The 110866-nt window shown below is 69.3% G+C and carries 112 protein-coding genes, 2 tRNA genes, 4 pseudogenes and 2 riboswitches (1 of these 120 cut by a window edge); of the genes and pseudogenes, 58 read left to right on the top strand and 60 right to left on the bottom strand.

What is annotated here, in order from left to right; genetic code table 11:
- Positions 1 to 16, top strand: the final stretch of a protein-coding gene (locus tag AC067Z_RS25680) for an HAD family hydrolase (RefSeq protein WP_478791949.1). 797 nt of this gene lie to the left of the window's left edge; the window shows 16 of its 813 coding nt (coding positions 798–813); the start codon falls outside the window, past its left edge; it ends in the stop codon at positions 14 to 16.
- A 399-nt stretch (positions 17 to 415) separates the two neighbouring features.
- Here AC067Z_RS25680 and AC067Z_RS25675 read toward each other — a convergent pair whose 3' ends face one another.
- Entirely contained in the window at positions 416 to 1066 is a 651-nt protein-coding gene (locus tag AC067Z_RS25675) for a DedA family protein (RefSeq protein WP_478791948.1), read from the bottom strand.
- 110 nt (positions 1067 to 1176) lie between these two features.
- Between AC067Z_RS25675 and AC067Z_RS25670 the strand changes: the two genes are divergently transcribed.
- Both AC067Z_RS25670 and AC067Z_RS25665 read left to right on the top strand, forming a co-directional pair.
- Positions 1177 to 2316: a sensor histidine kinase gene (locus AC067Z_RS25670; RefSeq protein ID WP_478791947.1), complete on the top strand. Its 1140-nt coding sequence runs from the start codon at positions 1177 to 1179 to the stop codon at positions 2314 to 2316.
- Entirely contained in the window at positions 2307 to 2951 is a 645-nt protein-coding gene (locus tag AC067Z_RS25665; RefSeq protein WP_478791946.1) for a response regulator transcription factor, read from the top strand. The genes AC067Z_RS25670 and AC067Z_RS25665 overlap by 10 nt, the downstream gene beginning before the upstream one ends.
- A gap of 68 nt (positions 2952 to 3019) precedes the next feature.
- On the opposite strand, the gene AC067Z_RS25660 is transcribed toward AC067Z_RS25665, so the two are convergent.
- The 4 genes from AC067Z_RS25660 to AC067Z_RS25645 all read right to left on the bottom strand — a co-directional run bounded on the left by AC067Z_RS25660 (position 3020) and on the right by AC067Z_RS25645 (position 6213).
- Positions 3020 to 3241, bottom strand: a complete 222-nt coding sequence (locus tag AC067Z_RS25660; RefSeq protein WP_478791945.1) for an FmdB family zinc ribbon protein — start codon at positions 3239 to 3241, stop codon at positions 3020 to 3022.
- 9 nt (positions 3242 to 3250) lie between these two features.
- The gene (locus AC067Z_RS25655) at positions 3251 to 3826 is read right to left on the bottom strand and encodes a DUF4383 domain-containing protein (protein ID WP_478791944.1); all 576 of its coding nucleotides are present in this window, start codon (positions 3824 to 3826) and stop codon (positions 3251 to 3253) included.
- 145 nt (positions 3827 to 3971) lie between these two features.
- Entirely contained in the window at positions 3972 to 5339 is a 1368-nt protein-coding gene (locus AC067Z_RS25650; RefSeq protein WP_478791943.1) for a hypothetical protein, read from the bottom strand.
- Between the two features lie 76 nt (positions 5340 to 5415).
- The gene (locus AC067Z_RS25645; protein WP_478791942.1) at positions 5416 to 6213 is read right to left on the bottom strand and encodes a DUF4097 family beta strand repeat-containing protein; all 798 of its coding nucleotides are present in this window, start codon (positions 6211 to 6213) and stop codon (positions 5416 to 5418) included.
- Positions 6214 to 6413: 200 nt separating this feature from the next.
- Here AC067Z_RS25645 and AC067Z_RS25640 point away from each other — a divergent pair.
- Positions 6414 to 6488, top strand: a tRNA-Val gene (locus AC067Z_RS25640).
- A gap of 133 nt (positions 6489 to 6621) precedes the next feature.
- Here AC067Z_RS25640 and AC067Z_RS25635 read toward each other — a convergent pair.
- The 3 genes and pseudogenes from AC067Z_RS25635 to AC067Z_RS25625 form a co-directional block, all read right to left on the bottom strand.
- Positions 6622 to 6987 carry a DUF4209 domain-containing protein gene (locus tag AC067Z_RS25635; protein ID WP_478791941.1) on the bottom strand — a complete coding sequence of 122 codons (366 nt, stop codon included), beginning with the start codon at positions 6985 to 6987 and terminating at the stop codon, positions 6622 to 6624.
- A complete protein-coding gene (locus AC067Z_RS25630; RefSeq protein WP_478791940.1) occupies positions 6891 to 7811 on the bottom strand; it encodes a hypothetical protein in 921 nt (306 codons plus the stop codon). The genes AC067Z_RS25635 and AC067Z_RS25630 overlap by 97 nt, the downstream gene beginning before the upstream one ends.
- A 341-nt stretch (positions 7812 to 8152) precedes the next feature.
- A pseudogene (locus tag AC067Z_RS25625) lies at positions 8153 to 8797 on the bottom strand (site-specific integrase); the annotation flags it as partial.
- A 1223-nt stretch (positions 8798 to 10020) separates the two neighbouring features.
- Here AC067Z_RS25625 and AC067Z_RS25620 point away from each other — a divergent pair.
- The 3 genes from AC067Z_RS25620 to AC067Z_RS25610 are packed head-to-tail and all read left to right on the top strand — an operon-like array spanning position 10021 to position 13689.
- The gene (locus AC067Z_RS25620) at positions 10021 to 12357 is read left to right on the top strand and encodes an ATP-binding protein (protein WP_478791939.1); all 2337 of its coding nucleotides are present in this window, start codon (positions 10021 to 10023) and stop codon (positions 12355 to 12357) included.
- The gene (locus AC067Z_RS25615; protein ID WP_478791938.1) at positions 12350 to 12703 is read left to right on the top strand and encodes a cupin domain-containing protein; all 354 of its coding nucleotides are present in this window, start codon (positions 12350 to 12352) and stop codon (positions 12701 to 12703) included. The genes AC067Z_RS25620 and AC067Z_RS25615 overlap by 8 nt, the downstream gene beginning before the upstream one ends.
- Positions 12700 to 13689 (top strand): arginine beta-hydroxylase, Fe(II)/alpha-ketoglutarate-dependent, encoded by a 990-nt coding sequence (locus AC067Z_RS25610; RefSeq protein ID WP_478791937.1) that lies wholly within the window; start codon positions 12700 to 12702, stop codon positions 13687 to 13689. The genes AC067Z_RS25615 and AC067Z_RS25610 overlap by 4 nt, the downstream gene beginning before the upstream one ends.
- A 743-nt stretch (positions 13690 to 14432) precedes the next feature.
- Here AC067Z_RS25610 and AC067Z_RS25605 read toward each other — a convergent pair.
- The 5 genes and pseudogenes from AC067Z_RS25605 to AC067Z_RS25585 all read right to left on the bottom strand — a co-directional run.
- A pseudogene (locus AC067Z_RS25605) lies at positions 14433 to 15109 on the bottom strand (tyrosine-type recombinase/integrase); the annotation flags it as partial.
- Positions 15110 to 15180: 71 nt separating this feature from the next.
- Positions 15181 to 15846 (bottom strand): dihydrofolate reductase family protein, encoded by a 666-nt coding sequence (locus AC067Z_RS25600; protein ID WP_478791936.1) that lies wholly within the window; start codon positions 15844 to 15846, stop codon positions 15181 to 15183.
- Positions 15846 to 16352, bottom strand: coding sequence for an SRPBCC family protein (locus AC067Z_RS25595; protein ID WP_478791935.1), 507 nt, complete (start codon positions 16350 to 16352; stop codon positions 15846 to 15848). The genes AC067Z_RS25600 and AC067Z_RS25595 overlap by 1 nt, the downstream gene beginning before the upstream one ends.
- Before the next feature lie 3 nt (positions 16353 to 16355).
- Positions 16356 to 16622, bottom strand: coding sequence for an ArsR/SmtB family transcription factor (locus AC067Z_RS25590; protein ID WP_478792018.1), 267 nt, complete (start codon positions 16620 to 16622; stop codon positions 16356 to 16358).
- A gap of 739 nt (positions 16623 to 17361) precedes the next feature.
- Positions 17362 to 17994: a TetR/AcrR family transcriptional regulator gene (locus tag AC067Z_RS25585; protein WP_478791934.1), complete on the bottom strand. Its 633-nt coding sequence runs from the start codon at positions 17992 to 17994 to the stop codon at positions 17362 to 17364.
- A gap of 248 nt (positions 17995 to 18242) precedes the next feature.
- Between AC067Z_RS25585 and AC067Z_RS25580 the strand changes: the two genes are divergently transcribed.
- Together AC067Z_RS25580 and AC067Z_RS25575 are read left to right on the top strand one after the other, a co-directional pair.
- Positions 18243 to 18455 (top strand): hypothetical protein, encoded by a 213-nt coding sequence (locus AC067Z_RS25580; RefSeq protein WP_478791933.1) that lies wholly within the window; start codon positions 18243 to 18245, stop codon positions 18453 to 18455.
- Positions 18456 to 18990: 535 nt separating this feature from the next.
- The gene (locus AC067Z_RS25575; protein WP_478791932.1) at positions 18991 to 19377 is read left to right on the top strand and encodes a hypothetical protein; all 387 of its coding nucleotides are present in this window, start codon (positions 18991 to 18993) and stop codon (positions 19375 to 19377) included.
- A 216-nt stretch (positions 19378 to 19593) separates the two neighbouring features.
- Here AC067Z_RS25575 and AC067Z_RS25570 read toward each other — a convergent pair whose 3' ends face one another.
- Positions 19594 to 19809 (bottom strand): hypothetical protein, encoded by a 216-nt coding sequence (locus AC067Z_RS25570; RefSeq protein WP_478791931.1) that lies wholly within the window; start codon positions 19807 to 19809, stop codon positions 19594 to 19596.
- A gap of 1030 nt (positions 19810 to 20839) precedes the next feature.
- On the opposite strand from AC067Z_RS25570, the gene AC067Z_RS25565 reads away from it, so the two are divergent.
- Positions 20840 to 21787, top strand: a complete 948-nt coding sequence (locus tag AC067Z_RS25565; protein WP_478791930.1) for a beta-propeller fold lactonase family protein — start codon at positions 20840 to 20842, stop codon at positions 21785 to 21787.
- A gap of 181 nt (positions 21788 to 21968) precedes the next feature.
- Here the strand turns inward: AC067Z_RS25565 and AC067Z_RS25560 are convergent, their stop codons facing one another.
- Positions 21969 to 22385: a GerMN domain-containing protein gene (locus AC067Z_RS25560; protein WP_478791929.1), complete on the bottom strand. Its 417-nt coding sequence runs from the start codon at positions 22383 to 22385 to the stop codon at positions 21969 to 21971.
- A 31-nt stretch (positions 22386 to 22416) separates the two neighbouring features.
- Here AC067Z_RS25560 and AC067Z_RS25555 point away from each other — a divergent pair, with 31 nt between their 5' ends.
- Positions 22417 to 22875 (top strand): hypothetical protein, encoded by a 459-nt coding sequence (locus tag AC067Z_RS25555; RefSeq protein ID WP_478791928.1) that lies wholly within the window; start codon positions 22417 to 22419, stop codon positions 22873 to 22875.
- Positions 22876 to 22944: 69 nt separating this feature from the next.
- Positions 22945 to 23324: pseudogene (locus tag AC067Z_RS25550) on the top strand (ABC transporter permease); the annotation flags it as partial.
- A gap of 127 nt (positions 23325 to 23451) precedes the next feature.
- Here the strand turns inward: AC067Z_RS25550 and AC067Z_RS25545 are convergent.
- Positions 23452 to 23871, bottom strand: coding sequence for a VOC family protein (locus AC067Z_RS25545; RefSeq protein ID WP_478791927.1), 420 nt, complete (start codon positions 23869 to 23871; stop codon positions 23452 to 23454).
- Between the two features lie 363 nt (positions 23872 to 24234).
- A complete protein-coding gene (locus AC067Z_RS25540) occupies positions 24235 to 25002 on the bottom strand; it encodes a hypothetical protein (RefSeq protein WP_478791926.1) in 768 nt (255 codons plus the stop codon).
- A gap of 194 nt (positions 25003 to 25196) precedes the next feature.
- Here AC067Z_RS25540 and AC067Z_RS25535 point away from each other — a divergent pair, with 194 nt between their 5' ends.
- The 12 genes from AC067Z_RS25535 to AC067Z_RS25480 all read left to right on the top strand — a co-directional run bounded on the left by AC067Z_RS25535 (position 25197) and on the right by AC067Z_RS25480 (position 32338).
- On the top strand, positions 25197 to 25631 hold the full coding sequence (locus tag AC067Z_RS25535) for an Asp23/Gls24 family envelope stress response protein (protein WP_478791925.1): 435 nt from the start codon (positions 25197 to 25199) through the stop codon (positions 25629 to 25631).
- 36 nt (positions 25632 to 25667) lie between these two features.
- Positions 25668 to 25895: a hypothetical protein gene (locus AC067Z_RS25530; RefSeq protein WP_478791924.1), complete on the top strand. Its 228-nt coding sequence runs from the start codon at positions 25668 to 25670 to the stop codon at positions 25893 to 25895.
- Positions 25896 to 26331: 436 nt separating this feature from the next.
- Entirely contained in the window at positions 26332 to 27015 is a 684-nt protein-coding gene (locus tag AC067Z_RS25525) for a DUF6286 domain-containing protein (RefSeq protein WP_478791923.1), read from the top strand.
- An 11-nt stretch (positions 27016 to 27026) separates the two neighbouring features.
- Positions 27027 to 27623 (top strand): alkaline shock response membrane anchor protein AmaP, encoded by a 597-nt coding sequence (gene amaP / locus AC067Z_RS25520; protein ID WP_478791922.1) that lies wholly within the window; start codon positions 27027 to 27029, stop codon positions 27621 to 27623.
- A 122-nt stretch (positions 27624 to 27745) separates the two neighbouring features.
- The gene (locus AC067Z_RS25515) at positions 27746 to 28117 is read left to right on the top strand and encodes a low affinity iron permease family protein (RefSeq protein ID WP_478791921.1); all 372 of its coding nucleotides are present in this window, start codon (positions 27746 to 27748) and stop codon (positions 28115 to 28117) included.
- A gap of 189 nt (positions 28118 to 28306) precedes the next feature.
- Positions 28307 to 28462, top strand: coding sequence for a DUF6131 family protein (locus tag AC067Z_RS25510; protein WP_478791920.1), 156 nt, complete (start codon positions 28307 to 28309; stop codon positions 28460 to 28462).
- Positions 28463 to 28538: 76 nt separating this feature from the next.
- Positions 28539 to 28709 (top strand): hypothetical protein, encoded by a 171-nt coding sequence (locus AC067Z_RS25505; RefSeq protein ID WP_478791919.1) that lies wholly within the window; start codon positions 28539 to 28541, stop codon positions 28707 to 28709.
- 456 nt (positions 28710 to 29165) lie between these two features.
- On the top strand, positions 29166 to 29495 hold the full coding sequence (locus tag AC067Z_RS25500) for a hypothetical protein (protein ID WP_478791918.1): 330 nt from the start codon (positions 29166 to 29168) through the stop codon (positions 29493 to 29495).
- A gap of 284 nt (positions 29496 to 29779) precedes the next feature.
- The gene (locus tag AC067Z_RS25495) at positions 29780 to 30307 is read left to right on the top strand and encodes an SMI1/KNR4 family protein (RefSeq protein ID WP_478791917.1); all 528 of its coding nucleotides are present in this window, start codon (positions 29780 to 29782) and stop codon (positions 30305 to 30307) included.
- 112 nt (positions 30308 to 30419) lie between these two features.
- Positions 30420 to 30644 (top strand): hypothetical protein, encoded by a 225-nt coding sequence (locus AC067Z_RS25490; RefSeq protein ID WP_478791916.1) that lies wholly within the window; start codon positions 30420 to 30422, stop codon positions 30642 to 30644.
- 208 nt (positions 30645 to 30852) lie between these two features.
- Positions 30853 to 31098, top strand: coding sequence for a hypothetical protein (locus tag AC067Z_RS25485; protein ID WP_478791915.1), 246 nt, complete (start codon positions 30853 to 30855; stop codon positions 31096 to 31098).
- A 406-nt stretch (positions 31099 to 31504) separates the two neighbouring features.
- Entirely contained in the window at positions 31505 to 32338 is an 834-nt protein-coding gene (locus tag AC067Z_RS25480; RefSeq protein ID WP_478791914.1) for a ribonuclease BN, read from the top strand.
- A 203-nt stretch (positions 32339 to 32541) separates the two neighbouring features.
- On the opposite strand, the gene AC067Z_RS25475 is transcribed toward AC067Z_RS25480, so the two are convergent.
- Positions 32542 to 33594: a fatty acid desaturase family protein gene (locus tag AC067Z_RS25475; protein WP_478791913.1), complete on the bottom strand. Its 1053-nt coding sequence runs from the start codon at positions 33592 to 33594 to the stop codon at positions 32542 to 32544.
- A 428-nt stretch (positions 33595 to 34022) separates the two neighbouring features.
- Here AC067Z_RS25475 and AC067Z_RS25470 point away from each other — a divergent pair, with 428 nt between their 5' ends.
- The gene (locus tag AC067Z_RS25470) at positions 34023 to 34514 is read left to right on the top strand and encodes a hypothetical protein (RefSeq protein WP_478791912.1); all 492 of its coding nucleotides are present in this window, start codon (positions 34023 to 34025) and stop codon (positions 34512 to 34514) included.
- A 194-nt stretch (positions 34515 to 34708) separates the two neighbouring features.
- Here AC067Z_RS25470 and AC067Z_RS25465 read toward each other — a convergent pair whose 3' ends face one another.
- Positions 34709 to 35236: a hypothetical protein gene (locus tag AC067Z_RS25465; protein WP_478791911.1), complete on the bottom strand. Its 528-nt coding sequence runs from the start codon at positions 35234 to 35236 to the stop codon at positions 34709 to 34711.
- Between the two features lie 78 nt (positions 35237 to 35314).
- On the opposite strand from AC067Z_RS25465, the gene AC067Z_RS25460 reads away from it, so the two are divergent.
- Both AC067Z_RS25460 and AC067Z_RS25455 read left to right on the top strand, forming a co-directional pair.
- Complete coding sequence (locus AC067Z_RS25460; protein ID WP_478791910.1) at positions 35315 to 35590, top strand: hypothetical protein; 276 nt, start codon at positions 35315 to 35317, stop codon at positions 35588 to 35590.
- Between the two features lie 301 nt (positions 35591 to 35891).
- Positions 35892 to 36302: a RidA family protein gene (locus AC067Z_RS25455; protein ID WP_224739111.1), complete on the top strand. Its 411-nt coding sequence runs from the start codon at positions 35892 to 35894 to the stop codon at positions 36300 to 36302.
- Between the two features lie 212 nt (positions 36303 to 36514).
- Here the strand turns inward: AC067Z_RS25455 and AC067Z_RS25450 are convergent.
- Together AC067Z_RS25450 and AC067Z_RS25445 are read right to left on the bottom strand one after the other, a co-directional pair.
- A tRNA-Ser gene (locus AC067Z_RS25450) sits at positions 36515 to 36604 on the bottom strand.
- A gap of 59 nt (positions 36605 to 36663) precedes the next feature.
- Positions 36664 to 37068, bottom strand: coding sequence for a hypothetical protein (locus tag AC067Z_RS25445; RefSeq protein ID WP_478791909.1), 405 nt, complete (start codon positions 37066 to 37068; stop codon positions 36664 to 36666).
- Between the two features lie 363 nt (positions 37069 to 37431).
- On the opposite strand from AC067Z_RS25445, the gene lepB reads away from it, so the two are divergent.
- Positions 37432 to 38097 (top strand): signal peptidase I, encoded by a 666-nt coding sequence (lepB, locus tag AC067Z_RS25440; protein ID WP_478791908.1) that lies wholly within the window; start codon positions 37432 to 37434, stop codon positions 38095 to 38097.
- Between the two features lie 234 nt (positions 38098 to 38331).
- Here the strand turns inward: lepB and AC067Z_RS25435 are convergent, their stop codons facing one another.
- From AC067Z_RS25435 to AC067Z_RS25405, 7 genes are all read right to left on the bottom strand, one after another.
- A complete protein-coding gene (locus AC067Z_RS25435; protein ID WP_478791907.1) occupies positions 38332 to 38613 on the bottom strand; it encodes a hypothetical protein in 282 nt (93 codons plus the stop codon).
- A 43-nt stretch (positions 38614 to 38656) separates the two neighbouring features.
- Positions 38657 to 38935, bottom strand: coding sequence for a hypothetical protein (locus AC067Z_RS25430; RefSeq protein WP_478792017.1), 279 nt, complete (start codon positions 38933 to 38935; stop codon positions 38657 to 38659).
- A 70-nt stretch (positions 38936 to 39005) separates the two neighbouring features.
- On the bottom strand, positions 39006 to 39257 hold the full coding sequence (locus tag AC067Z_RS25425; RefSeq protein ID WP_478791906.1) for a hypothetical protein: 252 nt from the start codon (positions 39255 to 39257) through the stop codon (positions 39006 to 39008).
- 4 nt (positions 39258 to 39261) lie between these two features.
- Positions 39262 to 39831 (bottom strand): DUF5994 family protein, encoded by a 570-nt coding sequence (locus AC067Z_RS25420; RefSeq protein ID WP_478791905.1) that lies wholly within the window; start codon positions 39829 to 39831, stop codon positions 39262 to 39264.
- On the bottom strand, positions 39828 to 40448 hold the full coding sequence (locus AC067Z_RS25415; protein ID WP_478791904.1) for a DUF899 family protein: 621 nt from the start codon (positions 40446 to 40448) through the stop codon (positions 39828 to 39830). Before AC067Z_RS25415 ends, AC067Z_RS25420 begins: the two co-directional genes overlap by 4 nt.
- 60 nt (positions 40449 to 40508) lie before the next feature.
- Positions 40509 to 41081, bottom strand: coding sequence for a GNAT family N-acetyltransferase (locus AC067Z_RS25410; RefSeq protein ID WP_478791903.1), 573 nt, complete (start codon positions 41079 to 41081; stop codon positions 40509 to 40511).
- Positions 41082 to 41860: 779 nt separating this feature from the next.
- A complete protein-coding gene (locus AC067Z_RS25405; RefSeq protein ID WP_478791902.1) occupies positions 41861 to 42217 on the bottom strand; it encodes a hypothetical protein in 357 nt (118 codons plus the stop codon).
- Between the two features lie 393 nt (positions 42218 to 42610).
- Between AC067Z_RS25405 and AC067Z_RS25400 the strand changes: the two genes are divergently transcribed.
- Both AC067Z_RS25400 and AC067Z_RS25395 read left to right on the top strand, forming a co-directional pair.
- A complete protein-coding gene (locus AC067Z_RS25400; protein ID WP_478791901.1) occupies positions 42611 to 42937 on the top strand; it encodes a GYD domain-containing protein in 327 nt (108 codons plus the stop codon).
- Positions 42938 to 43115: 178 nt separating this feature from the next.
- Positions 43116 to 43838 (top strand): annotated as a pseudogene (locus AC067Z_RS25395) (phosphatase PAP2 family protein); the annotation flags it as partial.
- On the opposite strand, the gene AC067Z_RS25390 reads toward AC067Z_RS25395, so the two are convergent.
- Entirely contained in the window at positions 43797 to 44480 is a 684-nt protein-coding gene (locus AC067Z_RS25390; RefSeq protein WP_478791900.1) for a response regulator, read from the bottom strand. The pseudogene AC067Z_RS25395 and the gene AC067Z_RS25390 sit on opposite strands and share 42 nt — an antisense overlap.
- A 7-nt stretch (positions 44481 to 44487) precedes the next feature.
- On the bottom strand, positions 44488 to 45873 hold the full coding sequence (locus AC067Z_RS25385) for a sensor histidine kinase (RefSeq protein ID WP_478792016.1): 1386 nt from the start codon (positions 45871 to 45873) through the stop codon (positions 44488 to 44490).
- Between the two features lie 297 nt (positions 45874 to 46170).
- On the opposite strand from AC067Z_RS25385, the gene AC067Z_RS25380 reads away from it, so the two are divergent.
- Positions 46171 to 46536 carry a PH domain-containing protein gene (locus AC067Z_RS25380; RefSeq protein ID WP_478791899.1) on the top strand — a complete coding sequence of 122 codons (366 nt, stop codon included), beginning with the start codon at positions 46171 to 46173 and terminating at the stop codon, positions 46534 to 46536.
- A 136-nt stretch (positions 46537 to 46672) separates the two neighbouring features.
- Positions 46673 to 47416, top strand: coding sequence for a hypothetical protein (locus tag AC067Z_RS25375; protein ID WP_478791898.1), 744 nt, complete (start codon positions 46673 to 46675; stop codon positions 47414 to 47416).
- 9 nt (positions 47417 to 47425) lie between these two features.
- Here the strand turns inward: AC067Z_RS25375 and AC067Z_RS25370 are convergent, their stop codons facing one another.
- Both AC067Z_RS25370 and cobN read right to left on the bottom strand, forming a co-directional pair.
- The gene (locus tag AC067Z_RS25370) at positions 47426 to 47680 is read right to left on the bottom strand and encodes a hypothetical protein (RefSeq protein ID WP_478791897.1); all 255 of its coding nucleotides are present in this window, start codon (positions 47678 to 47680) and stop codon (positions 47426 to 47428) included.
- Positions 47681 to 47733: 53 nt separating this feature from the next.
- A complete protein-coding gene (gene cobN / locus AC067Z_RS25365) occupies positions 47734 to 51363 on the bottom strand; it encodes a cobaltochelatase subunit CobN (protein ID WP_478791896.1) in 3630 nt (1209 codons plus the stop codon).
- A 54-nt stretch (positions 51364 to 51417) separates the two neighbouring features.
- A riboswitch (cobalamin riboswitch) is annotated at positions 51418 to 51506 on the bottom strand.
- A gap of 101 nt (positions 51507 to 51607) precedes the next feature.
- Here cobN and cobG point away from each other — a divergent pair.
- Genes cobG through AC067Z_RS25350 form a run of 3 tightly spaced genes read left to right on the top strand, consistent with a single transcriptional unit; the run spans position 51608 to position 55076 of the window.
- Complete coding sequence (gene cobG / locus AC067Z_RS25360) at positions 51608 to 52945, top strand: precorrin-3B synthase (protein ID WP_478792015.1); 1338 nt, start codon at positions 51608 to 51610, stop codon at positions 52943 to 52945.
- The gene (locus AC067Z_RS25355; RefSeq protein WP_478791895.1) at positions 52942 to 53583 is read left to right on the top strand and encodes a precorrin-8X methylmutase; all 642 of its coding nucleotides are present in this window, start codon (positions 52942 to 52944) and stop codon (positions 53581 to 53583) included. Before cobG ends, AC067Z_RS25355 begins: the two co-directional genes overlap by 4 nt.
- Positions 53580 to 55076 carry a precorrin-2 C(20)-methyltransferase gene (locus AC067Z_RS25350; protein ID WP_478791894.1) on the top strand — a complete coding sequence of 499 codons (1497 nt, stop codon included), beginning with the start codon at positions 53580 to 53582 and terminating at the stop codon, positions 55074 to 55076. Before AC067Z_RS25355 ends, AC067Z_RS25350 begins: the two co-directional genes overlap by 4 nt.
- A gap of 158 nt (positions 55077 to 55234) precedes the next feature.
- Here AC067Z_RS25350 and AC067Z_RS25345 read toward each other — a convergent pair whose 3' ends face one another.
- Positions 55235 to 55969, bottom strand: a complete 735-nt coding sequence (locus tag AC067Z_RS25345) for a cobalt-precorrin-6A reductase (RefSeq protein WP_478791893.1) — start codon at positions 55967 to 55969, stop codon at positions 55235 to 55237.
- Between the two features lie 12 nt (positions 55970 to 55981).
- Between AC067Z_RS25345 and AC067Z_RS25340 the strand changes: the two genes are divergently transcribed.
- The gene (locus AC067Z_RS25340; RefSeq protein WP_478791892.1) at positions 55982 to 57106 is read left to right on the top strand and encodes a cobalt-precorrin-5B (C(1))-methyltransferase; all 1125 of its coding nucleotides are present in this window, start codon (positions 55982 to 55984) and stop codon (positions 57104 to 57106) included.
- Positions 57107 to 57171: 65 nt separating this feature from the next.
- On the opposite strand, the gene cobM is transcribed toward AC067Z_RS25340, so the two are convergent.
- Together cobM and cbiE are read right to left on the bottom strand one after the other, a co-directional pair.
- Positions 57172 to 57921: a precorrin-4 C(11)-methyltransferase gene (gene cobM / locus AC067Z_RS25335; RefSeq protein ID WP_478791891.1), complete on the bottom strand. Its 750-nt coding sequence runs from the start codon at positions 57919 to 57921 to the stop codon at positions 57172 to 57174.
- Positions 57918 to 59156 carry a precorrin-6y C5,15-methyltransferase (decarboxylating) subunit CbiE gene (gene cbiE / locus AC067Z_RS25330; RefSeq protein WP_478791890.1) on the bottom strand — a complete coding sequence of 413 codons (1239 nt, stop codon included), beginning with the start codon at positions 59154 to 59156 and terminating at the stop codon, positions 57918 to 57920. Before cbiE ends, cobM begins: the two co-directional genes overlap by 4 nt.
- Before the next feature lie 145 nt (positions 59157 to 59301).
- Here cbiE and AC067Z_RS25325 point away from each other — a divergent pair, with 145 nt between their 5' ends.
- Positions 59302 to 59544, top strand: a complete 243-nt coding sequence (locus tag AC067Z_RS25325) for a DUF2277 domain-containing protein (protein WP_478791889.1) — start codon at positions 59302 to 59304, stop codon at positions 59542 to 59544.
- Here AC067Z_RS25325 and AC067Z_RS25320 read toward each other — a convergent pair.
- From AC067Z_RS25320 to AC067Z_RS25305, 4 genes are all read right to left on the bottom strand, one after another.
- Complete coding sequence (locus AC067Z_RS25320) at positions 59516 to 60154, bottom strand: DedA family protein (protein ID WP_478791888.1); 639 nt, start codon at positions 60152 to 60154, stop codon at positions 59516 to 59518. The genes AC067Z_RS25325 and AC067Z_RS25320 overlap by 29 nt on opposite strands.
- A gap of 279 nt (positions 60155 to 60433) precedes the next feature.
- A complete protein-coding gene (locus AC067Z_RS25315) occupies positions 60434 to 60892 on the bottom strand; it encodes a DoxX family protein (protein WP_478791887.1) in 459 nt (152 codons plus the stop codon).
- A 260-nt stretch (positions 60893 to 61152) separates the two neighbouring features.
- The gene (locus tag AC067Z_RS25310) at positions 61153 to 62859 is read right to left on the bottom strand and encodes an alkaline phosphatase D family protein (RefSeq protein WP_478791886.1); all 1707 of its coding nucleotides are present in this window, start codon (positions 62857 to 62859) and stop codon (positions 61153 to 61155) included.
- An 83-nt stretch (positions 62860 to 62942) separates the two neighbouring features.
- The gene (locus AC067Z_RS25305; protein WP_478791885.1) at positions 62943 to 63596 is read right to left on the bottom strand and encodes an HNH endonuclease family protein; all 654 of its coding nucleotides are present in this window, start codon (positions 63594 to 63596) and stop codon (positions 62943 to 62945) included.
- A 199-nt stretch (positions 63597 to 63795) separates the two neighbouring features.
- Between AC067Z_RS25305 and AC067Z_RS25300 the strand changes: the two genes are divergently transcribed.
- Both AC067Z_RS25300 and AC067Z_RS25295 read left to right on the top strand, forming a co-directional pair.
- Positions 63796 to 64557, top strand: a complete 762-nt coding sequence (locus AC067Z_RS25300) for an ABC transporter permease (protein WP_478791884.1) — start codon at positions 63796 to 63798, stop codon at positions 64555 to 64557.
- A 245-nt stretch (positions 64558 to 64802) separates the two neighbouring features.
- Positions 64803 to 65387, top strand: a complete 585-nt coding sequence (locus AC067Z_RS25295; protein WP_478791883.1) for a TMEM165/GDT1 family protein — start codon at positions 64803 to 64805, stop codon at positions 65385 to 65387.
- A 352-nt stretch (positions 65388 to 65739) separates the two neighbouring features.
- Here the strand turns inward: AC067Z_RS25295 and AC067Z_RS25290 are convergent, their stop codons facing one another.
- Positions 65740 to 66402 (bottom strand): HAD-IA family hydrolase, encoded by a 663-nt coding sequence (locus AC067Z_RS25290; RefSeq protein WP_478791882.1) that lies wholly within the window; start codon positions 66400 to 66402, stop codon positions 65740 to 65742.
- 125 nt (positions 66403 to 66527) lie between these two features.
- Positions 66528 to 67574 (bottom strand): peptidoglycan-binding domain-containing protein, encoded by a 1047-nt coding sequence (locus AC067Z_RS25285; protein WP_478791881.1) that lies wholly within the window; start codon positions 67572 to 67574, stop codon positions 66528 to 66530.
- 153 nt (positions 67575 to 67727) lie between these two features.
- Here AC067Z_RS25285 and AC067Z_RS25280 point away from each other — a divergent pair, with 153 nt between their 5' ends.
- Positions 67728 to 69809 (top strand): MDR family MFS transporter, encoded by a 2082-nt coding sequence (locus AC067Z_RS25280; protein WP_478791880.1) that lies wholly within the window; start codon positions 67728 to 67730, stop codon positions 69807 to 69809.
- 42 nt (positions 69810 to 69851) lie between these two features.
- Here the strand turns inward: AC067Z_RS25280 and AC067Z_RS25275 are convergent, their stop codons facing one another.
- Positions 69852 to 70331: a GNAT family N-acetyltransferase gene (locus tag AC067Z_RS25275; protein ID WP_478791879.1), complete on the bottom strand. Its 480-nt coding sequence runs from the start codon at positions 70329 to 70331 to the stop codon at positions 69852 to 69854.
- A 761-nt stretch (positions 70332 to 71092) separates the two neighbouring features.
- On the opposite strand from AC067Z_RS25275, the gene AC067Z_RS25270 reads away from it, so the two are divergent.
- Entirely contained in the window at positions 71093 to 75208 is a 4116-nt protein-coding gene (locus AC067Z_RS25270; protein WP_478791878.1) for an SGNH/GDSL hydrolase family protein, read from the top strand.
- A 133-nt stretch (positions 75209 to 75341) separates the two neighbouring features.
- The gene (locus AC067Z_RS25265; protein ID WP_478791877.1) at positions 75342 to 75875 is read left to right on the top strand and encodes a hypothetical protein; all 534 of its coding nucleotides are present in this window, start codon (positions 75342 to 75344) and stop codon (positions 75873 to 75875) included.
- A gap of 52 nt (positions 75876 to 75927) precedes the next feature.
- Here the strand turns inward: AC067Z_RS25265 and AC067Z_RS25260 are convergent, their stop codons facing one another.
- Complete coding sequence (locus AC067Z_RS25260) at positions 75928 to 76611, bottom strand: O-methyltransferase (RefSeq protein WP_478791876.1); 684 nt, start codon at positions 76609 to 76611, stop codon at positions 75928 to 75930.
- Positions 76612 to 76625: 14 nt separating this feature from the next.
- Positions 76626 to 77762, bottom strand: coding sequence for a DUF2330 domain-containing protein (locus AC067Z_RS25255; RefSeq protein WP_478791875.1), 1137 nt, complete (start codon positions 77760 to 77762; stop codon positions 76626 to 76628).
- A gap of 223 nt (positions 77763 to 77985) precedes the next feature.
- Here AC067Z_RS25255 and AC067Z_RS25250 point away from each other — a divergent pair, with 223 nt between their 5' ends.
- On the top strand, positions 77986 to 79998 hold the full coding sequence (locus tag AC067Z_RS25250) for a bifunctional glycosyltransferase 87/phosphatase PAP2 family protein (protein ID WP_478791874.1): 2013 nt from the start codon (positions 77986 to 77988) through the stop codon (positions 79996 to 79998).
- Positions 79999 to 80052: 54 nt separating this feature from the next.
- Here the strand turns inward: AC067Z_RS25250 and AC067Z_RS25245 are convergent, their stop codons facing one another.
- A complete protein-coding gene (locus AC067Z_RS25245; RefSeq protein WP_478791873.1) occupies positions 80053 to 80484 on the bottom strand; it encodes an ATP-binding protein in 432 nt (143 codons plus the stop codon).
- A gap of 100 nt (positions 80485 to 80584) precedes the next feature.
- Here AC067Z_RS25245 and AC067Z_RS25240 point away from each other — a divergent pair, with 100 nt between their 5' ends.
- Together AC067Z_RS25240 and AC067Z_RS25235 are read left to right on the top strand one after the other, a co-directional pair.
- Complete coding sequence (locus AC067Z_RS25240) at positions 80585 to 81436, top strand: helix-turn-helix domain-containing protein (RefSeq protein ID WP_478792014.1); 852 nt, start codon at positions 80585 to 80587, stop codon at positions 81434 to 81436.
- A complete protein-coding gene (locus tag AC067Z_RS25235) occupies positions 81393 to 81653 on the top strand; it encodes a DUF397 domain-containing protein (protein WP_478791872.1) in 261 nt (86 codons plus the stop codon). Before AC067Z_RS25240 ends, AC067Z_RS25235 begins: the two co-directional genes overlap by 44 nt.
- Before the next feature lie 118 nt (positions 81654 to 81771).
- Here the strand turns inward: AC067Z_RS25235 and AC067Z_RS25230 are convergent, their stop codons facing one another.
- Positions 81772 to 82293 carry a hypothetical protein gene (locus AC067Z_RS25230; protein WP_478791871.1) on the bottom strand — a complete coding sequence of 174 codons (522 nt, stop codon included), beginning with the start codon at positions 82291 to 82293 and terminating at the stop codon, positions 81772 to 81774.
- Positions 82294 to 82537: 244 nt separating this feature from the next.
- The gene (locus AC067Z_RS25225; protein WP_478791870.1) at positions 82538 to 83782 is read right to left on the bottom strand and encodes a cytochrome P450; all 1245 of its coding nucleotides are present in this window, start codon (positions 83780 to 83782) and stop codon (positions 82538 to 82540) included.
- Between the two features lie 257 nt (positions 83783 to 84039).
- Between AC067Z_RS25225 and AC067Z_RS25220 the strand changes: the two genes are divergently transcribed.
- Entirely contained in the window at positions 84040 to 85209 is a 1170-nt protein-coding gene (locus AC067Z_RS25220; protein WP_478791869.1) for a steroid 3-ketoacyl-CoA thiolase, read from the top strand.
- 130 nt (positions 85210 to 85339) lie between these two features.
- Here AC067Z_RS25220 and AC067Z_RS25215 read toward each other — a convergent pair whose 3' ends face one another.
- The 7 genes from AC067Z_RS25215 to AC067Z_RS25185 all read right to left on the bottom strand — a co-directional run bounded on the left by AC067Z_RS25215 (position 85340) and on the right by AC067Z_RS25185 (position 93094).
- Positions 85340 to 85747: an aggregation-promoting factor C-terminal-like domain-containing protein gene (locus tag AC067Z_RS25215; RefSeq protein WP_478791868.1), complete on the bottom strand. Its 408-nt coding sequence runs from the start codon at positions 85745 to 85747 to the stop codon at positions 85340 to 85342.
- 318 nt (positions 85748 to 86065) lie between these two features.
- Positions 86066 to 86896 (bottom strand): ECF transporter S component, encoded by an 831-nt coding sequence (locus AC067Z_RS25210; RefSeq protein WP_478791867.1) that lies wholly within the window; start codon positions 86894 to 86896, stop codon positions 86066 to 86068.
- 41 nt (positions 86897 to 86937) lie between these two features.
- A complete protein-coding gene (locus tag AC067Z_RS25205; protein ID WP_478791866.1) occupies positions 86938 to 88722 on the bottom strand; it encodes an ABC transporter ATP-binding protein in 1785 nt (594 codons plus the stop codon).
- The gene (locus tag AC067Z_RS25200) at positions 88719 to 89900 is read right to left on the bottom strand and encodes an energy-coupling factor transporter transmembrane component T family protein (RefSeq protein WP_478791865.1); all 1182 of its coding nucleotides are present in this window, start codon (positions 89898 to 89900) and stop codon (positions 88719 to 88721) included. Before AC067Z_RS25200 ends, AC067Z_RS25205 begins: the two co-directional genes overlap by 4 nt.
- On the bottom strand, positions 89897 to 90565 hold the full coding sequence (locus AC067Z_RS25195; RefSeq protein WP_478791864.1) for an SCO2322 family protein: 669 nt from the start codon (positions 90563 to 90565) through the stop codon (positions 89897 to 89899). The genes AC067Z_RS25200 and AC067Z_RS25195 overlap by 4 nt, the downstream gene beginning before the upstream one ends.
- A complete protein-coding gene (locus AC067Z_RS25190; protein ID WP_478791863.1) occupies positions 90565 to 91788 on the bottom strand; it encodes a prenyltransferase/squalene oxidase repeat-containing protein in 1224 nt (407 codons plus the stop codon). The genes AC067Z_RS25195 and AC067Z_RS25190 overlap by 1 nt, the downstream gene beginning before the upstream one ends.
- A 110-nt stretch (positions 91789 to 91898) precedes the next feature.
- Positions 91899 to 92025: riboswitch (cobalamin riboswitch) on the bottom strand.
- Positions 92026 to 92056: 31 nt separating this feature from the next.
- Complete coding sequence (locus AC067Z_RS25185) at positions 92057 to 93094, bottom strand: MBL fold metallo-hydrolase (RefSeq protein ID WP_478791862.1); 1038 nt, start codon at positions 93092 to 93094, stop codon at positions 92057 to 92059.
- A 353-nt stretch (positions 93095 to 93447) separates the two neighbouring features.
- Here AC067Z_RS25185 and AC067Z_RS25180 point away from each other — a divergent pair, with 353 nt between their 5' ends.
- The 7 genes from AC067Z_RS25180 (at position 93448) to AC067Z_RS25150 (ending at position 99438) form a co-directional block, all read left to right on the top strand.
- Positions 93448 to 93882 carry an HIT family protein gene (locus AC067Z_RS25180; RefSeq protein ID WP_478791861.1) on the top strand — a complete coding sequence of 145 codons (435 nt, stop codon included), beginning with the start codon at positions 93448 to 93450 and terminating at the stop codon, positions 93880 to 93882.
- Between the two features lie 16 nt (positions 93883 to 93898).
- Entirely contained in the window at positions 93899 to 95029 is a 1131-nt protein-coding gene (locus AC067Z_RS25175) for a hypothetical protein (protein WP_478791860.1), read from the top strand.
- Positions 95029 to 96333 (top strand): histidine phosphatase family protein, encoded by a 1305-nt coding sequence (locus AC067Z_RS25170; protein ID WP_478791859.1) that lies wholly within the window; start codon positions 95029 to 95031, stop codon positions 96331 to 96333. The genes AC067Z_RS25175 and AC067Z_RS25170 overlap by 1 nt, the downstream gene beginning before the upstream one ends.
- Entirely contained in the window at positions 96314 to 96973 is a 660-nt protein-coding gene (locus AC067Z_RS25165; RefSeq protein ID WP_478791858.1) for a hypothetical protein, read from the top strand. Before AC067Z_RS25170 ends, AC067Z_RS25165 begins: the two co-directional genes overlap by 20 nt.
- Positions 96974 to 97114: 141 nt before the next feature.
- Complete coding sequence (locus tag AC067Z_RS25160; RefSeq protein WP_478791857.1) at positions 97115 to 98578, top strand: aldehyde dehydrogenase; 1464 nt, start codon at positions 97115 to 97117, stop codon at positions 98576 to 98578.
- The gene (locus AC067Z_RS25155; RefSeq protein ID WP_478791856.1) at positions 98578 to 98811 is read left to right on the top strand and encodes a ferredoxin; all 234 of its coding nucleotides are present in this window, start codon (positions 98578 to 98580) and stop codon (positions 98809 to 98811) included. Before AC067Z_RS25160 ends, AC067Z_RS25155 begins: the two co-directional genes overlap by 1 nt.
- Before the next feature lie 102 nt (positions 98812 to 98913).
- A complete protein-coding gene (locus AC067Z_RS25150) occupies positions 98914 to 99438 on the top strand; it encodes a hypothetical protein (protein ID WP_478791855.1) in 525 nt (174 codons plus the stop codon).
- 20 nt (positions 99439 to 99458) lie between these two features.
- Here the strand turns inward: AC067Z_RS25150 and AC067Z_RS25145 are convergent, their stop codons facing one another.
- Complete coding sequence (locus AC067Z_RS25145; RefSeq protein WP_478791854.1) at positions 99459 to 100124, bottom strand: TetR family transcriptional regulator; 666 nt, start codon at positions 100122 to 100124, stop codon at positions 99459 to 99461.
- Between the two features lie 209 nt (positions 100125 to 100333).
- Here AC067Z_RS25145 and AC067Z_RS25140 point away from each other — a divergent pair, with 209 nt between their 5' ends.
- Genes AC067Z_RS25140 through AC067Z_RS25130 form a run of 3 tightly spaced genes read left to right on the top strand, consistent with a single transcriptional unit; the run spans position 100334 to position 103505 of the window.
- A complete protein-coding gene (locus AC067Z_RS25140; RefSeq protein WP_478791853.1) occupies positions 100334 to 101647 on the top strand; it encodes a glycosyltransferase family 4 protein in 1314 nt (437 codons plus the stop codon).
- A 44-nt stretch (positions 101648 to 101691) separates the two neighbouring features.
- Positions 101692 to 102426, top strand: coding sequence for a class I SAM-dependent methyltransferase (locus AC067Z_RS25135; protein WP_478791852.1), 735 nt, complete (start codon positions 101692 to 101694; stop codon positions 102424 to 102426).
- On the top strand, positions 102423 to 103505 hold the full coding sequence (locus AC067Z_RS25130; protein WP_478791851.1) for a prenyltransferase/squalene oxidase repeat-containing protein: 1083 nt from the start codon (positions 102423 to 102425) through the stop codon (positions 103503 to 103505). The genes AC067Z_RS25135 and AC067Z_RS25130 overlap by 4 nt, the downstream gene beginning before the upstream one ends.
- Before the next feature lie 46 nt (positions 103506 to 103551).
- Here AC067Z_RS25130 and AC067Z_RS25125 read toward each other — a convergent pair whose 3' ends face one another.
- Positions 103552 to 103842, bottom strand: a complete 291-nt coding sequence (locus AC067Z_RS25125; protein WP_478791850.1) for a hypothetical protein — start codon at positions 103840 to 103842, stop codon at positions 103552 to 103554.
- Positions 103843 to 103997: 155 nt separating this feature from the next.
- Between AC067Z_RS25125 and AC067Z_RS25120 the strand changes: the two genes are divergently transcribed.
- Positions 103998 to 104525, top strand: coding sequence for a hypothetical protein (locus AC067Z_RS25120; RefSeq protein ID WP_478791849.1), 528 nt, complete (start codon positions 103998 to 104000; stop codon positions 104523 to 104525).
- A gap of 2 nt (positions 104526 to 104527) precedes the next feature.
- On the opposite strand, the gene AC067Z_RS25115 is transcribed toward AC067Z_RS25120, so the two are convergent.
- The 4 genes from AC067Z_RS25115 to AC067Z_RS25100 form a co-directional block, all read right to left on the bottom strand.
- Complete coding sequence (locus AC067Z_RS25115; RefSeq protein ID WP_478791848.1) at positions 104528 to 105538, bottom strand: LLM class F420-dependent oxidoreductase; 1011 nt, start codon at positions 105536 to 105538, stop codon at positions 104528 to 104530.
- A gap of 97 nt (positions 105539 to 105635) precedes the next feature.
- A complete protein-coding gene (locus AC067Z_RS25110; protein ID WP_478791847.1) occupies positions 105636 to 106490 on the bottom strand; it encodes a hypothetical protein in 855 nt (284 codons plus the stop codon).
- 142 nt (positions 106491 to 106632) lie between these two features.
- Entirely contained in the window at positions 106633 to 107595 is a 963-nt protein-coding gene (locus tag AC067Z_RS25105; RefSeq protein WP_478792013.1) for an N-acetylmuramoyl-L-alanine amidase, read from the bottom strand.
- 147 nt (positions 107596 to 107742) lie between these two features.
- Positions 107743 to 108396, bottom strand: coding sequence for a class I SAM-dependent methyltransferase (locus tag AC067Z_RS25100; RefSeq protein ID WP_478791846.1), 654 nt, complete (start codon positions 108394 to 108396; stop codon positions 107743 to 107745).
- Between the two features lie 205 nt (positions 108397 to 108601).
- Here AC067Z_RS25100 and AC067Z_RS25095 point away from each other — a divergent pair, with 205 nt between their 5' ends.
- A complete protein-coding gene (locus AC067Z_RS25095; RefSeq protein ID WP_478791845.1) occupies positions 108602 to 110761 on the top strand; it encodes an acyl-CoA dehydrogenase in 2160 nt (719 codons plus the stop codon).
- Positions 110762 to 110866: the final 105 nt, after the last annotated feature.

Here is a 110866-nt window from a genome sequence, read left to right as displayed (position 1 = left end):
GCGCGCGGCCCACTAGGCCCTGTCCGGGCGGTCTTCCCGGGCCCGCGACGCGGGCTACGGCTCCTCACCCCCCCGGCCGGGTGGGGGTCCCCTGGCGGAGCCCGGGGGAGTGTCGCCATGCTGTGTTGTCGGGAGTCGCCGAAGTACGTTCAGTACGGGGACGCTCTCCCCATCCTGGCGGCCAGGGTGGGGGTCCCCGGCGGAGTCAGTGCCCCACCGCCCTGCGATACGTCCCCTCGGCCCTGGTGGCCGGGAGGCCCATGCATCTGGCGCCCGGGGGCTGATCCTCGAAGATCGCCCGGACAGGACCTGGGCCTGTCCGGGCGGGTATGCCCGGCGGATCAGGGCCGGACGTGTCCCGGCCCGCGCGGGCCGGCGGGTGCGGGCGCACCCGCCGCGCCCCCCGCCGGCTCCGTCAGCCCCGCCGCGCCCCCGCCCCCGGCTTCAGCACTCGCACCGTCAGGAACACCAGCACCGCCACACCCGCGCACGCCAGCACCGCCTTCGAGTACGCCGACACGTACCCCGTCACTTCCTCCCACCTCTCGCCCAGCGCGTACCCCGCCAGCACGAACACCGTGTTCCAGATCGCGCTGCCCAGCGTCGTCAGCGCCACGAACAACGGCAGCCGCATCCGCTCCACCCCGGCCGGCACCGAGATCAGCGAACGGAACACCGGGATCATCCGGCCGAAGAACACCGCCTTCGGCCCGTGCCGCACGAACCACGCCTCCGTGCGCTCGATGTCCGTGACCTTCAGCAGCGGCAGCTTCGCCGCGATCGCCACCGTACGGTCGCGGCCCAGCAGCGCCCCGATCCCGTAGAGAGCCATCGCGCCGATCACCGACCCCGCCGTCGTCCACAGCAGGGCCGCCAACAGGCCCATCCGTCCCGTGCCGGCCGCGAAGCCCGCCAGCGGCAGGATCACCTCACTGGGGATGGGCGGGAAGAGGTTCTCCAGGGCGATGGCGATGCCCGCGCCCGGGGCGCCCAGGGTGTCCATCAGGCCGGTGACCCACCCCGGCGCGCCGCTGCTGTCGATGCCGCTGCTCGTAGCGCTGCTCATGGCGTGAACGCTAGGCAGCCGAAGCTGAAGGCACCCTGAAGGCCGCCGCACACATCCTTGCGGTTTTCCGCAGTGTGCCGGGCACGGTCCGTTGAGTAGCGTGGCCGATCATGAGGAAGCTCGCGGGCAGAGGCATACGGTACGCGGCGGGACTCACGCTCGGAGCCGTGACCGCCGTCGCCCACCTGCTCGGCATGCTGCTCGCGGGCGTCGTCCTGCTGCCGGTCGTCGCCTGGCCGCGCGGCCGACGCGCCGCACAGCGGACGCTGGGCACGTACGCGGCGCGCCTCGCGGACCTGGAGCGCGGCAGGCTCGACCGGTTCCTGGACACCCGCATCTCCCCTTCCTACGGAAACGAACGCGCCGCACGCTATGTCCTGGCCCGCTGGCCGCTGGGTCTCCTCGGCGGGCTCGTGGTGTTCTGCGTGCTGGTCGGCCTGCTCTACGTCGGCTACGCCCTCCTCGGCTGGCTGCTCGTCGACCTCACCTACCCCTGGGCCGTGGCCGGAACCGGCCTGGCCGGCCTCTTCCTCGTTTTCCTGGCGGTGCAGGGCATGGTGGGAACCGCACTGCTCGAAGGCGCACTCGCTCGCCGACTCCTCGGCCCCAGTCATCAGGACGAGTTGGAGCGGCGCATCACCCAACTGGCCACCAGCCGCGCCGAGATGATGGACGCCGTGAACGGCGAACGCCGCCGTATCGAACGAGACCTCCATGACGGCGTCCAGCAGCGCCTCGTCGCCCTCGGGATGCTCCTCGGCCGCGCCCGCCGCAGCCGCGACCCCCACACAGCGGACCAACTCCTGCGCCAGGCCCACGAGGAGAGCCGCCGCGCCCTCACCGAACTGCGCGAGGTCGCCTGGCGCGTCTATCCGACCGTGCTCGACGAGGCCGGTCTGCGCACCGCGCTGGAGACCGTCGCCGAACGCACTCCGCTGCCGGTGCGCCTCGCCTGCGACCTCGGCGACGAGCCCGCGCAACCCGTGGCGACCGTCGCGTACTTCGTCGTCTCCGAGGCCGTCACCAACGTGGTGAAGCACTCGGGAGCCACCCGCATCGACGTGCGTCTGGAGCACGACGGTGCCCGCCTGCGGCTCCGCGTCGAGGACGACGGCACCGGCGGCGCCGACCCGGCGGGCGGCGGGCTGACGGGCCTGGCGAGCCGGGTGACCGCTCTCGACGGCCGGTTCGGGGTGCACAGCCCGGCCGGCGGACCCACTGTGATCACTGCGGAGCTGCCGTGCGCGTAATCCTGGCCGAGGACTCGACCCTGCTGAGGGAGGGGCTGGTGCGGCTGCTCGCCGAGGAGGGCCACGAGGTGACGGCGGCCGTCGGCGACGCCGAACAGCTCCTCGCGGCGGTGGCGGCCGACCCGCCGGACGTGGTCGTCGCGGACGTACGCATGCCGCCCACGCACACCGACGAGGGCCTGCGCGCCGCGCTGGAGATCCGCCGCAGCCGCCCGGAGGTCGGGGTCCTGGTGCTGTCCCAGTACGTGGAGAAGCGGTATGCCACCGAGCTCCTCACATCCGACCGCGGCGGCGTCGGCTACCTCCTCAAGGACCGGGTGGTGCAGATCGACGAGTTCCTGGACGCCCTGGAACGGGTGGCGCGCGGGCAGGCGGCGTTCGATCCCGACGTCGTACGGCAGATCCTGGTCCGCAGCACCCGCACCGATCCCCTGTCCCGGCTGACGGCACGGGAGAAGGACGTGCTCGGCGAGATGGCGCAGGGACACACCAACGCGGCCATCGCCTCCCGGCTGCACGTGTCGCAGAGCGCGGTCGAGAAACACATCAACGCGATCTTCGACAAGCTCGAACTGACGGGGACGACCGGCTATTCGCGCCGGGTGCTTGCGGTGCTGCGGTACCTGGGCTCGTAGCGTCCGGTGGGTCGCGGGCCGGATCGCACGCGAGGCGGCCCAGCCGGCGGGCGCACAGGGGGGCGCCGTCAGGCGCAGCAGCCGCCCCCGCAGCAGCCACCGCCACCGCCGCCGCCCGGCGCGGGTGCGGGGCCTGCAGACCGCGCGCTGCCGACGGCAACGGCGGACAGCAGCTTCACCGTGTCGTCATGCCCGTCCGGGCAGCTCGCCGGCGCGGACGACTCGGCCATCGGACGGCTCACTTCGAACGTGTCGCCGCAGGTCCGGCAGCGGAATTCATAACGAGGCATGCGCTCAGGCTACCGGGGCTGCCCCGGCTGCGGTGCCGCCAGTTCACGCCGGCGCCGGGCGCGCTGCTCGCGCTCGGCCTCCTCGGGGTGGCGGGCCTTCCAGTACGGGTTGTCGTGCGGCAGCGTCGCACTGACCCGCCCGTACATCCCGAAGAACATCAGCATCACGCCCACCACAAAGCTGAACATCACGTTCTGGATGCGGAAGGCGAGTGGATTGAAGCTGCGGTCGAGCAGGGCGAGGTTCACGAAGCCGCTGAGGATGAACAGCACGCCCAGCACCATGTTCAGGGTGGACGCGATGTTGCCGCCGATCACCATGCCGACGAAGAGCAGCAGCCCGACGCAGATGGACAGGACGCTCAGCGCGCCGTTGGTGTTGAGGCCGCCGACGGTGTCGCCGCGGGTGTCGAAGAAGCCGATCCGGTCGATGAGGCCCAGGATGCCGAACGCGACCAGCACGAGCCCCATCAGCCCTGCGCCGATGCGGTAGAACAGGCTCAGCTTGTGGTCGACGGGCAGATGCTCGTCGAGCCTGATGCGGCGCTTCCCGGCTCCGGTGTGGTGCAGTACGTGTCCGGCCATGGTTGGCCCCCTTCGTACCCGAGCGTTCGTACCCTGCCTGCGTGTCCGGCTCCCTCCCAGGATCCGCCCGGCCGCGCGACACGACAACGGGACGCCGGTCCGGCACCCCGCGGCCCCGGTGTGCCCCGGGGCGTCCGGGGTCGGCTCAGTGGCCGGCGCCGCGCTCCTCGCGGATCTGCTCGACCACGTGGGCGACCGTCCGACGGACGGCCTCCGTCTCCTGCAGGAAGTGCCAGTAGTCCGGGTGGCGCCCCTCCAGACCGCCGACTGCCCGGTCCAGCCGTGCGACGGAGTCGTCCAGCGGACGCGCGTGGCGCGGATCCGGGGTGTTGCGCCCGGCCATGGCCAGGCGCTGGGCGTCGCGGATCGTGAACCGGGTCCGGTCGATCTCCTGTTGGGGGTCCTTCGCGACGGCGTTGAGCCGCTGGAGCCGGTCACCGGCCGCCGAAACGGCCTCGTCCGTGGCGTTCAGCAGGGCGCGCACGGTGCTCAGCAGAGCCGTCGCATCCGGCCAGCGCTGCTCCCCGCGTGCCTTCCCGGCCTCCTTCAGCTTCTCCTCGGCCTGGCGGACGCCGGTCGCCGCCTGCTCGGGCACGGGCTGCAGGTCCTGCCAGCAGTCGACCGTGAACCGCCGACGCAGCTCGCTGAGCACGGGCTCGACGTTCGCGGCACGGGTCGTCAGGGCCTGCGCGCGGGTGCGCAGCGACACGAGGCGCTTGTCGATCTCGGCGGCGCGCTCGGGCAGCCGCTCGGCCTCGGCCCGCACGGCCTCGGCGTCGCGCAGCACTCCGTCGGCCCGCTGGAGGGTCTCGGCGACGCCGTGCCGGCCGGCGCCCTCGTTGAGCCTGGTCAGCTCGGGGCCGAGAGCGGCGAGCCGGGCGGCGAGATCGTCTGCTCGCAGTCCGGAGCTGCGCACCGAATCGAGAGCATTGCTCGCGGAAAGGAGCGCCTGTCGCGCACGCTCGACGGCCGGGGCGAGCCGGGCGAGCTGCGTCTCCGCCTTGTCGAGCAGCGGCCCGAGCCCCTGCTCGAACCGGTCCAGCTCGCTCTTGACCCGCACCAGCTCGTCCTTGGCGCGGACCAGCTCGGTCCGTGCATGCGCGGCGACCGACGCCTCAAGATCGTCCCGATCCAGGTCATGGGCGTCGACGGCGGTGATGTACGCGTGGCTCACCTCGTCGATACGACGCCCCAGCGCGGCGAAGTCGTCGATCGCACGGCGCGCCCCCGGCGAACTGTCCACGGCGGTGATCGTCTCGATCGAGATCCGCAGATCACGCTGGGCGGTGTCCAGTTCGTAGAACGCGGCGGCGGCGTCGTCCTTCGCAGCCTGGGCCGCGGCGCGCTGGCTCTCCCCGCGCCCACCGCCGAACCAGCGCCTCGTCCCGCCGCCGGCGAAGGAGCCGGCGAGCGCGACGGCGAGCAGCGGCACGGGAAGGAGCACCAGCCCCAGCACGTCCCGGACGGCGTTCGCTCGTGCCTTGTGGTGCGGCCGCGCGTGTCTCGCCGTCACATCCCTCTCCCGTGCTGTGTCCGCCCTGCCCGTTCCCGGTCAATACTCCCACCAGAAGGACGAACACACGGGGCTGTTAGTTCGCGCTGCGCACCACGACTTTGCCGTTGTCGCTGCGCGCCTTGACGATATGCCTGCTGTCGTCGTCGGTGGGCACGGCGATGTCGACGTCTCCGTTGTCACTCTTGGCGGCGACGGCGTACGGCGCGCCCGCGGCGGGCAACTCGATGTCGATCTGCCCGTTGTCGCTGACGGTCTCGACCCGGTCGGGCGCGGCGCTGAGCCCGAGCCGCACGGACCCGTTGTCGGAGGTGGCGACGACCGAAGGGGAGCTGACCCGCTCGGTCACGATCCGCCCGTTGTCGCTCTCGAGCTCCAGCGGCCCGCTGGAGTCGCGAACGGTCACCTCGCCGTTGTCCGCCGTGATCTTCAGGGCGGTGGTGAACCCGCCGGCGGTGACGCTCCCGTTCCCGTCCTTGACGGTGACGGCGACGCCCCGCGGCACCTTGACCGTGTGCCGGGACTCGCAGTTACTGGCGACGGCGTCGCACTCCACCTCGAGACTGAGGGTGCCGTCCTCCAGCTTCCACGAGGGGTCGGGGCCGCTCCCGAACATGACCCACCCGTCGACCTGCCGCGTGACCTGCACATCCTTGATGTCGGCGGGCACGATGTCGAGGTCGGAGTTCCCGCTGTCGACGGTCAGTGTGTCCCCGCTGAAGGCGAACGCCTTCCGCTCAACAGGAGCCTCCCCGGCATCGGCACTCCCGCACCCGGTGACCCCGGCCCCGACGAGGACGACACCGAGGACGGCGAGTGCGATGCGGGCGCGGGGGTGGCTGTACTGACGCTGACGGCGGTGGCTCTCGGTCATGGTGATCGTTCCCCCAGGTGTGGCTCAGGCTGATGCGCTCACGCTACGAGCCCACGGCCCGGCCATCGATGCGGCGACCCACCGGGTCGGGGGTGGGGATATCCCCCGGGGTGGCACCGCGGGGGATACCCCCCGGGCGGCATCGCCGGAACGGTTTGGAGGTGGGTGGTGGGTGCCATGTAGGCTGTGCGTTCATCCACGGGTGCGTAGCTCAGGGGTAGAGCGCTGCTCTTACAAAGCAGATGTCGGCGGTTCGAAACCGTCCGCGCCCACCAGCCAACACGCCCCCGCAGTGAGTCCGCTGCGGGGGCGTTGACGGTAGAAGGTGACGGCAGTCGTCACCCGCAGTCGCTCCTGACGAGCCCTGCGGCGGAGCGCCGGCGGCCGAGGTTATGCCTTCGTCGGTTCTTATTCCTCGGACTCGGCTGGTCCCAGCGTCCAGAGGTAGACCACGCACTGGAACAAGATCGCGGCTCCAGGAGAGCCGACTTCATCGATGAATCCGTGCGCCAGTTCATTCCGAAGGTTCCACCCGCCAGTCGGGTTCCCGCAGATGGTCAAAATGTTGCGGTACCAAGATTCATCGAGATTCTTTTCCCGAAGGGTTTTGAGTAGGGCCCCCAACCCAGGGTACTGACCCGGCTTCTCGTCTCTCTGCAAGCGATAGACGCCCGCGTCTAGGGAGAGGATAGGTTCCGAGCGAGAGTTTCGATCTTGGGGGCAATTGTGAATGTAGCCCCCTCGGTATCTCCCGACCAATACCGAATAAAGCATCGGGCGATAGATCTTGCAAGCTCTGAGGTGGTTAGAGGTCCTTGGTTGAAAAACTCTGTTAGCTCATCCTCTGTCGGGATTCCATGGGCATCGGCAACCTTGTGCAACGCAGTAGCCAAGAGGGGTGCCATGTGTTGCAGAGCGAAGGACTCCTGTCGGGCCAAGCACATCTCTATGACGTCTTCGTCGCTCTTGGGCGAAAATCTTGGCAGTCCATCTGCGCCGAGTAGTTCATGTGTAGCCAAATGAACGAGTGGCGCGTTCCTTGCGAACTCCTCGACGCGCTTCCTTGTATTTTCAATAGTGCCTACGGCTGGGCAGTAGGCGAAAGCAAACGCCATCAACGCTTCACGCCAGTCAGCGCACTCCGCGACAGGCTTGAAGTAGTTCTCGAACTGCTCCCTACTGATTGCGCTGGACGCGGTGAATGAGGCAAGCCCAAGGTCCTCGTGGCGTGTCTTCTGAAGCGCTGACGCCGCACGTTCGATCAGATCGGGCTTGGCGGACCCGTGGGCGCGCTCAAGTGCCTTCTCGATGTGGCCCACCTTTACGATGCCCGCCGCTACTTCGGCTGCGTCCAGCCACAGTTGAACACGGGCGGCGTGAGCCGATTCGCGTTCGTCGTCCCTAGATATCTGTACGATAAGGGCGAGGAGATCGTCGCGAATAATTGGGGATTCATAAGCCTCTGCGGCGGCATCGAGGGCTGCGCGAATCTTCTCAGGGGAAATAGATTGCTCGCTTACTAGGGGGCGCAGGAGGCGTAGGGCAACACCCGGCGCATCAGGATCCTGGGAAATTACGCGCTCTGCGGTTGCGAGCATCTCGTTGGCCGCTTCGGTGGCTGTGTCCTTGTCTCCGAATCACCTGCACTCGCCATTTTCCGTCATTCGCCACGACCTGCACCTGATAGGAAAGTGCCCAGGCGGCGGCTCGGCGCATTATGGTTTCGGGTTCGCCGCCGTCCAGAGTTCCCTCGTGCTCACTTATGGGAATCCGCTCATTAAATGCTCTCTTTGCTTTGAATGAGCTGCTGGCTGTTGCAACCTCATCGATCCAGCCAGCTATCAGAGACAGGTACCCGTCGTCACTGTGCATGCACACAGTGTGCAGGGCGTGACCTGATCACATCCACCTGTTTACAGCTGCGGAGAAACGATGAGCGTCAGCGTAGGGGACACCTCTTCGCGGGGTGCGCCGCGAAGAGTGCCCCGGATCTCGCCCCCTTATCAAGAAGCCGGTCCATGTGCCCCATAGCCTCGCGGCGATTGGCGTCGGACACATGCGCGTAGATGTTCATCGTGACGGCGATCTGTGAGTGCCCAAGAATCTCCATCACGACTCGGGCTGGCACACCTGCAGCGAACAGCAAAGTGGCGCATCCGTGCCGGGCGTCGTGCAGCCGGATGCGGGGGAGCCTTGTGTCATCTGAGATGCGCTCGAACGATCGGCTTAGGTTCCTCGGCTCCACTGGACGTCCGGTGCGAGTCGTGAACACGTAGTCACTGTCGTGCCAGCTCTGCCCGGTGGCGAGGCGTTGCGCGGCCTGGCGCAGCCGCTGCCATCGCAGCGGAGCCACGCACATCAGCGGGATGGGGATGACTCGAGTCCGGCGGTTCTTCGTCGTGTCCTCGTACAGCTCCCTCTGCACCCGCTGGAGCTGATTCCGCACAGTAAGCGTGCGGCGCGCCAAGTCGATGTCTGACCAGCGCAGCCCGAGGATCTCTCCGCGGCGCAGCCCAAGAGCCACTGCCAGAACGAACGCCGTGTACAGCGGATCCTTCCTCGTGGCCTCCAGGAAGGTCGTCGTCGCGCACCATGTCAGATGCCCCGCCCGCATGCCCCGAGTGCGAGTTGAAGGCCGGCAGCTTCGTCCTCTGTGCCCGGGAGGACGATGGCGCGCGAGCCTGTCGCATCCTGTGGTGCTGCTCCGGCCGGCACGTCTGGTGGAAGTGGGCGGACCGTCCGGACGACCCTCTGGAGCCTCGCCCCCACCCACAACTGTTCCGGTCCTGACATCTAAGGCTGACATCAACGATGGGTCCGCATCCCCGAGTGAGCCGGCACGGCAGTCGGAGCTCCGGGTGCACGTGGGGCAGAGGGCCAGCGGCCGAACTTGTAAGGCGGGGTCGCCGGTTCGAACCCGACAGGGGGCTCCAGCCATCGAGCCTGGGGATCTTCGGCGTTCAGGCCCGATGCCCGGAGCGGATGATCGCGGGCGGGCCGCCAAGCGCGGTAAGAATTTCTCTACTTCATCAAGGCCCGCGCGGCGCGGGCGCGCGCCGCCGGGCGGGCCACGACAGGACGTCATCTGCGGTCACAAGACGACGCCTCCGGCGGGGGGCCGGCCAGCACTGGAGGCCGAGGGCGCCGTCGCCGGGCGCAAGTTCGTGGGTGATGAGCGGTGGGAAGCCTTCCGTCCCGCACACCATCGACCCAGGCAGAGCCTGCGCGATGCCGAACTAGTATTGCGCTTCTTCACTCTCGCCGAGGACATTACGCACCAGTCCACCTCAGACACTCACGAAATTCTCGCGAAGGAAGAACAACTCTTCAACCGAACTGGCAAGATGTCGAGCGTCATTCGTAGATTCGCTCGAAAAATGCCTCACCTCTTTCGGCAACGAATCCTTCAAGATCGGAGACTCGCATTGCATTGACTCGGCAGACCGGTCGACGGCAGTTGAGCCGCGGTCATAGCGGCGCGGGCCCACGACCCAGGGCGGTTGAGATCCATCCAGACCCAACGATCGCAGGCGCCTCAAGTTCCACGAACAGCATCACGAGACGCTAACGATCAACGTAGCCACCCGCGGTGGCGAGACCTTGACGCATCAACCCAAAGCTGCTTCCCTCTTGGCTATAGAAATCCTTCACATCGGATCAGTGAATCGCAGCTTCACGTCAGCACGTCGAGGCAGCAAGGCAGGGCCCGCGCCATAGACCGTCGCAGCGGGCCACGGCAACATAATTGTCGTACGAAAATCTCCCCCATTGATAATGGTGATCACGCAGCCGTAAGGCGCCGTTTCGGTGAGGTCGATCCTGAAGATGATGTGGGCGGCATTCCTCAGGCAGCTCGTCAGGCATTGGCTCGTTCCCGGCCTGAGCGCGGTGGCGGTACTCGTCGCGGCATTGCTGTGGATGCCGAGCCTCGTAGAGTGGATCAACCTGCCTTGGAATCTCCCCGGTGCCACTAGCGTGGCATCATGGCTCGATGACTGGGGCCCGATCGGCGCAACAATCACCACGTTCGCCCTCGTGTCGGCAGTTCGGGAACAGTGGGCCGCAGGTGCTACTGCCGGGCTGGCCGCCCGAATACGTCAGCTCCCGCTGCCAGTCACGGACTTCGTCGGGCGGTGGAACGAGATCCGTCAAGTGTCCCGTTGGCTCAGGAATGCGCAGCAAGGACCGCGCATTGTGATTATCAGTGGACATGGCGGCGTCGGCAAGACCACCCTGGCGAACCATCTGGGGCAGACGGTCGACAAGCGGTTCGCTGGCGGTGTCGTCTGGCTTGATCTCCGCGAATATCAGATCGACGCCAGCGCATTGGGCGATCTGCTGCGCGATCTTGGTGTGGACGCCCTCAACATCCCCGTGACACACGACGCGCAGGCGCGCTTGCTCCGCCACATCACGTCCAGCAGCAACATCCTTTTCGTCTTCGACAACGTCACCCGGGAGTCTCAGGTCCGGTCGATGCTGCCGATTGGCAAGGGCAACGCGGTGATCATAACGAGCCGCTCGCAGCTGAGCGCAATACCTTCCGCATACCGAATTAATCTGGAGATCTTCGACGCAGAAACCGCGGTCTTCTTTCTGCAACAATCGTCAATGAAAACCATCGAGGCTTCCACCGCTGCGGAAATCGCCAGATGCTGCGGATATCTCCCCCTGGCACTGCGGATCGCAAGCGCGAAACTTGCCACGGCGTCCCATTATACTCCCGCGCTTCTCGCCACTCAACTGGCCAACGAGCACCGGCGCCTCGCCGAGTTACAGACCGGCGATCTCAACATTCAGGCGAGCGTGAACATCAGTTTCGACATACTGTCGGAAACACAGAAACGAGCATTCCTGCTCAGCTCCCTGATCGAGACGCAGACCATTCCAGTGTGGTCTCTGCAAGTGATGGTGGGATTGTCCGAGCGCGACTGTCAGTCCGTCATCGATGATCTGGAGGACGCCGGGCTTGTGACCCGCCTGCGCCGCAGCGCAGGCGATCAGGATGATTTCACCTTCCACGACCTCGTCCGAGCCTACGCAAGGGAGAAATTCTCGGAAACCATGCCCGCGCGTGCCGGCGATGCAGCGATCGAGGCATATTTGCGCCGGTACTGTGACTTGGCGGCACTGGCGGCCATCACGCCGGGCTTCGGGTTACCCGGGGAACTCAACTACACGGCAACATGGCGACTCGCCGGTAAACCGGTGACGGTGGACAGCGCCGTCAGCCTGTCGAGAAACGGCCTGGCATGGTTCGAGGCTGAGATTTCCCGACTCGTCGACGCCATCGGCCAGGCCGTCAACCGCGGCATGCCCGAATTCGCCGTCCGGCTGGCCGGGGCGATTCCCGACTTCCTCGAACTGCATCAAATGCACATCCTCTGGGAGGCTAGTCATCAGCTGGCGATTGAGGCGTCCGATCACGTGGACGATCCATTCTGGAAGGCGCTCATCACCCGAAATCTCGGCCTGCTGCGCTGGTACCAGGGTCAGCTGACCGAAGCCGAGCAACTGCTGTCGGCGAGCCGGGACACCTTTGTAGAGCTGGGCTATCTGCACAGCGCCGCGCTTGCTTTCCGGGATTTGGGGCTCGTGCGCATCCACCTCGGCGACATCGCTACTGCACTGACCGACTGGGCACACGCTCTCCGGCTGATGCGCGAGATCGGTGACAGACACGGCGAGGCCGCAATTCTCAGGGAGTTCGGCTTGGAGCACCTGCGGCAGGAGCGCCCCCTTGCGGCGCAGCGGGTCTTCAGGTGCTGCCTCGCCACGTTCGAGCCGATGGAATGTAAGTGGTGCATCGCCATCACCGTTGACGGCCTGGCTAAAGCAAGTATCGGTCTAGGGGACCTCGAAGCCGGCCTCAAGCACTTCGCGCGAGCTCTGGAGATCTATTCACAGCTGAACGTCAAGGGCTCCCAGGCAGATGTCCTTGACTCGATGGCAATGGCCTACTCCGCCGCCGGGGACGTCGCGTCTTCAGCCGGTGCCTTCGAACAGAGCGTGGCGATACGTCAAGAGCTTGGTGACCCACAGGCGCGGACGCGGACAGTTCGTTCCTATCTCGAAATGCTGCAGTCACACGGGCGGCGGGCCGAAGCCCGCCGGGTCGAGTCACGGATGGTGAGTTATGGGTGAACTGGAACCAGTCGTCAAGCGGCTCGTTGACGAATGCCGCACCACTGCGTTCGAGCAGGAGCACGTCTTGCCTTGGCCGATCGGGGAGATTCCTCCGTTCGGGGCGATGACGTGCTGCATTGCTCCGAGCTCGCGATGCGCGCCAGACAAACACAACCAAAGTGAGCTGATCTTCATCTATCGCGGGTACGGCGAGTCAGATATCGAAGGTGTGCGGTCGTCGATCTCGCAAGGCGACATCATATATATCCCCCGGCAGATGGAACACACCTTCATCAACCTGAGCGAAACTGAGGACCTGGCTTTCTTTTCGGTCTGGTGGCCACGCGTGGAGCCCGTGGCATGACACGCTCCCTTGAGATCCCCCAGCTGACTCTAAGCGACCCAGAGGTCGCGTCGGTGAATTCCCTTATTCAGGAGATGGCCGAGCGGTACTCGTCGGCAGATCATCCTGATTTTCTCCGGGCCGCCAGGGTCTGGTCCGGTGAGTTGCCGCGCGGGCCGAGGCTGTTTCTCGAAGGGTTCAGGCTCGGTGACCGGTTTCCGGCGTGCATTATTGCGGGCTACCCGATCGCCGATGCCGCGTTGGGACCGTCCCCGCTGGACGGTACCAAGTCACGCAGAAGGACCGATGCCGAGAAGGCTGTCGAGTTCTTCTCGGTGCTCCTGAGTTCGCTGCTCGGCGACGCCTTCGCCTGGCGGCTGCAGCATAACGGGGCCCTCATCCATGATCTAGCCCCACGGCGGGAGCACCAGAACATACGTTACGGCACGGGCAGCAAGGCGAATCTCAACTGGCATACCGAGGATTCGTTTCATCCGTGCCGGGCGGACTACCTGGCCCTTTTCTGTTTGCGTAACCCCAATAGAGCGGCCACCATCCTGGGTCACCTGGCTGCCGACCTGCTGGCACCATCGCACCAGCAAGTGCTGAGTGAGCCCATATTCACGTTCGTGCCGGATCCATCCTACTTGGAGGACGGCCCTGAATCCGGACCACCATCCGATCTTGGAGGGGTGCTGTACGGTGATCCGATAGACCCGTACTTCCGCTTCGACCAGGCCTATATGCACCCGCCTGCGGACAATCCACTTGCCTCGGCAGCGGTCGAGTCCGCCAAACTCAACGTCGATGCAGGCCTGGCCGAGGTGGTCCTCGACGCAGGCGAGTTCCTGGTGCTTGACAACCGCCGCGCAGTGCATGGCCGGTCCTCGTTCGAGGCCAGGTACGACGGTACCGACCGCTGGCTGAAGCGAATTCATATTACCAGCGACCTGAAGCGTTCACGGCATCTGCGCCTTTCCGCCGATAATCGGGTGATTCAATGGTGACTCGATGCAGCCAGGGTGTATACGCTCAACGGCTCTGTCCCGTAATCGGTGGGGCCGGTATCCGGCCCAGGAGCGCTTCCAGGGCCTCGAGGAACTGCAGTGTCCCGTATGCGAACAGGACGTCAGGAGCGACCACAAGTCGATCCTGCCGCTCTCCGTCCGGCACCGGGCGTTCACCCTCTTCATCGGCACGATCGTTTTGCTGGTATTGATGCAGGTCATCTCCCTCACGAACGACACCGTGGAGGCCCTTGGGCAGCGCGCTCGGGGTCGCTCCGCTCGTGGGGCCGGCCATGTACGGGGCCGGCAAGGCGTGGGATCGCTACAACGGGCAGGTCACTCCAGAGTCGGCACCAGCCAGGGTGCGCGACACACCTCCGACACACTCTGTGTCGCCGGACACCGGCTGTTCGTCTCCGCCGCAGGTCAGCGAGGGCACGAGGTCACAATCAGACAATCCCTCCGGAGCCGTGGCGCGTCCAGCCGGCGCAGAGCACTGGCTGCACGTGCGTGAACGGCAACCGATGACGGCAACGCCAGCGCACATCAGCGGATCCGCACTGACCGCGGCGGCGTGCCCTCCTTAGCCAGGTGGGTAACTGCCCTGCCGTCGTGCTTGGTTGGTCGAACTTACAAAACAGATGTCGGCGGTTCGAAACCGTCCGCGCCCACCAGTGCAAAGGCCCCCAGCCGATCATGGCTGGGGGCCTTTGACATCCACTTTTGACATCAACGGGGGGCGGTCATTGACGGCCGGGCCGCCTCTTGAGCAGCCGGTCCATGTGGGTGACAGCTTCGCGCTGCGTGTCCTGGTCGACGTGCGTGTAGATGTTCGTAGTGACGGCGATCTGGCTGTGTCCGAAGATCTCCATCACGACGCGGGGAGCGATCCCGGCGGCGGTGAGCAGGGTGGCGCAGCCGCGCCGGGCAAGTCTCGGCGATGCGGGTGAAGGAGCGGTACAGGTTCCGCGGCTCGATGGGCCGACCGGTGAGTGTCGTGAAGACGTAGCCCGTCGACGCCATGGGGGACAGGTCCCGTGCGTTGATCGAAGGCGGCTCGACCAGCGTTGCCACGTTCCTCATGACCAACTCTTCGCGGCAAGCCGCAGTCAGTGCCGTGCGCAACACGCGATGAGACTCCTTGGCAGTGGCCCCAGTTGCCTTCTTCTCCAACTGGACGAGGAAGCGCCGGACGTCGGAGACGCTAAGCGACTCCAGCCGCTTCGAGCCGAGCATGGGCACCAGGTAGAGGCGGACGTGTACCTCGTACTTTGCATAAGTCGTTTCCGGCCGGCTTGATGATGTTGTCCAGCCAGTACGGCAGCCACTGGGAGAGCCTGGCCGACTTCGTGGGGACAGGCACGCCCTGGTCGACCTTGTCGAGTAGTTCACGGCGCTTGGCGTCGCACTCGGCCCTGGTTGGCCGTGGTGGTCTGCTGATTCAAGCGTGTGCGCCGTGGCTCGGGTCGCCAGGGTGGAGTGGTGGCGCGGCTACCGTGGGTGCACGGCGTAGGTCAGGTGCGTCACCCGCGACGACGGCTCCGAACGGACCGGCTCCAGCGCGACCCTGGACGCGTCCACGCCGTCGAACAGGCGGGTGTCGGCGCCGAAAAGCACCGGTGACAGCGTGATCGAGAACTCCTCGACCAGGCCGGCGTTCAGGTGCTCCAGGATCGTCGCGCCGCCGCCGGCGATGCGGACGTCGCGGTCGCCGGCGGCCTCGCGGGCATGGTCGAGGGCGTGCTCGATGCCGTCGTTGACGAAGTGGAACGTGGTACCGCCGGGCCGCTCCCACGGGTCACGCTTGGTGTGCGTCACGACGAAGACCGGGGTGTGGAAGGGCGCCTCCTCCGGCCATGCATGTTCGCCGAGGTCGAACATGCGCTTGCCCATGAGGCTCGCGCCGGTGCGCTCGAAGGTCTCCCGTGCGACGTCGTTATCGCGGCCCTCCTCGCCGCCCTCGCCCAGCTTCAGGTTCTCCCGCAAGAACCGCAGCGGGAACAGCCACTGCTGCAGCTCCGTCCACTGCGCCATCCAGCGCTGAACGTCCGGGTCGTCCTGCTTGTCGGGCGCGAAGAAGTCGTCAACGGGCACGGACTCGGGCGCGATGAAGCCGTCCAGCGACATCGTCACGCTGAAGAACACCTTCCCGGCCATCAGCCCTCCGCCCCCTTCCGCGCAAGGTCGGTGACGTAAGCCGCCAGGCTGCTCAGGGTCTGTTGGCCGCCCTCGATCGCGTGGTACTTCTCGACCGCCTCGTCGCGCAGTTCCTTGGTGGGGAACACCGTGCGCATCACGATCCGGGTCGCCGCGCCGTCCGGCGCGAAGGTCAGGACCGACTCGAAGGCGTTCGGGTCATCGCGGGACTCACCGTGCAGCAGCGCGATCCGCTCCGGCGGGGCGATCCGCAGCCAGCGGATCCACTCGGAGTAGTCGGTCCCGTCCGGCCCGTGCAGCACGAAGTCCCACTCCCCGCCCTCGCGGAACTCGAAGGACCGCGTGGTGGTGGTGAACCCCTCCGGACCCCACCACTGCAACAGGTGCCGGACCTCGGTGAACGCCTCGAACACCAGCTCCCGCGGGGCGTCGATGACCCGGGAGATCACGATCTCCCGGTCGGCCGTCGTCGGCTCCGCCCGCGTTTCGTGCCTTGCCCCTGCCATCGCTCATTCCTCCAGCCGTGTCTGCTTGAGGTCCTGCACGTAGGTGTCCAGCCGGTCGAAACTCTCGTTCCAGAACCGCTCGAATCCGCCGACCCACTCGTGGATCGGCCGCAGCCCGCGGGCGTCCAGGCCGTAGAGGCGCTGCTTGCCCGCCCCGCGGACCCGCACCAGCCCCACCTCCCGGAGCACCCGCAGGTGCTTGGACGCCCGCGGCTGGCTCATCCCCAGCTCCTGGGCCAGGTCGGTCACCGGCCGCTCACCCGCCCGCAGCAGCGCCAGGATTGGCGTGCAGTACAGCGGCGGAGTACAGCAACCACGCCGACCGCAGCAGACCTTCAGGGCACCTGAGGAGTCGGCAGGGCAGCCTGGCAGACCTCAGCGACCGCCCTGCCGATAGTTCGCATCCGAGAGGGTCAACTCGTGCCACAGGCGCGCCGGATGGAGCGGGGACTCGCGGGGAACCGCGGCTACCGACGGGGCTGACGTGACGCAGGCGCCGAAGCCGGCGTTACCCGGGTCAGCGCCCAACTCGCCCCACCTCGCTCCCAATCGGTGCTCAGCAGTCGTGCCCGACCCGTGCCCGACAGGCCGGTAAGCCACGGTCAACAACGGGTGCCAGGCAGACCCCCCTGTGGTTCGGCCTGGCACTCTTTGCCAAGTCGCCGCCGGGGGTGGTGAGTAGAAACCTTCTCTACGGGTTCAAGGCGCCGCGCAAGTGCGGCGCGTGCCGCAGCCCCCGGCCGCGGGCGAGCCACTGTCTTCGCCCGGCTGCCCCCGGCCGGGCGGCGGCGCGCCGAGCGCGGACACCAACCGTCAGAGAAAAGGCCGGCACGGGGCTGGGGCGGTCGGCTCCACGGCTTTAGGCAGCCACCCATGGGGCGAGCCTCGAAGATCGGGGCCCACATCGGGCTATTGCGGGCAGGTCCACAGACTGCCCGAGTCGCGGCAAGCTTGCGGGCCCCGATCTCTCGCCCCATGGCAGCTCCTGCCCAAAGCCGCTACGCCGACCTCATTTACGTGTCAGCGGGCGACCAGCTGCATGCTCGATGAGGATTGCGGCCATCCGCTCGGCACGGTCAGCTGCCCGGTCCACGGATTGCATGGAATGGGCGACGCAGACTCCTTCGTGAAGGATCAGCAGCTGACCGGCCAGCGCTTCAGGGTCCTCGGCATGGGCTTCCGTCGCAAGATCTTTCAGATAGGCGAACAGCCAGGCCTTCTGCTCGCGGGCGACTTCCTGTCCAGGGTGATCGCCGGGTAGCTCCACATAGGCGTTGATGAAGGCGCAGCCTCGAGGGTTTCGCTCGCGCGTCCAGTTGCGCAAGGCGTCGAACGTGGCCAGAAGCTTCTGCCCAGGAGGGCCTTCGTGGCCATCGATGTGCTTCACCAAGGTGGAACGCCATCGGTCGTCACGAGCACGTAGATAGGCGACGATGAGCCCTTCTTTCGACCCGAAACAGTCGTAAAGAGTCTTCTTGGTGACGCCTGCTTCGTCTGCAATCGCCTCTACACCGACCGCGCGGATCCCCTGCTCGTAGAGGAGGCGGGAGGCGGCTTCAAGGATCTTCACGCCGGCCGGTGTCAGGCCCTGTGTGTCGCGCCGCTTGCCGCCCCGTCCGGCGGTCTCGCTGCCAATGCTCATGCCTTGACGGTACACCCAACGGTATGGTTACGTTGGTTGCTATACCGGTGTGTATACCTTGCGAGGCCGAGAGTGCGGATGGAGCCCACAGTGCCTTGCGACGTGAACGGTCCGCTCTGCAATGCCCGACGGCCGCTCTGCTGCGCGTCCTCCGACCTCGCGGCTGCCGGCCGTGGCGGATCCCCTCCGGAATGCAACCCCGTCCGACCTCACTCGGCGGGCCTCGAATCACTCTCAGGAGAACCGGCATGAGGAACTGGCTTACCCGAACCTTCCGCGCCGCCGAGGACCTTCGCGAGCGGCGGGCGTGCCCCGCCATGAGAGCCGAGCACCAAATGGCAGCTGCGGAAATGTACATCTACCGCCTGCGCCATCGGGGCGCATCGATCGACGACGTCGCCGCCGAGATCAACGTCAGCTCCCACACCCTCGGGGCGTGGGTGAACGCCTACTGGAAGTAGGACTTGTGATGAGCACCGATACGCGGGCCACGGCCAGGCGCACAACGCACGCGGACAGGCCGACAACGACCCGACACGGGGTCGACTCTTCTCCGTGGAACCCGACAGGATCCCCCCTGCGGCATCTGCTTCGTGTCGTGATCCAAATGATCAAGGACGTGGGCTACGGCATCAACGCCGGGCATGCCGTCAAGCATGGGCTGAAGCCCTCGCCGCAACCCCCGGTCCGCAATGGCCCGGTGGCGCGCAGCGCTCCCGCACACCGCCCACACCTGGTCGAGCGGCACGAAGAGCGGAAACGTCGAGTGCCCCGCAGCTCTCGGACCAGTCCGCGGCGATGACATCACCACTCGACATCAACGGCGGCGGACAGCTCCCCCATTGGGGAACGGCCAAAAGCCGCCGCCCGCGGACGTACGCTGACCCCCTGTTCGGCAAGGGACAGGATCAACGCATGTCCGGCAGACCGTCGATAGGCGAAGCGGCAGACATTCTTCGGGCACAGCTACGCGTAGGCGGCCGGCTGCCGAGCGCTATGACGACTGAGGACGCGTGGTCTGCCTTCGTCCGTTTCGGCCGACTGCGGTTCCACACGGCGGAATCGTCCGACGTCGACGGTCTGCTGTTCCAGTACGGCGTGCACGACTTCGACGGCCCGGCGGTGTTCTTGCTCGACCTCACGCGCCAGTTCGACGTTCTCGACGAGCAGGGCGACCACAACCACTTCGTACAGGTCCACTGCGAGCTGGTCTACGAGCCGGTACCGACCTTGGCCGCACTGGGAAACTTCAACTCGTGGCTCTTCCACGACTCCGGGGACGACCTGGGGCGGTGGGGCCAAGCCCTTACTGCGCGAGAAGACTGGGCTGTCATCCGGGAGCGCACCCCGGTGGAGGTCAAGGTCTACCAAGCGGCTGTCTAGGCGGTGTGCCCTTGCTGTCCGACCGGGCAGGTGGCCACAGGGAGCACCGGGCGGTCGCGGTGCGGCCGAAGCAGAACCGGCCGCCGGCCAACACTGCTGATCGGGGGCCGTTTTCACCTGGCGGTGGGTGTGGGATTTGAATCTCGTCCGGACCAGCCGCTCAACGATCCCCACCAGGACCCACAGCCAACCGGGACAACCGAATGAGATGACCTCTCACAGCACGATGAAGATCACCGCGTTGCCGAAGTTTCTGTCGTAGCGGTCGTTGAAGAAGTCGCAGTCGTAGCGACGGTCGTCCCGGTCCCTCCCGTCGGAGCACCGGTAATCAACCCTGGAGTCGCTCGAGGCGAACGCCCCGGTTGCGGGCATCACTGCGAGCGCGAGCCCTGCGGCTCCTGCGGAAGCTGCGGCAACGATCCTGCGGCGCATCCTCATGCACCTCCGACTATTTATTGCTTATCGGGTCAAAGGACACATTTCAGCCTCCTCCCCTCTCGGTGCCCTGTCAAAGCCGCCGGGATCCCCGGGCGAGCGTCCCATCCCGGCGATCCCGGGTCCCGTCAGTCCGCCAGGCGGAACGCCGGCTCTATCTGCCACTTCGAGGGGTCCGGTTCCAGCCGGTGTGCCCAGTGCTCGACCCCCTCGACGTCGAGTGCTCTGCCGCGCTGAGCGAGCAGAGTTGCCCGACGGCGGCGCTGTTCAGCGCGTGGAGATCTACGGCCGTCAAGCGAGGGAATCACAGGGCGAGCGGATCGTCGTTTCCGACGGGGACCGCGGATCAGCAGCAAACCGGAACCCGGCTCCACGAGGGAGCCGGAGTCAGGGATCGACTCGTCTGCCCTACCGGCGACCGTGGCGGAGTCGAGCGGAGGAACCGACATCTACAGCTGACATCAAGGCTGCCCGACCCGACCGGCACTGATCGTCTCGGCGCTGAATCGGCGGCCTGGACGGCAAGTTCGTCATCACCTCCCTGAACTCTCAATCACTCTGAATCTGCATCAATAAGCTGCGACATTGCACTGTCGCACAGGGAGATATCGGCAATCTCGGGAGGTCGTCAACTGGGCTTGAAGCTACGAGAGTTGTCACTTCAGGAATCTGGTAGGCCGCCAGTGACGGCCAGTTGAATGGAAGCAGCGGCGGCACGGTCTGGAGCATTTATGGTGTGTTTGCAGGTCAGGGGGTTGACGATTCCGGTCCCGGAGTCTTTTCTGTGCGCCACTCGAATGGCTGAATGGCTGATCTGATCGGTGGAAATGGGGAAACAGATCTCACGGTGGGTGGGGTCGAAAGTCCGTGGGTGAGGTCTTCTCCCGAGCCGATGGCCTTTTCCGATTTCGCACGAAGGGAAGTACTGCGTATGGAGCGCAGATGGCTGGTCGAGTTGCCTTGCAGGCCACGAGTACGGGAGTCGAGCCGGGGGATGCCCCGGCTGCTATCGCAAGCGCGGATGTGGATGCTCGCGTTGGTGATGGCGGTGGTCGGCGGGGTGTTGCCGGTCGCGGCGGCCACTCCCGCGGCCGCCGAGACCGTGGTCGACACGATCCCGGTCGGCGACAACCCGCTCGGGGTGGCGGTGAGCCGGTTCGGGAGCCGCGTGTACGTGGCCAACGCGGGCTCGGACACTGTGTCGGTGATCAACAGATCCACCAACACCGTGATCGCGACGATCCCGGTGGGCGACTCCCCGCTAGGGGTGGCGGTGAGCCGGCTCGGGACTCGTCTCTACGTGACCAACCAACTTTCGGACTCGGTGTCGGTGATCAGCACGGTCACCAACGCGGTGATCGCGACGATCCCGGTCGGCGACACCCCGAGAGGTGTGGAGGTGAGCCGGGACGGGACTCGTCTCTACGTGGGCAACGCGGACTCGGACTCGGTGTCGGTGATCAGCACCTCCACCAACGCGGTGATCGCGACGATCCCGGTCGGCGACACCCCGGGTGGGGTGGCGGTGAGCCTGGGCGGAACTCGTCTCTACGTGACCAACGCGAGCTCGGACACGGTGTCGGTGATCAGCACCTCCACCAACGCGGTGATCACGACCATCCCGGTCGGCGACAACCCGCTTGGACTGGCGGTGAGCCGGGACGGGACTCGCCTCTACGTGGGCAACCTGCTTGCGGATACGGTGTCGGTGATCAACACCTCCACCAACGCGGTGGTCACGACCATCCCGGCCGGTGATGGCCCGGGTGGGGTGGCGGTGAGCCCGACCGAGAATCGCCTCTACGTGGTCCACGCGGGCTCGGACTCGGTGTGGGTGATCAACACGGTCACCAACGCGGTGATCGCGACGGTCCCGGTCGGCGATGGCCCGGGCGGGATGGCGGTGAGCCCGGACGGGCGGAGAGTCTATGTGGCCAGCCAGAACGATGACACGGTGACGGTGATCGCGACCTAGGTTGCGCGTTTTCACTCGCGGCTGTGTCCGGGTCACCGTCCGCGCCGCCCACCAGCCCAAACGCCCCCGCAGCGAAGCGCTGCGGGGGCGTTGACGGTACGTCTTGACGGCAGTCCCTCAGGCTCAGTGACAGCAGCGGGCTGAGGGATGAGGCTCCGCCGACCTCGTCACAGGTGCCTTGTCACCTGTCGAGGAAGTAGCGGCACCGGTACGGCCCGAGGGTCGCGCCTTCGGACTTGAGACTGACCTGGACGTCGTCGGGTCGGACTGCCGCATGGAGCACAGACTGGGCGTGGGCCGGGCTGCACACCAGCTGTCCGCTGAGAAGTTGGTTGTCGGGTGTGAGGTGCACTCCCGGCATGGTGAGCGTGACCTGGTTGCCGCTGCCAATTGCGTCGTACGTGCCGGGCGGCTCGACCAGGTTGACCAGCCCGCTGCTCTGTTCGGAAGCGTTCGGTCGGGCGATCAGCAGCTTGATGACGGATTTGAGGTCTCTCGGCTTGTTGAGACGCGGGACTGCACGCAGTCCGCTGTCGCTTGCGAAATAGATCCGCAGTCCCGTTCTCAGCCCGGAGGCGGGTTCGCCTGCGTCGATCACTCCTGTTGGCCGGACCCCAGCCCGCCACGACGTGAGCGAGCAGTACGACGGTGCCTTTTACGACGCACAGATGGCGTACGTCCAGTGCATGCGCGGCAAGGGAGGAGTCAAGGAGTTCCCCGATCCCAAGCTGAGCGGCCATCTCGACTGGACGGCCATCGACGAGCTGCACCGGAAGACGGGACACCATCCGGTGAAGGGAGGGAGTAAGGGGCGTGACGTCTGCGGCGCGGAGAGGACTGCGGCGATGATGCTCGAGCCGAAGCGCGACGTTCAGAAGGACTACGAATCGATGCTGGCGCACGCCAAGTGCATGCGGGACAACGGCGTCTCGAAGTTCACCAATCCCACCATGTCCGGTGGCAACGTGATGCCCGGCGGGGATCCCAATCCGGTATCGCCCCAGATCGACCCCCGCTCACCGGCGTACAAGCAGGCCCGCCAGGCGTGCGAGGGCAAGCTGCTCGACGGCCTGGACGGCATGCAGTGACGCGGCGCACTTCGCTCGTCGCCGTGGGAGTGCTCGTCGCCGCCACCGTCGTGACCGGGGCAGTGGTCCTCGGCAACGGCACTCGGACTCGGCGCTGTCGCCCTGCTGGTCGGCAGCGTCGGTGTGGCCAACACCCCGGTCATCTCGGTGCTCGAACGCCGCCAAGAGATCGGATTGCGCCGAGCCTTGGGAGCCACCAAACAGACGATCCGACTGCAGTTCCTCACCGAATCCCTGCTGTTGTCGGCTCTCGGCGGCGTGGTGGGCGCGTTGCTCGGCGCGACAGCGACCTTCACCTTCGCAAGATTGCAGGGCTGGAACCGCGGTCGTACCACTGTGGTCCCTCGCGGGGCCTGGCCGCAACGCTCGCCATGGGAGTCGTCGCCGGCCTCTACCCTGCGATCCGGGCGGCACGCCTGCACCCCACGGTCGTGCTCAACGCCTCTTGATCCTCACGACCCGCGCCTGCTCCGACCACCGAGAAGGGTTCGCCATCTGGGCCCCCGCGAGGCGGCACCGCGCACCGCGAGGGCGGTCAGCCCGCGACCTGCCGCGGTGCTACGGGTGAGGGAGCGGTCAGCGTCGAGCCTGGTCAGGGCTGGTCGGCGTGGTGGGCCGGCGGGCGGGTTGGAACAGTTCGATCAGGTTGCCTGCCGGGTCGGCCAGCAGGATCTGACGTCCTCCGGGACCGGCGACGACCTCACTGAGGAAGGAGAGACCGGCGGTGCGCAGCCGAGCAATCTCGGCATCGAGGTCGTCGTAGGTGAGGTGGATGCGATTGCCGCCCGCGACGGCAGCCTCCTTCGGGGTGGCCCGGGCGCCCGAGCTTGCCGGGCCCGACAGCAGCAGCCGCAGCCGGCCACGGACCACGTCGGCGAAGGCAGGGGCGGCGCTGGAGTGCAGCGTGAACCCGAGGTGGGTGGTGTAGAAGTCGGTGGCGGCCTGCACGTCATCGACGAGGTAGCGGACGCTGACGTATTCGTCGTGAGTGGTCATGGCTCGAACCTCGCAACGGTCTCGGGGGTGTTCAGGACCGGAATCAGGTGCCGGGTACGGGTGTCCATGTCTGCCGCCGCGTGCTGAAAGGCCGCGTAGCCGCCCTGGCCGGCGTCACTGGCCGCGCCCGGGTCAGCCATGCTCCAGTGGACCCGCCGCGGGACAAGGGTGCCGTGAGAGGGGAACCTGGACCGTGAGTTCCACCGCGCGATGTCCGGTCGTCTCAGTGAGTGCGTCAGCCATCTCCGCCGGTTTGTTCGGTCCTTGGGCACCGCGCACGGCATAGCGCGTCCTCGGTGTCCCACGGCCGGCGGTTTCACTTTCCAGCGTTGAGCTGCCGTTTGACGCATGCAGGGCATACAGCTAGGCCGCGGTTTCTGTGACGAGGACGGCAGCGGTTACCGGGCCCTGGGTGTCACTGGTGGCTGCGTCGGTTACCGCTGCCCGGACGGCGCGGGCGACTTCCAGGGGATGGTGTCCGGGCTCGACCGCGAGCCGGACCTCGATGTGTCGGCCGGGTGGATCGTCCTGTTGCTCCACCTTGACCGGGCGGCCTCCCAGCGGGGCGGTGAGGCGGCCGACGCCTGGAACGGCCGACGCGACGTCGGCGAGCTCCCCGGCGAGCCCCCGCTGGGGTTCTGTTCCGGTCGCTGGGGCCGAGCTTCGCGCGGGTGCCGCTTCCGGCGGGGGCGTCGTGGCCTCTTCTGCGGTCCGCGACCTGACAGCTGCCTCTGTGCCCTCATGGAGATCCGTGACGCGCAGATCAACTGCCACGGTGGTCAGGCCGAGCCGCTCGGCGGCCACGTCGAGCAGTGTGCTCCTCAATTGTTCGGCGGTCCAGTGCAGTGGCTGCGCCACGGATGCGGTGAAGGCGGCCTCGATCCTGAGCGGGCCAGGCGGTAGCGCACTGGCCGGCGGGCGGACGGCCGGTTCGGACACGGGTTCGTGCGGTGCCGGTCCGATGCGCATGGTCTCCAGCCAGACTCCGGGAATCTCAGCGGCCGTGCGCCAGAGGGCCCGGACGGCCGCTTGCTCGGTGATCCATGTCCCGTCGTCGGGCCCTCCGAGCGGGAGCAGTCGACCCAGGTCGAGCTGGCTGCGTACTGCCTGCCTCAACGCCTCGGTTTTCACCTGTCCACCCTCTTCCAGGGTCGTTTCTCTTCCTTCCCCCTGCGCCCGGAGCGTCTTCAAGAACTCCAGGCAGCGACGCTCATGGCACTCGTCCGACCGCCCCGGTTCATTGCTCTCGCTGCGGATAAAACGCATTAATGCGAATATAATCTGACCAAAGACTGCCAGGCGCTCCTTAAGGGAGGAATGACCTGATGACTGAGAACTCCGGCGTAAAGCACGGCGGTGCGCCCGGCTCTCGTGGCCGGACGGCTATCGCCGATGTGGTGGTGGAGAAGATCGCCGGGATGGCGGCACGGGACGTGCCCGGCGTTCATGCCCTTGGCAGTGGATTCTCGCGCTCGATGGGATCGATGCGGGAGCGGATGCCCGGCGCCGGTAGTGGCAAGTCCGTCACACGCGGGGTCAGTGTCGAGGTTGGAGAGAAGCAGACGGCCATCGATCTGGAGATCGTTGTCGACTACGGCGTCTCGATCACGGACGTGGCCGGTGAAGTACGGGAGAACGTGATCTCCGCGGTGGAGCGGATGGCGGGGCGGGAAGTCGTGGAAGTCAACATCATGGTCAGTGATGTGAAGCTGCCCGACGAGGAGGAGGACGAAGGGGAGGAGCGGCAGCGGATCCAGTAGCCGGACGGAGCCGGCTACTGAGCGAAGGAGCGCGTGATGAGCAGAGCCGTGGTGGGTTTGATCGCCGGAATGGCGCTGGGTTTCGCCGCGTACTTCGGTGGCTTCTGGGCCTTCCTGCTGGTGCTGGCCCTGGGCGCCGTCGGGCTTGTGGCCGGCCGGTTGACGGAAGGTGATCTCGAACCGGGTTACTTCGTCCGCCGCCGGGGCGACCAGCAGCGGATCCGCGATGACCAGCGCCGGGCTCGGAGAGACTGGCGGCAGTGACCAGGGAAGCCGATCGGGGCACGGCCGTCCCCCGCGGGGAGCGGGGTGCGACCACAGTCGATGACCGGGTCGTTGCGAAGATCGCTGCCCAGGTGGCGCGCGAGGCGCTGAGTCGGTTCACCGAGTCGACCGGTCACGTACCTCCCGACCGCCGGACGCCACGCGTGACGACGTCCGTGCGGCGGGCGCCGGAGCGGAATGACAAAGGGCGGGAAGGCGATCCTGCCGAGAGCCGACCGATGCTCGGCGAAGTCCGGGCGCGCATCGCCGTGGAGCTGGGCTATCCGTCAGACATCGGGGCTCAGTGCGCTGCGGTGGGCCGAGAGGTCACCGAACGGCTCAGGGCATGGGCCGGCATGGACGTGTCCGACCTCGCGGTGTCGGTCGAGAGGCTGCACTCGGTTCACTCGCGGCGTACAGACCAGGAGAGGGTGACATGAGCGCGAACACCAGGCGGCACCCGACCGGTGACAGCGAACTTCCCTCCGACCCTGGAAAGGCAGCTTCGTCCCCGGGGGACCCCCCGGACACCGGCTCGACAGCGGCAGTCCGTGAATCGGGCAAGTCGCCGCATCGCTTCTGGTCTGCGCGGCGGATCCCCGCGACCATTGTGGCCCTGCTGTCCGTCGCAGCCACCGGACTGCTCCTGTACGACGTGGTCTCGGTGCGGGCAGGTCAGCCCGGGATGAGCTGGCGACGGCAGCTCGCCGACCAGCTGGCCACAAGACCCTTGGACGACATCTGGGTGATCGTCGGAGCCGCAGTGGCAATGGCCCTCGGCCTGTGGCTCCTTCTGCTGGCGTTCACACCGGGACTGCGCAGGCTGCTGCCCATGCGGCAGCCCAGTGACACCCCCGGAACAGGGGAGGTCCGGGCCGGACTCGACCGCCGCGCAGCTGCCCTGCTCCTGCGTGACCGGGCCGTACGGGTGTCCGGTGTCGAGTCGGCTCGGGTCGATGTCGGACGCCGGAAGGTCAAAGCCCATGCGAAGTCACATTTCCGCGATCTCGACGAGGTCCGCGCGGACCTCGACGCCACGCTGGGCGATGCCATGACGACCCTGGGTCTCTCCCGGCAACCCACACTGTCCGTGCGCGTCCGGCGCTCGAAGAAGGGCTGAGGTTGTTCCCGATGCTCAAGACAGTGAACCGGGTCCTGCTGGGACTGCTCGGCCTTGGACTGTTCGCCCTGGGCGGCGGCGTGCTCCTGGGCAGCCTGGATCTGCAGCGCCGCTGGGGGTTCGACGTACCGGGCTGGTGGCCCTTTCGTGGTCCGGACGATGTCCTGCTGGGCATCGAGGGACGCACCCGGTGGCGAGAAGAGGGCTGGTGGTGGCCGGCCGTCATCGCGGCACTCTCCGTGCTGCTGGTGCTGCTGCTGTGGTGGCTTCTCGCGCAACTGCGCAAAGACCGGCTGGGCCAGGTCCTCATCGAAAGCGAAGACGGCACGACGGCCCAACTCAACGGCCACGCGCTGGAGGACGTGATCGAAGAAGAGTCACAGGCCCTGGAAGGAGTTTCGCGGGCTCACGTGCGGCTGACGGGCCGGCGTACTGCTCCGGTCGCACGAGTGCGGCTGTGGCTGGAGCCTCACGCGGAACCAGAGCAGACCCTGGGCCGACTCAGCCGGGAAACGCTCGCACGCGCACGAGACTCGGCAGGCCTGGACCGTCTCCCGTCGAACGTCCGCCTCCGGGAAGTCCGTCACGGCACCCATCGCGTCGACTAGGCCCGGACAGTGCCTGGGAACCTTCGCCGCAGACGGAATCTGGCCGAATCCGCTTGGAGGGTCCGCATCCCGGCCGGGCGTGGCAGCCCCTGGCATGCCACCGTCCGCTGTAGAGAATGGGCATGATTCTCAAGCATCCGTCCGACCGCGGAGGTTCGCGGAGCAAGCCGTTCGAGAGGCTGGCAGAAAATGCCTCACGGTTCACCAGTTCAGCAACGTTCTTCGGGATCTGCCTGATCCTGGTCGCCGTGGCTGTCACGTTGCACGTGATCGGTCTGCCGATCACGTGGCTTCTGTTCGTGGGCGAGGCAATGTCGGCGCTGACCCTGCTCCTGGTGGCGCTGCTGAAGAACTCCGAGCTGCGGGCCGAACGCGCCGTCCAGCGCAAGCTGGACGCCATCGCAGCCGCCCTGCTGGAAGGGCAGGAGGGCGGTGGCACCGGAGAAGCACATCGGAAGTTGCGGTCCGTCCTCGGCCTGGAAGCGGACTCCTGATGTGCCGGTTCCCGCGTGCCGGCCCCTTTTCGTCATCTGTCCGGGCTGAGCACTGGGCGTAGCAGCTGTAACCGGCAAGGAAGAGGCACGGTCGAGAATCCGGGTCTGGGCTCGGGGACCGCCTGGCAGGCCACCGCCATGGGTCGCGCCTACTCTGAGATTGAGGTCCCCGCGAGGCCGGAGGTCATCATGATCATTCTTGGGGTCATTCTGCTCGTCATCGGGTTTGTGGCCAGCATCGCCATCTTGTGGACCATCGGGATCATCCTGGTCGTCATCGGAGTCATCCTGTGGATCCTCGGGGCGGTCGGCCACGCGGTCGGCGGACGTCGGCACTACTGGTAGACGGCTCGGCTCCCGCCCTGATACAGCCCCGTAGTCGGGTCCCTACCGCCGCCATGACACAGGGAGGCGTAGCGCGATGGTCCTCTTCCTGGTTCTGCTCAGCAGCGCCATTGCGCTGGTGATCATTGGCGCTGTCGTGGACGGAATGCTGTACCTGCTCTCCATCGGGGTACTACTTCTCGTCGTCGCCGTGCTGTACCTGCTCGTGCGCTCGATATCGCGCTCGCACCGACGCCCGGCACACTGACCCGTGACGGTGGATGTCGACCACCAATCCACGTGCAGCTGCCGCCGGGGCAACGCGGTTCGGCCCTGCCCGTTCACCTGTACAGCAGCGACGTACCGCAACCACAGCAACCGCCCCTGTCCGGTAGCGCCGGCGCAACTGTCGGCACGTTCGGAGAGTCGTACCCGCCGTGACCGAAGCACGTACACAGCACAGCGTGAGACTGTCGCCCGCCGTCTCCACGGCAGCAGGTATCGGGAGTCTGGCTCTCGCCGCCGTGGTGAGCTGGAGAGTCTCCTGCTGGTCGTACAGGGGCGGGTGGTCCCCGGCTGGGGGGTAGGTGCAGCTTGCTTTGTCATGTCGCTCGTTCTGCGATGGACCCTCGCCTGAGTGGGCCGCCCGGGGGGTGCTTCGAGGCTCCCGCGGAAGCGAGCCACGTGAGCACGGCTGGGGAGCAGTCTGCTGATCGTTACGGCGGTGCTCGGCACTGCATGGGGAGCGGTGGACGACCTGATCTCGGAGGCGGAGTACCACGTGCTGCGCCCTGCGGGGCCTGGGGGCTGCACGGCCGTGGTGGGGGAGACGTCCTTTCTCGTGATCGGTAATGGTGAGGCGTACGCGGTGGGGCGCACCGGCCTGGCCCTGCGTGGTTCGGGATCCTGGACGGTCGACGATGGTTACCGGCCCGTCGACGCAGGCACGTACGAATTGGGCTGGGGACGGGACGGCGGTCTTCTGCGGATCAGCGGTACGAGCACCGATCCGGTCATCCGTGGGGGATCGGCCGACATCGACTGCGGGTGGTGAGGCCGGTCACGCTCATCGGCATGCCCGGCGCGAGGCCCTGGATGCCGCACAAGGCCGCTCATTGCCAGGCGTGGGCCGCACTAGGTGCGTGTCCATCTGCGTGACAACCTCGACGCACAGCAGCGAACAACCGTGGGCTCGGCGGACCATGAGCGCAGGTGACGGACGCATCAGCCCGAGGACGCCCTCACCCCAAGGTGCTTCGGGAGGACGAAGAGGTCGTGCCGGTCCAGCGGCCGGGGCCGGACGGTGAACTGCCGAGCCCGGCTCCTACGATGCCGGTCATGGCACGCATTGAGGATCTTCAGCCTCCCTTCTGGGACGCCAGCAGCGACCACGGAGTGCAGCCGCCCTTGACCGACGGGGCGGTCGGGGAGGCCGAGCGGCTGTTGAACGTCACACTCCCCGACTCACTGTTGGACCTGCTCCGCAATCAGAACGGTGGCCAGGTCAGCGACAGCTGGGATGCCTTCCCCACAAGCCGGCCGACCTCATGGAGCGCCGACCACGTCCCCTTCGACAGCGTGATGGGCATCGGTCACCGGGAGCAGGCGCTGTCCATGCTCGACAGCCCGTACCTGGTCGAAGAATGGGGCCTGCCCACGGCAGTGGTGCTGGTCTCGGGTGACGGGCACTACTGGATCGGGCTCGACTACCGGACCTGCGGCCGACACGGGGAACCGTCCGTTGCCTGGTTCGATGCGGACGACAACTCGGAACTGGCCCTCGCGCCGGACTTCCACTCCTTCATCAAGGGACTCACCTCCGCCCGCGAGTTCGAGAGCGAGCGGAGCGAAGGCTCACCCGACTGACCTCACCGGCGAAGCGGCCACCGGCCGTGGCCATTTCCCGCCACGAGCCCCATCACCCGGCCCACCCCGGGCCGCGAAGTGGGCCACGGCCTACTGGATCGCCCGCCAGATCGTGAACGGATCGCTCGATCCCGCTGCCGGCACTCATCTGATCTGGGCCGATGTCGCCTATGACCTCGACTATCCCGAAGACCTGCAGCCACTCGTCTCGTGCGCAAGCAATCTGGACGACTGGGACGAGAGCTGGAGTGTCTCCATCGAGACGCTGAAGGAAGAAGCGATCAAGGCAGCTGAACAATCCCTGAGCAAGCAGCCGCCAGGAGAGCGCAAGGACTGACTGTCGGCGGTCCATTCGCCGTTGACCAGCTCGTCTACTCGCCGGCAGTCGTCACATTCCGTGTGTGCTCCACAGAAGTTGAGCCAGAACCGTATCTCGTGAACATCCGGAGTGATCACCTCGGCCGCCGGCATCACCCCATGGAGCGGTGGCGAACTGCAGCGCCGTCATGTGCCTGTGAACGCGGGGCATGGAGGACACTGGTCGTATGGCCCTACCCAAAACGCATCATTGCTCGGCATGCTCGGACGGTGCCGCGACGGGCACAGTCGTTCACGAAGACCTCGTCGTCGGAGCGCCGCTGTCCATGGAGGATCTCACCGACGCGCAACGACTCGACCGGTTCGCCCGCAAGTATGCCCACGACGGCTGCCAGGTCAGGGAAGTCCGGCGGGTCCCACACGACAGTTTGAGCGGCTACGCCTGGTCCGTCCGCTTCACCGAGAATTCGTGACAAGCGGATCACCGGGCAGCTCCGGGACACGGCTGTTGGCGTCGCAGGGGTGCGTGACCGACCTGATAAGGATGAGGCCACAGCCGCAGCAGGTGAGACGCGCTGGGACCCGTGGTCGGGTGCCTATCCAAGTTGCTTCGGGACGAAGTGGGTTTGTCAGCAGACAGCTGAGATGGAAGCGCTACCCAAGGGCGCTCTGCAGGAGATGTGAGCCGGCCGACGTTGAGTCTGGCTTGCGCTCGCCAGTTCGTGGACGGCACCCCCGTATCCGCTCGTTGGCGTAGCTGCTCGCCGCGTCAGGTCCTCAGAGCAATTCAGCGGGCTCCTACCTGGGCACTGAGCGCGATGTGGCCAACTGCGCCGTGCCTTCGCACGATGCTCGTACCGACCGTGGTAGTCGACAGGCATGCCGATGAAGCCGTCACCTGCCGCGAACCATTCAACTCTGCTCGGGCGGCTACGCCGAGCGGTCAGCCGTTCGCCGGTCGGGCGCGGATGGCGGCGGAGCCGCGATCTCGAACTCGGGCAGCGTGCGCTGGGTTTCGCGGCGCTCGGATTCCTCACCCTGGTGCCGCTGCTGCTCATTGTCTCGTCGGCAGATCCGGAGCACGGGCGGGGGTTCGCCGAGTGGCTGGGGGACGGGCTCGGGGTGTCCACGGCCTCCAAGGAAGAAATCGAGGAGCTGTTCGCCCGGCCCGGCCAGGCCCTGCGAACCACGACTGCCTTCGGCATTGCCACCCTCGCCGTCTTCGGCCTGACATTCGGATCGGCGGTACAGACCGGTTACGAAAAGGTCTGGGACCTGCCCGCTGCCCGCTGGCACGCCAGGTGGCGGCATGTGGTGTGGCTCGGCGTACTCACCGGGTACCTCTTCGTCTCCGCCACGACCGGGTTGTGGGAAGGATCCGTTGCCGGCGCTTGGGCGGCATTGCTGAGCGCCGTTCTCTTCCTCTGGTGGTCGCAGCGGATGCTGCTCGGTGGGCGGATCGGCTGGCTTGCCTTGTTGCCCGGCGCGATGGCGACCGTGATCGGGCTGCTCGGCCTCAGGGTCTTCTCCCAGGTCGTGTTCTCGCCGCTGATTGCTTCCAACGCTGTCACCTACGGTCCCTTCGGAACCGTCCTGGTCCTCCAGTCCTGGCTGGTCGGCGTGGGCGTCGTCGTATTCGGCGGTGCACTGGCCGGTCGTCTGCTGCACGAAGAGCTCCCACGTGTGGCACGCGCACTGAAGCGGCGAAGGTGAGATGCGCACCTCCGGGGAGCTGCCGTGCTCGGCCAGGAAGAGCATGAAGTCCCAAGCCCTGTCCGCGACTTCGATCTTGCCCAGACGGACAGGTGGTCATGTCGGCCACGGAGCCGCACGACTCGTTCCGGGCCCGGGGCCTCGCGCAGGAGGCATCGCATCCGCGAGGAGAGGGTCCGCGTGAAGAGGGCAGGACAGCCGGGCTAGGCGGAGGCGGCGTGCCGGATCGGTGCACTGGCCTGGTGGAGGCTGGCGAGGGCCTGTCGGTAGGAGGTGATCAGGCTGGTCTCCAGATAGCTCACTCCCAGGTCCTGGCAGTGGCGGCGGACGATTGCCTGTGCCCTGCGCAGATGCGGGCTGGGCATGCTCGGAAACAGATGGTGTTCGATCTGGTAGTTCAGTCCGCCGAGTGCGACGTCGGTGAACCATCCACCGCGGACATTGCGTGAGGTGAGCACTTGGCGCCGCAGGAAGTCGGGGCGGTCGTCGCCCGTCAGGATCGGCATGCCCTTGTGGTTGGGGGCGAAGATCGAGCCCAGGTAGATGCCGAACAGGCACTGGTGAACCACAAGGAACGCAATCGCCATGCCGGGAGGCAGCACCAGGAACAGGGCACCCAGGTAGAGGGCGAAGTGCGCGAACAGCAGACTTCCTTCCGTCACGCGGTTCTTGAGCGAGTGGTCGGCCAGCGACTTCACACCTGACAGGTGCAGGTTGAAGCCTTCGAGAGTGAGGAGAGGGAAGAACAGGAACGCCTGAAAGCGCCCGAGCAAACGGGGCAGCCCGCGTGCGGCGTGGGCCTGATTCTGCGACCAGACCAGGATGTCGGGGATGAGGTCGGGGTCCAGTTCCTCATGATTGGGGTTGGCGTGGTGTCGCGTGTGCTTGTCCTGCCACCACCCGTAGCCCATCCCGATACCGGCGTTTCCGGCGATACGACCGGTTCGTTCGCTGGCCTTGCGGAGCCGGAACACCTGTCGGTGCGCCACGTCGTGCGCGAGGAGCGCAACCTGGCCGAAGACGACGGCGAGGAACGCCGCCACCGTGAGCGTCCACCAGCTGTCGCCGACGAGGACGAACGCGATCCACCCGCAGACGTAGAGGGCGGTGACCGCAGCGATCCGGGCCGCATAGTAGCCCGGGCGCCGGTCCATCAGGCCGGCGTCGGCAATCTTCTTCGACAGTCGGGCGAAGTCACTCCCCACCCCTTGTCGGGTTTCTGGCGGGGGAGGGGGAACAACGGTCTGCGAATCCATGGAACGAGCTCCCTCAATGGTGCCGGATGCGGTCGGCAACCGACGGCCGCAGTGGTCGGGAACGACCTTGATCCATCGCCCCGTACGAAGCGGCCGTCGCGCCGGGAGAAAAGGCACCTGTCGAAGGGCACCGTCCACGCAGCAAAGCAGACCGACTGTTAAGGAGGGTCTCGGCGCGCACACCGCGCGCCTATCCGGTCACCGCAGGCTCCCCGGGCATGACCAGCCCTGAAAGGGCCCACGGGTCACAGTGACCGACTCACTCCTTTCAACGAGTGTCAGCCGCCGCAGGTTCCCGGGACACGAGCCGGCACCCCAGCCATGAGCTCCTCATGCCGGACGACGGCTGCCCCGACCGTGTCGTACAGGTACGGTCCGGCCAAGGAGCCGACGGGGGCGGACCCAATGGGCGGAGAAGGAGGAGCACGATGTCGAGTGAGGTGCACGAGGCTCTCTGCTGGCGCGGTCCTGCCTCGGTGAACGTGTTCGTTGTCGGCGCCGGCAACACACCGCTGCCGAAGGAGACTTTCCATCTCGCCGGGCTTGCTCCCGACGCCGTGCTGCCGTTTCCACTGATGGAGCAGCCCGAGGCCATTGAACGGCTCGGCCTGATCTCGTACGACCTCGACTTCGATGACACCTTGCTCGACCTGCGCGCGTACACGAGGGCAGCTCTCCGGCGGGTCTGCGAGGGCACCCGCGCTGTCGCCTGGGCGGCGTTCGAGGGGACGTTCAGCTACGACGAACTCCTCACCGACCAGGTGGCCGGCCAGGTCTACGGCTACTGCGTGAGCGGCACCGAGCCGGTGGCCGTGTGGGACTTCGCCACCTTGCGCAGCGAAGAGTGGAGCGGACGAATCGCCGAGGTGCGGGGAGCCTTGGACGCATTGCTGCACGACTCGGAGAGACGGGACAGGTAGACAAGAAACGGCTGGGCACTGTCCGACGGTCACCGAGCCGGACGCCCGCCCCGTCGCCATCATCGCGGGCCGGGATGGCGTCGTGCGTATGTGGGACCTGGCGCAGTTGATGCTTCACAGGTCGGCGTCGGGTGATGCGTGACATCTGCCTTGGACGAACCCCAGCCAGGCGATCAGCAGCATCGTCTGGTGAGCTACCACCCTTCCTCAGGGGGCCCGACAACTTGGGCGTCGACCTGCGCGGCCAGCCAAGCGGCACGCTCGTCATGACCGGGTCGCGCATGGATGAAGACGGTGTGCTCGGCCGCCCACTCCTCGCAGCGGATGGTGTGGCTGTTGCTCGCGACCTGCAACTCGGCGTACTTGTACTCCGAGTTCAGCCCAAGCTCAGGCACGGCGGGCCACAAAAGGTCATGCCACAGGACATAGCACCTTTTGATTTCCGCCCAGGTCCCCAGGGCAACCCGTGCCTGCGCCAAGGCATTGACTCCCAGGCTCACAGTCGCGGGGAAGCCGATATTGCCCGTCCCGTACCACTCAACGCTGGTTTCAGGAAGAGCCTCGGTCAGACGCCGTAGCTCGTCATCATCGTGCGCCCAGGCCTCCAGGTAGCAGCCATCCGGCCTGTACCGGTCAGCGACCGACAGCAGCCTCTCCGCGAGGCTCAATGCCTCGGCCAGGTCCGTGGTCCGCAACACCGGCCACGCACTTGTGATCCCCATGGCGGAATCCTGCCAGAGTGATCGTTCTGCCTGCCCGGCATTTGCAGCCACCCCGAGGCGAGCAGCGTCACGCATCGGGTGAGGCAGGCGAGGAGCCGGCCCGCTTCGCCGACCACGCAGGAAACCGCCCGGCCCGTCTGGGAGGCAACCGGCGACACGGACGCACTCCAGCAGTTCCTCAAGGACAACGGGTGTCACGGAGTGGAAGCAGTGTTCGTGACCATGGGCCTGCTGCACTGCGATCTTGCCGAAGCCCAACGAGCCTTCTTCAACGCCCCGTGCCGCGACGCCGAACGCCGCTTCCACAACCGCGCTATGGATCCGCTCGAAGAGGCCGCCGCCCACGACGCCTGACAGCCCGAGCGACCCTTGACTCGCCCATCAAGACTCCACCGACCTTGGGTCGTGCCCACCCTCAGCGCCGATGGAGGGGAAGGCGTTGGAGGAGGGGAGGGGAGAGTGTGATGGCTTCGTTGATGTCTAGGAACAGCGTTTGTCGACTGATTCCGGAGTCAGTTGGTGATCAGGCAGTTGGTGAATGTCGAGCAGAAATGACGGCCTTCTCGCGGGGCGGTGAGAAAAGGGAAGGCGGCAGCCAACTGGCCTTTGGCAGGATGTCCGCGCTGAACACCCGAGGGGGAAGGACCTCACAGCCGTGGCTCGTGCCATCACTTTGATCCGTTCCACCGCCCTGTCCGACGTCGCCGAGTACGCCTACGCGGCCACGGCGCCCGCCGAGTCACGCCTGATCTTCCTCGCAGGGGCGTGTCCGTTGAACGATGACGGCTCCACAGCCGCGATCGGGGACTACGCGGGCCAAGCAGCGAAAGCCATCGAGAACATGCAGGCCGCTCTTACTGCCTCAGGCGCGTCACTCCAGGACGTTATTAGCACACGGGTTCTCGTCGCATCGGCCCGGCGGGAGGACCTGGTGGCCGCCTGGCAGGTAGTCCGGGACTCGTTCGCTGACCATGACGTCCCCAGCACGTTGATGGGCGTCACCGTCCTCGGTTACAAGAACCAACTCGTCGAGATCGAGGCCGTCGCCGCCGTGCTCGATTCTTGAGACCCTTCCAAGGACACCGCAAACGCGGGATGGCCAGGCGCCTCCCAAACTCATCACAGGTGACGTCACTACTGCTCGATAAAGCCAGTGTGAGGGGAGTCGTGCCCCACTCGTGCCCGATCGACCGGGACTGACGGGGAACCACGGGGTTGACGACAACACTCACCGGAACGACCCCCGACCGATTTGCCTGGTCAGGGGCCGTTCATCTGCGGTGGGTGTGGGATTTGAACCCACGGTGACATCGCTGCCACGACGGTTTTCAAGATCGCTGACAGGGTTGACTCGACCATTGAGACTCCGCCGGCCTCGCAGCACGTCGTGCGCATATCCATGGGCAACCGCCGGGCGCCGCACCCACTCAGCGGCGCCTGTCGGGGGGCCTCCTCGTCACAGAGGCGATCACGGCGGAAACAACGGCGGTCACGGCGAGGCTCCCCAACATGACCATCCCCACGCCGACCACAAAGAGGCCGCTGGAGTCGTCCGACCAGTCGTAAGCGGCGGCAATGGTCAGGCCGAGCGTGGTGCCCAGCACAGCGCCTGCGATGTAGCGCCGGGATGCTGCCCAGTACACCGGCGCCAGCAGAGTCACCACCAGCCCGATCACCTGCCACGCCTCGTACGGGCCGGTCGTCGTTCCATCAGGTTGCACGTCACGATGCTGGTCCCAGCCCAGCCAGGCAGCCCACGCCGCGAGCGCCACCAGAGCCGGCACGAGGATCGTCAAGAGCTGGGGAACGAGTTTCAGTGGTCGTCGTCGCATGGCCCAAGCGTTCCGGCTCAACCCTTGAGCGACCAGAGCGCAAGTACTCAGCTGCCCGAGTGCTTCGGCTGAGTACGGCCGTGCCCGCCGCATGCCCGGTCCGGCAGCCACGGGCGGGGAGTCACGGGGACGACGGACACAGCTGCGCGGGAGCCCGGCTCGGGGATCGAGCAGCTCAGCAGGGGGTCCGCCTACGGGGTCTTCTCCGAGCTGGTGCTCCAGGCCCGCCCCTGCACCAGCACTTGACGGGCATCAAGGCTGCACTGCCCTGGCGGCCTTGGGGACTGAGGTGCGTTCCCACCACGAGACCGCTTAGCATCTGCTGGCCCGCCCGGCCCCGGGCGGTTCAAGGGAGGGGTGTTCATGAAGCAGCGGGGAGCAGGCAGCGGACTGAGAGTCGCGGCCTGGGTACTGGTGCCACTCGGGCTGGTGCTGGTGCTGGGGGGCATCGGGCCCTTCCTCACGAATTACCGGGGGGTCACCGTCATGAGCGAGGCGATGGAGCCCACCTACCGCACGGGCGAGCGGCTGGTCGTCGAGCGCATCGACGCGGGTGAGCTACGCAGGGGTGATGTCGTACTCGTCGGTGTGCGCGACCGCTATCAGGGCAGACCGGTCCTGCGGCGGGTCATCGGGATGGGCGGCGATCACGTGGTGTGCGACGGGAATCGGATCACCGTGAACGGGAAGCCGGTCGACGAACCGTATGTGATGCGCGGCGAAGTGAACCCGGGGACCGGACCGTACGACGTGACGGTGCCGGAGGGGCGGTTGTTCCTGCTGGGCGACCACCGGGGGAACTCGTACGACTCGCGGTTCTTCCTCGACGAGCAGTCGGGCAGCGTCGCGGCCTCCGGGGTGCTTGGGCGAGTGCAGAAGGGTTTCACTGCGCCGGCGGCGTTGGTGGCGCTCGGGGTCCTCGGGATCGTGCTGGCTCTGGTGGGGATCGGCCTGGGGATCGGGGGTTACGCGGCCGGGCGGCGTGCCCGGCGGTCGCTCGCGGCTGTGCCGCCGTGGCCCGTTGCCTGAGCGGTCTGGAGTACCTGCGTTGTGGCCGGCGTCAGCGCGACGGCGTTGGACAACTGACGACCCGTCGCGCCGAGAGCGCGCAACGGCCCCGGCGTATACACACCGGGGCCGCCCTTCCGGGCGGTTGCACGTGAGAGTGCACCAACCCACCCACCATGGTATGCCTGCGCCGCTTATCCGGCAGAAGGGGTTTTTGGGCAATACGCTCCTTGATCGGAAGGGTTCAGCGGCGCTTCAGCCGCGTTCCTCCTCTTCCTCCTCATCCGCCTCCATGAGCCGGATTCCGTGGTGCGTCAGCGTGACCATCTCGGGTGTATTTCCCTGTGCCCAGTCGACGGTGATGAGCCCGTCGCCCGCCAGATACGCGCAGGCTGCGGCCAGGTCCTGCTCAGGCATGTGGAGGTCGTCGCGCAGCTGCGCCCCGGTGACGCCGAGGAGGCGATTGCCTTCCAGGGCCTCGTACAGGGTCTTCATGATCGCTTCGCGGTAGTTCTTCCGCTCGTGGAGTGTTGCCATGATTGCTGCCCACTCGTGCCGGGCACCGATGAGGGTCCTTGCCTCAGACTTCGTCCGTCTGTGTGCGGTCCTGCGCGGAGGACCTGCTGGTTGTCAGCCAGGGCCGCGCCCGCTCTGCCGTGTGCGTGGTGTCCACCGTGAGGTGGAGGCGGGTTCCGCCGTCGCTGCCGGCGGGGTAGCTGCGCTGTTCGGTGGCGGCGAAGCATTGACGCAGTGCCTCCGCGACCCGGCGGGCGGCCTCGGGGGATGCCGCGACGATACGCACCTCGGCCCGCCCGCCCGAGGGGGGTGATTCCAGTGGCTTCACGGTGACCTCGTTCATCGGGACGACGTGCCGACGGGCGGGCGCGGTCACGTCACGCCCACCGGCACGGCCCCGGTCGGGAGACAGGTCAGGCGTCATCCGCGGCCCCGTTTCGGTGTTCGCCGTGAGTGGTGACGAGGGGGTTGGCGGGTACGGCGGGCGACCCGGCATGCACTGCCGGCCGTCGGCTCTTCCGGCTCCGTCGGCCGATTCCCGGCAGGGCATCGCCGTATCGGAATGCTGCGATCCGCTCGTCGTGCTGGCCGTTGACCAGATGGATCAGCAGCGCTCCTATGGCGATCATGGCGATGATCACGGAGATGGTGATGGCGGTATCCATGTCCTCACATCCCTCGGGCGGAGCTCAAGGTGCCGATCGGGATCGGGTTCTCGGCCGCCGCTGCGGCGTGCCCACCGTCGGTCTCCCACGCCTCTTCCCGGTTCAGCCTCTCCGTCATGTCACGCGTGCCGTACTCGCTCGCCATCAAACGGCTGGCGGTGGCGACCCCGCCGGGAGTGGCTGCGGCGGACATCAGCCGGGCGGCGGCAGCTGCACCGGTCTCCGGCGGGATCACCAACAGGTCCCAGCGGCCGGCTGTGTAGGAGAGGAGGATCAGCTTGTGCGGGTCCTGCTCGTCGGTGAACCAGCCCACGTGCACTGTGTGCCCCACCGCGGGCACCTTGCGCGGGATCACGGGCCAGTGGGTCGGGTTCACCGTGACACGCGTGATCCGGCCCCAACGGGCGTCCAGCATGTCGATGAGGGCAGGGAGTTCCTCGGAGAGATCGCGAGAGCGAGGCCACCATGCGCCGTCCAGGAGACCCGGGGCGGATCCCGCCGGAGTCAAGGACAGGCGGGCTGGGGGTGAGGCCGCGCGGTCACTGATGGTCATACGGTCGATGGTCGCGGTCATGGCGCGGACCTGTCCCCGGGGGTCGCCTTCGACGTCCCGGTGTTGTTGCTCGCCGAGAATGACACCGGCATGAGAGCCGGTGTGCGAAGTACTCCCGGTGTCTCCACTGTACTCCGGGCTCGGCCCGGCGAACCCGTGTGTGACCAGCGACTTTCATGGAACCCAGGTGTGGGTCCGCAGTGCCCCGGGCCAGCCCCGGACGTAGGACACGGCGTACGGTCGGACAGGGCCCAGTAGCTCAGCGCAGCGATCCAGTCGTCCCGGCCTTGGCGGGTGAGGTCGAGGATGTGCCACACCGGGCTGTACAGGTCGATGCCGCGCTGGCCGATGTCGTCGGACATCCTTGGGTGCACCGAGTAGAAGTGGCGTACCGACCCGTTGCTGTCACGGGTGAACACGGACACCGTCGCGTCCTGGTTGCCGTCGGCGTCCTCGCTGCTCAGGCCGTATTCGACGGTGCTCGCTCCGGCGCTGAGCAGACGCACATCCGTCCACTTCCGGCTCCGTGCATGCGCGCGCAGAGCGGGCAGATCGGCCGCGGCGACGATCGCGAGGTCGACGTTCTGCGTGATGTGGCGGGCCACTCCGTTGAGCCCGTCGATCCACATCGTGCACATGGGGCACGGCTGGGGAGCCAAAAGACAAGGCCCCTCGCGGCCGCCGAGGCGTCTGATCTGTCAGCGCAGGTCGAGCCGCATCAGGACCCGGGGATGTCCGGCCAGCACCGAGGTGGTGTCGGCGGCGTGGGCGAATCCGGCGCGTTCGAAGTTCTTGCGGATCCCGGCGTACGCCATCGTGAGGTCGACCTTGGCGTCACCGTTGTCGAGGGGGTACGCCTCGACCGCCGGTGCACCGTGGGCGCGGGCGAACTCGACCGCGCCCGCGATGAGGGCGTGCGAGATCCCCTTCTTCCGATGACCGGGGCGTACGCGGATGCACCACAGCGACCAGACCGGCAGGTCGTCGACGTGCGGGATTTTGCGGTTGCGCGCGAAAGAGGTGGCCGAGCGCGGTGCCACGGCGGCCCAGCCGACCGGCTCGTCGCCGTCGTAGGCGATCACCCCCGGAGGGGGATCACCACGGCACAGCTCGGCGACGTAATCACCACGGGCGGGCCCGCGAAGCTCGTTGTTGAGCTTGGACGGAACCCGGTAGCTCAGGCACCAGCAGACGTTGGCTCCGGCCGACTTCGGGCCGAGCAGGGCACGGACATCCTCGAGGACCGAAGCCGGACGAACGTCGATGGTCATGGCACCACGATTCCACGGCGTACGGGCCGACGCCGCTCGACCTTCTGATCTCTGCGTTCAGCACCCGAAGCATGCTGCAACGCCACGACGGACGGGTTCCCGCAGCCGTGCCCACCCGCCGGGCCTTGCCCGGACCGTGGCCGGGCCGGGTCGACGGCTCAGGAGCGGGTCGGCGACAGCGCGGCCATGGACATGGCGGAAACGCCCCGAGAGAAGGCTGTCCGTGCAGCTCAGCAGGCCTCCGCTACGGCGTCTTCCGATCGAGGGCCCTATCATCCGCTCATGACGTCACTCAAGGCTGATGCCGCGTAGGTCCCCGAGCGAGCTTCGGGCCGGGTCGCCCGACCTTCGAAGCGATGGTGCGATCAGCACGTTGCTCATCAGCACCTGTCCAGGACCACCGGCTTGTACTGCTCTGCACACGTACCTTTTTGTCGACGGCACGGACATGATCACGCGCAGTGACAGCGGAGTATTCGGCCTGCATCCAAGGCAGCTTCTCCGTCCGGGCGGACCGCTCTACCCGACCGATGCGGCCCGCGAGGTGCACGTGGCAGCACCCGGTGAATCCGGGACAGGCCCCGGTGACCTCACCATCAGGGTGCGACTCCAGGGCGAGCTGGTGGTCTGGGGCGACCTGATGTTCCCGAAGTCCGATACGGGGGTCGTCGAGGAGGTGCGCTTCCATCTCGGACAGTACATAGGCGAGATCGAGCGGGCGTACGCCCCATGGGGACACCTGGGGGCGACCGGGCCGTGGGACGACGGCCAGGTCGGACCTAAGAAGCAGGGGTCCGCCTCCGTCCGATGGCCGGCCGTGAAAGCTCCATCGCGAGGTCCGACCGTGCCGCCAGGTGGAGGGAGTTCAGGGCTTCGATGACGAGAACGCCCAACTCGCTTCGTTCGCTGGATGCCTCGGTGCCGGGGGAACGGGCCCACTCCAGAAGGTCCCAGGTTCGCTGATTGACGGTCCTGGCGGCATCGGCAGCAGCCTCGTTGCTCAACAGAACGAGGCCTTCGAAGAGGACAGAGCGCCTGGCCTCCGCCGAATCCATCTCCGAGAGCGCCTCGGCGTTGTCCTCCCCCCGTTCGCGAGCCTCGACAGCCTGCCGGGCGGTTCGTACCTCCTCCTTCACGCACGATATGTACTCGATGCAGGCATCCAGTTTGCGCTCGTCCCACCGCGTGGCCAGCGTCGTCGGAACTTGGACCGCTCGGCCATGCTCGTGGCGACGAAGGAGGTGAGGGCGCCCACGAGTACGCCGATCAGCGTGATGATCTGGCTTGTCATGTCGGCCAAGTTAGCTGCCCTGAGAGGCACTTGGCCGCCGGGGCAGGTGCGCGCCGGATTCCTCGGCGGGCTCGCGAGCAGGAGGAACGGCCGATCCCGAGAGCTGGTCCCGCTGCCGGGCGTCGCCGGATGTGGGCCATGCCGGGCATCGTCCTCGCCGTTCGGGGGAAGCGCGGGCCGCCCCCGGCTCGTCGCCGCCCCCTGGGGGCATCCCTCGATGAAACGAAAGGGAGATGCGATGCCGCTCTATCTGACGAGGTTCAGCTACACGCCGGAGACGTGGGCGAGGCTGATCGCCCGCCCCGAGGACCGTGCGAAGGCCGCCCGGTCGTACGTCGAGTCCGTGGACGGAAAGCTCCACGGCTTCTGGTACGCCTTCGGCGCGCACGACGGCTGCGCCTTGTGGGAGGCTCCCGACAACGTGTCCATGGCAGCGGTTGCGGTGGCGATCAGTGGAGGCGGAGCGCTGAGCTCGTTCGAGACGACCGTTCTCCTGACCGTCGAGGAAACGATGGAGGCCCTGCGCAAGGCCGAGCAGGTCCATTACCGGGCTCCTGGCGCGTAGCGTGCCCGAGCGCGGCGGCCGAAGCCCTGGCGCCGTCGCATGCGGTCGAGGCGGCAGGGGGTGAGCTGTCGGCAACCTGCTTCGCCGGGGCTTCACACGTCAACCCTGACGATCGTCAAGCTCGGGCGTTGCCGTTCGTCTCGGGTTCCGGGGCTGTTCGCCCTTCTACGTTCGGCCCATGGAACGAGAACAGCGAGAGAAGGCCCGGGTCGGTCGGTCATTGACCGCAGCGGGGTTGCTGGGTGTTGCGGCGGGTGTGGTCGCGTGGCTGTCCCCGGGGGGGCTGGGCGAGGCCGGCGCGGTCGAGGTCACAGGCGGAGCCTCGGCGTCTGCGTACCGTTCGGTGACCGGGACGGTGGCTGACGCACCGTCGTGGCTGGGCCCGATCCTGGAAGTGGCGGCCGAAGGCACTCTGGTGATCCTCGGGGTGATGCTGGCATGGACGTGGTGGACCGGAATCCGCCGCCACGACACACGCAGGGCCGCCGGCGCCGTGTTGACCGGCGTCGGCACCGTGGCGGCCTATGCGGTCAGCGAAGCCGTGAAGCTGGTGGTGGACGAGGAGCGGCCCTGCCGTGTGCTGCGCAGGGGAGCCGGCGTGCTGGCGGATTGCCCCGGCACAGGGGACTGGTCGTTCCCGAGCAACCACGCCACCCTGGCCGCCGGACTGGCAGTCGGCCTGGCCGTGTTGCGGCCGCGCCTCGCCGCGGTCACGCTGCCGCTGGCAGGGGCGGCGGCGTTGTTGCGCGTCCTCGTAGGGGTGCACTACCCGCACGATGTACTGGCCGGCGCGATACTCGGCGGCGCACTGGTGGTGGCCGTACTGCTCCTGTTCATGCCCCTTGCTCAGCGGGCGGCTTCAGGGCTGGGGCGGCACAGGCGGAGGAACGATCCCGGCCTCGTGAGCCACGACCGCGGCGGCAGCCCGGTTGTCCACGCCCAGACGCGCCAGGATGGAACTCACATGGGCTTTCACCGTTCCCTCCACGACATGCAGCCGTCGGGCGATCTGTCCGTTGGACAGCCCGCTGCCGAGGAAGGCCAGTACGTCGCGTTCCCGAGGGGTGAGGGCGTCGACCCGGTCACGGGCTGCGGAGCGCCTGCCGGCCAGGGCGCCCGCGCCGGTCGCCGCGAGGTGTGCGACGACTCGGGCCGCGACTTTCGGTGACAGGTAGGCGGCGCCCTCGGCCACCGCTCGGACCCCCGTGATCAGTTCCTCGGGCTCGCCCGACTTGATCAGGAAGCCGGCCGCGCCACCGCCGAGTGCCTGGAGGATGTAGTCGTCCTCACCGAACGTCGTCAGCATGATGACGCTTGTGGCCGGCACCGTGCTGCGGATTTCGGCCGCCGCCTCGATGCCGTTGATCCCCGGCATGCGGATGTCGAGTACGGCCACCGCGGGGCGGTGGCGCCGCGTCAGTTCCACGGCGTCGTGCCCGTCGACGGCCTCGGCGACGACGTCGATGTCCGGATCGGTGGAGAGAACGGCGCGGACTCCCGCGCGGATCATCGCTTCGTCGTCGGCGACCAGTACCCGGATCATCGGACGCTCATGGGGCGAGGGCGTCCAGGGACACCAGTGTGTTGTCCCGGAAGCAGAGCCGGTAGGCATCTCCGGAACGATCGTCGAAGCGGTCGGCCGTCATCGCGTAGTACTCGCATGTCCCCTGTCCTCTCGGTTCCGCAGTGAGCGGTCGGTGGCTCGTCTGACGGTCGGGCAGGAGGCGTTCCACCTCGGAGCGATCCTGCCCCACGCGCAGGCGGGCGTAGTCGCCCGGCTCGAGGACCGACCGTGATGCCGACAGCATTTCCCATCCCGTGAGCCCTCCGCTCAGCAACGCGCCTGCCAGCAGGGGCAGCATGACCGTGGCAACCAGGGCCCGGCGGACGCGGCGCCGGGCCCGGTGGTGTTCCGGCGGCAGTTCGCTGCCCGGGGACGAGGCGGCGGGGGTGGTGGGCGGGGGGAGCTGTGACGGGGGAGTGTGCGGAATTCGTGCGACGACCTCGAAGCCCCCGTCGCACGGGCCGTACGCGAAGGAGCCGCCGGCCACCCGCACACGTTCGTCGAGGCCGATGAGTCCACGCCCTCCTCCCGGCGGGCCGGCGGCGGCCGTGATCGGCGGCGGGCCGTTCTCGACCACCACCTCTGTCTCCGTGGGCGTATGCGTCACGTGGACGGTCGCCTTCGCGCCGGGCGCGTGCTTGGCGATGTTGGTCAGCGCCTCCTGCACGACGCGGTGGGCGGCCCGTTCGACCACCGTGGGCCGGCTGCCCGCCTCGCCGTCGATGTGCAGCTCGACCCTGAGCCCGGACGCAGTGGCCCGGTCGGTCAGATGCGTGAGACCGAACCCGGTCCGTGCCGGCGCGTCGTCGGTCTCCTCACGCAGAACACCGATCACCTCTCCGAGATGCTCCACCGCTGCTGCTGCTCTGGCGCGGATGTCTCCCGCGGCCCGTCGATGGTGTTCTTCGAGTCCAGGCGCGAGTTTCAGCGCGCCGGCCGACAGCGCGATCAGGCTGAGGTCGTGGCCGAGGACGTCGTGCATGTCCTGAGCGATGCGGGCCCGTTCGCGCAGCCGGACCTGGTCGGCGATCAGCCGCTGCTCACGTTGCAGTTGCTCGGCCCGTTCCCAGCCGGCCCGGACGAGCTCCTGGTACTGCCGCCAGAACCTGCCTGCGAACCAGGGCAGCATCGTGGCGAGCACCACCACCGCCACGAACCGGCTCCCCAGCAGGATCCAGCCGGGGACGACGGACAGCATCACCACACCGACCGAGAGGAGCGCGACCAGAGCGAGCACCGTCGAGCGGGTCCGGCCGGGCCGGCGTCCCGTCAGGAACGCGGCGACCACAGCGGGGACAGCCCACCACAGGTTCACCAGGCTCAGTGCGGCTGTGATCGCCGCGGCCGCTGCCAGAAGGTTCCCCGGATCCATGGCCCGCCGGGAACCAGCCGTCCTGGTCACGCTCACACCGTTGGTCATTGTGCTGTCCACGGAGGCGACGGTACGGACTTCGGAGGCGGTTCGACACTGCCGAAAGTTCAATCCGCGCCGGGCTGTTCCGCTTCCTCGCCGTTGTCCTCAGGAGCGTTCGGATCGCGCGGCGGGCGCTGGGCACGGCCTCATCAGTGCGCCGTGATCTGACTGTTTGCCCGAGGCTGCCCGTTCCGCCCCCTGAAGCGCCGTATACAGTGTGAAAAACTTGTGACTTCAACCAGTGAGGGCTTTTTCGTGGCACTTTTCGGAAACGCGCACACGGTCGACCCCGCTCAGGCGCAGCAGGAGTACGCACGGCTGTTGGGGCAGGGAGAGCAGGTGCAGGCCGCGTACATGCTCATACGCGACACCATCCTGTTCACCGACCGCCGGCTGATCCTCGTCGACAAGCAGGGCATCACCGGTCGGAAGGTCGAGTACCACTCCGTTCCGTACCGGAGCATCACGCACTTCGCCGTCGAGACGGCCGGGACGTTCGACCTCGACGCGGAGCTCAAGATCTGGATCTCGGGCAGCCCCGCTCCGATCGAGAAGACGTTCACCAAGGGCGTCGACATCTACGAAGTGCAGGCGATCCTGACGCAGTTCGTCGCCAGGTAGTCAGCCGGCCCGGCTGCCTCCGTCGGGTGCCGCCACGCCTCCTCGGCTGCCCGAGTTGCGCCCCCGGCCCGGGGACGGATCGTGGAGAGGGCGCGGGCGCCCGACGGGCGTCGGCGGGGAGCGGAAGGAGCCGGTCATGTCCGACGGTCACGATGCGTGGCGGCCGGGGGACAGGGCGCCACTGCGCGGGTTGTGGAGGGCGTGCGGATGGCTGGGTGCCGCCGTGGCGCTGGCCGTCCTCGTCGTCGCGGGTCCGGGCAGTGGCCGCGCCACGGCCGGCGCCGCTTCCGTGACGGCACAGGCGGCACCGGCGCAGCCCGTTGTCGACCCCGAGCCGATCACGCTGAGCGGGACCGGGCAGCGGGTGACCCAGCCCTTCGCGCTCACCGCGGGGATCTCCGTGCTGCGGTCGCAGTGCACCGACTGCACGGAGAACTTCGTCGTCGAGCTCCTCGACGACAACGCGCAGGTCCAGGATCTGGTCGTGAACCGCACCGGGTCGTACGAGGGGTCCAAGGCCGTCGGTGTGGAGAAGGGCAGCTACCTGCTCCAGGTCGACGCGGACGCCGACTGGACCGTCGAGATCACTCAGCCCCGGGACGCGCAGGCGGCCGCGCTGCCCCAGACGTACGCGGGTACCGGCGACCGCGTCGTGGGGCCCTACGACGCGGCCGGCGCGGTTCAGGTGCAGGCCACGTACACCGGCGCGAACAACTTCGTCGTCACCGTCCTCGACGCCGAGGGCGCGACGCAGGACCTGGTCTTCAACGAGGTCGGCAACTTCGACGGGTCGGGTGTCTCCCGGCCTGCCGCCGACGGGCCGTACTACGTCAACGTGACCGCCGAGGACGAGTGGACCCTGACGCTGTCGCAACCGTAGGGCGGCCTCTCACCACAGCGCGCTATGACGGTGGCGCACGGGCGTCACCTCCACCGCTTCCAGGGCGTCCCACCCCACCGGTCCGGCGGGGGAGCCGACCGCCCGCAGTACGTTGCCCAGTTGGGCGCGCAGAAGCTGCCTGGCGCGGCGTTCCTCGATCGTGGACGCGACCGTGATTCCGCGGTCGCGTCCGCCGCGCACGAAGCGGCGGACCTCGACCAGGCGGCGTACGGCCTGCGGTCGGACACGTCTGCCCTCGCGCACGGCGTCGTCGGCGAGGACCCGTGTGCGATCCGGCCTGATCCAAACGAAAGGCCCTAGCCCTCCCCGTCCTCCAGCTCGCCCTCCGTCTCCAGGTACACCTGCCGCAGCCCCGCCAGCGTCTCCGGGTCCGGCTTCTCCCACATGCCGCGGGACTCCGCCTCCAGGAGGCGTTCCGCGATGCCGTGGAGGGCCCAGGGGTTGGCCTCCTGGAGGAATGCGCGGTTCGTCGGGTCGAGGACGTACGTCTCCGTCAGCTTGTCGTACATCCAGTCCGCGATCACGCCCGTCGTCGCGTCGTAGCCGAACAAGTAGTCGACTGTCGCCGCCAGTTCGAACGCGCCCTTGTAGCCGTGGCGGCGCATCGCCTCGATCCACCGGGGGTTGACCACGCGGGCGCGGAAGACGCGGGACGTCTCCTCGACCAGCGTGCGGGTGCGGACCGTTTCCGGGCGGGTGGAGTCGCCGATGTACGCCTCCGGGGCCGTGCCGCGCAGGGCGCGGACCGTGGCCACCATGCCGCCGTGGTACTGGAAGTAGTCGTCGGAGTCGGCGATGTCGTGCTCGCGCGTGTCCGTGTTCTTCGCGGCGACGGTGATGCGCTTGTACGCCGTCTCCATCTCCGTACGTGCCGGGCGGCCCTCCAGACCGCGGCCGTACGCGTAGCCGCCCCACACCGTGTACACCTCAGCCAGGTCCGCGTCCGTGCGCCAGTCGCGGGAGTCGATCAGCTGGAGGATTCCCGCGCCGTACGTGCCCGGGCGGGAGCCGAAGATACGGGTGGTGGCGCGGCGTTCGTCGCCGTGCTCCGCCAGGTCGGCCTGGGTGTGGGCGCGGACGAAGTTCGATTCGGCGGGCTCGTCGAGCGATGCGGCCAGGCGCACGGCGTCGTCGAGCAGACCGATCGTGTGCGGGAAGGCGTCACGGAAGAAGCCCGAGATGCGGAGCGTGACGTCGATGCGCGGGCGGCCCAGTTCGGCGAGCGGCACCGGCTCCAGTCCGGTCACCCGGCGCGACGCGTCGTCCCACACCGGGCGGACGCCCAGCAGGGCAAGCGCCTCCGCCACGTCGTCGCCGGCCGTGCGCATCGCGCTCGTGCCCCACAGCGAGAGGCCGACGGAGGTGGGCCATTCGCCGTTGTCGGCGCGGTAGCGCTCCAGCAGCGAGTCCGCGAGGGCCTGACCGGTCTCCCACGCGAGGCGGGAGGGGACGGCCTTCGGGTCGACGGAGTAGAAGTTGCGGCCGGTCGGCAGCACGTTGACGAGGCCGCGCAGTGGCGATCCGGACGGGCCGGCCGGGACGAAGCCGCCGTTCAGCGCATGGACCGCATGGTCGATCTCGTCCGTCGTGCGGGCCAGGCGCGGGACCACCTCGAGCGCCGCGAAGCGGAGGATGGCCGCCACGTCGTCGCCACGGTCCGCGGGGACCGCGGACGGATCCCAGTCCGCCGCCTCCATCGCCTCGACCAGCGCGCGGGCGGTGGCCTCCGCCTCGTCCGCCGCCACGCGGCCCGCCGCGGACTCGTCGAGGCCGAGTGCCTCGCGCAGGCCCAGCAGCGCCTGCGAGCCGCCCCAGATCTGGCGGGCGCGCAGGATGGACAGCACCAGGTTGACCCGCTCGGGTCCGGTGGGCGCACCGCCCAGGACGTGCAGGCCGTCGCGGATCTGCGCGTCCTTCACCTCGCACAGCCAGCCGTCGACGTGCAGCAGGAAGTCGTCGAATCCGTCGTCGTCCGGACGGTCCTCCAGACCCAGGTCGTGGTCGAGCCTCGCCGCCTGGATCAGCGTCCAGATCTGGGCGCGGATCGCGGGCAGCTTGGCCGGGTCCATCGAGGAGATCTGGGCGTACTCGTCAAGGAGTTGTTCGAGGCGGGCGATGTCGCCGTACGACTCCGCCCGCGCCATCGGCGGCACCAGGTGGTCGACGAGCGTGGCGTGCACACGGCGCTTGGCCTGGGTGCCCTCGCCCGGGTCGTTGACGAGGAACGGGTACACGAGCGGGAGGTCGCCGAGGGCGGCGTCGGGTGCACAGGCCGCGGACAGACCCGCGTTCTTGCCCGGCAGCCACTCCAGGTTGCCGTGCTTGCCCAGGTGGATCATCGCGTCCGCGCCGAAGCCTCCGTCGTCCGCGGAGGCCGAGATCCAGCGGTAGGCGGCCAAGTAGTGGTGCGAGGGCGGGAGATCGGGGTCGTGGTAGATCGCGATCGGGTTCTCGCCGAAACCGCGTGGCGGCTGGATGAGGATCAGCAGGTTCCCGCGGCGCAGGGCCGCCAGGACGATGTCGCCCTCCGGGTTGCGGCTCCGGTCGAGGAACATCTCGCCGGGCGCCGGGCCCCAGTGCTCCTCGACCGCCGCACGCAGTGCGGCCGGCAGCGTCGCGTACCAGCGCCGGTAGTCCGCCGCCGGGATGCGCACCGGATTGCGGGCCAGCTGCTCCTCGGTCAGCCACTCCTGGTCGTGGCCACCGGCCTCGATCAGCGCGTGGATCAGCTCGTCGCCGTCGCCGGACTCCAGGCCGGGCACGGGCTCGTCGCCGAAGTCGTAGCCGTCCGCGCGCAGCCGGCGCAGCAGGGCGACAGCGGAGGCGGGGGTGTCCAGGCCGACCGCGTTACCGATGCGGGAGTGCTTGGTCGGGTACGCGGACAGCACGAGCGCGAGCCGCTTGCCGGCGTTCGGGATGTGGCGCAGCCGGGCGTGGCGCACGGCGATCCCGGCGACACGGGCGGCGCGTTCCTCGTCGGCGACGTACGCCGGGAGCCCGTCCTCGTCGATCTCCTTGAAGGAGAACGGGACCGTGATGAGCCGGCCGTCGAACTCGGGCACCGCCACCTGACTCGCCGCGTCCAGCGGGGACAGGCCCTCGTCGCTCTCCTCCCAGGCCGCACGCGCCCCGGTCAGGCACAGCGCCTGCAGGATCGGTACGTCGAGTGCCGCAAGGGCTCCCGCGTCCCACGATTCGTCGTCACCGCCGGCGCCGGCCTCGGCCGGACGGGTGCCGCCCGCAGCGAGCACGGTGGTCACCAGGGCGTCGGCGGACCGCAGTTGCTCCAGCAGTTCGGGCTCGGGGGCGCGCAGGGAGGCCACGTACAGCGGCAGCGCCTGTCCGCCCGCGTCCTCGATCGCGTCGCACAGGGTGCCCACGAAGGCGGTGTTGCCGCTCATGTGGTGGGCCCGGTAGTAGAGCACCGCGATCTGCGGGCCGTCGTTCTCCCGGCGCGGGGTGCGCGTGAGCCGGCCCCAGGTGGGGGCGGCCGCCGGGGGCTCGAAGCCGTGCCCGGTGAGCAGCACCGTGTCGGACAGGAAGCGGGCGAGCTGCTCCAGGTTCGCCGGGCCGCCGTGCGCGAGATAGGCGTGGGCCTCGGCCGCGATGCCGATCGGGACCGTGGAGGCCTCCATCAGCTGGGCGTCGGGCGCCTGTTCGCCGGTCAGGACGACGACCGGCCGGTCCTGGGCGAGGAGGGCGTCGATGCCCTCCTGCCAGGCGCGCAGCCCGCCGAGGAGACGTACGACGACGAGGTCGGTGCCCTCCAGCAGCGCGGGGAGATCTGCCAGCGGCAGACGCGAGGGGTTCGCGAAGCGGTACGGGACCGGTCCGGCCGCCGCGCGTGCGCTGAGCAGGTCGGTGTCGGACGTCGAGAGGAGCAGGATGCGGGCGTGCAGGGGGTGGTCCCCGGCTGAGTGCTGCATGCGGCGTCTGGCCTTCCTCGGGGTTTCCGCGCCCCGGGCGGTGGAGGACGGCGGGAGTTCCTGGCTCACCGGGCGGCGTGCGCGTTGCGCAGCTGCCCGGCTCACAGTGGCGGGACCGCGCCGGAATCGCACCGGGCTTCCTCCCCTGACGCCGTCTTCGGCGGTGACGGACCGTACGGCCCGCCGATGAGCATAGTAAGGGCCGTCACGTCGCCGGGAGGAGGTGGCGTGGGTGAGGGTCGGTATGCTCGCCGCCATGCCTCCGGCCCCCTCGAACCCCCCGAACCGGGACGAAACTCCCGTACGGGACCGCGGTGATGCCTGCCCCGGCGCGCTGCGGCTGCACACCGCGGACGACGGTGCGCTGGCGCGCATCCGCGTCCCGGCGGGGGTGCTGACCGCCGGACAGGCGTATGCCGTGGCCGATGCCGCCGAGCGCCTGGGCGACGGTGCGCTCGACATCACGTCCCGCGGCAACCTTCAGCTGCGGGGTCTGGACGGCGGCTGCGGCGGGGAGTTGGCCGCAGTGCTGGACGCCGCCGGACTGCTGCCCGCGCCCGCCCATGAACGCATACGCAACGTCGTCGCGTCCCCGCTGTCCGGACTCGACGGCCGCGGACACCTCGATGTGCAGCCGCTCGTACGCGAACTGGACGCGCTGCTGTGCGCCGGTACGTGGACCCCGGCGCTCTCGGGACGGTTCCTGTTCGCGCTCGACGACGGCCGCGGCGACATGGCCGGGCTCGGCGCCGATGTGATGTTGCTCGCAGCGCCCGGCGGGGAAAGCGTCCGGATCCTGCTCGGAGAGCAGACACTGACGGTGCGGGCGCAGGACGGACCGCGTGCCCTGCTGCTTGCCGCGCGTGCCTTCCTCGACGCGGCGGACGCGAGCGGCACCAGGGCCTGGCGCGTGGCGGAACTCCCGCCGGAGTACGCGGTGTCGGCGGCGGACCTGGCCCGTCGGGCGGGGGCTGCGGGCATCCACGCGCGGCACCGCACCGACGAGGCCCCGCATCCCCTCGACGCCCCGCCCGTGCCCGGGCACCACCAAGGCGCGCTGTACACGCTCGCGCCGCTCGGGCGGCTCACCGCCGCCCAGTGCCGGCTGCTGGCCGACACCGCGCAGACGCACGGCAACGGTGAGCTGCGAGTGACCCCCTGGCGCGGCGTCGTGGTGCCCGGGGGCGCCGGGGAACGTCTGCCCGTCCTCGCCGAGGCAGGGCTCGTCACCTCGGCGGCGTCCCCCTGGCTCGGCGTGGGCGCCTGCACCGGCAGGCCGGGATGCGCCAAGGCGCGTGCCGACGTACGCGCCGACGCCACCACCCACGTCGAATCCGGTGCGGGCGGGCTGCCCGTGTACTGGTCCGGCTGCGAACGCCGTTGCGGCCATCCGCGGGGCGCATGGGTCGACGCCGTCGCGACCGGCGACGGACACTACGACATCTCCGTACGCGACACCGGCCCGCCGACCGTACAGCGCGTCCACCTCTCCCGGCTCGCCGACGCCCTCGCGGCGGCGCGCGGCACGTCCGCCCCATCCACCCGACCTGCGAACCCACCCACGCACCCCTTGACGAAATGAGCGAGAACACCGTGTTCGAGTACGAGAAGGACGGCGCGGAGATCTACCGCCAGTCCTTTGCCACGATCCGCGCCGAGGCGGACCTCGACGGGCTGCCCGCCGAGGTCTCCCAGGTCGCGGTCCGCATGATCCACGCCTGCGGAATGGTCGATCTCGTCCGCGATCTCGCCTACTCCCCGGACGTCGTGAAGCGCGCCCGCGAGGCACTGCGCGCCGGTGCCCCGATCCTGTGCGACGCGCAGATGGTCGCCAGCGGTGTCACCCGCAAGCGGCTGCCCGCCGACAACGACGTGATCTGCACCCTGTCCGACCCGTCCGTGCCCGAACTGGCCGCCACGATGGGCACCACGCGCTCCGCCGCCGCCCTCGAACTGTGGCGGGACCGCCTCGAAGGCGCCGTCGTCGCCGTCGGCAACGCGCCCACCGCCCTGTTCCGCCTCCTGGAGATGATCGGCGAGGGCGCGCCCCGTCCCGCCGCCGTCATAGGCGCCCCCGTCGGCTTCATCGGTGCCGCCGAGTCCAAGGACGCCCTCGCCGCGTCCCCGCTGGGCCTCGAACACCTGGTGGTGCGGGGCCGCCGCGGCGGCAGCGCCATGGCCGCCGCCGCAGTCAACGCGATCGCGAGCGAGGCGGAGTGAACGACAACCGGAACACCGGCCGGCTGTACGGCGTCGGGCTCGGCCCGGGCGACCCGGAGCTGATGACCCTGCGCGCCGCGCGCATTATCGCCGAGGCCGATGTCATCGCCTACCACTGCGCCCGCCACGGGCGTTCCATCGCCCGCTCGATCGCCGCCCCGCATCTGCGCCCCGACCACATCGAAGAGCGCCTGATGTACCCGATCACGGTCGAGACCACCGACCATCCCGGCGGCTACCGCGGCGCGCTCGACGACTTCTACGAGGAGGCGTCGGCCCGCCTCGCCGCACACCTCGACGCCGGGCGCACGGTCGCGGTGCTCGCCGAGGGCGACCCGTTCTTCTACGGCTCCTACCAGCACATGCACAAGCGCCTCGCGCACCGCTACCCGACCGAGGTGATCCCCGGCGTCACGTCCATCAGCGCTGCCGCCGCCCGCCTCGGCACGCCGCTGTGCGAGGCGGAGGAAGTGCTGACCGTCATCCCCGGCACGTTGCCCGAGGACGAGCTGACCGCGCGTCTCGCCGCCACCGACTCGGCCGTCGTCATGAAGCTCGGCCGCACCTTCCCCGCCGTGCGCAGGGCGATGGAGACCTCGGGCCGGCTCGACGAGGCACGGTACGTCGAACGCGCGACGATGAGCGGCGAACGGACCGGGCAACTGGCCGACATCGAACCCGAGTCGGTGCCGTACTTCTCCGTCGCCGTCGTGCCGAGCCGTATCGCCAACCCGCGGCCGGCCGCCGGAGGCGGCGAGGTCGCCGTCGTCGGCACAGGGCCCGCGGGCCCCCTGTGGCTCACGCCCGAGACGCGCCGCGCACTCGCCGACGCCGACGAACTCGTCGGCTACACCACCTATCTGGACCGGGTGCCGCACCGCCCCGGCCAGATCCGGCACGGCTCGGACAACAAGGTCGAGTCCGAGCGGGCCGAGTTCGCCCTCGACCTCGCCCGCCGCGGCCGCCGTGTGGCCGTCGTCTCGGGCGGTGACCCGGGTGTCTTCGCCATGGCGACGGCGGTACTGGAGGTCGCCTCCCAGGACGCGTACAAGGACGTGCCCGTACGGGTGCTGCCGGGTGTCACCGCCGCCAACGCCGCCGCGGCGAAGGCCGGTGCGCCGCTCGGCCACGACTACGCGGTGCTCTCGCTCTCCGACCGGCTCAAGCCCTGGGAGGTCATCGCGGAGCGCCTGGCGGCCGCGGCGGCCGCCGACCTCGTGCTGGCCCTGTACAACCCCGGGTCCCGCAGCCGCACCTGGCAGGTCGGCAAGGCCCGCGAGCTGCTGCTCGCACACCGGGCTCCCGACACCCCGGTGGTCCTCGGCCGTGACGTCGGCGGTCCGCAGGAGAGCGTGCGGATCGTCAGCCTCGGCGCACTCGACCCGGCGCAGGTCGACATGCGCACCGTCGTGCTCGTCGGCTCCTCGCAGACGCAGGTGGTCGAGCGCGGCGACGGGCGCGAGATCGTGTGGACCCCGAGGCGCTACCCCTAGGGGGTGTCTTGTGGATCTTGCCGGGCTCACGTGCCCTGGTACCGCGCCTCGCCGCGTTGTCGTCGGTCGGCATGGCTCCGCCATGCCTCCCTCCTCCGCCTTGCGAAGCACAGCACCAGACCCCGCTCACTGATCCGGCCTGATCCACAAGACACCCCCTAGCCCACGGAGTGAACCCAGGCGGCCGCCTCCTCGGGGCCGGCAGCCTCCGGCACCCCGTCCGGGACGGGCGGGCGGCGCACCACGACGACCGGGATGCCCGCCTCCCGTGCGGCCGTCAGCTTCGGCGCGGTCGCGGCGCCGCCGCTGTCCTTCGTCACGAGCACGTCGATGCGGTGGTTGCGCAGCAGTGCACGCTCGCCGTCGAGGGTGAACGGGCCCCGGTCGAGCAGCACGTCCATGCGCGGCGGACACAGCCCCTCGGGCGGGTCGACGGACCGTACGAGGAACCAGGCGTCCTCGATGTGCGCGAAGGCTGCCAGGCCCATGCGGCCCGTCGTGAGGAACACCCTGGCGCCCAGACCCGCGGCGGTGTCCGCGGCCTCGTCCAGGGAGCCGACCGGGTGCCAGTCGTCGCCCGCGGCCGGGGCCCAGCCGGGCCGGCGCAGGGCGAGCAGGGGAACATGGGCATCGGCGGCGGCCCGGGCCGCGTGGAAACTGATCGTTCCGGCGAAAGGATGGGTGGCGTCGATGAACGCGTCGACCTCGTGCTCGCGCAGCCAGCGGGCGAGGCCGTCGGCCCCGCCGAACCCGCCGACCCGAACCTCGCCGGGAGGCGTCCGGGGGCTGGCGACGCGCCCGGCGAGGCTGCTCGTGACACGTACGCCGGCCGCGTGCAGGATCTCGGCGAGCCGGCGGCCTTCGGTCGTGCCGCCGAGTACCAGTACGTGCATCGAGGTCCATCCATGAGTGCGCAGGCGAGCGGCGGGCGTGACGCCCAACTCAAGCACACCGGTCTGCGGCCCGGCTGGACGACCGGGGCGTGCGCGACGGCGGCGACGACCGCGGCGTACACGGCGCTGCTCACGGGGGAGTTCCCCGACCCGGTGACGATCACGCTGCCGAAGGGGCAGACGCCGTCGTTCGCGCTGGCCGCGGAAGCGCTGGGTGCCGACTCGGCGACGGCGGGCATCGTCAAGGACGCGGGCGACGACCCGGACGTCACGCACGGCGCGCTGGTCAGGGCGACGGTCCGGCAGCTGGCGGCCGGGTCGGGTGTCGTCTTCCGGGCCGGGCCCGGGGTCGGCACGGTGACGCGGCCCGGACTGCCGCTGGACGTGGGCGAGCCCGCGATCAACCCGGTGCCGCGGCAGATGATGCGTGAGCACGTCGCGCTCGTCGCCGCGCGCCACGGGGGCCGGGGCGACGTCGAGATCACCGTTTCCGTCGACCACGGCGAGGAGATCGCCCGCTCGACGTGGAATCCGCGACTCGGGATCCTGGGCGGTCTGTCCATTCTCGGTACCACCGGGATCGTCGTCCCCTACTCCTGCTCGGCGTGGATCGACTCGATCCGGCGGGGCGTGGACGTGGCGCGGGCGGCGGGGCGTACGCATGTGGCGGGATGCACGGGCTCGACGTCGGAGAAGACGGTCGTGTCCCTTCACGGCCTCCCCGAGGACGCGCTGCTGGACATGGGGGACTTCGCGGGGGCGGTGCTGAAGTACGTGCGCCGCCATCCGGTCGAACGCCTCACGATCTGCGGCGGGTTCGCGAAGCTGTCGAAGCTGGCGGCGGGCCATCTGGATCTGCACTCGGCGCGCTCGCAGGTCGACAAGCCGTTCCTGGCGGAACTGGCGCGCCGGGGCGGCGCGTCCGTGGCGCTCGCGGAAGCCGTGTCCACGGCGAACACGGGACTGGAGGCGCTCCACCTGTGCACGGAGACGGGCGTCCCGCTCGGCGACCTGGTGGCGGCGGAGGCGCGTGACCAGGCGCTGGGGGTGCTGCGGGGGGCGCCGGTGGTGGTGGACGTGGTGTGCATCGACCGCGCGGGCACGGTGGTGGGCCGTTCGGCACCGAAGGGGCCCTGACCACGGTCGCGCGGCCCGATCCCCTGGTTCACCCGACGCCACCGAGGGCGCCGCGCCCCCGGGCCTCAGCACACGTGGCGGTCGCGTTCCGCCGAGTAGAGGTGACTGTCGCGGAACTGCGTCGCCGCCAGCGTCCGGCCCACCAGGATCACCGCCGTGCGCACCACTCCCGCCGTCTTCACCTGCTGCGCGATGTCCGCCAGCGTGCCCCGCAGCACCAGTTCGTCCGGGCGGCTCGCCATCGCCACCACCGCCGCCGGGCAGTCGGCCCCGTAGTGGGGGAGCAGCTCGTCGACCACCCGGTCCACGTAGCGGGCCGCAAGGTGCAGCACCAGCAGCGCGCCGCTCCTGCCCAGCGTCGCCAGGTCCTCGCCCTCCGGCATGGGCGTCGCCTGCTGGGCGATCCGGGTGAGGATCACGGTCTGGCCCACGGTCGGGACCGTGAGTTCCCGCTTCAGCGCCGCCGCGGCCGCCGCGAACGCGGGGACACCGGGGACCACTTCGTACGGCACGCCCGCAGCGTCCAGGCGGCGCATCTGCTCGGCGACCGCGCTGAAGACCGACGGGTCGCCCGAGTGCAGCCGGGCCACGTCGTGGCCCTCCTCGTGCGCGCGCACCAACTCCGCGGTGATGGCGTCGAGGTCGAGCTGCGCGGTGTCCACGAGGCGGGCGTCCGGCGGGCATTCGGCGAGGAGTTCACGGGGGACGAGCGAGCCCGCGTACAGGCACACCCCGCACGACGCCAGCGTCCGCGCGCCGCGCACGGTGATCAGGTCGGCGGCACCGGGGCCCGCACCGATGAAGTACACGGTCATGTCAGTTCTCCAGTCTTGGTGACGGACCATTGGGTGACGGGCATCGCCTGGCGCCAGCCGGTGAACCCGCCGACGGGGACGGCGTGCGCGACGGCGAGCCGCACCAGTTCGCCGCCGTGCCGCCGGTAGCGGTCGGCGAGCAGCGCCTCCGACTCCAGGGTCACGGTGTTGGCGACCAGTCGGCCGCCGGCCGCCAGCGCGTCCCAGCAGGCGTCCAGCAGTCCGGGTACGGTCAGCCCGCCGCCGATGAAGACCGCGTCGGGGGTGGGGAGTTCCGCGAGGGACGCCGGTGCCGCGCCGCACACGACGCGCAGCGCGGGCACGCCGAGGGTGTCCGCGTTGCGGGCGATCCGCGCCGCGCGCACGGGGTCGCGTTCCACGGTCACCGCCCGGCAGGCGTGATGCGTGCGCATCCACTCGATCGCGATGGAGCCGGAGCCCCCGCCGATGTCCCACAGGAGTTCGCCGGGCGCGGGCGCGAGCGCGGCGAGGGTCGCGGCGCGGACGTGGCGCTTGGTGAGCTGGCCGTCGTGCTCGTACGCCTCGTCCGGCAGGCCGGCCGCGGCGGACAGCCGCAGTGCGCCGGGCGCGCGGCGGCAGTCGAGCGCGACGATGTTCAGCGCGGCGCCCGGCGGTTGTGCCCAGGTGTCGGCGACGCCGTCGATGTGCCGTTCGTCGTCCGCGCCGAGCTGTTCGAGCAGCCGCATGCGGGTGGGCCCGAAGCCGCGTTCCCGCAGCAGGGTGGCGATCTCGGCGGGCGTGTCCGCGCCCGCGCTGAGGACGAGGACACGGCGTCCGTCGTGCAGCGCGGCGGCGAGCCTGCCCGCGGGGCGGCCGACGAGCGTGACGACGTCTGTGTCCTCCACCGGCCAGCCGAGCCGCGCGCAGGCGTACGAGACGGACGACGGATGCGGCAGTACGCGCAGGGCGTCGGGGCCCAGTTCCTCGGTCAGCGCGCGCCCGATGCCGTGGAACAGAGGGTCGCCGCTGGCCAGTACGGCGATCCGGCGGCCCGCGTGCGCGGCGAGCAGCCCTGCGACCGCGGGCCGCAGCGGGCTGGGCCACTGCACGCGTTCGCCGGGGCACGCGCCGGGCAGCAGCGCCAGTTGCCGCTGCCCGCCGATGATCACCTCGGCCTCGCGCAGGGCCTCCTGGGAGACGGGGGCGAGCCCCGGCCAGCCGTCCGCGCCGATCCCGACGACGGTCACTGCAGGTGGGGGCGGTGCGGGTGTCACGGGGGCGGGTACCTCGGGGTGCTCGGTAGGGGACGGTGCCGCACTCTACTGGCCGCCTCGGCGCCCGGTTGCGGGCACCCGGTGTTACTGCCGATCACAGCGCAGTGGCTCGTGCGTTGTCAGTGGCGCGCGGCACACTGGAGGCATGTGCCGCAGTATCAAGACCCTCCGTCCGCCCGTTCTCCCCGAGGAAGCCACCGAGGAGGACATGCACGCCGCAGCCCTGCAGTACGTGCGCAAGGTGTCCGGTTTCCGGGCACCCGCCGCGCACAACCGGGAGGTGTTCGAGCAGGCCGTCGACGAGATCACCGAGGCCACCCGCAGGCTCCTCGAAGGACTCGAGGTGCGCGGCCACGCCGTCAGGCGGCCGGCGCCGGACGCCGCATGACATAGGCGGCCAGCGCCCCGGCCGCGAAGAGCGCGAGCACCGACACGGCGGCGCCGATCCACGTCGCGCCCAGCCACTGGCCGCCGAAGTAGCCGAGCCCGACGCTGTAGCCCGCCCAGGCCACCCCGGCGAGCGCCGACCACGGCAGGAACTCCTTGACCTTGCGGTGCGCCGCGCCCGCGCCCAGGGACACGACCGACCGGCCCGCGGGTGCGAACCGGGCGATGACGACGAGCGCTCCGCCGCCGCGGCTGAGCGTGGCGCCGAGACGTTCCTGTGCCCTGGTCAGGCGGCGGGAGCGGGCGATGGCGCGGTCGAAGCGGTCGCCACCGCGCCAGGCGAGCCGGTAGGCGACCAGGTCACCGAGGACGGACGCGGTCGCCGCGCACAGCACGAGGACCAGCAGCGAGGGGACTTCGCGCGGCACCTGACCGGCCGCACCCGCGACGGCCGCGGTGCCCGCGGTGGATCCGGCGGCGGCAGCGGTCGCCGCGGTGATCACCAGGACTCCGCTGGGCAGGACGGGGAGGAAGACGTCGAGCAGGACGGACAGGGCCACGACGGCGTAGATCCAAGGGCTGCCGGTCAGCGGCCCCATACTCTCCAGCACCTTGCACACTCTCCCCGTTTTTCGGTGACAAGGCCGCTGTGTCGCAAGGGCGTCCGGGGCGGCTTGACAGCTGTACAGCGTACGCCCGGGTGACGCGCGGAGATCGGCAGGGGGACGAGATGTCGTACGGCGCGCAAAGTCTGCACATACGGAATGCGAAGCGCCCGGCCCCATGTGTGTGAGGGCCGGGCGCGGGGCAGGCCGCCCGCGGGGTGAACTGCGCCCGCATGGCGGGCAGTTCCTCCCCGCGGCCGGCGCGGTGCCGTGCGGCGCGGTGTGTCAGGCGGTCACGGTCGACTGCTCCTGGCGGGCGGGTTCGGCCGCCGCCTCACTTCCGCGGCTGCGGAACAGGCCGTCCAGCGCGAGAGCGCCGGGCCCGGTGAAGACGAGCAGCAGGAACGCCCAGCAGAACATGGCGGATCCTTCGCCGTTGTTCTGCACCGGGAACAGCCCCTCGGGCTGGTGCACGGTGAAGTAGGCGTACGCCATCGAGCCGGAGGCGAGGAACGCGGCGCTGCGGGTGCCTATGCCGAGCAGCACGAGGCCACCGGCGACGAGCTCGATCACCGCGGCGTACCAGCCGGGCCAGGTGCCGGCCGCGACCTTGTCACCGCCGAGGGCGCCGAAGAGCGAGGCGGCGCCGTGGCAGAGGAACAGCAGGCCGACGACGATCCGGAACAGGCCGAGCGCGTACGGCTGGGCCCGGTTCAGCCGGGTGGTCAGTGTGGGGGTTGCCATGGGGTATGGCTCCTTCGGTTGTGGGGACGGAACGAACCGATGAGGGGAGCTAGAGGTTAGGCGAGCCTCATTCATACTTGCAAGTTCAACATTTACACGGCGGCTGATTTTTACCGCGTCTTCATCTTTCCGGCCGGATCCCACTGCGCGGCCACGGCCGTCACCCCCCGCACGCGACGGACGGGCACGACGTACGCGAACTGCCGTACGTGTGCCCGCCCTTGGGTCGGCTGTCGTCCGTCAGGTCCCGCTGTCGTCCGTCACGGCCCGCTGTCGTCCGTCAGGTCCCGCTCCATGACCGGAGTCAGCCGCGCGCCCGCCCGGTCCGTGGCCCGCGTCCTGCCCCTCCCCGAGCCGCCCGCCGCGGCCTTCTCCAGCCGCAGCCGTGCCCCGCGGCCCCGCAGCGTCAGCGTCATCAGCTGGTTCCCGAACCACGGTCCGCCCGTACGCTCCCAACGGATCGCGGGCCTGGCGACCCGTCCGTGCCGGGCGAGCAGATGGCCGATGCCTTTCGCGAACCGGCTCCAGCCGAACCGGAATCCGACGCGCATGAAGGCCGGCACCGAGTTGTGCAGTGGCGAGCAGGTGAGCTGGAGGACCCGTGCCCGCGGCTGCTGTCCGGCGGGCCACTCGGGCTCGGCCACGTAGGCGTGGTGCACGTCCCCGGACAGGACGCACACCGTCGCCGGCGCGTCCTCGCCGCGCCCCACCTCGGCGACCGTGTCCGTCATCTTCCCGAACGACGAGGGGAATGCCGCCCAGTGCTCCAGGTCTGCCTTTCTGCGCAGCTTCTCGCCGAAGCGGGCCAGGCGCTCACCGCGCTCGCCCCGGCACAGCGCGGCGTGCCACCCCTCGGCGAAGTGGATCATCGGGGGCAGCAGCCACGGCAGGGAGGTCCCGACGAGCAGATGGTCCATGGCGCCGGGACTGTCGAGAGCCTGCTCGCGCAGCCAGCGGGCCTCGTCCTCGTCGAGCATGGCCCGGTGCCGTTCGTCCAGGACCCTGGCGGCGCGGGTGTCGACCATCAGCAGCCGCGTGCGGCCGAAGTCGCGGCGATAGCTCCAGCGGACGGTGGCCGGGTCGGCGTCGGCCCGCTCCGCGAACGCGCGCAGCACCTCGGTCCCGTCGTCGGCCGCCGTCACCTGCGCGTACAGCTCGTCCGCGGCGAGCTCGGCGGGGGAGAGATTGCCCAGATGCTGGTAGACCCAGTACGACATCAGGCCGCCCATGACCCGCTCGTGCCACCAGGGGGTGGCGCGCATGTCGGCGACCCAGGCCGCGCTGGTGTTCCAGTCGTCGATCAGATCGTGGTCGTCGAAGATCATGCAGCTGGGCACGGAGGAGAGGAGCCAGCGCAGTTCGGGGTCGAGCCAGGACTCGTCGTACAGGCGGGTGTACTCCTCGTAGTCCGCGACCTGGCCGGGCGGCGCCTCGGATCCCGTGCCGGCGGTCCGTCGGTGCGCGGCGATCCAGTCCCGGGTGGCCTGGGACGTCTCGTCCGCGTACACCTGGTCGCCGAGCAGGACGAGGACGTCGGGGCGGACGGTGTCGGGGTCGGCGGCGAGCCGGGCCGCCAGGGTGTCGAGGACGTCGGGGCCCACCGGGTCCCGTTCGCCCAGGGCCGGTGCGGCCCAGCGGCACGAGCCGAAGGCGACCACGGCACCGCTCGCGGGGACCGCGGGTGTGCGGATGGTGCTGGGCGGGACGTGCGAGCGGGGCAGCGGCCACACCCGCTCGCCGTCGAGCAGCACCTCGTAGGAGGTCGTGGCGCCGGGGGTCAGGCCTGTCACGACGATCAGGGCGTAGTCGTGGCCGGCGATCCGGAACGTCGGGGCGGAGCCCCCGCCGCCCTCCGCGCAGCGGACCTCGGCTGTGCACGGGCGGTCGGTCTCGACCCAGACGGTCGCGCTCGTGCCCGATTCCCAGTCCACATGGCGCAGCAGTGGTCCCAGGCGCAGTCCGGCCATGAGTGGCCCCTTTCCGTCAGTCCGTACGGTACGGAACGACGGAAGGGGGCGACCCGTTCCGCGAGGTTCGTCGGCCTGCCTCGTCAGCAGCCGTTCAGGATCGACTGGAGGGCGCTCTTCTCGGCGGAGTCCACCTTGAGGTTCCAGTAGTACTTGGTGTGCACCCACATGCGGGCGTACATGCAGCGGTAGGACGTGACCGACGGCAGCCATTCGGCCGGGTCCTGGTCGCCCTTGGCCTGGTTGACGTTGTCGGTGACCGCTATCAGCTGCGGGCGGGTGAGGTCGTTGGCGAACTGCTGGCGCTTGGAGGTGGTCCAGCTGTTCGCGCCGGAGCGCCAGGCCTCGGCCAGCGGCACCATGTGGTCGATGTCGACGTCGGCGGCCGCGGTCCACGTGGCGCCGTCGTAGGGGGAGAACCAACTGCCGCTGACCGCGGCGCAGCTGGAGTCCTGCTGGACGTTGGAGCCGTCGCGCTTGAGGACGACCTCACGCGTGTTGCACGCGCCCGACTGGGTGCTCCAGTGCGGGAACAGGTCGCGGCTGTAGCCGGAGGAGGAGCCTTCGGCGGCCACGGTGAGCTGGCTCAGGTAGCTGCGGGCGGTGGAGGCGCTGACCGGGGTGGGCGGTGCGGCCTGGGCGGCGGGGGCGGTGGCGAGCAGGCCGGTGGCGGCGACAGCGGAAGCGGCGGAAAGAACGGCGATGCGGCGGACTCGACGCGCGTAGACACCAAACATGCGGACTCCTTCTGAGTGGGGGGCGACGTGGCCTCCCCCGGTGCCCCTTCGGGCGTGGGAGCGGCTTCCGGGCGTGGCCATGCTGGCGGCGCCAGGTTTCTCGGGGATGGGCGCCAGGTAACAGAGTGGCGACATGGGCACGTCACATCAATACTTCTGACGGTCCGGCACGATCCCTTCACCGGCGTAGGGTTGCCATGTGCTGCTGCCGGTCGACCTCACACTCGGGGCGGTGCTGGCCGTCCTGCTCGCCGTCGCCGCGACTGTCGCCGCGGTCGCGCACCTGGGCCGGTCCCGTCAGATCGCCGTCGCAGGACTGCGCGCGGCGGTCCAACTCGCCGTCGTCTCCCTGTTGATCGGCTGGGTCGTCGAGGCCGTGCCGCTGCTGCTGGCCTTCCTCGTGCTGATGTATGCCGTGGCCGTCCGCACCGCCGGGCGCCGTGTCACGGCCAACTCCACCTGGTGGTGGGCCGCTGCCCCCATCGCCGCCGGCGTCGTCCCCGTCGTCGCCGCCCTGCTCCTCACCGGACTCGTCCCGGTGAAAGGCATCACGCTCGTCCCCGTGACCGGCATCCTCATCGGCGGCGCGCTCACCGCGACCGTGCTCGGCGGCCGCCGGGCCCTCGACGAGCTGGCCCAGCGCCGCGGCGAGGTGGAGGCCGGACTCGCGCTGGGTCTCCTGGAACGGGACGCCCGTATGGAGGTCGCCCGCGTACCCGCCTCCGACGCGCTGCTCCCGGGCCTCGACCAGACGCGGACCGTGGGCCTCGTCACGTTGCCGGGAGCGTTCGTCGGCATGCTCCTCGGCGGCGCGTCACCGGTGGAGGCGGGCGCGGTGCAGCTGTTCGTTCTCGTCGCGCTGATGGCGGTGCAGGCCGTGGCGGTGGCGGTCGTGCTCGAGCTGGTGGCGCGGGGGCGGCTGCACCGGGACGGGGTGCAACCGGGGGACCAAGGTCCCTGACGGCCGGGCCGGGGGGTCGCGTACTGTGTACGGAGCAGAAGGGGAGTAGCTCTTCGCCGGAACGTCGACATACTGCCGGACCTCGTGTCCGGCCGGCGCCCGGAGGCGGCCTCGTGGAGGCAGCCAGCGAGACCTTCGGCCGCAGTGTCCATGTGTGTATTCATGGCGCTGCCGTGCCGAAGCGACCCCTGAAACGCTCAGGACTCTCGGCAGGGCCGCGCCCGACCGATTGAGGAAACCCATCCATGATCAGCTTCACCGTCATGGCGATCACGTTCGGCGTCGTCTTCCTCGCCGAGCTGCCCGACAAGACCGCGCTGGCCGGTCTGATGCTCGGCACCCGGTACCGCGCCTCGTACGTCTTCGCGGGTGTCGCCGCCGCCTTCGCCGTTCATGTCGCTCTCGCCATCGCGGCGGGCAGTGTGCTGACCCTGCTGCCCCACCGGCTGGTGCAGGCGGTCGTCGGCGTCCTGTTCCTCGCGGGCGCGCTGGTGCTGCTCCTGAAGAGGAACGACGACGACGAGGAGAGCATCAAGGCCCCGGCCGACCAGTCCTTCTGGAAGGTCTCCGGGGCGGGCTTCATGCTGATCCTGGTCGCCGAGTTCGGCGATCTGACCCAGATCATGACCGCCAACCTGGCAGCCCGTTACGACAATCCCGTGTCCGTCGGCATCGGCGCGGTGCTGGCGCTGTGGGCGGTAGCGGCGATCGGCATCGTGGGTGGCCGGACGCTGATGAAGTACGTGCCGCTGCGGCTGATCACCAAGGTCGCGGCCGCGCTGATGCTCGCGCTCGCCGGATTCAGCCTGTACGAGGCGATCGCGGGCTGACCGTCCCCGGGGGTGTCGCGGAGCCGGGCCAGCACCTGCCGGGTGTGCTGGTCCGGCGGGAACACGGGATGGAAGACGTGCTCGGTCACGTCGTCGCGGATGATCAGGGTCAGCCGCGTGAACAGTGCCGTCCCGCCGGCCTCGAACGTCGGCAGCCGCAGCGCGCGTGGCCGATCTGCACATACGCCGCCTGACTTCCGTGGAGACGAACGCGAGACCTTGCCCGGAGGGCAAGGTCGACCCGCGGTGGCGGGAGCGCGGAGCCCGGCGAACTCCGGCGGAGACGCCTTGAGTCCGTACGCGGTGCGTCACGCAGGCCGGTGTCGCCGTGGGCCGGCCCTCGAAGGGTGTGTCAGGCGGTGAGCCCGATCGTGCCGTCGTCACGGGCCGTGACCGTAAGGCCGGTCAGGTCGGGCACGAACAGGTCGGGTGCGAAGGCCGCTGCCCGGGGGCCGACGCCCACCACCCGCATGCCCGCCGCGCGGGCCGCCGCGATCCCGGCCTCGGAGTCCTCGAAGGCGACACAGTCCGCGGGGGCGAAGCCGAGTTCGGCCGCGCCCTTGAGGAAGCCCTCCGGGTCGGGCTTGCTGGCCCCCACGCACTCGGCGGTCACCCGGACGTCGGGCATCGGCAGCCCGGCCGCGTTCATCCTCACCGTGGCCAGCGCCAGGTCGGCCGAGGTGACGAGGGCGTGCGGCAGGTCCGCGACGGCGGCCAGGAACGCCGGCGCCCCTGCGATGGCGACGACACCCTCGGTGTCGGCGGTCTCCTGCGCGAGGAGCACGCGGTTGTCGGCGTGGTTCTCCTCCATCGGGCGGTCCGGCAGGAGGACGGCCATGGTGGCGTATCCCTGGCGGCCGTGGACGACCTTCAGCGCCTCGTCGGGGTCGAGCCCGTGGTCGACGGCCCATGCCCGCCAGCAGCGTTCGACCACCGCGTCGGAGTTGACGAGGGTGCCGTCCATGTCGAGGAGGAGGGCACGGGTGTTCAGGACGGGCGGGACGGTTGCCGGCATCGGCATGCTCCTGGGCGCGGGAGAAGGGGACAAGGCGGTTCCGCCCGCCGGTCAGGGAGTACGGGCGGAACCACTTTGTTCCTTCACGATACAAAATCGTGGGCTCCCGCGCCACTCCGCCCCCGTCACGGTTCGCGCGTCTCCGCCTCCAGGGCGCGGCGCGTACTCGGCCCGTAGACCCCCGGGTCGTCGTCGTCGATGCCGCGCGCCCACTGGTACCGCCACACCGCGTCCTCGACGCTCCGGCTGTACTCCCCGTCCACTTCCCCCTCGTACAGACGCAGCTCCGCCAGCCGCACCTGGAGCTCGGACACCGCCGGTCCGCTGTCGCCCTCGCGCAGCGTCCGCCGCGACCGGCCGCGCGGTTCCTCCGACACGCTGCCCGAGGCGCGCGCGGTCGACGTCGGTGCACCAGGGGAGGTGCCCGGCGCCGCAGACCCCGTGCCGGGCGCCGCCGTCCGGGAGGCGGAGGGGGACGCGGAGCGGGAGACGGAGGGGGACGGGCTCGCGGACGCGGAAGGCGCGGCGGACGAGGTGCGCGAGGCGGACGGGGACCCGGACACGGACGGCGGCGCCGAGGGCGCGTCGGGGCCGACGTTGAGGCTCGCGCGGTCGGAGTCCCTGTCGGGCATGGACACCCGGTCCCGTTCCACCTCCCCGGAGAACAGCCCGCCGGCGAACGCGGCGGTCCCGCCCACGGCGAGGACGGCAGCACCCACGGCGACGGCGACGAGCCCCCGCCGCCGCGGCCTGCGCCGATCAGGCCCCGCCGCACCCGGGGCGAGGCCGACGAGCGGCGGCAGCTCCTGGGTGTCGTCGTCCCGCGTGCTCCCCGCCGCAGGTGGGACCTCGGCGGGCAGCGGACCGGGTGCGACTCCCGCTGCCGACTGCCCGTAGGGCGCATGTGCGCCCGGCAGCGGCCCGGGCGCCCCCGCCCGCGGCGGAAGCGGCGCAGGCGGTGCCGACGGCCCCCCGGCGTCCGACACCTCCAGCCCCTGGAGCGTCACATAAGGACGAATGCGCAGCGGGTCGAAGTCCTCGGCCGCCGCGATCTCCGCCTCCCTCTCCGCGCGCAGCGCCGCCGCCGCGCGCGCAGCGCAGTCGCACCCGGATCCCGCGCTGCCGTCCGCGTTCCGCGGTCTGCCGCACCCGGGACAACTGATTCCGGTCATGGCCGGTCCCCTCCCCTTTGAATGCCGCCGATTATCCAGCCGTCGCGTCCGGCCGCTTCCCGGGGCACCCGGCGGCACCCCCCTGTCCGTCTCTTCGGCAGGCCATAACCGGATGAACCCACCACGATGGAGTGGAGCGCAAAGGAGACCGGCATGGCCCAGGAAGTGAGCACAGCGCAAGCACCCCCGGCCCCCGGCGAGGGGCACGGCCGGCGCTCCGTACTCGTCGCCATCGGCGCCCTGCTGCTGGGCATGCTGCTCGCCGCTCTCGACCAGACCATCGTCGCGACCGCACTGCCGACCATCGTCAGCGAACTGGGCGGCATGGAACATCTGTCCTGGGTGGTCACCGCCTACATCCTGGCATCCACCGCCGCGACGCCCCTGTGGGGCAAGCTCGGCGACCAGTACGGCCGCAAGAAGCTGTTCCAGGCCGCGATCGTGATCTTCCTCATCGGCTCGGCACTGTGCGGTGTCGCGCAGAACATGCCCCAGCTCATCATGTTCCGCGCGGTCCAGGGCCTCGGCGGCGGCGGTCTGATCGTGCTGTCGATGGCGATCGTCGGCGACATCGTCCCGCCCCGCGAACGCGGCCGCTACCAGGGTCTGTTCGGCGCCGTCTTCGGCGCGAGCAGCGTCCTCGGGCCGCTCCTCGGCGGCTTCTTCACCGAACACCTCAGCTGGCGCTGGGTGTTCTACATCAACCTCCCGATCGGCGTCGTCGCCCTGCTCGTCATCGCCGCCGTCCTGCACATCCCGGTGCGGCGGACCCGGCACACCATCGACTACCTCGGCACCTTCCTCATCGCATCGGTCGCCACGTGCCTGGTCCTCGTCGCCTCGCTCGGCGGCACCACCTGGACGTGGGGCTCGGCGCAGATCATCGCCCTCACGGTGCTCGGTGCCGTGCTGCTCGTGGCGTTCGTCGCCGTCGAACGGCGCGCCGCCGAACCGGTGCTCCCGCTGAAGCTGTTCCGCATCAGGACGTTCACGCTCGTCGCCGTCATCAGCTTCATCATCGGCTTCGCCATGTTCGGGGCGATGACGTATCTGCCGACCTTCCTCCAGGTCGTCAAGGGCGTCTCGCCGACGATCTCCGGTGTGCACATGCTGCCGATGGTGTTCGGCATGCTGCTCACCTCGACCGCATCGGGGCAGATCGTCAGCCGCACCGGCCGCTGGAAGGTGTTCCCGATCGCGGGCACGGCGGTCACCGCCATCGGGCTCCTCCTGCTGCACCGGCTCGAGGAGACAAGCTCCGACTGGCAGATGAGCCTGTGCTTCTTCGTCTTCGGCGCGGGCCTCGGCCTGGTCATGCAGGTGCTGGTGCTGGTGGTGCAGAACGCGGTCAGCTACGAGGACCTGGGCGTCGCCACGTCCGGCGCGACGTTCTTCCGGTCCATCGGCGCCTCGTTCGGCGTCGCGATCTTCGGCACGATCTTCACCAACCGGCTGGAGAGCAAACTCGACGACGCGCTCGCCGGACAGGCCGTGCCGCCCGGCGCAGGCGCCGACGAACTGGCCGCCGACCCGCGAGCGATCTCCGAACTCCCGCAGCAACTGCGCACGTCCGTGCTCGACGCCTATGCGACCGCGATCACGGACGTCTTCCTGTACGCGGTACCGGTGGTCGTCGTCGCCTTCGTCGTCGCCTGGTTCCTCAAGGAGGACAAGCTGCGCGGCTCGGTCACCGCGCCCGACCCGAGCCAGACGCTCGCCTCCAACCCGGTCGAACGCTCCTCGCACGACGAGGTCGCCCGCGCCCTGTCGGTCCTCGGCTCCCGCGAGGGCAGACACCACATCTACGAGAAGATCACCGCGCGCTCCGGGTACGACCTGCTCCCCGCGTCCAGCTGGCTGCTGCTGCGCATCAAACGCCACGGCATGGTCGAACCGTCCCGGCTCGCCGACGCCACCCCCGTACCGCTGCGCGTCATCACCGAGGCGGCGCGCGAGATCGAGGGCCGCGGTCTGGCCCGCCGCGAGGGGCTGGACCTGCTGCTCACCGACGACGGGGCGGTGGCGGCGGTCCGGCTGTCCGAGGCGCGGGAGGAGTCGCTGGCGGAGCTGCTGGGGGACTGGTGGGGACCGGACCGGCCGACGGATCTCATCCAGCTGGTCCGCGAACTCAACGAAGAGCTGTGCGGCTCGGACGCCGAGCGTCCCCGTGGCCGCTCCCCGCGCGGCGACCACGAGCGGCCCGCGGCGGAGTACCCCCACCGGCACAGCCACTGACACCGGCGGCCCCGGACAGGCTCTCTGAGCGGACAGGCGAACTCAGAGCTCCTTGCCGTACCAGATCTGCATGTACGGCCCCGAGCAGTACGCCGGGATCTCCGCGTAGCCGTGGCGGACGTACAGACCGCGTGCCTCGACCAGATCCAGCCGGGTGTTGAGGACCATGCGACGCGCGCCCAGCGCGCGGGCCTCGTGCTCCAGGAGCTCCATCAGCATCCCGGCGCCCTTGCGCCCACGGAACGCGGGCTTCACGAACACGCGGGTCAGCTCGGCCCGTTCGCCGTCCAGCAGCAGCACCCCGCCGCAGGCAGCGGCCGCCTCGCCGTACCGCCCGACGACGAACTGCCCGGTGGGCGGGGCGAGTCGCTCGGCACCGTCGCCGGCGAGGCCCTCGTCGATCTCCACGTCGGTCGCGGGCCGCTTCCAGTAGCTGCCGGCCACGTCTGAGTAGTACGCGCGGCGCAGGGCATACGCGTCGTCGGTGTCGAAGGCTTCGGGGGCGAGGGTCCACTGCGTCATGGGCACCTCTGTATCCCGGCGGGCACCGGTGCGTCGAACGATTTGCCGGCCCGTGGTGCGGGATGTGGCGCGCGGTTCTGAAGTCGCCGCCCAACAGGACCACTTGGACGTGATGTTGATGAATCACGTGCTCTTGATCACAGACACACCAGACAGTCCACACATAAGTTGAGACCACACGAAGGAGCTGTGCAAAGCCCGTGAGGGCTCGCACATGAAATGGGGGGCTCATCCGCGTGTCGGTAGAAACGGCTGTTCGTATCGGTCTGTCCGCTGCTGTCCTGGCGAGTGCGTCTGCTGTTCGACGAGACCGGCGCCGGGCGATCCAGGGGCGTCCGGCTCCGCTCCCACTACGTGGCGGCCACGCCCCCCACTGAGGACTTCGGCTTCCTGCGCCGCCCACGCCGGACCTGCGCACCGGAAGCGCGGTCGGCTCCGGCAACCCGTCATGGGTGCCCGCCGCAGGAGGCGTCCCCCCTCGGCCCGGCCTTGAACACATGAGGCTGCGCTGACGATCCCGGTGCTCGCGGTCACCGGGTGCTGCACGACCACAGCACCCTCTCGGGCCGATCGAGCCCGAGTCCCGAGCCGGGCCGCCGTGCCCCCACCCGTCCCTCTTCCTTTCGGCTTCCTTTCCCTGCGTGCTGCCAGGGGCGAGGACGGGCTGGGCTGCTGCCATGCCCGCACGCCTGTGCGGGCGCGAAACCACAGAAAAGGAAACCCAGTTGAGACGCGACTTACTGAGATATGCGCGTGTGCCGGTGACGACAGTGCTTGCGCTGTCCCTGTCCGCCGGCATCGCCACTACTCAGGCATTCGCGGCAGCGCCCCCGCCAGGGGCCGCCGAGGGCTGGTCCCAGCCCGCCGCCCGCGACGCCGGGACGAAGCCCGGCGACCAGCCCACTGCCGTGCCCGTCGAGCGGCGCAGCGAGATATTGGGCGCGGACTACAAGAAGTCGTCCGACCGGGCGTTCACCACGTCAGGTGACGGCACCGGCTTCCACCTCCTGGTGGCCGGTGAGAAGGACGGCTACGCGTGGCGGACCGCCGCATCGCTGTCCGAGTCCGGGTTCGAGACCGACACGTGGATCGGCAACGCGTGTGTCACCGAGTCGGGCACGTACGCGGCCGTCGCCTATGCGCCGCGTACGTTCACGAACAAGCCGGAACTGATGACGCGCGGCGCGTTCACGGCCGTGGTGAACCTGGACAGCGGCCAGATCACGAAGCTGCCGTTCCAGGCCACGCTCGGCTATTTCTCCCCCGGCTGCGGCCACGGTGACGACGCCGTGTTCACCGCGCTGGCCGACGACGCCTCGGCGAAGAGCCAGACCCGTCTGGTGACCGTCGACGCCACGACGGGGAAGGTCGCGACGAAGCAGACGGTCGTCGGCCAGGTCACCTCCGCCGTTCCGACCCGAAACGGCATCGTCGCCGCCTCCGGCAACCACATCGTGGCCGTCGAGGACAGCAAGGTCCGCGCGGTCGCGGAGACGAAGGCGTGGCCGTTCCAGCTGAAGGCCGACGCCGACGGAGGCGTCACCTTCATCGACCCCGACCCGAAGTCCGGCAAGGCCCAGGGCGCCGCGGCCGGCAAGGCCGGCAGCGCCGCCGCAGGTGCCAAGGTCCGCAGTGCCGCCGATCCCACGGCGGCGGTCTTCCGCGTCAGCGCCGAGCAGATCGACAAGCCCGACGCGAATGCCAAGCCCGCCGGCCTCGCCCAGGGCAAGCTGACCGACTTCGACCTCACCTCCACCCCCGGCGGCGAGGTGTACGTGACCGGCGAGGCCGCGACCACGTCGCGTGCGGCCGGTGTCCTGCACAACCCGGGCGGCATCGACAAGGACGCCCGTGTCTCCAGCCGGGGACAGGCGTTCGTGTCGTCCCGGTGGTCGGACGGCAAGGACTCGCGGATCCGCCCGGACGAGGCCCTGGAGGCCCGCACGGTCCGCACCACGGTCAAGACGGCCGACACCCGCAAGACGGTGGTCCTGGACGCGCCTCCGGGCGGGGACCAGGTCGGCGGCCAGAAGCAGCAGACGCAGGGCACGCAGACCAGCCCGGTCCTCCTCGCGCAGGGTGTCAAGGCGGGCGCCTTCCGGGCAGCTGCCGCGGCGAACGACACGGTCGAGGCCGACCGGTACTGCTCGGTTCCGCGCAACGACCCGAAGAAGCAGGCGTTCCAGCCCACCCCGCGCCAGGTCGAGTGGGCCGTTGACCAGGCCGTCGTCGGCAAGCTCAACAAGGGCGCGACCCGACCGGCGAACTGGAAGAACACCGGCATGGCGGCGTACGCCCCGCAGTCGCTGTTCCCGCTGACGCCACTGGCGGGCGGCTCCGGTGAGGACTGGTACGTGCCCTCGCAGGTGATGCTCGGCATCACCGCGCAGGAGTCCAACATGTGGCAGGCCACCCGGCTCGCGGTGCCCGGTGTCACGGCGAACTCACTGATCGGCAACTTCTACGGCATCAAGTACTCCTCCTCCGGCCAGCAGGCCGACCCGTGGGGGATCGACTTCGCCGAGGCCGACTGCGGCTACGGCATCACCCAGGTCACCGACGGCATGCGGATGCACGGCAAGGAGAAGAAGGACGAGCAGCCCAAGACCACGGTCCAGCAGGAGGCCGTGGCCCTGGACTACGCCGCGAACATCGCAGCAGGTGTCAACATTCTCATCGAGAAGTGGAACACCACCCGTAAGGACGGGCTGACCATCAACGAGGGTCACCCGAAGTACATCGAGAACTGGTTCTACGCCCTGTGGGCGTACAACTCCGGGTACTACCCCAAGTCGAGCCCGGTGAACGGCAAGTGGGGTGTGGGCTGGACGAACAACCCGGCCAACCCGCTGTGGAAGGAGAACCGGACACCGTTCCTCGAGGCGGCGAACGGCAAGGACGACTACAGCCACGCCGCGCACCCGCAGGACTGGCCGTACGAGGAGAAGGTCATCGGCTGGGCCGCCCGTCCGATCGCGGCCATGTTCAAGCCCGGGGACATCAAGGCCGGCTACGTCGCCGCCTGGTGGAACACCAACGAGGCCCGGACCACGGCGAAGCCGCCGATCTTCACCTTCTGCGGTTCCCAGAACACCTGCGTGCCCTCGAAGATCGGTGAAGGCGCCTCCAACGACGACGGCAAGGGACCGTGCGCGCTGCCCGGTGATCCTCACGACAAGGACCCGCTCTACCTGAAGTGCTGGTGGAACGAGCCGGTCAGCTGGAAGAACTGCACCACCGCAGCTCTGTGCGGCAATGCGATCCACCGATTCAACGACACGTACCCCGAGCAGCCGGACGAGAATTCCTACGCGCCGCGCTGCAACACCGGCCTCCCGGGCGGGTCACTGATCGTCGACAACCTGCCCAACGGCACGGTCCCGGCCGGATCCTCCGGGCGGACCTGCACCGTCGGCTCCACTGGCTCCTTCCAGTTCACCTTCGCCGGTGAGGGCGGAAAGTACCCGTCCAAGGTCGACCTGCACCAGATAGGTGCGGGCAACGGCAACCACTTCTGGATGGGGCACACCCGCTGGCTCGCCACTGCCGACGGCAAGCGGCTCCACGTCAGCGGCAAGTGGACGCTCAACAGCTCCAAGCGGGGCTGGATGCGCGTCTTCGCCCACATACCGGACCACGGTGCGCACACCCGGCAGGCCGCCTACAGGATCGGTGGCACCGACTCCAAGAGCCCGGTCCGGGTGCACCCGCAGCGGATCCGGCAGAACAAGTGGGTCGACCTGGGCGTGTTCAACTTCACCGGCACGCCGACGGTGACCCTCGACACCGACACCGACGACGGCACCGGTGACGAGGACATCGCGTGGGACTCGGTGGCCTTCCAGCCGCTGTCGGCCAAGCCGAAGGACTTCGTGGTCGCCATGGGCGACTCGTACTCCTCCGGTGAGGGCGCTTCCGAGGGCAACCGGGACTACTACCCGGAGACCAACTACCTCGACAAGCAGGACAAGAAGACCCGCAACGCCTGCCACCGCTCCACCCAGGCGTGGTCGCGACAGGCCGTCATCCCGGGCCGCTCCAAGTCCGTAGGCGCCATGGCCGACGAGTACGGATCGGCCATGGACTACCACCTGATCGCCTGCTCCGGCGCCCGCACCTACAACGTTGTGCACGCCGGTGTGGTGCAGGACAGCGGCGGTGAGAAGCCGCAGATCGACAAGGGCTACCTGGACCAGCACACCACCCTGGTCACCATCTCGATCGGTGGCAACGACGCCCGCTTCGCCGACATCATCCAGAAGTGCCTGACCGCCGTGAACGGCGGCAACTGCAAGGACAGGACGTTCGAGGAGGGTGACGTCGACGGCCCCGTCGGCGGCCGTGACCGCAAGTTCATCGGCCGGCCCCTGGAGCAGGCCGCTGTCGGCGTCGTCAAGGAGATCGTCCGGCCGGACATCCTCAAGACCCTGAAGGAGATCAACTCCAAGGCGCCGAACGCGAAGATCGTGCTCATGGGCTACCCGCCGCTCATCGAGAACCGCGGTGAGTGCCTGAGCGTGTCCATCCCCGGCGTCCAGGTCGGCCTGTCGGCCAGCTCCACGGACTGGCTGACCAGCGTCGCCAACACCCTCTCCGCAGAGATGCAGGGCGCAGCCGACGACGCCAACAAGGCGGGCATCAAGACCTGGTTCTCCAACCCGAAGACCAACTTCGCCGGCAAGGCGGTCTGCGGTGACCCGGAGTCCGTCCACGGCATCGTCAAGACGCTGGTGGACTCCGACAACCCGGTGGAGGACTACCCGGTTCTGCAGGCGCTCGGCCTGGGCCTGTCCGCCCAGTCGTTCCACCCGAAGATCGGGGGCGCCCGCCTCTACGCGGACTCCCTGGAACGTACGATGGGCGGCATGGGCCTGTAGCCCAGCACCTGTCCTGACGTGCCACACGGGCCCCGCCGCCGGCGGGGCCCGTGCCGTTCACCGCACCATCGACGGAGCGAAGATGAGTACCGGTACTCATGAACCCCCAGCACCGGGCAGGGATCATCGGATCATGCCTATGCGGAAACACACTGTGGCTGTCGCCGCAGCCGCAGCCGCCGTCTTCACTCTGGCAGGCTGCGGGCCGAGCGATGACGACCTGTTCTCCAACCTCAACGGCAGCGAACCCTCCGGCGCGTCCGACACCGGTTCCCCGGGCCCGGACGCGCCACGGTCCGATGCTCCGCCGAACTACGCGGACAACAACCGGGTCCTGCAGCCCGGCGAGATGAGCCCGCAGGACGAGAAGGCGGCCGGGGAAATGGCCGCCGAGGTCGCACGGGCCCTCGACGAACTGCGCCGGAGCGGCAGGATCAGTCCCGCAGAAGTACGGCCCGTACTCGCACGGATCGCCCCTCCCGCCGACCTCACCGTGAAGGAGCGGGTGATCGGCACCGCGATGGAGAAGGCCGAAGGCAGCGACTACGGCATCTGGGTCGGCGAGACCGCCTGCGTCACCGGAGCCGTCAGCAAGGACCGTGTGTGGGCCGACACCAACGGCCCTTATCCCGAGACGGGTTGCATGTCCCCGCCGTCCACCCACTGAGGCATCACGGACCGGCCGCCCGTGCGTACAGCGCTCGGGCGGCCGTCCCGCCTCACTCCACCACGCGTGCCACCAGCAGGCCGTCCCAGCCCTTCGTGCCCACCGTCTGGAACGCCGTCGCGTCCAGACGCGGCTCGTCCGCGACGAATCGGAACATCTGCTGCGTGCCGAGGACCGCCTGGTCCTTGCTCGACGAGTCCGTCACCGCACCGCCCCGGACCACGTTGTCGACGACGATGACGCTGCCGGGGCGCGTCAGACGCAGCGCCCACTCCACGTAGTGCGGGTTGTTCACCTTGTCCGCGTCGATGAACACCAGGTCGAACGGGCCCGCACCCGGTTCCGCCGCGATCCGCGGGAGCAGGTCGAGCGCCGCGCCCGTCCGGACCTCGGCCACCTTGTCGACTCCCGCGCGGGCCAGGTTCGCGCGGGCGACCTCCGCGTGGGCGGGGTTGTACTCCAGCGAGATCAGCCTGCCGTCCGAGGGCAGCGCGCAGGCCAGCCAGATCGTGCTGTAGCCGCCGAGAGTGCCGATCTCCAGCACCGTGCGGGCGCCCTGGATCCGGGCCAGGAGGTGCAGCAGCTTGCCCTGGTTCGGCGCGACGTCGATCGCGGGGAGTCCCGCCTCCTTGTTCGCGGCGAGCGCCGCCGTGAGCGCGTCGTCCTCGGGGACGAGGAGACCGGAGACGTAGCGGTCGACGGCGTTCCACCGGTCCTGAAAGGAATCCTGAGTCATGCAATCAACCTATTTCAGGCGACCGGCGGCGGCACATGAATCGGCCGAGGCGGTACGACCGGCCTGCGCCGACGGGCCCGTAGGACGAACAGGGCGACCCCAGCCGCGGCGGCCGCACCCCCGCCGAGCGTCACGGTCCACGCCGGAACACCCCCCAGCGTCAGCAGATCGTCGTCCCACACCACCCGCCGAAAGGGGGTGTCTTCGGCGCTCACGCGCAGCTCGTGGTCGCCGCTGATCCGGCTCGGGTCGGGAAAGCGCTGGTCGAAGGCGGTGAGGAAGCGTTCCTTCCCGCCGGTGAGACGGCCGACCGCACCACCCGGGTCGATCTTCCCCGCATACGTGACCTCCGGCTCGTCGCCGCCGATCGCCGAACGCGGCTCCATGCGGTGGGGTGCGAGCACGAACAGGCCCAGCGACTGGGACGTCGTCGCCCGACGCGAAAGCCGCATGGGGTAGACGAGTTCGTCGCTCGCGAAGGTCAGCCGCAGGGGGTCGAGCGTGCCGCTCAGCACGGCGCCCTTCTCGCGCGGCGCCAGGCGCACGGCCACGTACTCCCAGCCCCGGTCGACATACGGTCGCAGGTCCCCGGTGAGACCCGCGGGCATCTCGAAGCCGTTCTCGTCCAGCCAGTCGCCCAGTGCGTCCGGATCGGTCGCCGTCAGGCGGGCGACGTCGAAGTCACCCAGCCGTTCGCGCCCGACGACACCCACGCCGGGCTCCGCCGCGGCGGGCGGTGGCGCGGCGGCGCCGGCCCCGTCCAACTCGTCGTCGAACGGCCAGTCGCCGTTCCGCGGCCAGAAGTAGTGCCGCTCGCGGTGCTCGGGCGCGGTGATGCGCACCAGCTCGTCGAAGAGGGCGCCGTCCGCCAGTTCGGCCGTGGCCCGACCGGGCACCGGCATGATCCACGCTGCCCGCGGCGTGTCCGAGTCCACCGTGAAACGCATGACGATCTGCTCGGTGCGGCCGTCCCAGTCGACCACCGAGGTCTCCCGGTCGACGGAGATCCGCGCATGCGGATCCGGCACCATCGCCCCGCAACCGCAGGCGTACGCCGGTGCGATGAGCGAGCCGAGCTGAAGCGCGAGCAGCGCCAGGACGACGGTGAGCAGGCGCACGAGTGCCCCGCGATCTTGTATGTTCCCCCGCATACCTCCTGTGACGACGTGGCTGCGGTCGCGGTTCCGGCTGGTCAGCGCGTTCCGGGGACAGCCGACCGTCAAATATCGGACAGTAACGGGATGACAGTCAGGCGAAGAGGGGGTTGCCTGGGTCTTTCCAACGGGGCAGTGCGACGCTCTACCAGCGCCCTGTGAAGCAAAGAGCAGTATCGCGGGATCAGGACGACACGACGGTGGGGAGGCGCGGCGCGACGTGGCGAACGCGGAACGCAGCGTGCGCAGGAGCACGACGGACACGAGGGTCGGCGCGGCCAGGGCGGTGCTGTGGCTCGTCGCCGCCGTGCTCGCCGTACGGCAGACGGCAGCGGTACTGCGGCTGCCACCCGGCGAACGGCTGACCGACCTGGAGACCTGGGTCGGTGAGCGGGGCGTCCTGCATGTCACCGGCTCCCTCTACGACGCCGACAAGTTCACCGGCACACCGTTCGCCGGGCTCGTCCTCAAACCGTTCGCCAGCTCCGCGCAGCAGAGCCTCGGCGTCGCATGGACCTTCGGCACCCTGCTGCTCGTGGTCGCCCTCGGCCTCGTCGTCTCCCGGGCCCTGCCGGTGCCGGTGTCGCGACGCAGCACGCTGCTGGCCGCCCCGGTCGCGATCAGCGTGTTGATGCTGTCCCTGCCCGTGCGCAACAGCTTCCACCTCGGGCAGACCAGCATCATCCCCGTCCTGCTCGTCCTGCTCGGCTGCTTCGCCGCGCGCGGCGAGAGATCCTCCGGCCTGCTCATCGGTCTCGGCGCGGCGCTCCAGCCCACCGTCCTGCTGTTCGCACCGCTGCTGTGGTTCACCGGCCGCAAGCAGGCCGCCGCGACCGCGACAGGCACGTTCGCGGCGCTCTCCGCGCTCTCCTGGGCGGCGCTGCCCGGCGACTCGTGGACGTACTGGGTCCACCATGTCGCCGGCGCCGGGCTCGGTGCGCGCCCCGACAGCCTCGCCAACCAGTCCCTGCACGGCGCGCTGTTGCGATTCGGACTGCACGGGCCGCTCGAGATCGCGCTGTACGTGCTGCTCGCCGCCGCCGTCGCGTACGTCGGTCTGCGCCGGGCCGTGCGGTACGCGAACGACGGCCAGCTCCTCCTCGCTGTCGCCCTCACCGGCTGCGTCGCCGTCGCCGTCTCCCCGACCGCCTGGCAGCACCAGCTGCTGTGGGTGCTCCTCGCCGTCGTCGGCCGGGTCGGCAAGCGGGCCTCCGACCGCATGCTGTGGCCGGTTCTCGTCGTTCTCGCGATGACCCTGCCGGGCAAGATGCTGCTGCCCAACATGGCGACACTGGACCCCGTCCGCGACAACGCGCTGCTCATCGCCGCGCTCGCCGCTGCCTGCGCGGTGCCGTTCCTGTCGCTGACCTCGCCGTACTTCCGGCGCCCCGTCCCGACCGAGTACGCGAAGCCCGTCGACGCGCGCTGGAGGCACGTACCGCTGCTGCCGTTCTGGCGCCGGGTCCTCAGCCGCCCGAACCTGCTCCTCGAACTCCTGGTGATCCGGGTCGGCTACTCGGTCTACTCCCACATCCGCGCAGCCGCCACCGGCAGCGTCGAGGCCGCGGAGTCGCACGCCCGGCAGATCCACTCCCTCGAGGGCGCGCTCGGCCTCGACATCGAGCACTGGATCAACCACGCGGTGGTGAGGACGGAGTGGGCGGAGGCATTCTTCAACTTCTATTACACGTCGTTCCACTTCGTGATCCCGCTGGGCATCCTCGGTGTCCTCTACGTCCGCCGCCCCTCCGACTACCGGTGGGCCCGCACCTCGCTGGCTTTCGCGACCGTGCTCGCGCTGCTCGGCTTCTGGCTGTACCCGCTGGCGCCGCCACGGCTCATGCCCGGCATGGGCTTCATCGACACCGTCCACGGCCCGCAGGATCTCGCCAACCCTGACTACGGAGCGATGACGGCCGTCACGAACCAGTACGCGGCCATGCCCTCGCTGCATTTCGGCTGGTCACTGTGGTGCGGTCTGATCGTGCTCGCGCTCGCACCGAAACTGTGGATGAAGCTTCTGGCACTGCTGCACCCGCTGTTCACGGTGTGCGCGATCGTCGCCACGGCCAACCACTGGGTCCTGGACGCGGCGGGCGGCGCGGCCGTCGTCGGCGCGGGTTTCGGTCTGACCTACCTGCTGGCGGGCCGCCGCCAACTCCGGCTCCCGGCAGGCGCCGTGCCGAAGGCCCGGTCGATCAGCGAAAAGGAAGCCGAGCCCGCACGCGCGTGAGCCCCGGGGGGTGCGGAACAGTCGTTCCGCACCCCCCGGGGTGGATCGTCGCGTTCAGCCATGGTCCGACACTCGGGCGCGTTCCGCCACTTGAGAGGTGCGCGGGGCGACCTCGAACCACACGGCCTTGCCGCCCTGCGGACCCGTGTCGAGGCCCCACTTGTCGACCACCGCGTCGAGCAGCGCGAGGCCGCGTCCCGACTCGTCGTCGTCGGCCGCCACCCGCGGCACCGGCCGGCGACCGGAATCGTCCGACACCTCGACGCGTACGCCCTCCGGGTGCCGCAGGATGAGCAACCCGCAGCGCCCGCCCGGGACATGACGCACCACGTTGGCCAGCAGCTCGGTGACCGCCAGCTCGACGGAGTCGGTCAGTTCGCGCAGCTTCCACAGGGTGAGGTAGCAGCGGACGATCCGGCGGATGTGCCGGGCGGAGTGGGGGCCTGCGGTGAAACGCATACCGTACTGGGGAATGTCTTCGTTCACGGTACGAGCCTGGCCTGCGGCGACTACGCTCGGCTACCGAACGGACGCAACGTGTGCGGTGGTTTCCGGAGTTGACCGAGGGGGTCCCGTAGTGACCGACATCCGACACATCAACGCCCTGGATCCGAGCGCGTCACCGCTCGACTACTACGGCTACGAGCTGCGCAGACACCGCGAGACGGCCGGCCTGACGCAGAAGCAGCTCGGCGCGATCGTCAACTACACGGGCTCGCTGGTGGGCCAGGTGGAGACGGCGCGGAAGTTGCCGACGGCGGAGTTCACGGAGAGGGTGGATGCCGCGCTCGGCGCATCGGGTGCGCTGATCAGGCTCCTGCCGTTGGTGCTGCGGCACCAACTACCCGTGTGGTTCCAGCAATACGCGGAGCTAGAGGCCTCGGCACGCCAGATCTACACCTTCCAACCCCAGCTTGTGCACGGGCTACTGCAAACAGAGGCATACGCCAGGGCCGTCCTCGGCGTCATGACCCGCGCGGACCTTGACGAGAGGGCGGCCGCGAGATTGGCGCGTCAGCGGCTCTTGACTCAGGAGCGGGGCCCGCTGCTGTGGTTCGTCATGAGCGAGGCGGTGCTGTGTCAGCGCCTTGGCGGAACCACAGTCATGCGCGGCCAACTGGCTCATCTGTTGAACTGCCACCGAACGTCCCAGGCCAACATCCAGATCCTGCCTTTCGACGCAGGTGCCCACGCCGGATTGTCCGGCGCATTCACTGTTTTTCGCTTCGAGCGCGGCCCGGACATGGCATACACCGAGGACTACCGATCCGGCCATTCCATCGCCAACGACCCTGAGGTCCAGGAACTTTCCCTCCGCTACGCTCGCCTGCAGGCCGCTGCCCTGTCAGTCGAGGATTCGGCGGAGCTGATCCGGCAGGTGATGGAGGAACGCTATGAAGAGCGGCACGCAGTGGCGCAGGTCCAGCTACAGCGATGACAAGGGCGGGGAGTGCGTGGAGTGCGCCCCGCTCGGCGGCGCCGCCTGGCGCAAGTCGAGCCACAGCGGCAGCACCGGCGGTGAGTGCGTCGAGTGCGCGCCCACCGCCCACGCCGTCGCCGTACGCGACTCCAAGGACGTCACCCGCCCCGCGCTGCACGTCTCGCGCCCGGCCTTCGCGGCGTTCGTAGCGGCGGCGTCCCAGGGCGAGTTCTAGGCCCCTGTTCCCGGCCGGGTCGTCCGCTCGACGTGCCGGCCCCGTCCGCCGCCGAAACGCGGATGAGTGTGCTGCCCAATTGAGCAGCACACTCATCCGCGTCACTTCCGTTGGATATCTAGCAGGCCGTCGTCCCGCGAACCGCGTCGACAAGCGCCGTCGACGAAGTCGAGGAGTTCTTCATAATCGCGGTCACCTTGCCGCATCCGCCCCGCTTCTCGTACACCGGGCCTGCGTACTGGCTGAAAGTGCCCTTGTCCTCGGTGCAACCGTCAGCAATGTAGTTCGAGCACAGCTTGACTTTCATCCACTTCGCAACGCCCATGTTGTTGTCGAAGATGGAACACACCGGCTGGTCGTTGGCCGCGCCGGGCTTCGTGTAGATGAACAGGGTTCCGAACCGCCGCTCGTCCGGGAGGCGTTCGGCGTAGTAGAGCGACCAGCCGGTACCGCAGACGTTCGCAGCTGCCGCGACCGCGGCCGGTGCGTCGGCGGCGATCGCGCGCGTGGGCGCGGAGGCATCGGAAGCGATGCGCGGGGACGGTGCCGCCTGCGCGGCCGCCGGCCCGGCGGTCATGTAGAACAGCCCCAGAATCAGGCCGAATATCGCGACGATCGATGCGCCGGTCTTGCGTGTCATTCATCACTCCCACGGTTTGCTCGGAATTCTGGATTCCGAGCGTTCAGACTCCTTCAGTTCTTCCGAACTGCCCGTCGAGAGTAAATGAGAAAGTTTCGCTTCATCGGGAAAATTCACATGCGGAATTATCGGCATCGTTTTCCGGGACGCGTGTCCGGAGTGGCGTTGCGCGGGAGGCGAAGTCCGGGCGTGGGTGGGTTGGTCCCCGCCTCCCGCGGTCCGGTGCGGACCAGGGGCCCGCGGATCAACCGCGGGTGACCTGGAGCTCCTTGATCCCGTTCAGCCATGCCGAGCGCAGCCGGCGCGGGTCGCCCGTCAGGCGCAGGTCCGGCAGGGCGTCGGCTATCGCCTGGAAGATGAGGTCGATCTCCATCACGGCCAGCGACTTGCCGAGGCAGAAGTGCGGGCCGCCGCCCCCGAAGCCGAGATGCGGGTTGGGGTCGCGGGTGATGTCGAAGCGTTCCGGGGTGTTGAAGACGTCGGGGTCGTTGTTGGCGGAGGAGTAGAACAGGCCGACCCGGTCGCCCTTCTTGATGTGCGCGCCGCCCAGTTCCACGTCCTGGGTGGCCGTGCGCTGGAAGGAGACGACCGGGGTCGCCCAGCGCACGATCTCCTCGGCGGTCGTCGTGGGGCGCTCGCGCTTGTAGAGCTCCCACTGGTCGGGGTGGGTCAGGAACGCGTGCATGCCGTGGCTGATGGCGTTGCGCGTCGTCTCGTTCCCGGCCACGGCCAGCAGGATCACGAAGAAGCCGAACTCGTCGGAGGAGAGGTTCCCTTCGCCCTCCGCCGCCACCAGCTGGCTGACGATGTCCTTCGCCGGGCACTCCTTGCGGCTTGCCGCCAGGTTCATGGCGTACGAGACGATCTCCATCGCCGCCTCGGTGCCGACCTCCTCCGTGATCGCGTACTCGGGGTCGTCGTACGCGGCCATCTTGTTGGACCAGTCGAAGATCTTGGAGCGGTCCTCCTGGGGGACGCCGATGAGCTCGGCGATGGCCTGCAGGGGGAGTTCGACGGCGATGTTGGTGACGAAGTCGAAGCTGCCGTCGTCCTTCGACGCCGCGATCGCCCCCTCGACGATCGACCGGGCGCGGCGGCGCAGCGCATCCTCCAGGGAGCGCACCGCGCGCGGGGTGAATCCGCGCTGGACGATCTGGCGGACCCGGGTGTGCTCCGGCGGGTCCATGTTCAGCATGATCAGCTTCTGGACCTCGATCTGGTCACGGCTGATCGACTCGTTGAAGCGAATGACGGCCGTGTTGGTGTTCGACGAGAACAGTTCGGGGTGCGTGGAGACGTGCTTGACGTCCGCGTGCCGGGTGACGACCCAGTACCCCGCGTCGTCGAAGCCGGAGATCCCGGTCGGCTGGGTGCACCACCAGACCGGGGCGGTGCGCCGCATCTCGGCGAACTCCGGGTGCGGGACACGGGCTTGGAGAAGGTCGGGATCGGTGAAGTCGAACCCTTCGGGCAGATGGGGGCAGGACATCGGCAGCTCCGCGTTCGGGTGGGACGGTCTGACGGTCCATCAGAAGGTGTCCGAAAGGTAGTAACGAGTTCTACAAGTGGCAAGGGTCGCGGCCCCAACTGTTGCCCGGAAAGGGTGCACTGGGGGCGTGCAAGACCCTTGCGTACCGGCGGTAGCACTCATAAGACTTCTCGGAGAACTAGAACGCGTACTAGTTCACGAGTTCGGCCCCGAGGGCGCCGGGACGCCCGGAGGCCGTGCGAGGAAAGGACGAGCTCATGGCCGCGGAACCCGTCATCGTCGAAGCCGTACGCACCCCCATCGGTAAGCGGGGAGGACTCCTCGCCAACCTCCACCCCGCTTACCTGCTGGGCGAGACCTACCGCGAACTCCTCGGCCGCACCGGCATCCACGCCGACTGCGTCGAACAGATCGTCGGCGGCACCGTCACCCACGCCGGCGAGCAGTCGATGAACCCCGCGCGCACCGCCTGGCTGACCGTGGGACTGCCCTACGAGACGGCCGCGACAACCGTCGACTGCCAGTGCGGGTCGTCGCAGCAGGCGAGCCACATGGTCGCCAACATGATCGCGGCCGGAGTCATCGACATCGGCATCAGCTGCGGTGTGGAGGCCATGTCACGAGTGCCGCTCGGCAGCGGCTCCAAGCACGGCCCCGGGAAGCCGTTCCCCGACGAGTGGAACGTCGACCTGCCCAACCAGTTCGAGGCGGCCGAGCGCATAGCCCGCCGGCGCAAGCTGACGCGCGAGGACGTGGACAGGCTGGGACTGCTCTCGCAGGAGCGGGCCGCGGTCGCCTGGAGCGAGGAACGCTTCAAACGCGAGACGTTCGCCGTGCAGGTGCCGACGACCGAGGAGGAGCAGGCCGCGGGACAGGGCATGTGGCGGCTCGTCGACCGCGACGAAGGGCTGCGCGACACCTCGATGGAGGCGCTGGCAGGGCTGAAACCGGTCATGCCGACCGCCGTGCACACCGCCGGGAACTCGTCGCAGATCTCGGACGGTGCCGCCGCCCTCATGTGGGCGTCCAAGCGGATGGCGCGTGCCCTGAAACTGAAGCCGCGCGCCCGGATCGTCGCGCAGGCCCTCGTCGGGGCGGACCCGCACTTCCACCTCGACGGCCCGATCGACGCCACGCGCGCCGTGCTCGGCAAGGCAGGCATGTCGCTCAGGGACATCGACCTGGTCGAGGTCAACGAGGCGTTCGCTTCGGTCGTGCTGAGCTGGTCGCAGGTCTTCGACCAGGACCTGGACAAGGTGAACGTCAACGGCGGAGGTATCGCACTCGGCCACCCCGTGGGTGCGACGGGCGCGCGCCTGATCACCACCGCGTTGCACGAACTGGAGCGCAGGGACAAGGAGTTCGCGCTGATCACGATGTGTGCGGGCGGGGCACAGGCGACGGGGACGATCATCCAGCGGCTGTAGCCGCGGACGCCGCCGCGCAGGGGCAGGCGAAGAGACTCCGAAGCAGTCGATCGCTTCGGAGCCTCTTCGCGTGCCGGCGGGGGTCAGGTCCGGCCGGCGGTCCGGTGCCAGTGATCCTGCGCCCGTCGGCTCAGTACCAGTGGTTGTTCTGCCAGAAGTCCCAGGCGCCGCACGGGCTGCCGTAGCGCTCCTTCATGTAGTCCAGACCCCACTCGATCTGGGTCTTCGGGTTCGTCTTCCAGTCCGAGCCGGCGCTGGCCATCTTCGAACCGGGCAGGGCCTGGACCAGGCCGTACGCGCCGGACGAGGCGTTGGTCGCGGTGTGGTCCCACCGGGACTCGTGCTCCACGATCTTGCTGAAGCACTGGTACTCGCCCGCGGGCATCATCTTCTTCGCGATCTGCTGCGGAGAGGCGGTCGCGGCCGATGCCGTCGAGGTCGCCCCCATCACCGCGCCTGCCGTACCGAGCAGCACGGCGGCGCCGGCGACGACGGACTTGTGGCGGGCGGTGAAGCGGGTGATCTGCGAGCGGGACAAGGCGCTGCCTAACGTCGGGGACGGGGAGTCGCGGGCCGGGGCCGAGCAATGCCGGATGCGGGGCGTGTGTGCCCTGCGTGTGCCGGGCTCGAGGCCCTGCGGTGCCGTGCGACGAGAACAGTTGTAGCCGGGGCGGCAGGCAGGGCGCCGTGACTGGCCTCACCCCCTGCATACGACCCGAAAGGGGCAAGTGGGGCCAATGGCTCGGATGGTGTAGGGAGTCGTCTGCGCAGGTCGGAGCGGGGGCGAGGGCTCATGGCCCCGGCCGGTGCGCCTACTAGGCAGGGTCGTTTCGGGACCAAGGTCCTGTGGGCCGCGTCATGTCCTCGGCGCGCGTTCCGTGGCCTCGAAAGTGACCTGCGCCTCGAAGGCGGCACGGCGCGTGGCGCGGCGCAGCGCCTTCAGCAGCGTCCCGCCGAGGGTGAGGGTGAGGACGACGGTCAGAACGGCCCGGCCCAGGTCCCAGCCGAGCGAGGTCGCCGTGCAGTACGCGAGGAAGCGGACCAGGTTCTCGTGCACGGCCTCGCCCGGGTGGAACGAGATCCCCGACGCCAGCCCGCCGATGTACGTCCAGCCCTGCAGATTCATCACCGTGCCGTACGCGAAGGCCGCGACCGCCCCGTACGCGGCGAGCATCATCAGCTCGCCCCGGCCACGGAGCCGGTCCGGACCGGGCAGCAGACCCGCGCCCATCGTGAACCAGCCCATCGCCAGCATCTGGAACGGCATCCAGGGCCCGACCCCGCCCGTGAGCAGCGCGGACGCGGCCATCGTGACCGAGCCGAGCACGAACCCGAAACCGGGCCCGAGCACCCGGCCGCTCAGCACCATCAGGAAGAACATGGGCTCCAGACCCGCGGTGCCCGCACCCAGCGGTCTCAGCGCCGCGCCGACCGCGGCCAGCACACCGAGCATCGCCACCGCCTTGGCGTCCACGCCGGCGTCGGAGATCGTGGCGACGACGACGGCGACGAGAAGCGGCAGCAGCGCGGCGAACAGCCAGGGCGCGTCGGCGGAGTGCGCGAGCCCGGAGCTGCTGTCGGCGAGCAGCGGCCAGCCGAAGAACACCACGCCGACGGCGCTGATGAGCACGAGCGCGGCGACGGAGCGGGGGCCGAGGCGGATGGGGCGTGCCGGTGTCTGCTGCACGGGTCGGTCCGGTGCCTGCTGCGCGGGTCGGTCCGGCCGGTTCACCGGGCGGCCTCGTGCAGGGCCGCCTCGACCTGGGAGACGGTCAGCCACTTCTGCGGGGCCAGGATCTTGGCGACCTGCGGGGCGAAGGCGGGCGACGCCACGACCACGTCCGCGGTCGGACCGTCCGCGACGATCTCGCCGTCGGCGAGCACGATCACCCGGTGCGCGAGCTCGGCGGCGAGCTCCACGTCGTGGGTGGCGAGCACGAGGGAGTGCCCCTCGGCGGTGAGGCCCCTCAGCACGGCGACGAGCCGGGTCTTCGCGGCGTAGTCCAGACCGCGGGTCGGTTCGTCGAGCAGGATCAGCGGCGGACGAGCGGTCAGCACGATCGCCAGGGCGAGCGCGAGCCGCTGCCCCTCGGAGAGGTCGCGCGGGTGCGTGGCGTCGGGAACGCCGGGCAGCAGCGTCGTGACGAGCTCCCGGCAGGTGCCGGGGGCGGCCCCGGCATCCGCGTCGGCGGCCGCGCACTCGGCGGCGACCGTGTCCGCGTACAGGAGGTCCCGGGGCTCCTGGGGCACGAGCCCGACGTGCCTGATCAGCTCCTGGGGCTGCGTGCGGTGGGGTGTGTGCCCGCCGACGGTGACGGCCCCGGCCGTCGGCTCGACCATCCCCACGAGCGTGCCGAGCAGGGTCGACTTGCCGGCGCCGTTGCGCCCCATGAGGGCGACGGTCTCGCCGGGACCGACGGTGAGGTCGACGCCGCGGAGGGCATCGACGCGGGCCCGGCGGACGCCGAGGGCGCGGGTGCGGGCGATGTCTCCCGCGGCGGGCGCGGCGGCGACGGGTCCGGGGGCGCGGCGCCACGGGGCGAGCAGGCGGGGGAGCGCGCCGCCGCTGGGTGGGCCGCTGGGTGGGGCGTTTTCCCCTGTCCGCCCCTTCCCGGACCGGGGCTTTGCCCCAGACCCCGTACGGCCTTCGGCCGTGTCCTCGATCGCCGGACGGGCTGGAGTTGCCCGCAGACCGACTTCCGCCAGGCTGTCACGCAGCGCCCCCGCTCCGCGCCGCGCGTCCCGCACCGACAGTGGCAGGGGCGACCAACCCGCCAGCCGCCCGAGCGCCACCACCGGCGGGTGAACCGGCGACACCGCCATCACCGAGGCGGGGTCGCCCACCACCGGTGCCTCGCCCGGCCCCGGCAGGAGGATCACGCGGTCCGCGTACTGGACCACGCGCTCCAGGCGGTGCTCCGCCATCAGGACGGTCGTGCCCAGGTCGTGCACCAGGCGCTGGAGCACAGCCAGCACCTCCTCCGCCGCCGCGGGGTCCAGAGCGGACGTCGGCTCGTCGAGGACCAGCACCTTCGGGTGGGTCGTCAGCACGGAGCCGATCGCCACCCGCTGCTGCTGGCCCCCGGACAGCGTCGCGATCGGCCGGTCGCGCAGCGGCGCCAGCCCCAGCAGGTCCAGTGTCTCCTCCACCCGGCGGCGCATCACATCGGGTGCGAGGCCCAGCGACTCCATCCCGTACGCGAGTTCGTCCTCCACCGTGTCGGTGACGAAGTGCGCGAGCGGGTCCTGGCCCACCGTGCCCACGACATCGGCGAGTTCACGTGGCTTGTGGGTGCGGGTGTCCCGGCCGTCGACCGTCACCCGGCCCCGGAGCGTGCCGCCCGTGAAATGCGGCACCAGCCCGGAGACCGCGCCCAGCAATGTCGACTTGCCGACCCCGGACGGGCCGACGAGCAGCACCAGTTCGCCCTCGGGGACCGTCAGGTCCACGTGCTCCAGCGTCGGCGCCGCGGCGTCGCCGTACGTCACCGTCACATCGTCGAAGCGGATCACGGGGTCGACTCCTTGGTGGGGGCGGGTGCGACGAAGGCAGGGAGCAGGCCGATCAGCACGCTCAGCGCCGGCCACAGCGGCAGCGTCGGCGCGACGGGCGGTACGACGCCGGGGTGCAGCGCGGCCGGATCCAGCGTGGCGGCACGGATCATCAGCGCGGCGACCGCGACGCCCGACCCGGCCACGAGCCAGGACCGTACGCCCCAGCGGTCGGGACGGTAGCGGCTGCGGACGGAGCGCCGTCCGCCCAGCCACAGTCCGCCCGCCGCCGCGAGCAGCCCGGTGACCAGCAGGGGTATGCCGTATCCCGCCCCCTGCGCGGCGAGCAGTCCGTACGAACCGGCGGCGACGCCGAGCAGCCCGCCGAGGGTGAGCACCGCCGTCGTGCGGCGCACGGCGGGCGGCACCTGCGCAGTGCGTCCGTAGCCGCGGGCGTCCATCGACGCGGCGACCGCCACGGACCTCTCCAGCGCTCCCTCCAGGACCGGCAGCGCGATCTGGGCGACGGCCCTCACACCCCCGGTGGGGCGGCCCCGGAGCCGACGCACGGTGCGCAGCCGCAGGACGTCCGCGACCATGTTCGGCGCGAAGGTCATGGCGACGACGACGGCCACCCCGGCCTCGTACAGGGCGCCGGGCAGCGACTTGAGCAGCCGGGCGGGGTTGGCGAGCGCGTTCGCGGCACCCACGCAGATGAGCAGGGTCGCGAGTTTGGCCCCGTCGTACAGGGCGAACAGCAGCTGCTCGCCGGTGACGCGGCCGCCGATCCGGATGCCGTCGGCCCAGTCGGGCATGGGGACTTCGGGGAGGGTGAACAGCAGGTGCGTACCGGGGATGGGGGAGCCGAGGGCGACGGAGAACACGATCCGGATCGCGATCACGAACAGCCCCAGCTTGACGAACGCACCGTAGGAACGGGCCCAGGGCGCGTCGGTGCGGCGGGCGGCGACGACGTATCCGGCGACACCGACGAGCAGCCCGAGGAGCAGGGGGTTGGTCGTCCGCGAGGCGGCGACCGCGAGCCCGAGGGCCCAGAGCCACCAGGCCCCGGCGTGCAGGGAGTTGCTGCGGGAGGCGGCGGGCGCGCGGAGCGCGTCGAGCCGGGCGCGGGCGCGCCCGGCCCGTATCGTCGGCGGGGCCGGCGCCGGCCCGGCGTCCTCCGGGGCACGCGGCGTCATCGGCGGTGGCGGCGGGACTGCCAGAGCGCCGCCGCGGCCAGTGCCAGGACCGCCGCGATGCCCGCGTACACACCCACAGACGGGCCGCCGTCCCGGGCGGCCTCTCCGGCCGTGGGCGTGGCGGTGGCCGGCCCCGACTCCGGCGGCTCGGCGTCCGCGACCTGCTCGCCGCAGCCCGACTCCGGGTAGCCCGAGATCGCGCACAACAGCGCCTCGCTGTTGTAGCGCAGCGGCTTCGCCACCTGCGCCAGAGCTTCCGCCGTCGTCGCCGCCCGGGCGACCCGCGCGCACGCGGTCCGGGGCGCGGGAGGGGTCTCGCCCTTCGGCGCGTCCGCCGCCGTGCCGAAGTCGACGACGAGCGCCACCCGCTTCGTGCCGTCCTTCGCCGGGGTCCCGGCGCAGATCTCGGCGAAGTCCGGCGCGGTGCGCGGCTGTGCGGAGTCCCCGCTGTCCTCGCTCACCGAGAAGCGGAAGCCGTTCACGGACCCGTCCTCGGGGCGCGCGGTGGCCGGGCCCTCGGTGGCGTACGTCCACTTCTCGCCGCTGCTCTGCCAGAACGACCAGTAGCGGTAGCCGGCCGCCTGCGCCGGCGCCGAGCCCAGCACGGCGAGCAGCGCGGCGAGCCCGAGCAGGACGAGAACGCGGGGGGTCCGGGGAGTGCGCATCAGCCCTGCGACTTCCGGCGGCCGCTGAACAGGAAACCGACACCGATCGCGGCCACGAAGAACACGCCCACGATCCACCACGTCGACATCGACGACGAGTCCTTCTTTGCCTGCTTGTCCTTCGACGTGCCGGAGTCGGCGGCCGTCGGCGCAGGGCCCGTGGCGTTCAGGCCCGCCACCAGGTCCGTGGAGCCGAACGCCTTCGGGTCGCTGCCCGTCGCATGCGCGGCGAAGATCAGCTGGGCGTAGGCGGCAGGGCCGTTCTCCTTCGCCCACGCGGCCGCGTTCTGCTGCAGCCAGCCCAGCGGCTTCTTCGTCTGCTCGGTCATGCCCTGCGCGGACAGCGCGACGACGGCGTCCGCCGTGTTGCCGAAGTCAGGCTTGGGGGCGGTGTCCTCGGCGCCCGGCATCGGGGCCGTGTCGAAGTGACCCGTCTTCGCGAGGCCGTTCGTGAGGTACGCGGCGCCGTTGTGCGCCGCGTCCCCGACGTTCTCGCCCTTCTCGCACGCCGGGCCCTCGGCGTCCTTCGTGCCGGCGGTGGTCACCATGCCCTTGCCGTTCGCGGCGAGTACGGCGGCCGCGGTGGAGTCGGCGAGGATGCCGGGGGACTTGGTCTGGTAGACGAACGCGCCACCGTCCTTGCCGCCGCACGGCTTCGCGAACGTCAGCAGCGTGTCGAACGGCGACTTGCCGCTCTTGGACGTCACCTCGGCCGGCTTCTGGCCGGCGGCCTGCAGCGCGCCGATGACGACCGAGGTGGAGTTCGCGTCGCTCGCGCCGCCCGGGTTGTAGCCCCAGCCGCCGTCGTCGTTCTGCACCGACCGCAGCCAGTCGGTCGTTTTCTTCACGACGTCGTCCTTGCCGCCCAGCGCGGCGAGCGCCTGTACGGCCGCCGCGCTCGCGTTGGTGTCGAGCGGCAGCTTCGCGTCGCACGGCTTCGCGGGGTCGGCGCGGTACGAGGCGAACCCGCCGCTCGCGCACTGCTGCCCGGTGAGGAAGTCGACGGCCTTGTCGGCGGGCCGGTAGCCGACGGTGTCCTGGGCGAGCAGCGCCAGGGACTGCCGCCACACACCGTCGTACGTCGGGTCGGTCGTGCCGTACAGGCCCGAGGGCAGCGCGGCGGACGGCGTCGGGGACGGAGCGGCGACGGCTGCGGGTGCGGCGGTCAGCCCGAGCGCGACGGAGGCGATGAGTGCTGCGGCGCTGCGGCGGACGGGGGTCATGACGTGGGTGCCTCTCCTGCGGGCCGGGATCCGGGCACGCTTCGGGCACCTGGGCTCCGGCTCCGTATGCCTCGACGGTGCCGGTCACCGGCGGGGTGCCGGTGACACGAGCCGGTCACGACCGCGTGCGGGGCATTCCGACTCGCCGCTTCTGAGGCGGCTCACGGTTGCGGGTCAGTGCCGGATTCCCACCGGCTTCCCCCCGTACGGGCATGGACGACGCGCTCACTCTACCGGCCGGTCACCGGCCTGCGGGGGGTCGCTCGCGTCACACCGCCGCGTAGAGCGTCGGCGTGCTCCCCGCCACCACCTCCGCACGCCCCAGCTTCACCAGCCGCCGCAGATGGGCCTCCGCCTCCGAGACGGCGATGGTGCGCGAGCCGTACGGGATCTCGGCCCACGGACGGTTCCACTCCATCCGCTCGGCGACCTGCCAGGGGGTGAACGGACGGGTCAGAAGGGCGAGCAGGCCGCTCAGTCTCGCCTCGTGGTGGGCGAGCAGTTCCCGCACGCGGTCCGTCGCGCCGGTGAAGGCGTACTGGTGGGCGGGGAGGACCTCGGCGGGGGCGAGGCGGCCGATGCGTTCCAGGGAGTCGAGGTAGTCGCCGAGGGGGTCGGTGACCGTGTCGTCGTCGGGGTCCTCGTACAGGCCGATGTGCGGGGTGATGGCGGGCAGCAGGTGATCGCCGGAGAAGAGGCGGCCGTTGCCGGGGCGCCGGGTGGGGTGGTTTTCCTCGAGGTGCAGACAGACATGGCCGGGGGTGTGGCCGGGCGTCCACACCGCGCGCAGCCGACGGCCCGCGAGGTCGAGCAGTTCGCCGGGGACGATCTCCCAATCCGGCAGCGCCGCGCGCAGTCCGGGGAGGCCTCCGCCGCCGCCCGCGGCACGCATGGCGCGCAGCGGAGCGGTGTGCTCGGCGGGTGCGCCGGCGCGGTCCAGTTTGTCGGTGAGGTAGTCGAGCCACAGTCCCGGTTCGGCCTCGCGGGTGCGGCGGACGACGGTGGCGTCGGCTGCGTGCATCGCGATCCAGGCGCCGGACGCCTCGCGGACGCGTCCCGACAGGCCGTGGTGGTCGGGGTGGTGGTGGGTGATGACCACACCGTGGATCTCGGCGGGTGAGGTGCCGCAGGCCGCGAGGCCGGCGGCGAGGGTGTCCCAGGAGTGGGGGTCGTCCCAGCCGGTGTCGACGAGGACCGGGCCGCGGTCGGTGTCGAGGAGGTGGACCAGGGTGTGGCCGAGGGGGTTGTCGGGGATGGGTACGCGGATGGACCGTACGCCGCCGCCGTGATCGGTCACCTGGTTCATGGAGGGCTCCACTCTCTTCGACAGCAGAGCTCATGTAACTAGAACTCGTTGCAATAGTCGACAGGCCCGTACCCTCGCTTCGCTGATCACCGCGTCCCTCGTTCGGCTGATGTGCCGTCCGAGAGCCCTGAAGAGATCTTGCACAGCCATAACTTGGACCCCAACAGGCTCACTGGGATGGTCACCGGTTCGCAGTGGTGGTTTCCTCTTCCCCGAGCTGCGCGATCGGCTTACGCACGGTACATGCACGCGATACAGTCAGATACCGCTTCGTCAGGAGACCGTTGATGAGCGGTATTTGGCCAACTCGGGCGAAGAACAAGCAACGTTCAGCCCCAAATGGAACGGGACCGATGACCTCCACCAACCTTGAAGAGTTCCGAGTCAAGTTCCGGCTCGATGAGCTCACTATTCACTCAACAGAACACTGGACATGGTCCGTCCGTCCGGTTCATTCCACGCTGGGCTCGGGAATCCTGTCCCTCAACCGGTATGCGGACAGCTTCGCGGCCATCACGCCGGAGGAGGGCGCTGACCTTGCGGTCATGACGCGTCACATCGACTCGAAGCTGAAGAGTGTATTCGGCCCGCAGAAGATGAACTACATCATGCTGATGATGGTGGACAGTCATCTTCACTTCCATGTGCTGCCTCGATACGCAGCTGAGCAGCAGTTCGCCAGCGTGAGCTGGGTGGATTCGGGTTGGCCTACCCCTCCCGTGCTGAACGACAATGCGCACCTGGCCGAGTCGCCGACACTCGCCGAAGTCCGGGACGCACTCAAGTAGCCAACAGGAGGCTGACGTGAGGATCCGTGAAATCCTTCCCGGCGATCCGGCGCAAGAGTTTCTGATTCCTCACCTGGAGGGGACGGAACGGGTACTTCGCTCAGCACTCCGAAAGCTTGACCCCCATGCGGAATGTGAAATCACGGCTGCAGCCGATCTGTGTGTTCCGCACGATGTGATCAGAATTGCAGGGGGATTTGCGACAGGCTGCCTGGTGGATTGGCAGTGCGCCGTGCCAATCATTCCAGTCGATGCGACGGTGAACATCGACACTTCCTCCATCTTTTGGCTTTCGGGTGATCCCACGGAGAGATGGAGCGCGCGGCGCTTCGACGAGTTGCGGGCGACTATCGATCAGTTCAGCAGCTATGAATGGAATTTCCACAAGGGAAATCATTTCATAGCCGGCGTCGTGCGGGAATCCGATGGGTGTCATGGCATCGTGATCCACAGTAATGAGAAGGAGTTCAAGTACCAGTACAACGGCTTGATGCCCGTGCCGGGGAATTGGTATATGGACGACGTTGTGGTGCACGAAGAGGATGGTAAGTACGTCAGGTTGCTGGTGGGCTCCAAGGCTACGCTCTTTGCGCAGATAGCACTCGACCTGGAGCCTTACAACATCAACAGGCACCGGTTTTTGGCCGCATTGCTCACAGAGGGTGGTGTGCAGATTCAGGATGAATATCACAAGCAGCACTACTACATGCCGTCCATGACGTCTGTGGCGATCGGGTGCTATTTATGTCAGCCGGGTGAGGTGGTCCCCGTGTTCAGTAGACCGGGCGCCGACATCCATCTGTTTGAATGCCATGCGGGCGGCGAGAACGAGGTGACCCGACTCGACGGCGACAACTCCCTCATTGTCCCGCACGGGTGGGGGAAAACCTTCGCGAAGGAACTCACCGTCTCGCGCCGAGACAGTTGCCTGGAAGTGAACGGCTTGGAGTTCGAGATCGCTCCGCTGGTCACTTTGGGCGTTCATCCGGACTTGGTTGTCCGTTCCTTCTCGGAGGAACCGGGTGACCCTCTCAGCCTGTACGCCAGGATGCGTGAGCACACTCCCGGAAGAGTTGTGGACAGGTTGCGTCAGGTAAGTTCCTATTCCAAGGCCGGCTACGTCCGGCATCGCACGGTGACGGGTTGATGAAACCAACCGGAGGCGACCGGACCGTCTTTCTGGTCCGGCACGGCCAGACCACGTACAACGCAAGTGGCGTCTATCAAGGGGCGTCCGACCTCCCTGCGCTGAGTACGCAGGGAAGGCAACAGGCGAAAGAACTTGCCGAGTATCTGGCCGGTGCGCCCATCGGCTGGATACTGAGCAGTCCGTTGCTCCGGGCCCGCGAAACACTCGACCTGATGCTGCGGAGTCCCGGTTTCGAGGGTGTGACTTCTGGAATCGATGAAAGGCTCGTCGAAACTTCCATCCCGGAATGGGACGGGAGGGCGAAGAGTGAGATCGCCGCTACAGATCCCTCGCAGCTGACGACATGGCGAGAAAATCCCCATGACTTCATTTCCGCTTCAGGAGATTCTCCTCTTGCCGATGCTCTCGAAAGGACCCGCGGGCTCCTTGCCACTCTCCGAGAGGGAAGTGGATCGGGACGCCTCGTAATTGGTCACGATCATGTGAACAGATGCCTTCTGACATCCCTCATGGGACTGCCGGCGGATCGGCACGGTCTGTTTCCTCAAAAAAACGCCGCCGTTTCGGTGCTGTCTGCTGCGGAGGGCGATCGTGATTTTTGTCTGAAGGCGGGCAATGTCGGTCCGTCATCGTTTGCGGCCCTGGCGGCCGATGCGACGTACCCGCGGATCATCCTGTTGAGACACGGAACGACCGATGCCAATCGAAACAGAATCTACCAGGGAAGCTGTATCGATCTTCCGCTTGATGCCCGCGGAAGGAGTCAAGCAGCCCTGGTGGGGAAGTCCATCGCTGCTGTGGTGCCCAGCGTGGTCATCTCCAGCCGCCTGCGCAGGGCCCGGCAGACGGTTGAGTCCCTGAACCTGGGGCGCAGTGTTCCGCATGTGGTGGACAGTCGGCTGAACGAGTACGACTACGGACACTGGACCGGGCTGTCCGCGTCGGAAGTCCTCAGGAATTTTCCCGGCGAACTCGCCGACTGGGAGCGACTGCGCAGCGAACAGCCCATCAAGGGCGGTGAATCGCTGACACAACTCGACGAGCGGGTCCGCGGTGCTGTCCAAGCGGCGTGGAAAGAGGCAAAGGGGGGCAGGACGGTCCTCTTGGTGGCGCATGACGTTGTCATCAGAACGGCGATCGCCCAATCCCTTGGCCTGGGGGTCGGTCGATCCTGGCAGTTTCCCATCACGAACGGAGCAGTGTCGGAACTGGCCTTGACTTCCGGCGGAAGAATTCTCCTTAAGGTTCACAATATGCTGCCGGGAAGGTTGAGCGATCGACATGATAACGACTTCCTATGAGCGGCAGCGTAATCTGAACACGACGATCATGCTTCTGGTCGTGTTCATAGCCGTGCAGGCTCACCAGATATTTCCGGGGCTGGAGAAGAATATCTGGGTCAATCTGGTGATCGTTGTCACCTCCAAGGGACTCTATGAGATTCTCATAAAGCTGATCTACCGTTTCATCAATTCCAGTGAGATGCTTCTTCGCCTGTACTGGGGGCCGCTGTTCCTTCGCGGGTGCTGGTCCTACGAGTACACGCTGAATGGTGACACCTATTTCGGTGTGTGGGAATTCGATCAGAACACCTGGGATTTTCAGGTGATTGGGAACGGCCTGAGCCCCGACTTCCATAGTCGAACGATCGTGAGGTCGGTCAGTCCGCTCATTCCTGAGCAAGGGGGATACTTCGTGCTCAATCGCAGAAATGAGCTGTCGAACGACAACGCTCTGGTTTTCTCGAAGACAACCCTTCTGTTGAACAAGCCGCGCAGGTCCTGGCATCTCGTGATGACGATGAGAGCCACGACAGAGGTGTACGGCGGGCCGTCGGACCGTCAACTGCATGCGAATGTAGTCTTCTTGCGACACCCCAAGGCGGAAAGCATCGAAGAGGTCATCGACTACCTGCGTGAAAAGTACGGCACCGCTGCGTGAAGATCGTCCCGTAGCGCCCCCGGCCAGGCGCGGATGGTGGCTTCCTGGGCTCCACGAGCATGACTATTGCCCTCCAGGGCGGCAACTGATATCAGTTCTGACACTGTGTCAGATAGTGTGCCCCGGCGGGAGGCGGCAGTCGTGACCGAGCTCCAGGAACACGGACAACTGTTCATCGGCGGCCGGTTGGCCGATCCCATCGGGGACGGGACGATCCAGGTGATCTCCCCCCACACCGAAGAGGTCATCGGCCGCGTCCCGCACGCCTCGCGCGCGGACGTCGACCGGGCGGTCACCGCCGCCTGCCACGCCTTCGACGAAGGCCCCTGGCCCCGGATGACCCTCGACGAACGGATCGAGGTCGTCGGCCGGATCAAGGACGCCATCGCCGTACGGCACGAGGAGATCGCCCGCTGCATCAGCGCGCAGAACGGCTCCCCCTACTCCTGGAGCGTCCTCGCCCAGGCCCTGGGCGCGATGATGGTGTGGGACGCGGCGATCACCGTCGCCCGCGGCTACGCGTACGAGGAGCGCCGCGACGGCGTCCTCGGCCCGGTCCTGGTGCGCCGCGAGCCCGTCGGCGTGGTGGCGGCCGTCGTCCCCTGGAACGTCCCGCAGTTCACCGCGGCCGCCAAGCTCGGACCCGCGCTGCTCGCGGGCTGCACCGTGGTGCTCAAGCCGTCGCCGGAGTCGCCGCTCGACGCGTACATCCTCGGTGAGATCGCCCAGGAGGCCGGACTGCCCGAGGGTGTGCTGTCGATCCTTCCGGCGGACCGCGAGGTCAGCGAGTACCTGGTCGGCCACCCCGGCATCGACAAGGTGTCGTTCACCGGATCGGTCGCGGCGGGCAAGCGGGTCATGGAGGTCGCGGCCCGCAATCTCACGCGCGTCACCCTGGAGTTGGGCGGCAAGTCGGCGGCCGTGATCCTGCCCGACGCGGACCTCGCGGGCGCCGTCGCCGGCATCGTCCCCGCGGCGTGGATGAACAACGGACAGGCGTGTGTGGCCCAGACCCGTATCCTCGCGCCGCGCAGCCGCTACGACGAGATCGCAGAGGCGTTCGCCGCCGCGGCCTCCGCCCTCGTCGTCGGCGATCCTCTCGACGCCGCGACCCAGGTCGGCCCGCTGGTGGCCGCCCGCCAGCAGCGGCGCTCGCTCGACTACATCCGCATCGGCCAGGAGGAGGGCGCCAAGATCCTCAGCGGCGGCGGCCGTCCGGCGGGCCTGGACCGCGGCTGGTACGTCGAGCCGACCCTCTTCGGCGGCGTCGACAACGCGATGCGCATCGCCCGCGAGGAGATCTTCGGCCCGGTGATCTGCCTGCTGCCCTACGGCGACGAGGAGGAGGCGGCTGCGATCGCGAACGACTCCGACTACGGGCTCAGCGGCAGCGTGTGGACCGCGGACGTCGAGCACGGCATCGACTTCGCGCGCCGCATCCGGACGGGCACGTACAACGTCAACACCTTCAGCCTCGACATGCTCGGGCCCTTCGGCGGCTACAAGAACTCCGGCCTGGGGCGGGAGTTCGGGCCCGAGGGGTTCGGCGAGTACCTGGAGCACAAGATGATCCATCTGCCCGCCGGCTGGGAGGGGACGAACTGATGGGCGACCGCTGGCACGTCGAGGTGGACCGGGGCGTCTGCATCGGCTCGGGCATGTGCGTGGGCCATGCGCCTGACGGCTTCCGGCTGGACACCGCCCGGCAGTCGCACCCGCGCGCGGAGGACACCGACGCGAACGAGCAGATCCTGGCGGCGGCGGAGAACTGCCCGGTGGAGGCGATCAGCGTCACGCTGCTGGAGGGCGGGGAGGCCGTCTTCCCGCCGGAGGACTGAGCCGGGATTAGCCGCTGCGAAGGGTGATGCGAACTTCCGTGCAAGACTTCCTCCTTGATCGCGCGGGCAACAGGCCCGTGTGTACGCGGGATTGGGAGACTTGTGCACAAGGCGAAGTGGGCGGCCGCGGCTGCCGGTGTGGTGCTTGTGGTGGCCGGCTGCGGCAGCGAGGGCGGCTCGGAGGAGAACAAGGGCGGCGCATCGGTCACATCGTCCGAGGCGCCCGCGGAGGCGGGCGGGAGCCTGGACGCCGCGGCGGTGACGAAGGAGATCACGGCCGCGGCCACGGGCGCGGGCTTCACCGAGAAGGCTTCGGAGGACGACGTGCCGCCGACCCTCAAGGACTGCATGGTCTCGTGGCAGGCCGACGACAAGAAGGCCGCCGACGCGAAGAAGTCCTACGACGACACGGTCGCGACCCTGACCAAGGGTGGTTGGAAGGAATCGCAGAACTTCGAGCAGAAGATGTCGGTCATCAAGTCGGTGGACAAGAGCGGCTGGACGGTGAAGGCGAACTACTCGGGCAGCCCGGAGACGTTCCTGATGATCACGTTCGTCGGGGTGGACAACGGTCCGGAGTGCGCGAAGCTCTTCCAGGAGGACCTGGAAAAGAACAAGCAGTCCTAGGTCCCGCGCCCGGACAGGGCCTAGGACTTGCCCGGTCGGCCCCTGCCCGCACCCCGGGCCGGGGCGCGCCCGGCGGCCGCCGGGACCGTCAGGTCGATCAGCCGGCACACCGTCTCGATGTCGATCTTCACCTGGGCGATCGAGGCCCGCCCCGACAGCCAGGTGATCAGCGCCGAGTGCCATGTGTGCTCGATCACCCGCACCGCCGACAACTGCTCCGGCGTCGGGTTGTCCAGCTCCATCGCGTCCAGGATGATCGCCGTCGTCTGGCGGGAGACCGTGTCCACCTCGGGGCTCACGCTGCGGTCCGCGAACGTCAGCGCCCGCACCATCGCGTCCGCGAGATGCGGCTCCCGCTGCAGCGCCCGGAACGCCCGCATCAATGTCTCGGCGACCCGGTCCGCCGCGTCCTCGCCGGCGGGCGGGCGCTTGCGCAGCGTGGTGTGCAGATGCTGGAGCTGGTCCTGCATCGTGGCCACCAGCAGATGGATCTTGGAGGGGAAGTAGCGGTAGAGCGTGCCGAGGGCGACACCGGCCGCCTCCGCGACCTCGCGCATCTGCACCGCGTCGAAGCCGCCCCTGCTCGCCAACTGGGCGCTGGCGTGCAGGATGCGACGGCGGCGCGCCTCCTGGCGTTCGGTCAGGGGCGGCGACGCAGGCACCCCCGGCTTGGCTTCCGCTGTCATATGTCCCGTTCCATGGTCATGCGGCGCACGCGGCCGGACCGCTCGTCACGGCAGGGCGCCCGCCGTGGCGCGAATCACCTGATCCGCCGGTCACACTTGCGCTACCTGCCGGTAGATTCGAAGCTCCTTGAACGATCAAGTCTGAAACTTGTTCTAGATTAGCGCGACCGATTACGCTCCGGCGAAACGCAGTGAGAAGGGGGCCGTGGGTGACCGCAGAGGCCATAGAGATCGGCCCCCGTGCGGGTGTGTCCGGCGACGGCGACTCCCCCCTGCGCATCGCGCTCCTGACCTACAAGGGCAATCCGTTCTGCGGTGGCCAGGGCGTCTACGTCCGTCATCTGTCGCGGGAACTGGCCCGCCTCGGCCACAGCGTCGAGGTCATAGGCGCCCAGCCCTATCCGGTCCTCGACGAGGGCGTGCCGCTGACCGAACTGCCCAGTCTCGACCTGTACCGCAGCCCCGACCCGTTCCGCACCCCCAAGCGTGACGAGTACCGCGACTGGACGGACGCCCTCGAGGTCGCGACCATGTGGACCGGTGGCTTCCCCGAGCCGCTGACCTTCTCGCTGCGCGCCCGCCGTCACCTCCGGGCCAGGCGCGGCGAGTTCGACGTCGTCCACGACAATCAGACCCTCGGCTACGGGCTCCTCGGCGACCTCGGCGCACCCCTCGTCACCACCATCCACCACCCGATCACCGTCGACCGGCAGCTCGACCTCGACGCCGCCGCCGACTGGAAGCGCCGCGCCTCCGTACGCCGCTGGTACGGCTTCACCCGCATGCAGAAGCGCGTCGCCCGCCGGCTGCCGTCCGTGCTCACCGTCTCTGGCTCCTCGCAGCAGGAGATCATCGACCACCTCGGTGTACGGCACGACCGCATCCATGTCGTCCACATCGGCGCCGACACCGACCTCTTCTCGCCCGACCCGGCGGTCGCCGAGGTTCCCGGCCGGATCGTCACCACGTCCAGCGCCGACGTCCCGCTCAAGGGCCTCGTGCACCTCGTCGAGGCGCTCGCCAAACTGCGCACCGAGAACCCCGACGCCCATCTCGTCGTCGTCGGCAAGCGTGCCGAGGACGGACCGGTCGCCCGGCTCATCGAGCGCTACGACCTCCAGGGCGCCGTCGAGTTCGTCAAGGGCATCTCCGACGCCGAACTGGTCGACCTGGTCCGCAGCGCCCAGATCGCCTGTGTTCCGTCGCTGTACGAGGGCTTCTCGCTGCCCGCCGCCGAGGCCATGGCCACCGGTACCCCGCTCGTCGCCACCACCGGCGGCGCGATCCCCGAGGTCGCGGGCACCGACGGCGATACATGTCTCGCCGTACCGCCCGGCGACGCCGAGGCGCTCGCCGCCGCCCTGCGGACCCTGCTCGGCGACCCGGACCTGCGCGCCCGGCTCGGCGCCGCGGGCCGAGCCCGGGTGCTCGCCCGCTTCACCTGGAAGCAGGCGGCGATCGGCACGGCCGAGCGCTATCGCGAGGCGATCGCCGCGTCGGCCGCTTCTGTACGCACCTCCTGAACCACCCGCACCTCCTTGTTCCGCCCTCAGGAAGGCAGACCCCCGTGCTGACCGTCGACTTCTCCCGCTTCCCGCTCGCACCGGGCGACCGCGTGCTCGACCTGGGCTGCGGCGCAGGCCGGCACGCGTTCGAGTGTTACCGGCGCGGCGCGCAGGTCGTGGCCCTGGACCAGAACGGCGAGGAGATCCGCGAGGTCGCCAAATGGTTCGCCGCGATGAAGGAGGCGGGCGAGGCGCCCGAGGGTGCGACGGCCACCGCGATGGAGGGTGACGCGCTCAACCTGCCGTTCCCCGACGAGTCCTTCGACGTCGTGATCATCTCCGAGGTGATGGAACACATCCCCGACGACAAGGGCGTGCTCGCCGAGATGGTCCGTGTCCTGCGGCCCGGCGGCAGGATCGCCGTCACCGTTCCGCGCTACGGCCCCGAGAAGATCTGCTGGGCACTCAGCGACGCGTACCACGAGGTCGAGGGCGGCCACATCCGCATCTACAAGGCGGACGAACTGCTCGGCAAGATGAAGCAGGCGGGCCTCAAGCCGTACGGCACCCACCACGCGCACGGGCTGCACTCGCCGTACTGGTGGCTCAAGTGCGCCTTCGGCGTCGACAACGACAAGGCGCTGCCGGTGAAGGCGTACCACAAGCTGCTGGTCTGGGACATCATGAAGAAGCCGCTGGCGACGAGGGTCGCCGAGCAGGCGCTGAACCCGCTGATCGGCAAGAGCTTCGTGGCGTACGCGACCAAGCCGCACCTGCCCGCGAGCGCCGTCAAGTGAGCCTGTCGCGCCGGACCGAACACCTCGTCCTGCCCGGGGTGCTCACCGCCGAGCAGGCCACCGAGACCGTCGCAGGCATTCTCGCCGCCCAGCGCGAGGACGGTGCGATCCCGTGGTTCCGGGGCCACCACCTCGACCCGTGGGACCACACCGAGGCTGCGATGGCGCTCGACGCGGCGGGCGAACACGAGGCCGCGGAACGCGCCTACGACTGGCTGGCCCGCCACCAGAACGCCGACGGATCCTGGTACGCCGCCTACCACGACGGCGACGCCGACGCGGTCACGGACCGGGGCCGCGAGTCCAACTTCTGCGCCTACCTGGCGGTCGGCGTCTGGCACCACTACCTGACCACCGGCGACGAGGCGTTCCTCGACCGCATGTGGTCGTCGGTCCACACGGCCGTCGAGTTCGTGCTCGGGCTGCAGCAGCCGGGCGGCCAGATCGGCTGGAAGCGCGAGCCGGACGGCACGCCGGTGAACGACGCGCTGCTGACCGGCAGTTCGTCGATCCACCACGCGCTGCGCTGCGCGCTGGCGATCGCGGACGAACGGGACGAACCCCAGCCGGACTGGGAACTCGCGGCGGGCGCCCTCGCCCACGCCATCCGCCACCATCCCGAGCGCTTCCTCGACAAGGACCGGTACTCGATGGACTGGTACTACCCGGTGCTGGGCGGCGCGCTGACGGGTGCGGAGGCGAAGTCCCGCATCGAGTCCCGCTGGGACGAATTCGTGGTCCCGGGGCTCGGCGTGCGCTGCGTGCTGCCGAACCCGTGGGTGACGGGCGGCGAGAGCTGCGAACTGGCGCTCGCCCTCTGGGCGATGGGGGAGTCCGACCGCGCACTGGAGATCCTCCAGTCCATCCAGCATCTGCGCGCCGAGGGCGGCATGTACTGGACGGGCTACGTCTTCGAGGGCAACCGGGCGATGTGGCCGGAGGAACTGACGACGTGGACGGCGGGCTCCCTGCTCCTTGCGGTCGCGGCGCTGGGAGGCGACGAGGCGACCACGGCGGTGTTCGGGGGCGAGCGCCTGCCGCGAGGGCTGGCGCCTGAGGGGTGCTGCGGGTCGCTGTAGCGGGCCGTCCGGGGGCCCTGCCCCCGGACGGGACGGCGCGGACGCGTCAGTGCCTGCGCAGCTGGCCCGCCACCCCGTGGCCCACGAACAGGTACACCACGGCCGCCAAGCCGTAGCCGGCCACCACCCTCGCCCATTCCTTGTCGAAGGTGAACAGGTCGTGCGACCAGCCCGCCAGCCAGCGGGCCGTTTCGCGGACGAACTCCACCAGGTCGTTCGCCCGGTTCGCGTCGAGCAGGTACATCAGGATCCACAGGCCGATGATGAAGGCCATGACGTCCGCGACGACGACGACGATTCTCGCCGCGGTTGTGGTCGTGCTTGCGCGTGTTGTCATGGCCATCGTCTTGCCGCTTGTGCGCCTGTGAAACCCGTTCGGGTGAATCCCGGTCGCCGGCCGGACGCCCCGGGGAGAGGCTCGAAGGCAGTCTGCCCCGGAGGTCTGGAGGCCCCGCAGTGTCCTGTTCCGCATCCGGTCCTGCGTCCGGTCCCGTGGGTCGCGCCCTCCTCGCATTCCTCTTGTGCTGCGCGCTGCTCACCGGCGCTGTCGCCTGCGGCGGGGACGACGACACCACCGCAGCCGCCACGCCCACCGGCACAGCGAGCACCGAGAAGCAGAAGTTCGCCAAGACCCGGTTCATCGCCAACGCAGGGCTCGCCGCCGGGGCGACGTACCAGTGGATCGTGAAGCCCTACCGGGAGGGCAAGTTCAAGAAGGGGGCCGAGGGCCGTACGTTCGCCCTCGTCAAGGCAGGTCTGGCGGGCACCTTCGCCTACAACCGGCTCAAGGCCGCCACCGAGAACGCCAAGGGCGACCCGCTTCTCTCCAAGGCGGTCGCGCCGCTCACCGCCGGCATCGAGCAGCTCAAGGACCTCGGCACCAAGCTGCGCGACGGAAAGGCGGGCGAGGCCGACGTCTCGTCGTTCGAGTCCGTCATTCAGGGAGTCAAGGACGCCGGCGAGAGCGCGGGCGCACCCGTCACCGACAAGGTGCCGTCCGTGTCCCAACTCGGCGGCTGATGCTATGCGTTCAGTTCCGCGAGCACCCGCAGCGTGTGCGGATCCGGAGCCGTCACCAGCAGGTCCGTGACAGGGCCCGAGCGCCACAGGTCCAGCCGTTCCGCGATCCGTTCCCGCGGCCCGACGAGGGATATCTCGTCCGCGAACGCGTCCGGGACGGCCAGCACCGCCTCGTCACGGCGGCCCGCCAGGAACAGTTCCTGGATCCTGCGGGCCTCCTCCCCGAACCCCATCCGCGCCATCAGGTCCGCGTGGAAGTTCCGGGCCGCGTGCCCCATGCCGCCGATGTAGAAGCCGAGCATCGCCTTGACGGGCAGCAGGCCCTCGGCGATGTCGTCGCAGACGACGGCCCGTGCCATCGGCGCGATCATGAAATCCTTCGGCAGATCGGCGAGCGACGCCTCGTAGACGTCCGTACGCATCGGTGACCAGTACAGCGGCAGCCACCCGTCGGCGATACGTGTCGTCTGGGCGATGTTCTTCGGCCCCTCCGCGCCCAGCAGCAACGGCAGATCCGCGCGCAGCGGATGCGTGATCGCCTTCAGGGGCTTCCCGGTGCCGGTGCCGTCGGCCCCCGCGTACGGATGGGAGTGGAACCGCCCCGCCAGTTCCACAGGCCGTTCACGGGCGAGGACTTGGCGGATGACGTCCACGTACTCGCGTGTCGCCGTGAGCGGACTGCTCGGGAACGGGCGGCCGTACCAGCCCTCCACCACCTGCGGCCCGGACAGTCCGAGGCCCAGCATCATCCGCCCGCCGGACAGATGGTCGAGGGTCAGCGCGTGCATCGCGGTGGCCGTCGGCGTGCGGGCGGCCATCTGTACGACGGCCGTGCCCAGCCGGATGCGGGAGGTGTGTGCGGCGATCCAGGTGAGCGGGGTGAACGCGTCGGACCCCCAGGCCTCGGCAGTCCACACCGAGTCGTAGCCGAACCGTTCGGCCTCCTGGGCCAGTTCGAGATGGGCGGGGTCGGGGCCGCGGCCCCAGTAGCCGAGGGCGAGTCCGAGTCGCATGCCGGTCCTTCCCCGTGCGGTCTTCTGACGGTGCGTCAGGGTACGGCAGCGGCCCCCCGCCCGGAAGGGCGAGGGGCCGCGGAGACCTGCGGGGGCGTCAGCCGCGCTGGATACCGGAGGTGTCCTGCAGGACACCACGACGGCCGTCCTGCGTCTGGGCCACCAGGCCCGGACCGCGCTGCTCGACCGCGAGGTACCAGGTGCCGGGCGCGAGCTCGGCGATCGGCGCGGGCGAACCGTCCTCGCCGTACAGCGGCCGGGCGACCGGCACGGCGAACCAGAACGGCGTGAAGTCGGACGGCGCGCCCGCCTTCTGCGGCTCGGCGGCGGCCGGAGCGCCCTGCGCGGCGGGCTGGCCGGGCTGGGGCTGACCGGGCTGGCCCGGCTGCATGCCGTACGGCTGGGGCTGACCCGGCTGGGCACCGTAGGGCTGCTGCTGGGCGCCGGGGTAGCCGTAGCCGCCCTGGGGCTGCATTCCGTACGGCTGCGGGGCCTGCGGACGCGGGGCACCGATGAGCGGGGCCTTGAAGGCCGGGACGAGCAGGGTGCAGATGGCGCCGGCCGCGAGGACCAGGGCGGCGATGAAGCCGAGGATGAGGCCGGTGCCGGAGTCGGGGCTGAAGCCATCGGCGTTCAGCGAACCCGCGGGGTCGAAGATCGCGCCGAGCGCGGACCATGCCGTGAAGAGCGTCAGGGCAACGCCCAGCTGGCCGAGGTCCAGGCCGATGACCTTCGGGGGCTGGGGCAGCGCGCGGGAGACGACGATCAGAGCCGCGCCGATGATCCCCGCGAGGTAGAAGCCGAGGAGGAGGGAACCGTTGTCCCAGGCGATCGGCGCGTCGTCGCAGTCGCTGCCGGAGCAGTCGAACGTGTCGAGGAACGAGGCGATGAACAGCAACACCGCTGCTCCGATCACCACGCCGTCGCCTCGAGTGAGGGAGCGGATGTTCACGTAAAAGTCCTTCGTCGTCGTCTCATCGGGGCGGTCGTCGCTGCCGCCTGGTCGGGCGGTCGCAGGAAGCGGAGCTCGGGGGTGACTCCCCATCGTAGAGGCGAATCTATCGTCCGTCGGTTCCGGCCGTCCTCCCGGTATCTCAGTTCCGGTCCTCCTGGCCGAGGTAGGCGGCGATTCCGTCGGCCATTCCCTGCGCCGCCTTCTGTCGCCAGCCCGCATCGGTCAGCAGATCGGCGTCCTTGGCGTCACGCATGTTGCCGCATTCGATGAACACCTTGGGAACTGTTGAGAGGTTGAGCCCTCCGAGATCCTTGCGCACGTCCAATCCCGTACCGCCGCCCACGTAGTTGGACGGGGCGCTCCCCGTCACGCGCACGAAGTTTCCCGCGATGCGTTCGCCCAGGTCGCGGGAGGGGGCGACGATCTTCGAGGTGTCGGCGTCGCCGCCCTTGACGAGGGCGGGGAGGATGACGTGGAAACCGCGGTTCCCGCTCGCCGATCCGTCGGCGTGGACGGAGACCACGGCGTCCGCTTGCGCTTTGTTGCCGAATCGTGCTCGCTCGTCCACGCAGGGTCCGAACGGACGATCATTGTTATGGGTGAATTCGACCGTTGCGCCCTGATTCTCCAGCAGAATGCGAAGGCGTCGTGAAACATCCAGGGTGAAATCGGCCTCACGGTATCCGGCGTTGGTCGCCGTGCCCGTGGTGTCGCATTCCTTGCGGTTCGTTCCGATGTCCACGAGCTTGTTGATCTCGGACGCGTGGCGGAAGTTGCCGGGGTTGTGGCCGGGGTCGACGACCACGACTTTCCCGGCGAGAGGCTTCCCGGACTGTTCGGGCCGTCCGGGTTCGGCCGACTGAGTCGGCTGTGCGGGCTTCGCGGTCCCCGTCGGCTTCCCGGAGGCGGAGGGCGACGGGGACGTGGAGGGCTCGGCCGCGCCGGGCTTGCCCTCGGACGACGTCGTGGCACTCGCTGCGGGCCCGCTCCCGCCGCCGTCCGCCCCCTGCCAGATCAGCCATCCGGCAAGAGCTGTCGGCACGAGCGCGGCGACGGCGACCAGGCCGCGCCGGGAACGGCGTGGTGCGGTGGAGGGGTGCAGGTTCTCGTCGTACGACACGGTCGCGATGCTAGCGGGCGACGGGGGGTCGACCGGGGGTGAGCCGCGCTACGGGGCGTGGCAGGGGCGGTCGGTGTGGGGTGGGCCACCCCAGGACCACCCCGCCCCATGCCTCGCGCCCCGGCCGGGTCAGATGCCGGGGCCTGTGCGGCGCAGTACCCGCAGTGAGTCCGTCGCCGACACCTCGGTGAATGCGCCGGACTCCAGTGCGCGCAGGTAGATCCGGTACGGGGCCTGACCCGTCCATTCGTCCACCGGGTCGGGGAACACGTCGTGGATGACGAGGAGGCCGCCATCGGCGACGTGCGGGGCCCAGCCCTCGTAGTCGGCCGTGGCGTGCTCATCCGTGTGGCCGCCGTCGACGAACACCAGGCCGACCTTGCCGCCCCACGCCTTCGCCGCCTGCGGCGAACGCCCGACGATCGCGAGCACATGCTCCTCCAGGCCGGCCTTGTGCAGGGTGCGGCGGAAGGCGGGCAGCGTGTCCATGAGGCCGACCTCGGGGTCCACGGTCTCCGGGTCGTGGTAGTCCCAGCCCGGCTGCTGCTCCTCGCTGCCGCGGTGGTGGTCCACGGTGATCGCCATCGTCCCGGCCTCCCGGGCGGCGTCCGCGAGCAGGATCGTCGAACGTCCGCAGTAGGTCCCCACCTCCAGCAGTGGCAGCCCGAGCGCGCTCGCCTCGACGGCGGCCGCGTACAGGGCCAGGCCCTCGGTCGCGGGCATGAAGCCCTTGGCGGCCTCGAAGGCGGCGAGGATCTCCGGCTTGGGGGTGGCGGCGGGCATGGGGCCTCCTGGGCGGACGTGCTGGTGGGGGCCCATGGTGCCTTACGTCGGGGTGGCTTCCGGTGCCGGGGGAGGGAGTGGTTCCCGGGCGCCCCGTGGTGGCGCCGGCCGCGAGACGGGCAAGTATCTGACCTTCCGTCAGATTGAAACGTGTTCTACTCTTGCCGCGTCCCGATCCGTCGCGACGACCCGGGTGAGGATGCGCATGGGCATCGGCATCACACAGGAGCACCAGGAACTGGCACGGTCAGTACGGGGGTGGATCGCGCGGGCGGTGCCGCCGGAGGAGGTGCGCAAGCATCTCGATGTTCCCGCCTGCCGGACCGGGCGGCCCGCGTACTGGGACGCCGTCGCGGCCCAGGGGCTGCTCGGGTTGCATCTGCCGGAGCAACTCGGCGGCGGGGGCGGGGACCTGCTCGACCTCGCCGTGGCCGTCGAGGAGACCGGGCGGGGACTCCTGCCCGGACCGTATCTGCCGACCGTGCTCGCCGCCGAGGTGCTGCGATTCGCGGGACGCCGCGACCTCGCCGCCCCACTGACCGCCGGGGACCGGACCGCTGCCGTGGCGTTCGGCGCGGGCGGGCTGACCGCCGTACCGGCCGACGGGGGGTACCGGCTGGACGGCGTCGCGCCACCCGTGCTCGCCGGAGCACAGGCCGATCTGCTCCTGCTCGCGGCCGAGGCGCCGCACGGCACGGTGTGGGCCGCGGTCGACGCCCAGAACCTCAACGTGCGCGTCCACGGGAGCGCGGACCCGGTCCGGCCGACGGCCGAGGTCGTCGCGCACGGCGTGGTCGTGCAGGACGTGCTCGGTGTCGGCCCGGCGCTCGTTCACGATCTCGCCGCCGTGCTGCTCGCCGCCGAGGCGTGCGGCGTCGCGGGCCGGGCGCTGGAGACGGCCGCCGAGCATGCCGGGACACGCGAGCAGTTCGGGCGGCCCATCGGGCAGTTCCAGGCCGTCAAGCATCTGTGCGCCGACATGCTGCTGCGCGTCGAGCAGGCACGGGCGCTCACCTGGGACGCGGCGCGCGCCGCGCGCGACGACCGTGACCGGGCGCGCTCCCTGACCGCCGCGCTCGCCGCGGCGAGCGCTCTCGAAACCGCGTACACCTGCGCGGAGGACTGCATCCAGATCCTCGGCGGCATCGGCTTCACCTGGGAGCACGACGCACATCTCCTGCTGCGCCGCGCGCTCGTCACACGCCAGCTCCTCGGTGCCCCGGACACCCACCGGCTGCGGGCCGTCCGTCTCGCCGCGGCCGGGGCACGCCGCGAACTAGGCGTCGAACTGCCCGCGGAGGCCGAGGCGCACCGCCCCGCCGCGCGGCGCGCGATCGGGGCCGTGCGCGGCATGGACCCGGCCGCCGCCCGGCGGGCGCTCGCACCCACCGGGTACGCCGCCCCGCACCTGCCCGAGCCGTACGGACTCGGCGCCGGCCCCACCCAACAGCTCGTCGTCCAGCAGGAGATGGACGCTGCCGAAGTGGTGCTCAGCGACCTGTCCGTCGCCGCCTGGGTCGTGCCCTCGCTGCTCGCGCACGGCACCGAGGCACAGCAGGAGCGCTACCTCCCGCCCACCCTCCGCGGCGACCTGCGCTGGTGCCAGCTGTTCAGCGAGCCCGGCGCCGGATCCGACCTGGCGGGCCTGACCACCCGTGCCGAACGCACCGACGGCGGCTGGCGCATCAACGGGCAGAAGGTATGGACGAGCTCGGCCCGCACCGCCGACCACGGCATCCTGCTCGCCCGCACCGGCCCGCCCGGCTCCCGGCACCGCGGGCTCGGCTACTTCCTCGTCGACATGAGGAACACAGCCGGGATCACCGTCCGGCCGCTCAAGGAGATCACCGGCGAATCGATGTTCAACGAGGTCTTCCTCGACGACGTCCTGCTGCCCTCGGACGCCCTCGTCGGCGAGCCGGACGCCGGCTGGCGCGTCGCCCGCACCACCCTCGGCAGCGAACGTGTCCACATGGCCGACCAGATGACCTTCACCGCCGGCCTCGAGGCGCTGATCGCCCGGGCGGACGGCCTCGACGACGCCCAGCGGGCGCGGATCGGCGCACTCACCGCCGAGGCGCACGCGCTCGCCTGCATCGGCCTGCGCACCACCCACCGGCAGCTGTCGGGGCTCGAACCGGGCGCAGGGGCGTCCGTCCGCAAACTGATCCAGACCACCCACCAGCAGCGGACGGCCGCCCTCTCCCTCGAACTCCTCGGCCCCGAGGGCGCCGTGTGCGAAGGGCAGGGGGAACGCGCCGTGCACGAACTGCTGATGTCACGCTGCCTGACCATCGCGGGCGGCACCACCCAGATCCAGCTCAATGTCGTCGCCGAGCGCATCCTCGGCCTGCCGCGGGACTGAAGGAGTGCGGTTGACTTCTCCCCCTCCTGAAGGAGGGGGATTCTCACGGCTCGCGCCGTGAGGGTTTCTGCTTCGTCGCCGACTGCCCGCCCGGAGTACTCCGTT

This window comes from Streptomyces sp. NPDC043812, assembly GCF_056436245.1.
This window is presented reverse-complemented; position numbering and strand designations above follow the sequence as displayed.

Bases quoted from the DNA above. Each gene is read 5' to 3' on its own strand.
- AC067Z_RS25675 (WP_478791948.1), bottom strand. From the start codon at position 1,066: ATGAGCAGCGCTACGAGCAGCGGCATCGACAGCAGCGGCGCGCCGGGG.
- AC067Z_RS25670 (WP_478791947.1), top strand. From the start codon at position 1,177: ATGAGGAAGCTCGCGGGCAGAGGCATACGGTACGCGGCGGGACTCACG.
- AC067Z_RS25660 (WP_478791945.1), bottom strand. From the start codon at position 3,241: ATGCCTCGTTATGAATTCCGCTGCCGGACCTGCGGCGACACGTTCGAA.
- AC067Z_RS25655 (WP_478791944.1), bottom strand. From the start codon at position 3,826: ATGGCCGGACACGTACTGCACCACACCGGAGCCGGGAAGCGCCGCATC.
- AC067Z_RS25645 (WP_478791942.1), bottom strand. From the start codon at position 6,213: ATGACCGAGAGCCACCGCCGTCAGCGTCAGTACAGCCACCCCCGCGCC.
- AC067Z_RS25635 (WP_478791941.1), bottom strand. From the start codon at position 6,987: ATGCTTTATTCGGTATTGGTCGGGAGATACCGAGGGGGCTACATTCAC.
- AC067Z_RS25630 (WP_478791940.1), bottom strand. From the start codon at position 7,811: ATGCTCGCAACCGCAGAGCGCGTAATTTCCCAGGATCCTGATGCGCCG.
- AC067Z_RS25615 (WP_478791938.1), top strand. From the start codon at position 12,350: ATGGGTGAACTGGAACCAGTCGTCAAGCGGCTCGTTGACGAATGCCGC.
- AC067Z_RS25610 (WP_478791937.1), top strand. From the start codon at position 12,700: ATGACACGCTCCCTTGAGATCCCCCAGCTGACTCTAAGCGACCCAGAG.
- AC067Z_RS25600 (WP_478791936.1), bottom strand. From the start codon at position 15,846: ATGGCCGGGAAGGTGTTCTTCAGCGTGACGATGTCGCTGGACGGCTTC.
- AC067Z_RS25595 (WP_478791935.1), bottom strand. From the start codon at position 16,352: ATGGCAGGGGCAAGGCACGAAACGCGGGCGGAGCCGACGACGGCCGAC.
- AC067Z_RS25585 (WP_478791934.1), bottom strand. From the start codon at position 17,994: ATGAGCATTGGCAGCGAGACCGCCGGACGGGGCGGCAAGCGGCGCGAC.
- AC067Z_RS25580 (WP_478791933.1), top strand. From the start codon at position 18,243: ATGAGGAACTGGCTTACCCGAACCTTCCGCGCCGCCGAGGACCTTCGC.
- AC067Z_RS25575 (WP_478791932.1), top strand. From the start codon at position 18,991: ATGACGACTGAGGACGCGTGGTCTGCCTTCGTCCGTTTCGGCCGACTG.
- AC067Z_RS25570 (WP_478791931.1), bottom strand. From the start codon at position 19,809: ATGCGCCGCAGGATCGTTGCCGCAGCTTCCGCAGGAGCCGCAGGGCTC.
- AC067Z_RS25565 (WP_478791930.1), top strand. From the start codon at position 20,840: ATGCTCGCGTTGGTGATGGCGGTGGTCGGCGGGGTGTTGCCGGTCGCG.
- AC067Z_RS25545 (WP_478791927.1), bottom strand. From the start codon at position 23,871: ATGACCACTCACGACGAATACGTCAGCGTCCGCTACCTCGTCGATGAC.
- AC067Z_RS25535 (WP_478791925.1), top strand. From the start codon at position 25,197: ATGACTGAGAACTCCGGCGTAAAGCACGGCGGTGCGCCCGGCTCTCGT.
- AC067Z_RS25530 (WP_478791924.1), top strand. From the start codon at position 25,668: ATGAGCAGAGCCGTGGTGGGTTTGATCGCCGGAATGGCGCTGGGTTTC.
- AC067Z_RS25525 (WP_478791923.1), top strand. From the start codon at position 26,332: ATGAGCGCGAACACCAGGCGGCACCCGACCGGTGACAGCGAACTTCCC.
- amaP (WP_478791922.1), top strand. From the start codon at position 27,027: ATGCTCAAGACAGTGAACCGGGTCCTGCTGGGACTGCTCGGCCTTGGA.
- AC067Z_RS25515 (WP_478791921.1), top strand. From the start codon at position 27,746: ATGATTCTCAAGCATCCGTCCGACCGCGGAGGTTCGCGGAGCAAGCCG.
- AC067Z_RS25510 (WP_478791920.1), top strand. From the start codon at position 28,307: ATGATCATTCTTGGGGTCATTCTGCTCGTCATCGGGTTTGTGGCCAGC.
- AC067Z_RS25505 (WP_478791919.1), top strand. From the start codon at position 28,539: ATGGTCCTCTTCCTGGTTCTGCTCAGCAGCGCCATTGCGCTGGTGATC.
- AC067Z_RS25495 (WP_478791917.1), top strand. From the start codon at position 29,780: ATGGCACGCATTGAGGATCTTCAGCCTCCCTTCTGGGACGCCAGCAGC.
- AC067Z_RS25485 (WP_478791915.1), top strand. From the start codon at position 30,853: ATGGCCCTACCCAAAACGCATCATTGCTCGGCATGCTCGGACGGTGCC.
- AC067Z_RS25480 (WP_478791914.1), top strand. From the start codon at position 31,505: ATGCCGATGAAGCCGTCACCTGCCGCGAACCATTCAACTCTGCTCGGG.
- AC067Z_RS25475 (WP_478791913.1), bottom strand. From the start codon at position 33,594: ATGGATTCGCAGACCGTTGTTCCCCCTCCCCCGCCAGAAACCCGACAA.
- AC067Z_RS25470 (WP_478791912.1), top strand. From the start codon at position 34,023: ATGTCGAGTGAGGTGCACGAGGCTCTCTGCTGGCGCGGTCCTGCCTCG.
- AC067Z_RS25465 (WP_478791911.1), bottom strand. From the start codon at position 35,236: ATGGGGATCACAAGTGCGTGGCCGGTGTTGCGGACCACGGACCTGGCC.
- AC067Z_RS25445 (WP_478791909.1), bottom strand. From the start codon at position 37,068: ATGCGACGACGACCACTGAAACTCGTTCCCCAGCTCTTGACGATCCTC.
- lepB (WP_478791908.1), top strand. From the start codon at position 37,432: ATGAAGCAGCGGGGAGCAGGCAGCGGACTGAGAGTCGCGGCCTGGGTA.
- AC067Z_RS25435 (WP_478791907.1), bottom strand. From the start codon at position 38,613: ATGGCAACACTCCACGAGCGGAAGAACTACCGCGAAGCGATCATGAAG.
- AC067Z_RS25430 (WP_478792017.1), bottom strand. From the start codon at position 38,935: ATGAACGAGGTCACCGTGAAGCCACTGGAATCACCCCCCTCGGGCGGG.
- AC067Z_RS25425 (WP_478791906.1), bottom strand. From the start codon at position 39,257: ATGGATACCGCCATCACCATCTCCGTGATCATCGCCATGATCGCCATA.
- AC067Z_RS25420 (WP_478791905.1), bottom strand. From the start codon at position 39,831: ATGACCGCGACCATCGACCGTATGACCATCAGTGACCGCGCGGCCTCA.
- AC067Z_RS25415 (WP_478791904.1), bottom strand. From the start codon at position 40,448: ATGTGCACGATGTGGATCGACGGGCTCAACGGAGTGGCCCGCCACATC.
- AC067Z_RS25410 (WP_478791903.1), bottom strand. From the start codon at position 41,081: ATGACCATCGACGTTCGTCCGGCTTCGGTCCTCGAGGATGTCCGTGCC.
- AC067Z_RS25400 (WP_478791901.1), top strand. From the start codon at position 42,611: ATGCCGCTCTATCTGACGAGGTTCAGCTACACGCCGGAGACGTGGGCG.
- AC067Z_RS25390 (WP_478791900.1), bottom strand. From the start codon at position 44,480: ATGATCCGGGTACTGGTCGCCGACGACGAAGCGATGATCCGCGCGGGA.
- AC067Z_RS25385 (WP_478792016.1), bottom strand. From the start codon at position 45,873: ATGGATCCGGGGAACCTTCTGGCAGCGGCCGCGGCGATCACAGCCGCA.
- AC067Z_RS25375 (WP_478791898.1), top strand. From the start codon at position 46,673: ATGTCCGACGGTCACGATGCGTGGCGGCCGGGGGACAGGGCGCCACTG.
- cobN (WP_478791896.1), bottom strand. From the start codon at position 51,363: ATGCAGCACTCAGCCGGGGACCACCCCCTGCACGCCCGCATCCTGCTC.
- cobG (WP_478792015.1), top strand. From the start codon at position 51,608: ATGCTCGCCGCCATGCCTCCGGCCCCCTCGAACCCCCCGAACCGGGAC.
- AC067Z_RS25355 (WP_478791895.1), top strand. From the start codon at position 52,942: ATGAGCGAGAACACCGTGTTCGAGTACGAGAAGGACGGCGCGGAGATC.
- AC067Z_RS25345 (WP_478791893.1), bottom strand. From the start codon at position 55,969: ATGCACGTACTGGTACTCGGCGGCACGACCGAAGGCCGCCGGCTCGCC.
- AC067Z_RS25340 (WP_478791892.1), top strand. From the start codon at position 55,982: ATGAGTGCGCAGGCGAGCGGCGGGCGTGACGCCCAACTCAAGCACACC.
- cobM (WP_478791891.1), bottom strand. From the start codon at position 57,921: ATGACCGTGTACTTCATCGGTGCGGGCCCCGGTGCCGCCGACCTGATC.
- AC067Z_RS25325 (WP_478791889.1), top strand. From the start codon at position 59,302: ATGTGCCGCAGTATCAAGACCCTCCGTCCGCCCGTTCTCCCCGAGGAA.
- AC067Z_RS25315 (WP_478791887.1), bottom strand. From the start codon at position 60,892: ATGGCAACCCCCACACTGACCACCCGGCTGAACCGGGCCCAGCCGTAC.
- AC067Z_RS25310 (WP_478791886.1), bottom strand. From the start codon at position 62,859: ATGGCCGGACTGCGCCTGGGACCACTGCTGCGCCATGTGGACTGGGAA.
- AC067Z_RS25305 (WP_478791885.1), bottom strand. From the start codon at position 63,596: ATGTTTGGTGTCTACGCGCGTCGAGTCCGCCGCATCGCCGTTCTTTCC.
- AC067Z_RS25295 (WP_478791883.1), top strand. From the start codon at position 64,803: ATGATCAGCTTCACCGTCATGGCGATCACGTTCGGCGTCGTCTTCCTC.
- AC067Z_RS25290 (WP_478791882.1), bottom strand. From the start codon at position 66,402: ATGCCGGCAACCGTCCCGCCCGTCCTGAACACCCGTGCCCTCCTCCTC.
- AC067Z_RS25285 (WP_478791881.1), bottom strand. From the start codon at position 67,574: ATGACCGGAATCAGTTGTCCCGGGTGCGGCAGACCGCGGAACGCGGAC.
- AC067Z_RS25280 (WP_478791880.1), top strand. From the start codon at position 67,728: ATGGCCCAGGAAGTGAGCACAGCGCAAGCACCCCCGGCCCCCGGCGAG.
- AC067Z_RS25275 (WP_478791879.1), bottom strand. From the start codon at position 70,331: ATGACGCAGTGGACCCTCGCCCCCGAAGCCTTCGACACCGACGACGCG.
- AC067Z_RS25265 (WP_478791877.1), top strand. From the start codon at position 75,342: ATGCCTATGCGGAAACACACTGTGGCTGTCGCCGCAGCCGCAGCCGCC.
- AC067Z_RS25260 (WP_478791876.1), bottom strand. From the start codon at position 76,611: ATGACTCAGGATTCCTTTCAGGACCGGTGGAACGCCGTCGACCGCTAC.
- AC067Z_RS25255 (WP_478791875.1), bottom strand. From the start codon at position 77,762: ATGCGGGGGAACATACAAGATCGCGGGGCACTCGTGCGCCTGCTCACC.
- AC067Z_RS25235 (WP_478791872.1), top strand. From the start codon at position 81,393: ATGAAGAGCGGCACGCAGTGGCGCAGGTCCAGCTACAGCGATGACAAG.
- AC067Z_RS25230 (WP_478791871.1), bottom strand. From the start codon at position 82,293: ATGACACGCAAGACCGGCGCATCGATCGTCGCGATATTCGGCCTGATT.
- AC067Z_RS25225 (WP_478791870.1), bottom strand. From the start codon at position 83,782: ATGTCCTGCCCCCATCTGCCCGAAGGGTTCGACTTCACCGATCCCGAC.
- AC067Z_RS25220 (WP_478791869.1), top strand. From the start codon at position 84,040: ATGGCCGCGGAACCCGTCATCGTCGAAGCCGTACGCACCCCCATCGGT.
- AC067Z_RS25200 (WP_478791865.1), bottom strand. From the start codon at position 89,900: ATGACGCCGCGTGCCCCGGAGGACGCCGGGCCGGCGCCGGCCCCGCCG.
- AC067Z_RS25195 (WP_478791864.1), bottom strand. From the start codon at position 90,565: ATGCGCACTCCCCGGACCCCCCGCGTTCTCGTCCTGCTCGGGCTCGCC.
- AC067Z_RS25190 (WP_478791863.1), bottom strand. From the start codon at position 91,788: ATGACCCCCGTCCGCCGCAGCGCCGCAGCACTCATCGCCTCCGTCGCG.
- AC067Z_RS25185 (WP_478791862.1), bottom strand. From the start codon at position 93,094: ATGAACCAGGTGACCGATCACGGCGGCGGCGTACGGTCCATCCGCGTA.
- AC067Z_RS25180 (WP_478791861.1), top strand. From the start codon at position 93,448: ATGACCTCCACCAACCTTGAAGAGTTCCGAGTCAAGTTCCGGCTCGAT.
- AC067Z_RS25170 (WP_478791859.1), top strand. From the start codon at position 95,029: ATGAAACCAACCGGAGGCGACCGGACCGTCTTTCTGGTCCGGCACGGC.
- AC067Z_RS25165 (WP_478791858.1), top strand. From the start codon at position 96,314: ATGATAACGACTTCCTATGAGCGGCAGCGTAATCTGAACACGACGATC.
- AC067Z_RS25155 (WP_478791856.1), top strand. From the start codon at position 98,578: ATGGGCGACCGCTGGCACGTCGAGGTGGACCGGGGCGTCTGCATCGGC.
- AC067Z_RS25145 (WP_478791854.1), bottom strand. From the start codon at position 100,124: ATGACAGCGGAAGCCAAGCCGGGGGTGCCTGCGTCGCCGCCCCTGACC.
- AC067Z_RS25125 (WP_478791850.1), bottom strand. From the start codon at position 103,842: ATGACAACACGCGCAAGCACGACCACAACCGCGGCGAGAATCGTCGTC.
- AC067Z_RS25115 (WP_478791848.1), bottom strand. From the start codon at position 105,538: ATGCGACTCGGACTCGCCCTCGGCTACTGGGGCCGCGGCCCCGACCCC.
- AC067Z_RS25100 (WP_478791846.1), bottom strand. From the start codon at position 108,396: ATGCCCGCCGCCACCCCCAAGCCGGAGATCCTCGCCGCCTTCGAGGCC.
- AC067Z_RS25095 (WP_478791845.1), top strand. From the start codon at position 108,602: ATGGGCATCGGCATCACACAGGAGCACCAGGAACTGGCACGGTCAGTA.